The 115,343-nt window shown below is 42.2% G+C and carries 114 protein-coding genes, 1 tRNA gene and 15 pseudogenes (1 of these 130 only partly in view); 76 read left to right on the top strand and 54 right to left on the bottom strand.

Annotation, left to right across the window (positions count from 1 at the left end):
- Positions 1-41 precede the first annotated feature (41 nt).
- Positions 42-233: a hypothetical protein gene (locus NSTCB13_RS06760; RefSeq protein WP_445628861.1), complete on the bottom strand. Its 192-nt coding sequence runs from the start codon at positions 231-233 to the stop codon at positions 42-44.
- A 244-nt stretch (positions 234-477) separates the two neighbouring features.
- On the opposite strand from NSTCB13_RS06760, the pseudogene rplC reads away from it, so the two are divergent.
- The 32 genes and pseudogenes from rplC (at position 478) to prfA (ending at position 18,910) form a co-directional block, all read left to right on the top strand.
- Positions 478-1,111 (top strand): annotated as a pseudogene (gene rplC, locus NSTCB13_RS06755) (50S ribosomal protein L3).
- A gap of 96 nt (positions 1,112-1,207) precedes the next feature.
- Complete coding sequence (rplD, locus tag NSTCB13_RS06750; protein ID WP_448273145.1) at positions 1,208-1,846, top strand: 50S ribosomal protein L4; 639 nt, start codon at positions 1,208-1,210, stop codon at positions 1,844-1,846.
- The gene (locus NSTCB13_RS06745; RefSeq protein ID WP_069070779.1) at positions 1,839-2,153 is read left to right on the top strand and encodes a 50S ribosomal protein L23; all 315 of its coding nucleotides are present in this window, start codon (positions 1,839-1,841) and stop codon (positions 2,151-2,153) included. Before rplD ends, NSTCB13_RS06745 begins: the two co-directional genes overlap by 8 nt.
- Positions 2,154-2,307: 154 nt before the next feature.
- The gene (rplB, locus tag NSTCB13_RS06740) at positions 2,308-3,171 is read left to right on the top strand and encodes a 50S ribosomal protein L2 (RefSeq protein WP_335003857.1); all 864 of its coding nucleotides are present in this window, start codon (positions 2,308-2,310) and stop codon (positions 3,169-3,171) included.
- 142 nt (positions 3,172-3,313) lie between these two features.
- Complete coding sequence (rpsS, locus tag NSTCB13_RS06735; RefSeq protein WP_012410721.1) at positions 3,314-3,592, top strand: 30S ribosomal protein S19; 279 nt, start codon at positions 3,314-3,316, stop codon at positions 3,590-3,592.
- Between the two features lie 79 nt (positions 3,593-3,671).
- Positions 3,672-4,028, top strand: coding sequence for a 50S ribosomal protein L22 (gene rplV / locus NSTCB13_RS06730; protein WP_069070777.1), 357 nt, complete (start codon positions 3,672-3,674; stop codon positions 4,026-4,028).
- A gap of 52 nt (positions 4,029-4,080) precedes the next feature.
- A pseudogene (gene rpsC, locus NSTCB13_RS06725) lies at positions 4,081-4,864 on the top strand (30S ribosomal protein S3).
- A gap of 73 nt (positions 4,865-4,937) precedes the next feature.
- Entirely contained in the window at positions 4,938-5,363 is a 426-nt protein-coding gene (rplP, locus tag NSTCB13_RS06720; RefSeq protein ID WP_012410718.1) for a 50S ribosomal protein L16, read from the top strand.
- Between the two features lie 3 nt (positions 5,364-5,366).
- Positions 5,367-5,594, top strand: coding sequence for a 50S ribosomal protein L29 (rpmC, locus tag NSTCB13_RS06715; RefSeq protein ID WP_445628858.1), 228 nt, complete (start codon positions 5,367-5,369; stop codon positions 5,592-5,594).
- Between the two features lie 6 nt (positions 5,595-5,600).
- Entirely contained in the window at positions 5,601-5,849 is a 249-nt protein-coding gene (gene rpsQ / locus NSTCB13_RS06710) for a 30S ribosomal protein S17 (protein WP_094349093.1), read from the top strand.
- 46 nt (positions 5,850-5,895) lie between these two features.
- Positions 5,896-6,264 (top strand): 50S ribosomal protein L14, encoded by a 369-nt coding sequence (rplN, locus tag NSTCB13_RS06705; RefSeq protein WP_099101129.1) that lies wholly within the window; start codon positions 5,896-5,898, stop codon positions 6,262-6,264.
- A complete protein-coding gene (gene rplX / locus NSTCB13_RS06700) occupies positions 6,264-6,617 on the top strand; it encodes a 50S ribosomal protein L24 (RefSeq protein ID WP_292729115.1) in 354 nt (117 codons plus the stop codon). Before rplN ends, rplX begins: the two co-directional genes overlap by 1 nt.
- Before the next feature lie 125 nt (positions 6,618-6,742).
- On the top strand, positions 6,743-7,291 hold the full coding sequence (gene rplE, locus NSTCB13_RS06695) for a 50S ribosomal protein L5 (protein ID WP_448271752.1): 549 nt from the start codon (positions 6,743-6,745) through the stop codon (positions 7,289-7,291).
- A 20-nt stretch (positions 7,292-7,311) separates the two neighbouring features.
- Complete coding sequence (gene rpsH / locus NSTCB13_RS06690; protein WP_094349096.1) at positions 7,312-7,713, top strand: 30S ribosomal protein S8; 402 nt, start codon at positions 7,312-7,314, stop codon at positions 7,711-7,713.
- Positions 7,714-7,799: 86 nt separating this feature from the next.
- Complete coding sequence (rplF, locus tag NSTCB13_RS06685) at positions 7,800-8,348, top strand: 50S ribosomal protein L6 (protein WP_322738048.1); 549 nt, start codon at positions 7,800-7,802, stop codon at positions 8,346-8,348.
- Between the two features lie 2 nt (positions 8,349-8,350).
- On the top strand, positions 8,351-8,713 hold the full coding sequence (gene rplR, locus NSTCB13_RS06680; RefSeq protein ID WP_445628856.1) for a 50S ribosomal protein L18: 363 nt from the start codon (positions 8,351-8,353) through the stop codon (positions 8,711-8,713).
- Positions 8,714-8,830: 117 nt separating this feature from the next.
- Complete coding sequence (gene rpsE / locus NSTCB13_RS06675) at positions 8,831-9,358, top strand: 30S ribosomal protein S5 (RefSeq protein WP_322679498.1); 528 nt, start codon at positions 8,831-8,833, stop codon at positions 9,356-9,358.
- Between the two features lie 100 nt (positions 9,359-9,458).
- Complete coding sequence (gene rplO / locus NSTCB13_RS06670; RefSeq protein ID WP_322731372.1) at positions 9,459-9,902, top strand: 50S ribosomal protein L15; 444 nt, start codon at positions 9,459-9,461, stop codon at positions 9,900-9,902.
- 74 nt (positions 9,903-9,976) lie between these two features.
- Positions 9,977-11,288: pseudogene (gene secY / locus NSTCB13_RS06665) on the top strand (preprotein translocase subunit SecY).
- Positions 11,289-11,290: 2 nt separating this feature from the next.
- Complete coding sequence (locus NSTCB13_RS06660) at positions 11,291-11,845, top strand: adenylate kinase (protein ID WP_445628855.1); 555 nt, start codon at positions 11,291-11,293, stop codon at positions 11,843-11,845.
- Between the two features lie 275 nt (positions 11,846-12,120).
- Positions 12,121-12,345 carry a translation initiation factor IF-1 gene (gene infA, locus NSTCB13_RS06655; protein ID WP_006276978.1) on the top strand — a complete coding sequence of 75 codons (225 nt, stop codon included), beginning with the start codon at positions 12,121-12,123 and terminating at the stop codon, positions 12,343-12,345.
- Positions 12,346-12,463: 118 nt separating this feature from the next.
- Complete coding sequence (gene rpmJ, locus NSTCB13_RS06650; RefSeq protein ID WP_015129703.1) at positions 12,464-12,577, top strand: 50S ribosomal protein L36; 114 nt, start codon at positions 12,464-12,466, stop codon at positions 12,575-12,577.
- A gap of 115 nt (positions 12,578-12,692) precedes the next feature.
- Positions 12,693-13,073, top strand: a complete 381-nt coding sequence (gene rpsM, locus NSTCB13_RS06645; RefSeq protein ID WP_104906411.1) for a 30S ribosomal protein S13 — start codon at positions 12,693-12,695, stop codon at positions 13,071-13,073.
- A 54-nt stretch (positions 13,074-13,127) separates the two neighbouring features.
- Positions 13,128-13,523 carry a 30S ribosomal protein S11 gene (gene rpsK / locus NSTCB13_RS06640; RefSeq protein WP_069070761.1) on the top strand — a complete coding sequence of 132 codons (396 nt, stop codon included), beginning with the start codon at positions 13,128-13,130 and terminating at the stop codon, positions 13,521-13,523.
- Positions 13,524-13,801: 278 nt separating this feature from the next.
- Positions 13,802-13,936 carry a hypothetical protein gene (locus NSTCB13_RS06635; RefSeq protein WP_292725304.1) on the top strand — a complete coding sequence of 45 codons (135 nt, stop codon included), beginning with the start codon at positions 13,802-13,804 and terminating at the stop codon, positions 13,934-13,936.
- Positions 13,917-14,865, top strand: a pseudogene (locus NSTCB13_RS06630) (DNA-directed RNA polymerase subunit alpha). Before NSTCB13_RS06635 ends, NSTCB13_RS06630 begins: the two are co-directional and overlap by 20 nt.
- 32 nt (positions 14,866-14,897) lie before the next feature.
- On the top strand, positions 14,898-15,248 hold the full coding sequence (gene rplQ / locus NSTCB13_RS06625) for a 50S ribosomal protein L17 (RefSeq protein WP_445628854.1): 351 nt from the start codon (positions 14,898-14,900) through the stop codon (positions 15,246-15,248).
- 147 nt (positions 15,249-15,395) lie between these two features.
- A complete protein-coding gene (gene truA, locus NSTCB13_RS06620) occupies positions 15,396-16,244 on the top strand; it encodes a tRNA pseudouridine(38-40) synthase TruA (RefSeq protein WP_114081991.1) in 849 nt (282 codons plus the stop codon).
- A gap of 178 nt (positions 16,245-16,422) precedes the next feature.
- Positions 16,423-16,878: a 50S ribosomal protein L13 gene (gene rplM, locus NSTCB13_RS06615; RefSeq protein ID WP_322672303.1), complete on the top strand. Its 456-nt coding sequence runs from the start codon at positions 16,423-16,425 to the stop codon at positions 16,876-16,878.
- A complete protein-coding gene (gene rpsI, locus NSTCB13_RS06610) occupies positions 16,878-17,294 on the top strand; it encodes a 30S ribosomal protein S9 (RefSeq protein ID WP_190935522.1) in 417 nt (138 codons plus the stop codon). Before rplM ends, rpsI begins: the two co-directional genes overlap by 1 nt.
- 147 nt (positions 17,295-17,441) lie before the next feature.
- On the top strand, positions 17,442-17,684 hold the full coding sequence (gene rpmE, locus NSTCB13_RS06605; protein WP_109011936.1) for a 50S ribosomal protein L31: 243 nt from the start codon (positions 17,442-17,444) through the stop codon (positions 17,682-17,684).
- A gap of 128 nt (positions 17,685-17,812) precedes the next feature.
- Positions 17,813-18,910, top strand: coding sequence for a peptide chain release factor 1 (gene prfA, locus NSTCB13_RS06600; protein WP_448269086.1), 1,098 nt, complete (start codon positions 17,813-17,815; stop codon positions 18,908-18,910).
- 9 nt (positions 18,911-18,919) lie between these two features.
- Here the strand turns inward: prfA and NSTCB13_RS06595 are convergent, their stop codons facing one another.
- On the bottom strand, positions 18,920-19,366 hold the full coding sequence (locus tag NSTCB13_RS06595) for a hypothetical protein (RefSeq protein ID WP_448269085.1): 447 nt from the start codon (positions 19,364-19,366) through the stop codon (positions 18,920-18,922).
- Between the two features lie 240 nt (positions 19,367-19,606).
- On the opposite strand from NSTCB13_RS06595, the gene NSTCB13_RS06590 reads away from it, so the two are divergent.
- The 3 genes and pseudogenes from NSTCB13_RS06590 to NSTCB13_RS06580 all read left to right on the top strand — a co-directional run bounded on the left by NSTCB13_RS06590 (position 19,607) and on the right by NSTCB13_RS06580 (position 21,188).
- Positions 19,607-19,969 carry a helix-turn-helix domain-containing protein gene (locus tag NSTCB13_RS06590; protein WP_094328443.1) on the top strand — a complete coding sequence of 121 codons (363 nt, stop codon included), beginning with the start codon at positions 19,607-19,609 and terminating at the stop codon, positions 19,967-19,969.
- Positions 19,966-20,130 carry a DUF29 family protein gene (locus NSTCB13_RS06585; protein WP_448269084.1) on the top strand — a complete coding sequence of 55 codons (165 nt, stop codon included), beginning with the start codon at positions 19,966-19,968 and terminating at the stop codon, positions 20,128-20,130. Before NSTCB13_RS06590 ends, NSTCB13_RS06585 begins: the two co-directional genes overlap by 4 nt.
- A gap of 242 nt (positions 20,131-20,372) precedes the next feature.
- Positions 20,373-21,188 (top strand): annotated as a pseudogene (locus tag NSTCB13_RS06580) (IS5 family transposase).
- Positions 21,189-21,530: 342 nt separating this feature from the next.
- On the opposite strand, the gene NSTCB13_RS06575 reads toward NSTCB13_RS06580, so the two are convergent.
- Entirely contained in the window at positions 21,531-21,851 is a 321-nt protein-coding gene (locus tag NSTCB13_RS06575) for a DUF6745 domain-containing protein (protein WP_448271751.1), read from the bottom strand.
- The gene (locus tag NSTCB13_RS06570) at positions 21,766-22,353 is read right to left on the bottom strand and encodes a hypothetical protein (RefSeq protein ID WP_448271750.1); all 588 of its coding nucleotides are present in this window, start codon (positions 22,351-22,353) and stop codon (positions 21,766-21,768) included. Before NSTCB13_RS06570 ends, NSTCB13_RS06575 begins: the two co-directional genes overlap by 86 nt.
- Before the next feature lie 298 nt (positions 22,354-22,651).
- Between NSTCB13_RS06570 and NSTCB13_RS06565 the strand changes: the two genes are divergently transcribed.
- The 6 genes from NSTCB13_RS06565 to NSTCB13_RS06540 all read left to right on the top strand — a co-directional run bounded on the left by NSTCB13_RS06565 (position 22,652) and on the right by NSTCB13_RS06540 (position 28,837).
- Positions 22,652-23,134 (top strand): hypothetical protein, encoded by a 483-nt coding sequence (locus tag NSTCB13_RS06565; protein WP_448269082.1) that lies wholly within the window; start codon positions 22,652-22,654, stop codon positions 23,132-23,134.
- Between the two features lie 49 nt (positions 23,135-23,183).
- The gene (locus tag NSTCB13_RS06560) at positions 23,184-23,990 is read left to right on the top strand and encodes an Rpn family recombination-promoting nuclease/putative transposase (protein ID WP_448271749.1); all 807 of its coding nucleotides are present in this window, start codon (positions 23,184-23,186) and stop codon (positions 23,988-23,990) included.
- Positions 23,991-24,145: 155 nt separating this feature from the next.
- Positions 24,146-25,840 carry an ABC-F family ATP-binding cassette domain-containing protein gene (locus NSTCB13_RS06555; protein WP_448271748.1) on the top strand — a complete coding sequence of 565 codons (1,695 nt, stop codon included), beginning with the start codon at positions 24,146-24,148 and terminating at the stop codon, positions 25,838-25,840.
- 221 nt (positions 25,841-26,061) lie between these two features.
- Positions 26,062-27,660, top strand: coding sequence for a 2,3-bisphosphoglycerate-independent phosphoglycerate mutase (gpmI, locus tag NSTCB13_RS06550; RefSeq protein WP_448271747.1), 1,599 nt, complete (start codon positions 26,062-26,064; stop codon positions 27,658-27,660).
- A 123-nt stretch (positions 27,661-27,783) separates the two neighbouring features.
- Positions 27,784-28,017, top strand: a complete 234-nt coding sequence (secG, locus tag NSTCB13_RS06545; protein ID WP_335187358.1) for a preprotein translocase subunit SecG — start codon at positions 27,784-27,786, stop codon at positions 28,015-28,017.
- 10 nt (positions 28,018-28,027) lie between these two features.
- The gene (locus NSTCB13_RS06540; RefSeq protein WP_445628847.1) at positions 28,028-28,837 is read left to right on the top strand and encodes a peptidase; all 810 of its coding nucleotides are present in this window, start codon (positions 28,028-28,030) and stop codon (positions 28,835-28,837) included.
- A 388-nt stretch (positions 28,838-29,225) separates the two neighbouring features.
- Here NSTCB13_RS06540 and NSTCB13_RS06535 read toward each other — a convergent pair.
- The 7 genes and pseudogenes from NSTCB13_RS06535 to NSTCB13_RS06505 all read right to left on the bottom strand — a co-directional run bounded on the left by NSTCB13_RS06535 (position 29,226) and on the right by NSTCB13_RS06505 (position 36,593).
- Positions 29,226-29,669, bottom strand: a pseudogene (locus NSTCB13_RS06535) (DUF29 domain-containing protein).
- 165 nt (positions 29,670-29,834) lie between these two features.
- Positions 29,835-30,230 (bottom strand): hypothetical protein, encoded by a 396-nt coding sequence (locus NSTCB13_RS06530; protein ID WP_445628845.1) that lies wholly within the window; start codon positions 30,228-30,230, stop codon positions 29,835-29,837.
- Between the two features lie 125 nt (positions 30,231-30,355).
- Positions 30,356-31,505, bottom strand: a pseudogene (locus NSTCB13_RS06525) (glycosyltransferase family 4 protein).
- A 354-nt stretch (positions 31,506-31,859) separates the two neighbouring features.
- Positions 31,860-33,506, bottom strand: coding sequence for an MFS transporter (locus NSTCB13_RS06520; RefSeq protein WP_448273143.1), 1,647 nt, complete (start codon positions 33,504-33,506; stop codon positions 31,860-31,862).
- A complete protein-coding gene (gene recO, locus NSTCB13_RS06515; RefSeq protein ID WP_448269076.1) occupies positions 33,493-34,443 on the bottom strand; it encodes a DNA repair protein RecO in 951 nt (316 codons plus the stop codon). The genes NSTCB13_RS06520 and recO overlap by 14 nt, the downstream gene beginning before the upstream one ends.
- Positions 34,444-34,563: 120 nt before the next feature.
- A complete protein-coding gene (gene deoC, locus NSTCB13_RS06510) occupies positions 34,564-35,244 on the bottom strand; it encodes a deoxyribose-phosphate aldolase (RefSeq protein ID WP_448269075.1) in 681 nt (226 codons plus the stop codon).
- Between the two features lie 170 nt (positions 35,245-35,414).
- On the bottom strand, positions 35,415-36,593 hold the full coding sequence (locus NSTCB13_RS06505; RefSeq protein WP_448271746.1) for a DNA cytosine methyltransferase: 1,179 nt from the start codon (positions 36,591-36,593) through the stop codon (positions 35,415-35,417).
- Between the two features lie 358 nt (positions 36,594-36,951).
- Here NSTCB13_RS06505 and NSTCB13_RS06500 point away from each other — a divergent pair, with 358 nt between their 5' ends.
- A complete protein-coding gene (locus NSTCB13_RS06500) occupies positions 36,952-38,226 on the top strand; it encodes a WcaI family glycosyltransferase (RefSeq protein ID WP_448271745.1) in 1,275 nt (424 codons plus the stop codon).
- A gap of 556 nt (positions 38,227-38,782) precedes the next feature.
- Here NSTCB13_RS06500 and NSTCB13_RS06495 read toward each other — a convergent pair.
- A complete protein-coding gene (locus NSTCB13_RS06495) occupies positions 38,783-38,989 on the bottom strand; it encodes a hypothetical protein (RefSeq protein WP_448271744.1) in 207 nt (68 codons plus the stop codon).
- Positions 38,990-39,083: 94 nt separating this feature from the next.
- On the opposite strand from NSTCB13_RS06495, the gene rsfS reads away from it, so the two are divergent.
- The 5 genes from rsfS to NSTCB13_RS06470 all read left to right on the top strand — a co-directional run bounded on the left by rsfS (position 39,084) and on the right by NSTCB13_RS06470 (position 42,791).
- Complete coding sequence (rsfS, locus tag NSTCB13_RS06490; RefSeq protein WP_445628838.1) at positions 39,084-39,542, top strand: ribosome silencing factor; 459 nt, start codon at positions 39,084-39,086, stop codon at positions 39,540-39,542.
- Positions 39,539-40,039 carry a CGLD27 family protein gene (locus NSTCB13_RS06485; RefSeq protein WP_445628837.1) on the top strand — a complete coding sequence of 167 codons (501 nt, stop codon included), beginning with the start codon at positions 39,539-39,541 and terminating at the stop codon, positions 40,037-40,039. The genes rsfS and NSTCB13_RS06485 overlap by 4 nt, the downstream gene beginning before the upstream one ends.
- A gap of 116 nt (positions 40,040-40,155) precedes the next feature.
- Entirely contained in the window at positions 40,156-41,109 is a 954-nt protein-coding gene (locus NSTCB13_RS06480; RefSeq protein ID WP_445628836.1) for an asparaginase, read from the top strand.
- Positions 41,110-41,156: 47 nt separating this feature from the next.
- A tRNA-Met gene (locus tag NSTCB13_RS06475) sits at positions 41,157-41,233 on the top strand.
- Positions 41,234-41,336: 103 nt separating this feature from the next.
- The gene (locus NSTCB13_RS06470; RefSeq protein WP_448269071.1) at positions 41,337-42,791 is read left to right on the top strand and encodes a YcjF family protein; all 1,455 of its coding nucleotides are present in this window, start codon (positions 41,337-41,339) and stop codon (positions 42,789-42,791) included.
- Positions 42,792-43,073: 282 nt separating this feature from the next.
- On the opposite strand, the gene NSTCB13_RS06465 is transcribed toward NSTCB13_RS06470, so the two are convergent.
- Complete coding sequence (locus NSTCB13_RS06465) at positions 43,074-44,123, bottom strand: sugar transferase (protein WP_445628832.1); 1,050 nt, start codon at positions 44,121-44,123, stop codon at positions 43,074-43,076.
- Positions 44,124-44,321: 198 nt separating this feature from the next.
- Here NSTCB13_RS06465 and NSTCB13_RS06460 point away from each other — a divergent pair, with 198 nt between their 5' ends.
- Entirely contained in the window at positions 44,322-45,119 is a 798-nt protein-coding gene (locus NSTCB13_RS06460; protein ID WP_448271743.1) for a 7-carboxy-7-deazaguanine synthase QueE, read from the top strand.
- 143 nt (positions 45,120-45,262) lie between these two features.
- Here NSTCB13_RS06460 and NSTCB13_RS06455 read toward each other — a convergent pair whose 3' ends face one another.
- Together NSTCB13_RS06455 and NSTCB13_RS06450 are read right to left on the bottom strand one after the other, a co-directional pair.
- Complete coding sequence (locus NSTCB13_RS06455) at positions 45,263-45,907, bottom strand: DUF3318 domain-containing protein (protein WP_292729213.1); 645 nt, start codon at positions 45,905-45,907, stop codon at positions 45,263-45,265.
- Between the two features lie 78 nt (positions 45,908-45,985).
- Complete coding sequence (locus NSTCB13_RS06450; RefSeq protein WP_292774879.1) at positions 45,986-46,543, bottom strand: hypothetical protein; 558 nt, start codon at positions 46,541-46,543, stop codon at positions 45,986-45,988.
- Positions 46,544-46,928: 385 nt separating this feature from the next.
- Between NSTCB13_RS06450 and NSTCB13_RS06445 the strand changes: the two genes are divergently transcribed.
- The 3 genes from NSTCB13_RS06445 (at position 46,929) to NSTCB13_RS06435 (ending at position 48,354) form a co-directional block, all read left to right on the top strand.
- Positions 46,929-47,807, top strand: coding sequence for a LysR family transcriptional regulator (locus tag NSTCB13_RS06445; RefSeq protein WP_448271742.1), 879 nt, complete (start codon positions 46,929-46,931; stop codon positions 47,805-47,807).
- A gap of 104 nt (positions 47,808-47,911) precedes the next feature.
- Complete coding sequence (locus tag NSTCB13_RS06440; RefSeq protein ID WP_448271741.1) at positions 47,912-48,124, top strand: type II toxin-antitoxin system HicA family toxin; 213 nt, start codon at positions 47,912-47,914, stop codon at positions 48,122-48,124.
- The gene (locus tag NSTCB13_RS06435) at positions 48,124-48,354 is read left to right on the top strand and encodes a type II toxin-antitoxin system HicB family antitoxin (RefSeq protein WP_448271740.1); all 231 of its coding nucleotides are present in this window, start codon (positions 48,124-48,126) and stop codon (positions 48,352-48,354) included. The genes NSTCB13_RS06440 and NSTCB13_RS06435 overlap by 1 nt, the downstream gene beginning before the upstream one ends.
- Before the next feature lie 28 nt (positions 48,355-48,382).
- On the opposite strand, the gene NSTCB13_RS06430 is transcribed toward NSTCB13_RS06435, so the two are convergent.
- The 3 genes from NSTCB13_RS06430 to NSTCB13_RS06420 all read right to left on the bottom strand — a co-directional run bounded on the left by NSTCB13_RS06430 (position 48,383) and on the right by NSTCB13_RS06420 (position 51,506).
- Positions 48,383-49,000, bottom strand: coding sequence for a Uma2 family endonuclease (locus tag NSTCB13_RS06430; protein ID WP_448271739.1), 618 nt, complete (start codon positions 48,998-49,000; stop codon positions 48,383-48,385).
- Between the two features lie 184 nt (positions 49,001-49,184).
- Entirely contained in the window at positions 49,185-50,993 is a 1,809-nt protein-coding gene (locus NSTCB13_RS06425; protein ID WP_448273141.1) for an ABC transporter ATP-binding protein, read from the bottom strand.
- A gap of 342 nt (positions 50,994-51,335) precedes the next feature.
- Positions 51,336-51,506, bottom strand: a complete 171-nt coding sequence (locus NSTCB13_RS06420; protein WP_448271737.1) for a hypothetical protein — start codon at positions 51,504-51,506, stop codon at positions 51,336-51,338.
- A 77-nt stretch (positions 51,507-51,583) separates the two neighbouring features.
- Between NSTCB13_RS06420 and NSTCB13_RS06415 the strand changes: the two genes are divergently transcribed.
- Entirely contained in the window at positions 51,584-51,802 is a 219-nt protein-coding gene (locus NSTCB13_RS06415; protein ID WP_094342777.1) for a hypothetical protein, read from the top strand.
- The gene (locus NSTCB13_RS06410; protein WP_448269066.1) at positions 51,795-52,217 is read left to right on the top strand and encodes an aspartyl protease family protein; all 423 of its coding nucleotides are present in this window, start codon (positions 51,795-51,797) and stop codon (positions 52,215-52,217) included. The genes NSTCB13_RS06415 and NSTCB13_RS06410 overlap by 8 nt, the downstream gene beginning before the upstream one ends.
- A gap of 195 nt (positions 52,218-52,412) precedes the next feature.
- Here NSTCB13_RS06410 and NSTCB13_RS06405 read toward each other — a convergent pair.
- Both NSTCB13_RS06405 and NSTCB13_RS06400 read right to left on the bottom strand, forming a co-directional pair.
- A pseudogene (locus tag NSTCB13_RS06405) lies at positions 52,413-53,544 on the bottom strand (aldo/keto reductase).
- A 162-nt stretch (positions 53,545-53,706) separates the two neighbouring features.
- A complete protein-coding gene (locus NSTCB13_RS06400) occupies positions 53,707-54,204 on the bottom strand; it encodes a bifunctional nuclease family protein (protein ID WP_190730096.1) in 498 nt (165 codons plus the stop codon).
- A gap of 365 nt (positions 54,205-54,569) precedes the next feature.
- On the opposite strand from NSTCB13_RS06400, the gene NSTCB13_RS06395 reads away from it, so the two are divergent.
- Complete coding sequence (locus NSTCB13_RS06395; RefSeq protein WP_448271736.1) at positions 54,570-55,250, top strand: riboflavin synthase; 681 nt, start codon at positions 54,570-54,572, stop codon at positions 55,248-55,250.
- A 92-nt stretch (positions 55,251-55,342) separates the two neighbouring features.
- Here NSTCB13_RS06395 and NSTCB13_RS06390 read toward each other — a convergent pair whose 3' ends face one another.
- A complete protein-coding gene (locus tag NSTCB13_RS06390; protein WP_448271735.1) occupies positions 55,343-56,917 on the bottom strand; it encodes a M23 family metallopeptidase in 1,575 nt (524 codons plus the stop codon).
- Between the two features lie 196 nt (positions 56,918-57,113).
- The gene (locus NSTCB13_RS06385) at positions 57,114-57,932 is read right to left on the bottom strand and encodes a biotin--[acetyl-CoA-carboxylase] ligase (RefSeq protein WP_445628822.1); all 819 of its coding nucleotides are present in this window, start codon (positions 57,930-57,932) and stop codon (positions 57,114-57,116) included.
- A 77-nt stretch (positions 57,933-58,009) separates the two neighbouring features.
- On the opposite strand from NSTCB13_RS06385, the pseudogene pgeF reads away from it, so the two are divergent.
- A pseudogene (gene pgeF, locus NSTCB13_RS06380) lies at positions 58,010-58,796 on the top strand (peptidoglycan editing factor PgeF).
- A 121-nt stretch (positions 58,797-58,917) separates the two neighbouring features.
- On the opposite strand, the gene NSTCB13_RS06375 reads toward pgeF, so the two are convergent.
- Together NSTCB13_RS06375 and csaB are read right to left on the bottom strand one after the other, a co-directional pair.
- Positions 58,918-60,396 (bottom strand): glycosyltransferase family 87 protein, encoded by a 1,479-nt coding sequence (locus NSTCB13_RS06375; protein ID WP_448273140.1) that lies wholly within the window; start codon positions 60,394-60,396, stop codon positions 58,918-58,920.
- Between the two features lie 537 nt (positions 60,397-60,933).
- Positions 60,934-61,977, bottom strand: coding sequence for a polysaccharide pyruvyl transferase CsaB (gene csaB, locus NSTCB13_RS06370; protein ID WP_448270382.1), 1,044 nt, complete (start codon positions 61,975-61,977; stop codon positions 60,934-60,936).
- Positions 61,978-62,444: 467 nt separating this feature from the next.
- Here csaB and NSTCB13_RS06365 point away from each other — a divergent pair, with 467 nt between their 5' ends.
- From NSTCB13_RS06365 to NSTCB13_RS06340, 6 genes and pseudogenes are all read left to right on the top strand, one after another.
- Positions 62,445-63,155 (top strand): TVP38/TMEM64 family protein, encoded by a 711-nt coding sequence (locus NSTCB13_RS06365; RefSeq protein WP_448271734.1) that lies wholly within the window; start codon positions 62,445-62,447, stop codon positions 63,153-63,155.
- 108 nt (positions 63,156-63,263) lie between these two features.
- Positions 63,264-64,263 (top strand): annotated as a pseudogene (locus NSTCB13_RS06360) (glycosyltransferase family 2 protein).
- Between the two features lie 246 nt (positions 64,264-64,509).
- A complete protein-coding gene (locus NSTCB13_RS06355; RefSeq protein ID WP_445628813.1) occupies positions 64,510-64,845 on the top strand; it encodes a DUF2499 domain-containing protein in 336 nt (111 codons plus the stop codon).
- Positions 64,842-65,141 (top strand): DUF3593 domain-containing protein, encoded by a 300-nt coding sequence (locus NSTCB13_RS06350; protein WP_099099640.1) that lies wholly within the window; start codon positions 64,842-64,844, stop codon positions 65,139-65,141. Before NSTCB13_RS06355 ends, NSTCB13_RS06350 begins: the two co-directional genes overlap by 4 nt.
- A 48-nt stretch (positions 65,142-65,189) precedes the next feature.
- Complete coding sequence (gene hisA / locus NSTCB13_RS06345) at positions 65,190-65,963, top strand: 1-(5-phosphoribosyl)-5-[(5-phosphoribosylamino)methylideneamino]imidazole-4-carboxamide isomerase (protein WP_445628812.1); 774 nt, start codon at positions 65,190-65,192, stop codon at positions 65,961-65,963.
- Between the two features lie 496 nt (positions 65,964-66,459).
- Complete coding sequence (locus NSTCB13_RS06340; protein ID WP_448271733.1) at positions 66,460-66,864, top strand: hypothetical protein; 405 nt, start codon at positions 66,460-66,462, stop codon at positions 66,862-66,864.
- Between the two features lie 187 nt (positions 66,865-67,051).
- Here NSTCB13_RS06340 and NSTCB13_RS06335 read toward each other — a convergent pair whose 3' ends face one another.
- The 3 genes from NSTCB13_RS06335 to NSTCB13_RS06325 all read right to left on the bottom strand — a co-directional run bounded on the left by NSTCB13_RS06335 (position 67,052) and on the right by NSTCB13_RS06325 (position 69,837).
- A complete protein-coding gene (locus tag NSTCB13_RS06335; RefSeq protein WP_448271732.1) occupies positions 67,052-67,243 on the bottom strand; it encodes a hypothetical protein in 192 nt (63 codons plus the stop codon).
- A 320-nt stretch (positions 67,244-67,563) separates the two neighbouring features.
- A complete protein-coding gene (locus NSTCB13_RS06330; RefSeq protein ID WP_448271731.1) occupies positions 67,564-69,108 on the bottom strand; it encodes a hypothetical protein in 1,545 nt (514 codons plus the stop codon).
- Between the two features lie 126 nt (positions 69,109-69,234).
- Positions 69,235-69,837, bottom strand: a complete 603-nt coding sequence (locus NSTCB13_RS06325) for a DUF3318 domain-containing protein (protein ID WP_448271730.1) — start codon at positions 69,835-69,837, stop codon at positions 69,235-69,237.
- A gap of 356 nt (positions 69,838-70,193) precedes the next feature.
- Here NSTCB13_RS06325 and NSTCB13_RS06320 point away from each other — a divergent pair, with 356 nt between their 5' ends.
- Positions 70,194-70,454 (top strand): hypothetical protein, encoded by a 261-nt coding sequence (locus NSTCB13_RS06320; RefSeq protein ID WP_445628809.1) that lies wholly within the window; start codon positions 70,194-70,196, stop codon positions 70,452-70,454.
- Between the two features lie 298 nt (positions 70,455-70,752).
- A pseudogene (locus NSTCB13_RS06315) lies at positions 70,753-72,084 on the top strand (IS4 family transposase).
- Between the two features lie 183 nt (positions 72,085-72,267).
- On the opposite strand, the gene NSTCB13_RS06310 reads toward NSTCB13_RS06315, so the two are convergent.
- A complete protein-coding gene (locus tag NSTCB13_RS06310) occupies positions 72,268-72,900 on the bottom strand; it encodes a cytochrome b N-terminal domain-containing protein (RefSeq protein WP_445628808.1) in 633 nt (210 codons plus the stop codon).
- A 100-nt stretch (positions 72,901-73,000) separates the two neighbouring features.
- The gene (locus NSTCB13_RS06305) at positions 73,001-73,696 is read right to left on the bottom strand and encodes an esterase/lipase family protein (protein WP_448271729.1); all 696 of its coding nucleotides are present in this window, start codon (positions 73,694-73,696) and stop codon (positions 73,001-73,003) included.
- Positions 73,697-74,310: 614 nt separating this feature from the next.
- On the opposite strand from NSTCB13_RS06305, the gene NSTCB13_RS06300 reads away from it, so the two are divergent.
- A complete protein-coding gene (locus tag NSTCB13_RS06300) occupies positions 74,311-75,741 on the top strand; it encodes a hypothetical protein (RefSeq protein WP_448271728.1) in 1,431 nt (476 codons plus the stop codon).
- Between the two features lie 701 nt (positions 75,742-76,442).
- Here NSTCB13_RS06300 and petJ read toward each other — a convergent pair.
- The 6 genes from petJ to NSTCB13_RS06270 all read right to left on the bottom strand — a co-directional run bounded on the left by petJ (position 76,443) and on the right by NSTCB13_RS06270 (position 80,438).
- Positions 76,443-76,787, bottom strand: coding sequence for a cytochrome c6 PetJ (gene petJ, locus NSTCB13_RS06295; protein WP_289795865.1), 345 nt, complete (start codon positions 76,785-76,787; stop codon positions 76,443-76,445).
- 244 nt (positions 76,788-77,031) lie between these two features.
- Positions 77,032-77,451, bottom strand: a complete 420-nt coding sequence (gene petE / locus NSTCB13_RS06290) for a plastocyanin (RefSeq protein WP_448269056.1) — start codon at positions 77,449-77,451, stop codon at positions 77,032-77,034.
- A gap of 242 nt (positions 77,452-77,693) precedes the next feature.
- Entirely contained in the window at positions 77,694-78,185 is a 492-nt protein-coding gene (gene psbV / locus NSTCB13_RS06285) for a photosystem II cytochrome c-550 (RefSeq protein ID WP_322695731.1), read from the bottom strand.
- A gap of 134 nt (positions 78,186-78,319) precedes the next feature.
- Complete coding sequence (locus tag NSTCB13_RS06280) at positions 78,320-78,535, bottom strand: hypothetical protein (protein ID WP_322695732.1); 216 nt, start codon at positions 78,533-78,535, stop codon at positions 78,320-78,322.
- A gap of 161 nt (positions 78,536-78,696) precedes the next feature.
- Positions 78,697-79,533, bottom strand: coding sequence for a carbohydrate ABC transporter permease (locus NSTCB13_RS06275; protein ID WP_448269054.1), 837 nt, complete (start codon positions 79,531-79,533; stop codon positions 78,697-78,699).
- Positions 79,530-80,438 carry a carbohydrate ABC transporter permease gene (locus NSTCB13_RS06270; RefSeq protein WP_448269053.1) on the bottom strand — a complete coding sequence of 303 codons (909 nt, stop codon included), beginning with the start codon at positions 80,436-80,438 and terminating at the stop codon, positions 79,530-79,532. Before NSTCB13_RS06270 ends, NSTCB13_RS06275 begins: the two co-directional genes overlap by 4 nt.
- Before the next feature lie 224 nt (positions 80,439-80,662).
- Between NSTCB13_RS06270 and NSTCB13_RS06265 the strand changes: the two genes are divergently transcribed.
- From NSTCB13_RS06265 to NSTCB13_RS06255, 3 genes are all read left to right on the top strand, one after another.
- Complete coding sequence (locus tag NSTCB13_RS06265) at positions 80,663-83,113, top strand: ATP-binding protein (protein ID WP_448271726.1); 2,451 nt, start codon at positions 80,663-80,665, stop codon at positions 83,111-83,113.
- 360 nt (positions 83,114-83,473) lie between these two features.
- Positions 83,474-83,704, top strand: a complete 231-nt coding sequence (locus tag NSTCB13_RS06260; protein ID WP_448271724.1) for a type II toxin-antitoxin system Phd/YefM family antitoxin — start codon at positions 83,474-83,476, stop codon at positions 83,702-83,704.
- Entirely contained in the window at positions 83,689-84,093 is a 405-nt protein-coding gene (locus tag NSTCB13_RS06255) for a type II toxin-antitoxin system VapC family toxin (RefSeq protein ID WP_448271723.1), read from the top strand. The genes NSTCB13_RS06260 and NSTCB13_RS06255 overlap by 16 nt, the downstream gene beginning before the upstream one ends.
- A 16-nt stretch (positions 84,094-84,109) precedes the next feature.
- Here the strand turns inward: NSTCB13_RS06255 and NSTCB13_RS06250 are convergent, their stop codons facing one another.
- Positions 84,110-85,330, bottom strand: coding sequence for an ABC transporter substrate-binding protein (locus tag NSTCB13_RS06250; protein ID WP_448273138.1), 1,221 nt, complete (start codon positions 85,328-85,330; stop codon positions 84,110-84,112).
- Between the two features lie 223 nt (positions 85,331-85,553).
- Here NSTCB13_RS06250 and NSTCB13_RS06245 point away from each other — a divergent pair, with 223 nt between their 5' ends.
- The gene (locus tag NSTCB13_RS06245; RefSeq protein WP_448271722.1) at positions 85,554-86,981 is read left to right on the top strand and encodes an MFS transporter; all 1,428 of its coding nucleotides are present in this window, start codon (positions 85,554-85,556) and stop codon (positions 86,979-86,981) included.
- 210 nt (positions 86,982-87,191) lie between these two features.
- Here NSTCB13_RS06245 and accD read toward each other — a convergent pair.
- The 11 genes and pseudogenes from accD to NSTCB13_RS06190 form a co-directional block, all read right to left on the bottom strand.
- A pseudogene (accD, locus tag NSTCB13_RS06240) lies at positions 87,192-88,143 on the bottom strand (acetyl-CoA carboxylase, carboxyltransferase subunit beta).
- A 635-nt stretch (positions 88,144-88,778) separates the two neighbouring features.
- Positions 88,779-89,606 (bottom strand): prepilin peptidase, encoded by an 828-nt coding sequence (locus NSTCB13_RS06235; protein ID WP_445628796.1) that lies wholly within the window; start codon positions 89,604-89,606, stop codon positions 88,779-88,781.
- Between the two features lie 253 nt (positions 89,607-89,859).
- Complete coding sequence (locus NSTCB13_RS06230; protein WP_094347451.1) at positions 89,860-90,120, bottom strand: hypothetical protein; 261 nt, start codon at positions 90,118-90,120, stop codon at positions 89,860-89,862.
- 90 nt (positions 90,121-90,210) lie between these two features.
- A complete protein-coding gene (gene leuB, locus NSTCB13_RS06225; protein WP_445628795.1) occupies positions 90,211-91,299 on the bottom strand; it encodes a 3-isopropylmalate dehydrogenase in 1,089 nt (362 codons plus the stop codon).
- Between the two features lie 197 nt (positions 91,300-91,496).
- Positions 91,497-94,248 (bottom strand): annotated as a pseudogene (locus tag NSTCB13_RS06220) (cation-translocating P-type ATPase).
- 111 nt (positions 94,249-94,359) lie between these two features.
- Positions 94,360-94,902 carry a hypothetical protein gene (locus tag NSTCB13_RS06215; RefSeq protein ID WP_448271721.1) on the bottom strand — a complete coding sequence of 181 codons (543 nt, stop codon included), beginning with the start codon at positions 94,900-94,902 and terminating at the stop codon, positions 94,360-94,362.
- A gap of 714 nt (positions 94,903-95,616) precedes the next feature.
- Positions 95,617-96,141, bottom strand: a complete 525-nt coding sequence (locus tag NSTCB13_RS06210) for a PAS domain-containing protein (RefSeq protein ID WP_448273237.1) — start codon at positions 96,139-96,141, stop codon at positions 95,617-95,619.
- A 15-nt stretch (positions 96,142-96,156) separates the two neighbouring features.
- Positions 96,157-96,345 (bottom strand): annotated as a pseudogene (locus tag NSTCB13_RS06205) (CheR family methyltransferase); the annotation flags it as partial.
- A complete protein-coding gene (locus tag NSTCB13_RS06200) occupies positions 96,296-96,889 on the bottom strand; it encodes a CheR family methyltransferase (RefSeq protein ID WP_448271720.1) in 594 nt (197 codons plus the stop codon). The pseudogene NSTCB13_RS06205 and the gene NSTCB13_RS06200, both read right to left, overlap by 50 nt.
- A gap of 461 nt (positions 96,890-97,350) precedes the next feature.
- Positions 97,351-101,505 (bottom strand): ATP-binding protein, encoded by a 4,155-nt coding sequence (locus NSTCB13_RS06195; protein WP_448271718.1) that lies wholly within the window; start codon positions 101,503-101,505, stop codon positions 97,351-97,353.
- A 34-nt stretch (positions 101,506-101,539) separates the two neighbouring features.
- Positions 101,540-101,866 carry a nucleic acid-binding protein gene (locus tag NSTCB13_RS06190; protein ID WP_448273137.1) on the bottom strand — a complete coding sequence of 109 codons (327 nt, stop codon included), beginning with the start codon at positions 101,864-101,866 and terminating at the stop codon, positions 101,540-101,542.
- Here NSTCB13_RS06190 and NSTCB13_RS06185 point away from each other — a divergent pair.
- Positions 101,865-101,999: a hypothetical protein gene (locus NSTCB13_RS06185; RefSeq protein ID WP_448271716.1), complete on the top strand. Its 135-nt coding sequence runs from the start codon at positions 101,865-101,867 to the stop codon at positions 101,997-101,999. The genes NSTCB13_RS06190 and NSTCB13_RS06185 overlap by 2 nt on opposite strands.
- A 5-nt stretch (positions 102,000-102,004) precedes the next feature.
- On the opposite strand, the gene NSTCB13_RS06180 is transcribed toward NSTCB13_RS06185, so the two are convergent.
- From NSTCB13_RS06180 to NSTCB13_RS06155, 6 genes are all read right to left on the bottom strand, one after another.
- A complete protein-coding gene (locus NSTCB13_RS06180; RefSeq protein ID WP_448271715.1) occupies positions 102,005-102,247 on the bottom strand; it encodes a hypothetical protein in 243 nt (80 codons plus the stop codon).
- Positions 102,248-102,336: 89 nt separating this feature from the next.
- Positions 102,337-102,675 (bottom strand): element excision factor XisI family protein, encoded by a 339-nt coding sequence (locus tag NSTCB13_RS06175; protein WP_448271714.1) that lies wholly within the window; start codon positions 102,673-102,675, stop codon positions 102,337-102,339.
- Entirely contained in the window at positions 102,663-103,079 is a 417-nt protein-coding gene (locus NSTCB13_RS06170) for a XisH family protein (RefSeq protein WP_448271713.1), read from the bottom strand. Before NSTCB13_RS06170 ends, NSTCB13_RS06175 begins: the two co-directional genes overlap by 13 nt.
- A gap of 8 nt (positions 103,080-103,087) precedes the next feature.
- Positions 103,088-103,471, bottom strand: a complete 384-nt coding sequence (locus NSTCB13_RS06165; protein WP_448271712.1) for a sensor histidine kinase — start codon at positions 103,469-103,471, stop codon at positions 103,088-103,090.
- A 267-nt stretch (positions 103,472-103,738) separates the two neighbouring features.
- On the bottom strand, positions 103,739-104,776 hold the full coding sequence (locus NSTCB13_RS06160) for a response regulator (RefSeq protein WP_448271711.1): 1,038 nt from the start codon (positions 104,774-104,776) through the stop codon (positions 103,739-103,741).
- 213 nt (positions 104,777-104,989) lie between these two features.
- Positions 104,990-105,415, bottom strand: coding sequence for a hypothetical protein (locus tag NSTCB13_RS06155; protein WP_448269037.1), 426 nt, complete (start codon positions 105,413-105,415; stop codon positions 104,990-104,992).
- Between the two features lie 102 nt (positions 105,416-105,517).
- Here NSTCB13_RS06155 and rppA point away from each other — a divergent pair, with 102 nt between their 5' ends.
- From rppA to purT, 6 genes and pseudogenes are all read left to right on the top strand, one after another.
- On the top strand, positions 105,518-106,198 hold the full coding sequence (rppA, locus tag NSTCB13_RS06150) for a two-component system response regulator RppA (RefSeq protein ID WP_445632236.1): 681 nt from the start codon (positions 105,518-105,520) through the stop codon (positions 106,196-106,198).
- Between the two features lie 175 nt (positions 106,199-106,373).
- Positions 106,374-107,655, top strand: a pseudogene (locus NSTCB13_RS06145) (sensor histidine kinase).
- A 363-nt stretch (positions 107,656-108,018) separates the two neighbouring features.
- Complete coding sequence (locus NSTCB13_RS06140) at positions 108,019-108,969, top strand: ABC transporter ATP-binding protein (RefSeq protein WP_448269031.1); 951 nt, start codon at positions 108,019-108,021, stop codon at positions 108,967-108,969.
- 47 nt (positions 108,970-109,016) lie between these two features.
- Positions 109,017-110,780, top strand: a complete 1,764-nt coding sequence (locus tag NSTCB13_RS06135) for an ABC transporter permease subunit (protein WP_448271710.1) — start codon at positions 109,017-109,019, stop codon at positions 110,778-110,780.
- A gap of 148 nt (positions 110,781-110,928) precedes the next feature.
- Positions 110,929-111,411, top strand: a complete 483-nt coding sequence (locus NSTCB13_RS06130; RefSeq protein ID WP_448269028.1) for a pentapeptide repeat-containing protein — start codon at positions 110,929-110,931, stop codon at positions 111,409-111,411.
- Between the two features lie 65 nt (positions 111,412-111,476).
- On the top strand, positions 111,477-112,640 hold the full coding sequence (purT, locus tag NSTCB13_RS06125) for a formate-dependent phosphoribosylglycinamide formyltransferase (protein WP_448271709.1): 1,164 nt from the start codon (positions 111,477-111,479) through the stop codon (positions 112,638-112,640).
- Between the two features lie 244 nt (positions 112,641-112,884).
- On the opposite strand, the gene NSTCB13_RS06120 is transcribed toward purT, so the two are convergent.
- A complete protein-coding gene (locus NSTCB13_RS06120; RefSeq protein ID WP_445632235.1) occupies positions 112,885-114,225 on the bottom strand; it encodes a serine hydrolase in 1,341 nt (446 codons plus the stop codon).
- Between the two features lie 741 nt (positions 114,226-114,966).
- Between NSTCB13_RS06120 and NSTCB13_RS06115 the strand changes: the two genes are divergently transcribed.
- Positions 114,967-115,343 carry the 5' portion of a DUF1003 domain-containing protein gene (locus tag NSTCB13_RS06115; RefSeq protein ID WP_448271708.1) on the top strand. It continues 256 nt past the right edge of the window, so the window shows 377 of its 633 coding nt (coding positions 1-377); it begins with the start codon at positions 114,967-114,969; its stop codon lies beyond the right edge, outside the window.

Here is a 115,343-nt window from a genome sequence, read left to right as displayed (position 1 = left end):
TGAGCAGCAATGTTGGTTTCATGGCATTACGTCAGTCTCAGTTAACGGATACTGGGCGGTAATAACCGCTTAAGTCCAACTGCAACACGGCAGTAGCCAATCTCTAAGAAGCCGCCATATAAGGCGTGTACAAATCGGGAAACCTGCCGACAGCGCTGCCTCCAGAAAGTGCCAAAGCAATTGCTTGGACGAAAGCATTGCTGCACACAGCTGAAAGCTGTAGCGCCTTGCATTGATTCCAGAAGTTACTCCTTCCAAACGGGAAGAGACTTGTGGCTGTTCTAGCGATCTAGTGAGTGAAGCTAAACAGATTCACCAAGCAGTACGGACACGGTTTGTTGTGTCCGAAAGCATTTGGAACGGTTTATTGAAACCATTCTAAATTTCCCAGGCTAAACCAGCCTAAACTGATGCGTACAAAGCGTGTCCTCTAGAGTCCAATTCCAAGGTCAGCAAGTAGAAGGAGAACCAGTTACTGTGTCTGTAGGTATTCTCGGCACCAAGCTGGGCATGACCCAAATATTTGACGAAGCAGGAGTGTCTATTCCTGTAACTGTCATTCAAGCAGGGCCATGCACCGTTACACAAGTTAAAACCAAAGAAACCGATGGTTACTTTGCCATTCAAGTTGGTTATGGCGAAGTCAAACCCAAGGCACTAAATAGACCACTACTGGGCCATTTGGCTAAATCATCTGCCCCAGCATTGCGTCACTTAAATGAATATCACACCGATAGCTCTAGTGATTATGCTTTAGGTCAACAGATTAAAGCAGATATTTTTAGCGCAGGTCAAATTGTCGATGTCGTCGGCACAAGCATTGGTCGTGGCTTTGCGGGAAACCAGAAGCGCAACAACTTTGCTCGTGGACCCCATGTCACACGGTTCCAAAAACCACAGAGCACCTGGTTCAATAGGTGCTGGTACAACACCCGGTCGTGTCTATCCAGGTAAGCGGATGGCAGGTCGTTTAGGTGGAAAACGTATTACAATCCGCAAACTGACCATAGTGCGAGTCGATCCAGAACGCAACTTATTGCTAATTAAAGGAGCCATTCCTGGTAAAGCAGGCGCTCTAGTAAGTGTTGTACCGGCAAAAATAGTGGGATAGTCAAAAGTCATTAGTCAGTAGTCATTAGTCAGTAGTCATTGGCTAAGGACAAAAGACAAATGACTTTTGACAAATGACAAAGGACAAATAACAAAAATGGTTGAAAGCGTAGTTAAAAATTGGCAAGGAGAACAGGTCGGCGAGACGACCTTCGAGTTGCGCACTGCCAAAGAAGAAACAGCGTCTCATATTGTACACCGCGCCTTAGTACGGCAATTGACCAATGCTCGTCAAGGAAATGCCAGCACAAAAACTCGTTCAGAAGTCAGAGGTGGCGGTCGTAAACCTTGGCGGCAAAAAGGTACAGGTCGCGCTCGTGCAGGTTCTATTCGTTCGCCATTGTGGCGTGGTGGTGGTGTGATCTTTGGGCCAAAGCCCAGAGATTTCAACCTGAAGTTGAACCGCAAAGAGCGACGTTTAGCATTGCGGACAGCATTTGTCAGCCGGATTGACGACTTGATCGTAGTAGAAGAATTTAGCACCGAGCTATCTCGCCCGAAGACTAAAGAATTAGTAGCAGCACTTGCCCGTTGGGGAGTAGTACCAGCAAGCAAGGCACTGTTAATTTTGTCTGAAATTGCGGCTACAGATAACGTTTATTTATCAGGCCGCAACATTGAAAATTTAAAACTAATTGCAGCCGACCAGCTAAATGTTTTTGATTTACTGCACGCTGACAAAATAGTAGTTACGGCATCAGCCCTAGAAAAAATTCAGGAGGTCTACAGTGCCTAGCTTTGACCCCCGCGACCTTGCCGACTTAGTACGTCGCCCAATCGTCACCGAGAAAGCGACTATCTTGATGGAGCAAAACAAGTACACCTTTGAAGTAATTCCAAAGGCATCTAAGCCAGAAATCAAGGCTGCGATCGAAGATTTGTTTCAGGTCAAGGTTGTAAAAGTCAACACCACTCTACCACCGCGCAAAAAGCGGCGCGTTGGGAAATTTATTGGCTATAAACCCCAATATAAGCGAGCGATCGTCACCGTCGCACCTGGGGATGAAGACAAGATTAGACAAGTTCTATTCCCAGAAGTCTAGAAATTTTAGATTTTAGATTTTAGATTTTAGATTGAGGAGTTGACTGAATAAGTACCGAAAATGGTGGCAATTAGTTAAACACTCATTAAATTCAAAATCCAAAGTTCAAAATCCAAAATTAAGTAAATCCAAAATCCAAAATCCAAAATAGATTATGGGTACTCGTTCTTATCGCCCTTATACCCCCAGCACTCGCCAAGTTACAATCTCTGACTTTGCGGAAATTACCAGAACCGAGCCAGAAAAATCCTTAACAACCTCGAAGCATCGCGCCAAAGGTCGGAATAATCACGGACGGATTACTAGTCGTCGTCGGGGTGGCGGACACAAACAGCTTTATCGGATTATCGATTTTAAAAGGGATAAACATAATATTCCGGCAAAAGTTGCAGCAATTGAATACGATCCTAACCGTAACGCCAGAATTGCCCTTTTGTATTACCAAGACGGCGAAAAACGGTACATCCTTCACCCCAACGGATTGAAAGTTGGAACAATAATTATTTCTGGGCCGGAAGCTCCCTTTGAAGATGGAAATGCTTTACCGCTCTCGAAGATTCCCTTGGGTACTAGTGTTCACAACGTAGAACTGACCCCTGGTAAAGGTGGTCAAATTGTGCGTGCTGCTGGTGCTAGCGCTCAAGTTGTAGCAAAAGAAGGTAATTATGTAACCCTCAAGTTGCCTTCAGGAGAAGTCCGGTTGATTCGACGCGAATCCTACGCCACCATTGGACAAGTAGGCAACACCGATGCGAGAAACCTGAGTGCAGGTAAAGCCGGACGAAATCGCTGGAAAGGTCGCCGTCCTAAGGTTAGAGGTAGCGTCATGAACCCAGTGGATCACCCACATGGTGGTGGTGAAGGTAGAGCGCCTATCGGTAGATCGGGGCCTGTTACACCTTGGGGTAAACCCACATTGGGTGCGAAGACACGCAATCGCAAGAAACTTAGCAGCAAGTTGATTGTGCGTCGTCGTCGTAAGTCTTCTAAACGCGGTCGTGGTGGTCGTGAATCATAGAATTTTAGATTTTAGATTTTGGATTTTAGATTGAGGTCTACTCGTGAACATTGAAAATTTGTGAAACCTGATTAGATACCTAATTATCCAAAATCCGAAATTCTAAATCCTAATTCCTAAATCCTAAATCCAAAATTGAACTATGGGTCGTTCTCTAAAAAAAGGTCCTTTTGTTGCGGATCATCTCCTAAAAAAAATTGAAAAGCTCAACGACAACAACAGAAAAGAAGTTATTAAAACTTGGTCACGAGCTTCGACAATTTTGCCTCTAATGGTAGGCCATACCATAGCTGTTCACAACGGACGCCAACACGTTCCCGTTTTTGTAAATGAACAGATGGTAGGTCATAAGTTGGGTGAATTTGCCCCGACACGCACCTACAGGGGTCATGGAAAAAGCGACAAAAAAGCGGGTAGGTAGTCATTAGTTATTACTCATTAGTCATTAGCTAAAGACAAATGACAAATGACAATGACAAATGACAAAATTGGAGAAAATTATGGCTACTAATACTACTGAAGTAAAAGCGATCGCTCGTTTTATCCGCATCTCGGCTTACAAAGTGCGTCGGGTACTCGATCAAATCCGCGGGCGATCTTACCGAGAAGCGTTAATCATCCTGGAATTCATGCCCTATCGCGCTACTGAACCCATATTGAAGGTTCTCAGAAGCGCTGCTGCCAATGCCGAACACAACGCTGGGTTAGATCGGACTCAACTTGTAATTACTCAGGCTTATGCCGATCAAGGCCCGCCATTGAAGCGCTTCCAACCAAGAGCGCAAGGTCGAGCTTACCAAATTCGCAAGCCGACGTGTCATATTACCGTAGCTGTTGCAGCTGCTCCAGAAAAATAAGCACGTTTACCCAATAAATTGCGTAAAGTAAGAAATTTTAGAGGAAGCATTTGTGGGACAAAAGATTCATCCAGTTGGTTTTCGCCTGGGTATTACACATGAACATCAATCCCGTTGGTTTGCTGTTCCCGATCGCTATCCAGAACTTCTCCAAGAAGACCACAAACTCCGTCAATACATAGAACAAAAGCTGGGTAGACAGGCTCAAAACAACGCCGGAATTTCCGAAGTGCGGATTGAGCGCAAAGCCGACCAAATCGACTTAGAAGTACGCACAGCTAGACCCTGGGGTAGTAGTGGGTCGTGGTGGACAAGGTATCGAATCTTTGCGTACCGGACTCCAAGGATTGTTGGGTAGTAATCGTCAAATTCGGATCAACGTAGTTGAAGTTCAACGAGTTGATGCTGATGCCTACCTAATTGCCGAATACATTGCTCAACAATTGGAACGTCGGGTTTCCTTTCGGCGAGTAGTGCGGCAATCGATTCAACGTGCCCAACGCGCTGGTGTCCAAGGTATTAAAATCCAAGTTAGCGGTCGCCTCAACGGTGCGGAAATTGCCCGGACAGAGTGGACTCGTGAAGGTAGAGTACCTTTACATACCTTACGGGCTGACATTGACTACTCTTATTGCACGGCAAAAACTGTTTACGGCATTTTGGGTATCAAAGTATGGGTGTTTAAAGGAGAAATTATTCCAGGACAGGAAGAAACTCCGTTACCACCAGCAAATCGCGAACGCGAACGCGAACCCCGCGATCGCGAACGAGAACCTCGTCGCCGTCAACAACAACGTCGTCGCCAGCAATTTGAAGACCGCTCAAATGAAGGATAAATCGTCATTAGTCATTAGTCATTAGTAAATGACAGATGACAAATGACAAATGACAAATGACAAATGACAAACCATGTTAAGCCCTAGAAGAACTAAATTCCGCAAACAACAGCGCGGACGGATGGAGGGACTAGCCACCCGTGGTAGCACCCTCAACTTCGGTGATTTTGCACTCCAAGCGCAAGAACCTGCTTGGATTACCTCGCGTCAAATCGAGGCTTCCCGTCGGGCAATGACTCGTTATATTCGTCGGGGTGGACAAATCTGGATTCGGATTTTTCCTGATAAACCTGTAACCATGCGTCCTGCTGAAACCCGAATGGGTTCCGGTAAAGGTAATCCAGAGTTTTGGGTAGCTGTAGTCAAACCAGGACGAATTTTGTTTGAAATCGGTGGAGTTTCTGAAGAAATCGCTCGTGAAGCGATGCGTTTGGCTTCATTTAAACTGCCCATCAAAACTAAGTTTATTGTGCGCTCTCAACCACAGGAGCAGGAGTAGCTTATGCCTCTTCCCAAGATTTCAGAAGCTAGAGAATTAAGCGACGAGAAGCTTTCTGATGAAATTGTCGCGACCAAAAGACAACTATTTCAGTTGCGCTTGCAAAAAGCCACCAGACAATTAGAAAAGCCCCATCAGTTCCGACAATTGCGCCACCGTTTAGCCCAATTGCTGACGCTAGAAACAGAACGCAAACGGGCAGCAAATCAATCGGCTAAAGAAAAAAAGTAGGAGATTATGGCAGTTAAAGAACGAGTTGGCTTGGTAGTGAGCGATAAAATGCAAAAAACTGTGGTAGTCGCCATAGAAAACCGCGCTCCTCACCCCAAGTACGGCAAGATTGTGGTTAACACCCAACGATATAAAGTTCACGACGAAGAAAATCAGTGTAAAGTAGGCGATCGCGTTCGCATTCAGGAAACTAGACCCCTGAGTAAAACCAAGCGCTGGAAAATCACAGAAGTCCTGAACGTCAAGCCTACTTAAACCTCATCGTTGTTAAAAACTAACAACACTACAAGGGAGAATAATTGTGATTCAACCCCAGACTTACCTGAATGTCGCAGATAATAGCGGCGCCCGCAAACTGATGTGCATCCGCATCTTAGGCGGAGGCAACCGTCGTTATGGTTTTATTGGCGATAAAATTATTGCAGTTGTCAAAGATGCTACACCCAATATGGCTGTTAAAAAGTCTGATGTGGTGGAAGCAGTAATTGTTCGGACTCGAAAAGCTGTAAATCGCGATAGCGGTATGAGTATTCGCTTTGATGATAACGCTGCTGTAATCATCAACAAAGACGGTAATCCCAGAGGCACACGGGTTTTTGGCCCAGTTGCACGGGAACTGCGCGATAAAAACTTCACCAAAATTGTTTCTCTGGCTCCGGAGGTGCTTTAATGGCAACCAAACAGGGTACTCCCAAAGTATTCCACAAAATGCACGTCAAAACTGGTGACACCGTACAAGTGATTGCTGGTAAAGACAAAGGAAAAGTTGGTGAAATTATCCAAGCACTTCCCCAACTGAGTAAAGTTATCGTCAAAGGTGTCAACATCAAGACCAAGCACGTCAAACCCCAGCAAGAAGGGGAATCGGGGCGAATTATTACCCAAGAATTCCCGATTCATAGCTCCAACGTAATGCTTTATTCCACCAAGCAAAACGTTGCCAGTCGTGTTGGTTACACCTTTACCTCAGAAGGCAAAAAGGTGAGAAAACTCAAGAAAACTGGCGAAATTTTAGATAAATAGTCATTAGTCATTGGTCATTTAGTCATTAGTTATTAGTAAAAAGACAAATAACAAAAGACAAAAGACAAATAACAAAGGACAATAAAAGTTCCCTGACCAAGCCCAGGGATATCAGGACAAAAACTATGGCGACAACAAGACTCAAAACCTTATATCAAGAGACAATCGTCCCCAAACTGATTAATCAGTTTCAATATACCAACGTTCATCAAGTACCGAAATTAGTAAAGGTTACGATTAACCGAGGTTTGGGTGAAGCAGCTCAAAATGCGAAGTCGCTGGAAGCATCCATAAACGAAATTTCAACGATCGCTGGTCAAAAACCGGTGGTGACAAGGGCGAAAAAGGCGATCGCTGGCTTTAAGATTCGTCAAGGGATGCCTGTGGGAATCATGGTTACTCTCAGAGCCGAACGGATGTATGCCTTTTTCGACAGACTAGTTAGCCTGTCGCTACCCAGAATTAGAGATTTTCGCGGCGTTAGCCCTAAAAGCTTTGACGGACGCGGTAACTATACTTTGGGTGTGAGAGAACAGCTAATTTTTCCAGAAGTTGAATACGACAGCATCGATCAAGTACGTGGTCTGGATATTTCCATCATCACCACAGCAAAAAACGACGAAGAGGGACGCGCCTTACTTAAAGAATTAGGAATGCCCTTTCGCGATCAATAAGTTCATCTATAGAGGGAACGATGGCGGCTAACGACACAATTGCAGATATGCTGACGCGCATCCGCAATGCCAACCTGGCGCGGCATCAAACTACACAAGTGCCAGCGACAAAATTGACCCGGAGCATTGCCAAAGTGCTACGGGAGGAAGGCTTTATTGCTGAAATCGAAGAAGCAGAAGAAGGAGTAAAACGCAATCTGGTGATTTCTCTGAAATACAAGGGAAAAAACCGTCAGCCTTTGATCACCGCCTTAAAGCGGGTTAGTAAGCCTGGCTTGCGTGTTTATTCAAATCGAAAAGAATTACCAAGGGTACTAGGCGGCATTGGCATTGCCATTATTTCTACATCCAGTGGCATTATGACTGACCGCGAAGCGCGGCGTCAAAACTTGGGTGGCGAAGTACTTTGTTACGTTTGGTAGTCATTGGTCATTAGTCATTGGTCATTTGTCATTAGTGAAAGACAAAGGACAAAGGACAAAGGACAAATAACAAAGGACAAAAAGTCATGTCACGTATTGGTAAACGTCCAATTACTATTCCCGCCAAAGTTCAAGTGGCGATCGATGGTACGAATATTGTGGTGAAAGGCCCGAAAGGAGAGCTTTCTCGCACTCTCAGAGATAACGTCTCACTCTCTCAAGAGGGGGAAATATTACACGTAAATCGTCGGGATGAAACTCGGACATCGAAGCAATTGCACGGCTTGAGCCGTACTTTAGTTGCCAACATGGTCGAGGGAGTTTCCCAAGGTTTTCAGCGCCGTTTGGAAATTCAAGGCGTTGGTTATAGGGCACAAATTCAAGGGCGTAACCTAGTTTTGAATATGGGTTATAGCCATCAGGTGCAAATTGAACCACCAGATGGAATTCAGTTTGCCGTAGAAGGTACCACTAACGTCATTGTTAGTGGCTATGACAAAGAAATCGTCGGTAACACAGCCGCCAAAATTCGTGCTGTTCGTCCACCAGAACCTTACAAAGGTAAAGGCATCCGCTATGCCGGTGAAGTAGTCAGACGGAAAGCTGGTAAGACTGGTAAGGGTGGTAAGAAGTAGAAATGAAACTTACTCGTAGAGAATCAAAAAACCGTCGTCATCGACGCGTTCGTGGCAAAGTTGTTGGCTCCCCAGAACGTCCGCGTTTATCGGTATTTCGTTCTAATGAGCATATTTATGCCCAGGTAATTGATGATACTCAACATCAAACCATCGTGGCCGCATCGACTCTAGAACCAGAGTTGAAATCTAGTTTAGCGTCATGTGCAAACCGCGATGCATCGGTACAAGTTGGTAAGTTGATTGCAGTGCGATCGCTAGAAAAAGGTATCACCAAAGTAGTCTTCGATCGCGGTGGTAACTTATATCATGGTCGTGTCAAAGCGCTCGCTGATGCAGCACGCGAAGCTGGTTTAGATTTCTAAATTAGTCCTTTGTCATTTGTCCTTTGTCCCTTGTATAAGAGCTAATGGCTTCCCTTGTATAAGAGCTAATGACTAATGACTAATCACTAATGACTAATGACAAAAGAGGCATAAATTATGGCAACAGAGCGTAAAAGTAGAACAAAGCGTGCCAAAAAAGAAGAAACCACTTGGCAAGAGCGGGTTATCCAAATCCGCCGCGTGAGTAAAGTGGTCAAAGGTGGTAAAAAACTCAGCTTCCGAGCGATCGTTGTCGTTGGTAACGAACGCGGTCAGGTTGGAGTTGGAGTAGGCAAAGCTTCAGATGTAATAGGTGCCGTTAAAAAAGGCGTAGCCGACGGCAAAAAACACCTCATTGATATCCCAATCACCAAATCAAACTCTATCCCCCATCCTATTGATGGTGTCGGTGGTGGTGCAAAAGTGCTGATGCGTCCAGCTGCACCTGGTACTGGGGTAATTGCTGGTGGTGCTGTGCGAACTGTGTTGGAATTAGCCGGAGTTCGTAACGTCCTAGCCAAGCAACTAGGCTCAAACAATCCGCTCAATAATGCTAGAGCCGCAGTTAATGCCTTATCTACACTGCGTACCCTTGCTGAAGTCGCCGAAGATCGCGGTATTCCTATTCAAAATCTCTACATCTAACTAGTCATTTGTCCATAGTCACTAGTCCTTTGTTCTCAACAAACGACAAACGACACCAGACAAATGACAAACGACAAATGACAAATGACATTTTTAGCTTATGAGACTCCATGATGTTAAGCCGCAAAAAGGCTCAAAGAAACGCAAGCGCCGTGTAGCCAGAGGTATTTCTGCTGGTCAAGGTGCTAGTGCCGGTCTAGGTATGCGGGGTCAAAAATCTCGTTCTGGTAGTGGGACTCGACCAGGTTTTGAAGGTGGTCAACAGCCATTGTACCGCCGCCTACCGAAGCTGAAGGGCTTTCCGATTATTAATCAGAAGATTTACACTACGATTAATGTAGAGAAGCTAGCTTCCCTTCCCGCGAATACGGAAGTAACTTTGACCTCATTGAAAGCCGCAGGTATCCTGACTGCTGTCAAAGGGCCATTGAAAATTTTAGGTAACGGGGAATTGAGCATTCCGCTCAAGGTACAAGCGGCAGCTTTCACAGGTTCAGCTCGTAGCAAAATTGAGGCAGCTGGTGGTAGTTGTGAAGTCTTATGAGTGAGCCGGAACAGCACACTTAAATGCAAGCCAACTCGCTGCCAGTGCTTGGTTCACTATAAAGGTAGCACTCTATGATCAGTCGAGATAAAGCCCCAACGGCTCAAGAAACTTTTATGCAGATGGCACAGGCAGCTGGTCTCAGAGGTAGGCTGCTTGTCACCGTCGGTATTTTAATTTTGGTTCGCCTGGGTATCTTCTTACCCGTACCAGGGATTGATAGACCGAGATTTGCCGAAGCTATATCGGGCAGTAATTCCATATTCGGCTTATTGGATATATTTTCTGGGCGAGGACTTTCGACTTTGGGAGTCTTTGCTTTAGGAATTTTGCCCTTCATTAATGCGTCTATTATCATCCAATTGCTCACCGCGGCGATTCCATCTTTAGAAAATTTACAGAAAAATGAAGGGGAAGCTGGTCGGCGAAAAATATCGCAAATTACTCGCTATGTAACTGTAGGTTGGGCAATTCTTCAAAGTACAGCTTTTTCGGCATTATTCCTTCAGCAATTTGCCTTAAAGCCAGGGCCTATATTTGTTGCTGAAACGGCGATCGCTCTGACTGCTGGTTCAATGTTCGTTATGTGGGCATCAGAACTAATTACAGAACGGGGTATTGGGAACGGAGCATCATTGTTGATTTTTGTCAACATTGTGGCATCATTACCAAAAGCTTTAGGCGATACCATCGACTTGGTGCAAGTAGGCGGTCGGGAAGCAGTCGGTCGGGTGATCGTGCTGATCTTAGTTTTCCTGGCAACAATTGTTGGTATTGTGATTGTGCAGGAAGGAATGCGCCGCATCCCAATTATTTCGGCTCGTCGCCAAGTAGGGTCGCCGAGTTTTGGCAGAGCAGCGTAGTTATCTGCCACTGCGACTAAATCAAGGCGGCGTGATGCCAATTATTTTTGCTGCTGCCATCCTCAGTTTGCCACTGCTAATCGCCAATTTTACTAAAAATGCTGATTTGGCGAATATAGTTAACACTTATTTGAGTCCAAGCGGTTCTAGCTCCTGGGTCTATGCCTTGGTCTACATGATTTCCATTGTTTTCTTCAGCTACTTCTATTCTTCGTTGATTCTCAACCCGGTAGATGTAGCCCAGAACTTGAAGAAAATGGGTTCTAGTATTCCTGGAATTCGTCCAGGCAAAACAACTAGCGAGTATATCGAACGCGTATCCAACCGACTAACTTTTTTGGGTGCGATCTTTTTGGGCTTTGTTGCCATTATCCCCACAGCCGTAGAAAGCGCTTTAAATGTAAAAACTTTCCGGGGAATAGGTGCAACCTCGTTGTTAATTTTAGTTGGTGTGGCAATTGAGACAGCCAAACAAGTCCAAACTTATGTCATCTCTCAGCGCTATGAAGGAATGGTGAAATAATAGTGACGCGATTAATCTTCTTGGGGCCACCTGGAGCGGGTAAAGGAACACAAGCTCAAACTTTGGCTGAACACTTGAATATTCCCCATATTTCTACAGGTGAAATATTAAGACAAGCCATGAAAGAGCAAACTCCTTTAGGAATCAAAGCTCAAAGCTATGTTGATAGTGGCGAGTTGGTACCCGACCAGCTAGTGCAGGACTTGGTACAGGAGCGCCTCGATCGACCAGATGCCAAAAATGGTTGGATTCTGGATGGCTTTCCCCGAAAAGTTACCCAAGCAGCTTTTCTGGAGAAGTTACTGGAAGCAATACATCAAGGTGGCGAAAAGGTAGTCAATTTAGATGCACCAGATGAAATTGTAATTGCACGTTTGCTCGCTAGAGGACGAAAAGATGATACCGAAGAGGTGATTCGTCGTCGTTTAGAAGTGTACCGCGCGGAAACTGCACCTTTAATTAATTATTACGGCGATCGCAAAAAACTCCTAACAGTCAATGGCAACCAGTCCCAAGAAGATGTCACTGGTGAACTACAAAAGGTAATCGCTTCTTGAAAAAGAGGGGCAGGGCATGAGGAAGATGGGGAGATAATACTAACTCGTAACTCTTAACTCAGCACTGGCTCAACGCCCCTCTGACGCTAACAGCACGGGCTAAACGCCGAGCTATCGCTAACAGCACTCCTAACGCCCAATGCACCATACCAAAAAAAAGATCAATTTTAGCTAAGATATATTAATAAAGTGTTGATATATTTCTTAAAATGTGTTTCTTTGCAGATGAAGCGCTGCAACTGAACACGAAATTGTTGAGTTGAGGAAAAAACAAATTGTCTAAGCAAGATTTGATTGAAATGGAAGGCACGGTTACAGAGTCCTTGCCCAATGCGATGTTTCGCGTTGACTTGGACAATGGCTTTAACGTGCTGGCACACATTTCCGGCAAGATTCGTCGAAATTATATCAAGATTTTGCCCGGCGATCGCGTCAAGGTGGAGTTAACTCCCTACGACTTGACCAAAGGCAGAATTACCTATCGACTACGCAAAAAGTAACTATTATGTAGAGAATTTTACCATAAAACCATTTTTTTGACTGTTTATTAGTCATTTAACTGGATTAATTTCCCTAGAAATGCTATAATTTTATATTTGGAGTCAAAAAATAAAAGGCATGAAAGTTAGAGCCTCAGTCAAGAAAATTTGTGAAAAATGTAACGTGATCAAACGTCGTGGTCGCGTTATGGTGATTTGCGTGAACCCCAAGCACAAACAACGTCAAGGATAACGCTCTTACCAACAGAGCTAGTTGCAGGACGCATATCATCATTAAAACGAAAAGACGCGATTAATCACGTTTTTCCAACCAACAGTAATTGCGACAACAATAGGGAGAGTTCATTGTGGCACGTATTGCCGGAGTAGACCTTCCACGCGATAAGCGCGTCGAGATCGGTCTAACTTACATCTACGGAATTGGATTATCACGCTCTCAAGAAATTATAGCGGCTACTGGTGTGAACCCAGATACTCGCGTTAAGGACTTAAGTGATGCCGATGTAACAGCCCTACGAGGGGAAATAGAAACCAACTATCAAGTTGAAGGCGACTTGCGGCGCTTGGAGTCTTTGAACATCAAGCGCTTAGTTGACATTGGTACCTACAGAGGTCGTCGTCATCGCATGGGCTTACCAGTCAGAGGCCAAAGAACTCGCACCAATGCCAGAACCCGTAGAGGCAGAAGGCAGACAGTGGCAGGGAAGAAGAAGGCTCCAGGGAAATAATTTTGCAACGCTTGCTAATCCGAGCAAGTTTTACCTTAAATCAACTAAACAAGTATGGCGAGACAACCAACTAAAAAAACCGGGAGCAAGAAGCAGAAACGGAATGTACCCAGTGGAATGGCCTACATCCAGTCTACTTTCAACAATAGCATTGTCACCATTACCGATCAAAATGGAGATGTCATCTCCTGGGCTAGCGCTGGTTCTAGCGGTTTTAAGGGAGCAAAAAAGGGAACTCCCTTTGCAGCGCAAACCGCAGCTGAAAGTGCAGCTCGCCGAGCTATCGATCAAGGAATGCGCCAAATTGAGGTAATGGTAAGTGGGCCAGGAGCAGGTAGAGAAACCGCTATCCGAGCGCTCCAAGGAGCAGGACTGGAAATTACACTGATTCGGGATATTACCCCAATTCCTCACAATGGTTGTCGTCCACCCAAGCGCCGTCGAGTTTAAATACCAAAACTTGGGCAGTGAGGACGAAAAGTTACAGCCAGCAATGACCGCTTGAGCGTCTAACGTTCAAACTGTCATTGAGTTAAAGCTTGGGCGACCAGAAGCGTGTCAGATTTTCTCGTCGGGAAAGTTGCTAAACTTCAGGCTACCCAAAATATTATTAATCAATTTTGGATTTTAGGTTTGCGATTTTAGATTGAACCCGATTATAAGGGTGCTGGGCCTCGTGGATTTTAAGTTGATGATTTAAGATTTGTTCCGCCAATAAGAGGTGGAGCATGAACGAAAGAAGCACAATCCAAAATCCAAAGTCCAAAATCGAAAATTGGCAATCAATTCTGGAGGCAATTGATTTGTCTGCTAGCAGCACCTTAGAAAAAGGGAGGCTCATCCGTGGCGCAGTTTCAAATTGAATGTGTAGAGTCGAATACCGAAGAAAGTCGGAACCATTACAGTAAATTTGTATTGGAACCTCTAGAACGCGGTCAAGGAACAACTGTTGGCAACGCACTGCGGCGGGTTTTACTGTCTAATTTAGAAGGTACAGCAGTTACAGCAGTGCGGATTGCAGGCGTTTCACATGAATTCGCCACAGTTCCGGGCGTGCGGGAAGATGTGCTGGAAATCCTCATGAGAATGAAGGAAGTTATCCTGAAAAACTATTCTTCGCAGCCCCAGATTGGTAGATTACTTGTTAGCGGCCCAGCAACAATCACTGCGGCACATTTTGATTTGCCCAGTGAAGTAGAAGTCATCGATCAGACTCAGTATGTAGCCACCATTGCTGAGGGTGGAAAGCTGGAAATGGAATTTCGGATCGAGAAAGGCAAAGGCTATCGCACTGTAGAGCGAGGACGTGAGGAAGCCACGTCGTTGGATTTTCTGCAAATCGACTCGATATTTATGCCAGTGCGAAAAGTCAACTACAGTGTTGAAGAATCTCGTGGGGAAGGCTTGATTCCAAAAGACCGACTACTGTTGGAAGTTTGGACAAATGGCAGTGTTTCCCCTCAAGAAGCACTATCTTCGGCTGCTGCGATCTTGGTAGATTTATTCAACCCGTTGAAGGACATCTCCCTAGAACCAACAGACACAGGTTCGGATATTCCAGACGACCCCAACTGCCCAGATACCCATCGAAGAGTTGCAACTTTCTGTGCGGGCATATAACTGTCTCAAACGGGCACAAGTTAACTCTGTGGCAGATTTGTTGGATTATACCCAAGAAGACCTCTTAGAAATTAAGAACTTTGGGCAGAAGTCAGCAGAAGAAGTCGTGGAAGCTTTGCAGCGACGCTTGGGCATCACCTTGCCAATGGAAAGAGGCTCGAAACACCCTTAAGAAAAACCGTTCATAATTCATAGTGCATAATTATGCGTCACCGTTGTCGCGTCAAAAAACTCAGTAAACCAGCCGATCAACGTCGTGCTTTACTGCGATCGCTCACCACCGAGTTGATCCGTCATGGTAAGATTACCACCACTTTAATTAGAGCGAAAGTTCTCAGAAGTGAAGTGGAAAAAATGATTACCCTAGCCAAAAATGGCTCCTTGGCAGCACGTCGGGAAGCTTTTGGCTATATCTTCGACAAACAACTAGTTCATGCTCTATTTGAGCAAGCTCCTACTCGATATGGCGATCGCCAGGGCGGTTATACGCGCATCCAGCATACCGTACCGCGTCGGGGCGATAATGCAAAAATGGCAATAATTGAATTGGTTTAAGTCATTTAGTCATTGGTTATTAGTCATTAGTCATTAGTCATTGGTCATTAGTGAATAACAAAGGACAAGTGACATAGACGCCCGGAGGGCGGCTTCCCGAAGGGTAGGACAAATGACGAAGGACAAATGACAAAGGACAAAATCTGTATGTTAGAAAGCCACCAGCCTACACAAACTCATCGAGTAGCCTTGGTAATTCAATACCTGGGCACTCATTTTCATGGCTGGCAAAGGCAAAAACAACACCGGACAGTCCAAGAAGAGATTGAAATTGCGATCGCGACTATTCTTGGGCATCATGTAACACTACATGGGGCTGGGCGAACCGATTCAGGAGTTCACGCTGCTGCTCAAGTAGCCCATTTTGAAGCTACAGGTTTTATTCCGCCTCACAAGTGGGCAACAATCCTAAATAGCTATCTGCCGCCAGATATATTAATCAGGGCTTCAGCTAGTGTCGATAACCGTTGGCACGCTCGCTTTAGTGCAGCCTATCGACGGTATCGCTACACAATATATACTGAAGATCGACTTAACTTGTTTGTAAGACCCTTCAGTTGGCATTATTATTATGCACCCCTAGATGAATCTTTAATCCAAGCTGCCTTGAAACCTCTCTTGGGAAAGCATCACTTAGCTGCTTTCCACCGTGCAGGCTCAAAGCGATCGCATTCCTGGGTAGAGGTGCAAGCAGCAGAGTGTCGTCGCAGTGGGCCATTTATCCATATTGAAATACAGGCAGATGGATTTTTGTATGGCATGGTACGGCTGTTGGTAGGGATGCTGGTAGAAGTAGGTTCTGGACAACGAACACTTTCTAGCTTCACGGAACTCTGGAAAGAAGAACGTCGGGAAGAAGTGAAATATGCCGCACCGCCTCAAGGCTTGTGTTTGTTGCGAGTCGGCTATCCCGATTTTCCCTTTCCAAAAGAGATTTGGTACGACACCTTACCAAAGTTCGTCACTAGTCAAGAGTCATTAGTCATTGGTCAGTAGAGACGCGATTAACCCTTGTCTGTACAAAGGTCATTAGTGAATAACAAAGGACAACTGACAAATGACAAAAGACAAATGACTAATGACAAATTACCCTCCGGGTTCGCCAGTTGCTCATGGGGGAAACCCCCAAGACCGCACTGGCTCAAAAATGACAAAGGACAAATGACAAATGACAATAGTTAAAACATACCTTCCTTCTCAAGCAACCCTTGAGCGTGAGTGGTACATAGTAGATGCCACCGATAAACGCCTCGGTCGCCTCGCCAGCGAAATCGCCCAGGTATTGAGAGGCAAAAAGAAACCCGAATATACGCCTCATCTAGATACAGGTGACTTCGTAATCGTTATCAATGCCGAGAAAGTAGCAGTTACAGGCAAAAAGCGCACTCAAAAGCTTTATCGCCGCCATTCTGGTCGCCCTGGTGGGATGAAAACCGAAACTTTCGCTAAACTGCAAGAGCGCATACCAGAGCGAATTTTAGAACAAGCTGTTAAAGGTATGCTACCTAAAAATAGTCTTGGTAAGCAGTTGTTCACCAAGCTGAAAGTTTACGCTGGGCCTACGCATCCTCATGATGCTCAAAAACCTAAAGAACTAAAAGTTAGTACAATTCCTGGAGAAGAAAATTAATGGTAGTAGCAGATGCTAATAGCGGTCGCGCCGTATACTGGGGTACTGGCCGTCGTAAGAACGCAGTAGCACGGGTACGCTTGGTTCCAGGCACCGGTCAACTGATTGTGAACGGTAAAGATGGAAATTTGTATTTCCAATTCAACCCCAACTACCTGGGAGTGATTAAAGCACCCCTGGAAACTCTAGGATTAGAAAACGAATATGACATTTTGGTAAAAGCAGAAGGCGGCGGCTTGACCGGACAGGCTGATTCTGTTCGTTTGGGAGTTGCTCGTGCTTTGTGTCAACTTGACCCAGACAACCGCCCACCTTTGAAAACCGAAGGTTACTTGACTCGCGATCCCAGAGCAAAAGAACGGAAGAAATATGGTTTACATAAAGCTCGGAAAGCGCCTCAGTACTCTAAGCGTTAGGGAATTGGGCATTGGTGAAGAAGGTAATAGGTTACAGGGGACAGGCGATCGTTTTCTGTTACCTGTAACCTGTTCCCTTCTCCCTTCTCCTAGCTCCAATTGAAACCTGAAAGTTATAATTGATATAGATTCATCACAAAAGGAACAATGGCTAAAGCTGATATTCACCCCAAGTGGTATCCAGATGCTAAAGTTTACTGCAACGGTCAAGTCGTTATGACCATTGGCTCTACCAAGCCAGAATTGCATGTAGATGTTTGGTCTGGAAATCACCCATTTTACACCGGCACTCAGAAGATTATTGACACTGAGGGTAGAGTAGAGCGCTTCCTCCGCAAGTACGGTATGAGCAGCACTCAAACATCTGGCGACGATCAAAACAAAAAGTAGCGGGTTGGCTCTGCTGTTAACGACGGCCCTGCATCAGCTGGGTCGATTTTCATTTATATGCTCGAGCCAATTTGTTATTTTTTTAAGGAGCGAATGCGCTCCGCACACACTTCGTGAACGCAATCGTCATGGCTGAATCATACTTACTGGACAAACTAAAATCCGTTGAACAAACTTTTAATGAATTAACACGTCGTCTTGGCGACCCCGATACCGCTAGCAATCCTGATGAGTATCAAGAAATTGCTAAGTCTCGTTCTTCTTTGGAAGAGGTAGTTAATACTTATGAGATTTGGAAAACAGCCCAAGAAGACTTAATCGGAGCGCGTCAGGTTTACAAAGAATCTGCAAGTGACCCAGAGTTGCAAGAAATGGCGGCACTGGAAGTAAAAGAACTTGAAGAAAAAATAGAACATTTAGAGTCTCGCTTGAAAGTCTTACTGCTACCACGCGACCCCAATGATGAAAAGAATATCATGTTGGAAATTCGCGCTGGTACTGGTGGCGATGAAGCAAGTATTTGGGCTGGCGATTTGATGCAGATGTACACCCGTTATGCCCAGACTCAAGGTTGGAAAGTTTCTCTAGTGAGCGAATCTCGTGGAGAAATGGGTGGCTGGAAAGAAGTCATTCTCGAAATAAAAGGTAATAACGTTTACAGCCAGCTAAAATTTGAAGCTGGTGTGCATCGCGTGCAGCGCGTGCCGGCAACTGAATCTGGGGGACGGGTTCATACTTCCACAGCTACCGTAGCAATTATGCCAGAGGTGGATGATGTGGAAATTCACATTGACCCGAAAGATATTGAAATGACTACAGCCCGTTCTGGTGGTGCTGGTGGACAAAACGTCAACAAGGTGGAAACAGCCGTTGACTTGATGCACAAACCAACGGGAATACGCATTTTCTGTACAGAAGAACGCAGCCAGTTGCAAAACAAAGAACGGGCGATGCAAATTCTGCGGGCGAAGTTGTATGAAATCAAGTTAAGCGAACAACAAGAAGCTGTAACTTCCATGCGGCGATCGCAGGTTGGTACTGGATCGCGATCGGAAAAAATTCGCACTTACAATTATAAAGATAACCGCGCTACCGATCATCGGTTAGGTCAGAATTATTCTCTTACCCCTGTTTTGGATGGTGATTTAGAGACGCTGATCCAATCTTGTATATCTCTAGACCAGCAAGAACGTCTCGCAGAGTTAGCGACTTCTGCCGCTAACTAATTTTTGTTGTTAAATATTCTGTAAAACCACTACTTGTACTGTTGCTTTTAACACAAGCAGGTGGTTTTCTAATATTGCGTGGAGTGCATCTTCTATTTCACTGGGATAATGGTAATAAGCAAATTCGTACTTCATAAGGTAATTTAACTTTGCCCATTCTTTTAGGGTTTGGCAGGTATAAATTAGCTTTTCCACTTCTTCTTGCCAACGTGCAAAAATCCGGTAGCTAAAAAAGCTGCTGCATATATTGCCTTTTGTATCCCAGTAAGAAATACACACTTGATGTTTCAGAAGGTGGATTTTTTTGATTTGCTTAACATCGTAGCCTTTAACTTTTAAAGCTTCTTTGGTTTCTGCCTCAGAAATGTTCCACTGTTCTGGTTTAATTTTATTAGTGGCTATAAGGTTTCTACCTTTGCGGCGATATTGGTTAATTTTGCGTGGCTTGCGAAACATGATGCACCTTCGATATTATTTCTTCGCAGCAAAGTCTAGCTACTAGCACAACCGCCGTAGCAAACTAAGTTTTTTGGGTTGGTTAAAGATAGATGGGTTAGTCTACTAGCTTGATGCCTGTAGTTGCCGTTTTACAACCAAAGATATAGTTTAGTACTAAAACACAAGGCTGTCAATATAAAAGTAAACTTGTAATATTGAAAGTAAACTTGTAAATACAGTTGGCTAGCTATATAAGCAGTGAAGATCGAAAGCAAACAAAAACTGATTGAAATCATTAAACTAGCTCGCGGTTCAATGAGTCAGCGAGCATTTGGTAAGCTTTTGGGGGTATCTGCTACTGCTGTTCAGATGTGGGAAAAAGGTGTGAAGGTTCCAGATACAGAAAATTTGGCTCGAATCGCATCGAAAGCAGGTTACACAATGGAAGAGTTAATCAGTTGCATTGATGGCAAGCCAATTCCAGAAACCTCAGATTTGAGTCTGATTCTTAGACAAATCCAGCATATGCCTTTAGCTCAAGTGGCTCAGATCGTCCAAGCTGCGGCGGAGAGATTGGCGGCTGTAGCTGAAGCATCCGGGGATGAAGCAAAAGCTAGTTGATAGAAGAAGTCTTGCTAGATGGTTTTGAAGCGGGTGTTAATTTGTGCCTAAGAGAAACTAACTTAGCATTACGAACTTTTCCAGAGCATTGCCCCTATTTATTTGATGATGCGATCGCAGACAATTTTCTGTGCGATACTCGTCAAGACTGGGAAGGATAATTACTACCATTTTTCTTACGCTCATTTGTTACTTGGAGACACGTTATCCCTCTTTCTAAGAGATGATGCCCAATATTTGTAAGTAAGTAAGTGGGCTGAATTAAATATATGAATAGATTGACATGAAAACTTGTAGTGATTGAAAAGCTACTAAGAGCTGATTCGTAAAGAAAATCTAAAGAGAACAAAGCCCCAGTGTATTCAGGTTATAGGCTAAATCAATAACATTGATGTTGTTGTCGATGAGCCGTCTACCAGCGATAGAAAATCCACACCGCAAACCCTATCCCAGTGATTTAAGCGATAGCGAATGGTTAATTCTCAAGCCTCTTCTACCAAGCCCTAAAGGATTTGGGCATCCTATAGAAGTAGATTTACGAGAGATTCTTAATGCAATTTTCTACGTGCAACGTACTGGATGTCAGTGGGAAATGTTGCCTCATGACCTTCCTCCTTACACCACTGTGTACGGCTACTTTCAGAAATGGCAACGCAAAGGCATCTGGCAGAAAATTCACGGGCCTTGTACGCCATCAACTTCGTCAAGATTTAGGACGAGATGAACACTCTACTGTAGCGATCGCAGATTCTCAATTAGTGAAGACCACGGAAAAAAAAGGGAGGTCTACGGCTTTGATGGTGGTAAGAAGGTTAAAGGGCGTAAACGCCATATAGTCGTGGATTCTCAAGGGTTGTTAATCGGTGTGTTAGTGACCGAGGCGAATGCCTCAGAACGTTTGGGTGCAGTGGTTGTACTGGATGAAGCGGCTGTAGAGTTGTCTAAATTGGAAGTTGTTTGGGTAGATCAAGGCTATTCGGGAGAAAACTTTGCTCAAGCGGTCAGGCAAGTTTGCGGCGAACAGGTTCGTGTTGAGGTAATTCAACGGCACTCGAAAGCATTTGAGCGATTACCGAAACGATGGATTGTAGAACGCACATTCGGTTGGCTGAATCGATTTCGGCGTTTGAGCAAGGATTACGAGTTGTACACAGAGTTAAGTGAAGCTATGATTTATGGTTCATTGATTCGTCTGATGATTAAGCGAATGGTATCTTAAGCTTTTGTTTACGAATCAGCTCTAAAAGTTAATTGCACACACCTACTTAGTTAAACTTCCTCAGTTTGGAAAAGGAACATTGCGAAACTCAATATTGTTCTCCCGATTATTATTGGACTTTGGACAAAAAATTAAGTGTTAGCGTAAATTTTGGGTGAATAAAAAACTAGACATCATAAATTACCCCAGTTATTTTACAAACTGAGTTAAATTCTTAAAGCCTAAGAAAATTTACGCTGCTTTTTGTTTATTGGTGTTGATTTTGACAATTTCTTGACAACGAGATGCTTAGTTCGTTGTGTTTGAGTCTGACCTTTGACAACAAGACAGAGTAAATAAACTTTAGGGAAAACAAATTGAATCAACTTTACCGTGATGAGCGTATAAACCGAAACCATCAGCAAACTGAATTGCAGTTTCTCCATCAGCATGGAGTTTGCCGTAATTATCAAGCAGTAATTTTGTAGGTCTATCACAAATTATGTAATGTATAGGCATTGGTATAAACCACCAACCACACTCAGTACATAAATCTTTGTAAACCTGCCATTGCTCCTGGTTATGCTGGCAATCTAGTTCATTGATGCAATAGTCGAATAGTCCCCCCAGCGTAGCTTGCCCATTCCGAATCAGGATAAATAAAGTTATCGTAAAAACGACCAAAAGCGTCAGGACAGTCTTTCAACTCATTACTTAAGCTTTCGCAAAGCCAATCCCATAGAACATTCCATAATTGCGTGTGAATTATACTACCTACTTTATCCGTAAGATTTTCATCTAAAACTTTCCAAATTTCTAGACTGATTTGAGGATTCAGTCCGCTTGGATATAATTCCGTATGTAAATCCCACCATAAATCAGTTCTTGGTTGACCTTCGCCACAAATAGTTTGTAAGCTTGCTACCTGATTAATAATTTCATCATCACTAAGACCGTTGAAGTTAGCTGTTGCAAGTCTTAACTCAGCACTAAAAGCAGCATACGGACTCTCAAAAAAAGTGATTTCAGGCATTGTAAAACTTTCAGGATAAAAATTGTATACATCTTCTAGTACAGCCAATACTCTATTGCGATTTATACGCTCTGTAGATAAATTAATCGCTCTCCATTTTTGCTGATAAGATACGATGGATTCTTCTTGTTGAGATGTCAGTTTTGTAATCATCGATAATTATTTTTGTAGAACACAATCGCTTGGAACCTTGGTAATGAGCGAGGCGATCGCTAATTTTGGCTGAGTTCGAGGTTCTGGTAGAAATACATAACAGCTATACAAACTAAGTCCGACTGTGCGGACTTCAGGAAGTTGAAACTCACGGAGATGAGTTTTGTCTGTATAGCTGCGATTTCTAATCGCCTATGGTATTTTTACAAAAGTAAGATGCTCCCAATATCACCACTGGCAGTTAAGGAATAAATGGTTTTAAAATGGTGCAATCTTAAAATATTTAGGGGGTGCAGCTATGTCGCTACGCAATGAGCCTTTAGATTGGCAACTTGAAACCAATAATCCTTATATCCCAGTTTATCATCAAGGTAATTTGGTGGGATTTTTTAAACCAGAATATGCCAGTGAAATTATTAAAATTTTAAATGAAGAAGAAGTTTTAAAGAAAGCGCTGAAAATGGCTTGTACTGATTTAATTAAAAAAATCGGTGGGGATACCAGAAAAGTCAATTTTTTAATGGAAAAATATGTGAAAACTAGTGAACGTCCAAAGTATGGAACTAGAGCGATCGCAGTTTTACTTCAAGATAGGCAAAAAGAGCTTGATTTGAGTAACCAGGAGTTTACGAAATTCTGCGACACCTTTAAATTATCTCCTACAGAACTGAATAATATTTATGCCGGAGAAGCATTTGATGATAGTTTATTAGCGCCTCTTTCACGTATATTAGGGATGGCAAAAGAGCAATTACTGAAAGTCCGAGATGGTTGTGAATAACAAAGTAACAGATGAACAGCAAATCCAAATATTCAAATGATATAAAGTTTTGAAAACAGACATCATCTTTTATCGGCTGTTTCAAGAATTTCCTGATATCTTCTTTGAACTTATTGATAATCCTCCAGAATTAGCTAGACTTTATCAATTTTCATCAGTTGAAATCAAACAAACAGCCTTCAGAATCGATGGTGTGTTTTTGCCTACACAAGGAAGCGAGAATCCGATTTACTTTGTTGAAGTGCAATTTCAAACTGATGGGGAAATTTATTCACGGCTAATTGCAGAAATATGTTTATATCTTCGTCAAAATCAACCATCAAATGACTGGGGTGCTGTGGTTTTATACCCAAACAGGAATATAGATACAGGAGATATCAAACATTACCGTGAGTTTTTCACAAGTGGGCGCATCAGGCGCATTTATTTGGATGAATTAGGTGAAGCTACATCGCTTCCAATTGGCATTGCAACTGCTAAATTAGTAATTGCAACCGACGATATCGCAATTGTCCAAGCAAGAGAGTTGATAGACAGAACTAAGTCGGAAATAAACTTACCACCAAAACAGCAGCAATTACTACAATTTATAGAGACTATTTTGGCTTACAAGTTTCCCACAATGAGTAGGGAGGAGATCGAGCAAATGTTTAGCTTAAGCGAGTTAAAGCAAACCAGATTTTATCAGGAAGCCTTTCAGGAAGGTGTTGAACAAGGCATTGAACAAGGTAAGGTTCAAGGGAAACTAAAAGCAGTACCAGCAATGTTGGCAGCAGGGTTGACTGTAGAACAAGTAGCAGAGGCGTTAGATTTGAGTGTCGAAGAAGTTAGACAAGTAACACAAAGCCAGCCTTAAGATAGATGTGGTAAATTTTATCCGTGGCTCAAGCCAAATTTGGTTTGTGGCTTCCAGACTTTCTCACGACAAATTTATAGTTAATTTTTGTTAATATTAGAGGCGGTGTTAGTACTTCGTCCTCAACCACCCACTCCCTACCTGAGAGAAACTTAATGCTGCGACTAGAACATATAAGTAAAATTTATCCCACAGGCGAAGTTCTCAAAGATATCAACTGGGAAGTTAAACCAGGCGATCGCATTGGCTTAGTCGGTGTCAACGGTGCTGGAAAATCTACCCAACTCAAAATCATCTCTGGGGAAATTGAACCCACCGCAGGCGAAATTATCCGTCCTAATAGCTTACATATAGCCTACCTCAACCAAGAGTTTGAAGTAGACCCTACCCGCACTGTTAAAGAAGAATTTTGGACTGTCTTCAAAGAAGCCAACGAAGTACAGTTAGCTCTGGCACACATACCACAGGAGATGGAAACGGCTAACCCAGATCAACTGGATCGGCTGATCGAGAAATTGGATCGCTTGCAGCGCAAATTTGAAGCCTTGGATGGCTACAACTTAGATGCACGCATCGGGAAAATCTTACCAGAGATGGGGTTTGGGCTAGAAGATGGCGATCGCCTTGTCAGTGCTTTCAGTGGTGGTTGGCAAATGCGGATGAGTTTAGGTAAAATTCTGTTGCAAAAACCTGACTTGTTGCTGCTGGATGAACCGACTAACCACCTAGATTTAGAAACCATTGAGTGGTTGGAAAATTACCTCAGAGGGCTAGTTACGCCGATGGTAATAGTCTCCCATGACCGGGAGTTCCTTGACCGCCTCTGCACTCAAATTGTGGAAACTGAACGTGGCGTTTCCAGTACTTACCTTGGTAACTACTCAGCATATTTGGAACAAAAAGCCGAAAGTCAATTAGCACAACTTAGTGCTTACGAACGTCAACAGAAAGAATTAGAGAAACAGCAAACATTTGTTGATAGATTTCGCGCCAGTGCTACCCGCAGTACCCAGGCAAAAAGTCGGGAAAAGCAACTTGAAAAAATTGAGCGTATTGAAGCACCCATTGCTGGGGTAAGAACTCTACATTTCCGTTTTCCACCTGCACCTCGCAGTGGACGCGAAGTAGTGGAAATTCAAGATTTAACTCATCTTTATGGTGATAAAATCCTGTTTTTGGCAGCAAATCTGCTAATTGAAAGAGGCGATCGCATTGCATTTCTTGGCCCCAACGGTGCTGGAAAATCTACCCTTCTGCGCGTAATTATGGGTATGGAACAACCCACAGAAGGTATTGTTAAATTAGGGGATCACAATGTTATTCCCGGTTACTTTGAGCAAAATCAAGCTGAAGCTTTGGATTTGAAAAAAACTGTCATGGAAACTATCCATGATGAAGTTCCCGACTGGGATAATCAAGAAGTCCGCACGCTTTTGGGACGCTTCTTATTTAGTGGTGACACTGTATTTAAGGCAGTTGGGGCATTAAGTGGAGGAGAAAAAGCTCGTTTGGCGTTGGCAAAAATGCTCTTACGTCCTGCTAACCTACTAATTTTGGATGAGCCGACAAACCACCTAGATATTCCAGCTAAAGAAATGCTCGAAGAGGCGCTCCAAAACTATGATGGTACGGCAATTGTAGTCTCCCACGATCGCTACTTTATTTCTCAAGTAGCAAACAAAATCGTCGAAATTCGTGATGGGGAATTCCGGGTTTACTTAGGAGACTATCATTACTATCTCCAGAAAATTGCCGAAGAAAAGGAACAAGCAAAGTTAGCTGCAATAGAAGCCGAGAAAGCAGCGAAAAAAGCGGCTAAAGCAGCTAAAGCTTCCACGAAAAGGAAATGAAAAACTAAAAAATCGCTTAGTAGTAGCGTTTGAGCGCTATTACTAAGTAATCACTCCTTATGAGAGTTCCAAAACATCACAGGAAAATTACTAAAATTTAAAAAATATTTCTAAAAACCGCAAGTCCTTCGTAAAAGAAGTTAATAAGCAAAAATTCACTTGCGGCGTGGATTAGCAGTGGTATCATTCGGGTATTACAAAAAGTAAAGGGCAATTTTACTATGACCAAAGCACCTGTTGCTCCTGTGGTGCTAGTCATTTTAGACGGATGGGGCTACTGCGACCAAACGCGAGGAAACGCCATTATTGCTGCTAAAACTCCCATTGTGGACAGTTTATGGGCAGCTTACCCGCATACCCTCATCCACACATCAGGAAAAGCCGTAGGGTTGCCAGAAGGTCAAATGGGCAACTCGGAAGTAGGTCATTTGAACATTGGTGCTGGGCGAGTTGTACCGCAAGAACTGGTACGCATCTCAGATGCGGTCGAAGACGGTTCTATTGCCTTAAACCCAGCACTCCTCAAAATTTGCCAGGAAGTTCGCTCTCAAAATGGCAAGCTGCATCTAGTCGGGCTTTGTTCTGAGGGAGGGGTACATTCGCATATTACCCATCTATTCGGACTACTTGACTTAGCCAAAGACCAGCGAATTCCAGAAGTTTGTATTCACGCCATCACCGATGGTCGTGACACCGCCCCAACAGAAGGGGTAAAAGCGATCGCGCTACTGCAAAATTATATAGACCGTTTAGGAATTGGGCGCATAGTCACCCTTAGCGGTCGCTACTACGCGATGGATCGCGATCGCCGCTGGGATCGGGTCAAACGCGCCTACGATGTAATGACCCAAGATAGTGTGGGTGACGATCGCACGGCTGTAGAAATCTTGCAAGCATCTTACGCCGAAGGGATAAAAGATGAATTTATCAACCCCATCCGAATTGCATCCGGCGCAATAAAACCAGGGGATGGGGTGATATTTTTTAACTTCCGCCCCGATCGCTCCAGACAACTGACTCAAGCTCTGGTCAGTCCCACTTTTAACGGTTTTGAAAGACAGCAAATCACACCTCTGTCTTTTGTCACCTTTACACAGTACGATCCAGATTTACCCGTGGCTGTAGCTTTTGAGCCTCAGAATCTCAGTAACATTCTGGGAGAAGTTATAGCCAATCATAGTTTGAATCAGTTCCGCACCGCCGAAACAGAAAAATATGCCCACGTCACCTATTTCTTTAATGGGGGTCTGGAGGAACCTTTTCCCGGAGAAGATCGGGAACTAGTAAGCAGCCCGATGGTAGCAACTTACGATCGCGCCCCAGCGATGTCAGCAACAGCAGTTACAGATGTTGCGATCGTTGCGATTCAAAAGGGTATATATTCTTTAGTTGTGATTAACTATGCCAACCCAGACATGGTAGGGCATACTGGTCAAATCGACGCTACCATTACAGCAATTGAAACAGTCGATCGCTGTTTGGGACGGTTGTTAGAGAGCGTTATCAAAGCTGGTGGTACAACAATTATTACTGCCGATCACGGCAACGCTGAGTATATGCTAGATGAAGGGGGTAATCCCTGGACAGCTCATACCACTAACCCAGTTCCCTTTATCTTGGTGGAAGGAGAGAAAGTCAAAATCCCTGGATATGGTACAAATGTCGAACTGCGAAGCGATGGTAAGCTATGCGACATTGCCCCCACAATTCTAGAGATTTTACAGCTGCCTCAGCCACCAGAAATGACCGGGCGATCGCTGCTGAAAACAGCAGAATACGAGCTACAACGTACTCGCACTCCCGTGCAAGTAGGGCTGTAAAAGATTGCTGAGTAGAGACGCGATTAATCGCGTCTCTACAAAAGTTAGGAGTTTTTAGTAAACTCCTAACTTCTAAATTCTGAATTCTGTTTTTTAAAACTTGTTATAAATGAGATTCCTACCATGACAGTTACTAATATCGTGCAAGGCATTTGGGCATTTTCCGCCGTTGGTTTGATTATCTTAGTTTTGCTGCATAGCCCTAAAGGTGATGGCATTGGAGCCATTGGTGGACAAGCCCAGCTATTTAGCAGCACCAAGAGTGCAGAAAACACCTTAAACCGAATTACTTGGGCATTGACAGTTATTTTTCTCGGTTTAACAGTAGTTTTAAGTGCTGGTTGGCTACCTAAATAAGGATAGGTAAATGGGGAAAAGAACCCAACACCCGATACTTAACACCTTAATAAATTTAATTTCACGACGGTTAATTACAGCTCTTGCCTTGTTTATTGGCACAGGGCTGTTAATCGTTTTTACTAATTTTCAGTCGAGTGATGGATTTACAAGAATACCAAAATCTGTATATTCCGATTTAATAATTTCTCTCCCTACGTCCCCAAAACCTCATCCCTTACCGCCCACACTCGCGCAGTGGCAAGATAACACTAATAGTGGTGACTACTTTTCGCAAGTCACAATAACCCAAGTTGGTTATTTAGTCTGGTCACAATTTCCCATTCAAGTTTATGTAGAACCACCAAAAGCCATCAGCGAAAAACAAGCTCAAGCATGGGTTAATGGTGTCTTGCAAGGTGTACAGGAGTGGAGTACTTATTTACCTTTAATAATAGTCGAACAGCCAGAAGTTGCTGATATTACAATCGCACGAAAAGCGCCACCTCTACAAATTTCCCCTGGTAGTAATATACCCCGTGCGCGATCGGCCCAAACTACTTACGAGTTATACACCAGTAACAAAATTTTATCCCACCGCTTCACCATCTTGCTAAGTCCTACTCAAACAGGTGAGTATCTCATTGCAGCTACCCGCCACGAATTCGGTCATGCACTGGGAATTTGGGGTCATAGTCCGCTACAAACTGATGCTTTATACTTTTCCCAAGTTCGTAATCCGTCGCCTATTTCTGCCAGAGATGTAAATACTCTAAAACGGGTTTATGAACAGCCAACCAGTTTAGGATGGTCTTTAGTGGATAATTCAAAGATTAATTGATCGATAGGTAAACTACAAACTGGTCACTAAGGTAAAAATGCTACTAATAGTGAAATAATGACAAATTAGTAGGAGAAATCCCATGACTAACTTCAATGTACAGCTACCCGAATCTTTATATAAACAAATTGAAGCTTTAGCAGCAAGAGAAAATATTTCCATTTAACAACTTGCAACTATTGTTTTATCTGCACAAGTTTCCGTATGGATGACCAAAGACTATTTGGAAGAAAAAGCCAAAAGCGGTAATTGGCAAAAATTCCAGCAAGTTTTGAATAAAGTGCCTAACGTAGAACCAGAAGAATATGATAAGTTGTAGCAACTTAATTTTATGGTATTGGTGAGTTAAAATATGAATATGTCTTGCGCAAAGAATCAAAATTTAAGATTAAGACAACCAATTCTTATCTAAAATTTGCTCTAAGGTATAAGGACATAATTCAGGTAAATTGGTTAAATTTGTTTTAGCCTTAACATAATCTAAAGCATTGCTATAAATTATGCTGAAATTCTCTTCTAAATGTTTGCGTAAATTGGCACTTAAATCTTCATTTACTTAGTTGCGAAAACTAACAATTTCCGCAGTCCAATGATTAATATTTATTGGCTTTTCTAAATCCCAATATTGATAAAGTAATAAATGTCTAATAATCTGTTCCAATAAACTTTTTACTCGCCTTTTTTCATTTTTAGCCAAATCTTCCAATTCTTCTATTAAGCTTTCATAGTCAATGTCTGCTAATTGTCGATTCTTGAGACATTTAATAGTCTCCTCTAACCATTGCAGGTAATTAGATTCATATAGTGTTTTTATGTCGATGATTGCAGTCATTTGTTAATTTTGTAGCTTTAATTTACTGTTATTTATTATTTTATGTTAACTAATTTATTAATTTTTGCCGATAATTGCCCAGAAAAAAAAGATACACAGCACTCATAAGTTAAGTCAGAAGATATCCAGCGACTCCCAAAAGAACAATTAAGCAAAAATTCTACACTATCGCCTGTCAGTAATCCAATTCTCTCGCTGTTCCCCCTGAATCGATTGTACAATTCCAAACCTTTCCTCAATTTTGCGTGGCAGAGTGAATATCCCAAAGATGTAAACGCAAACTTCTTCCGGTTGATTTGTTAAAACACGAACTCTGGCTTCGTTATCTTGTAAACGCTCTATGAAAATAGATGCACAAATTTCAACATCTTCAGGAATTTCATATTCTTCCTTGGAAAAGGTGAATCTCTTCTCCAAACTATTTGCAATTGGGTCAATAACGGTTTGTTCAGGCAACGGATTTGTGAAACAATAGACGTATGTTCGGCAGCACTTTCCATCTTCTAGCTGCTCTAAGTCAGGGATATTTCTCACCTTTATCTGACTTGCGTGATACTTCATTTCGTTAACTTTAGATAGCCTTGTAAAACTGGTAAGAGAATTCTTAGTTAGGTATTTGTATTTTACCCGATCGCACTTATTGCCATCTTAAGATTTACAGTGCGATCGCACTTTATTCCCTTTCCCTACGCTCTGCGACTTAGTGGTAGAGGCCGCTGTGCTAAAACTCCTTTATAAAGTTCTTCCAGCAGACTAATATTTTTACTAAGGGTATAGCGGTCTAATACACGCTGTCTAGCTTTTTGCCCCAATAGGGTTGTTAACTCTGGATGGTCTTGCAACACTGGTAAAAGGGTTCTCAATTGCGATCGCGCTGTTTTGGTACTAATAACTACACCTGCGCCCTTTTCCAATACTTCTCCATCTGCACCCACATCTGTTGCTAAACAAGCCAACCCACATGACATTCCTTCTAACAGAGATAAGGACAAACCCTCTACCAGTGAAGGCAAAACAAATACATCTGCGCCCCGCAAAATTTCGATGCGTCGATCTTCATCAGCGACAAATCCTAACCAGATAATGCCGTATTCTGAACCATAAAACGGCTCTAAGGAAGACTTTAAAGGACCATCCCCAACAATTAGCAATTTAGTCCCAGGCGCCATTGCCGACTGTTTCCAAGCGCGGAGGAGAGCTTCGACATTTTTCTCTGGTGCTATGCGACCCCTGATAGACAAACAAGCGATCGGCTTTAAATTCTGTTTTAATTTGAGAAAATCCTGGAGAATACTTGGCGGTATCAACACCGTTGGGAATCACGGCAATATTTTCTTCTCTTACGCCCATCCCTGCCAATAATTCTCTCTGAATTTGGGAAAATACAATCACGCGATCGTAGTTAACTAAAAAAGGCGCGTAGAGCTGATAAGCCAAAAGTTGTGTTCCTGATACCAGCTTTGCCCCCTTGCCAGCAAATGGCGTGTGAAAAGTGGCAACTAGCGGCAACCTCAGTTCCTCACAGATTTCCGGTAGAAAAAAGTCTAAAGGAGATAAGGTTAAGGAAGCATGGACTACATCTGGTTTGATTTCCCGCAGTGAATCGGTTAAAACTTTGGTGGCTTTAAAAGTGGGAATTGTGTAAACCTGGGACTTATAAATGAAAGGTAGGGAAACCTCTCGAAGATTTGGCCAATTATCAGGTTCAGACTCTTCCTGGGCGAAGTGAAGAAAGCTAACTTGATGTCCCCTATCTAGCAAGGCATTTGTAATTTCTCGACTGTAGGTGACATTGCCGCAAAAGGGTGATTTTTTTCCAATCCAGGCTATACGCATTCTTTATTTAGCTGTAAGAAAAGCGGGTTAAATCTATTACTTGGTGTCCTTTGTGATTTTTATTTTATCTAGCTATACTTGCTGGTTTTTTATTTATTAAAAATTCCCACAAGTTTCTACTAGTTTAAAAGCTTATTGTCAGCTAATTAAACCAGTGGATTTATGGCTTTATTTATTTTAGTTATAAGTTGTTAATTTTTGATATTTAAGCAACTTATTCTGACTTATGTCAGATTCATATCCGGCAAGTATGTGATAAATTTTCACTGGCAACAGTTTACCATGAACACAAAAGCTTTAAGTAAATTATTAATTACATCAAGGTAATGAATAATAACTCTTGTTAGCTGATAACTACTTGTGTGAGTTATACCAAGTTAATATACCTCCTGAAAAGACGATCGCAGCTAATCCCAAAAAAACTACCTGTAATCCCAGAAAGGTTTCTGCGACACCAGCTAATGCTAAAGGTAAGGAGAGGGCAATATTAATTACATTGTTCTGCAAGCCAAAAACTTTACCACGCATTTCTGGAGGTGTTTCTGTTTGGATTGCGGTTTGCATGGGAATTCCGACTAGTGCCCCAAAGATGCCCACTAGCGCTACCAGTAACAATACGAGCCACAATTGAGTTGTAAATACTGACAGACCAATCAGGGATGCGGCCATACCCATACAACCGCACAGACTTAGCTGAGTATAGGAGAAACGTTGACCAAATTGACCAAGAATTGTTGCTCCACCAGCGATGCCAACACCGCCAGCTGCTAGTAAAAAGCCGAACTGGGAGGCTTTCATATTGGGAATTATTTCTGCCATCCGAACAGCTAGAACAGTTAATGCTGCAAAGACAGAAAACAAGATAATCAGTTGAAGCAAAGCATTGCGGACGCGATGATTTGCTTTGAGATAGGCAAAACCGTCTCGCAAGTCAGAGAATACGTGAGGGAATTCTGTATCGAGGTGGTGTTTTTCCTTAGTTGCCAGGAGGAACAAAATTATTCCAGCGATCGCATAACTGCCACCTACTAAAAGTTCTTTGCCCAAATTACCACTACCACCAATTTGCAGCCAAAGTCCATCAGCGATCGCGAGTAACGGTTCTCCAACAGCAAACCCAACAATCACCGATGCCATCATCGTTGTGGTGTAAAGCGAATTAGCCGAGAGTAAATGCTGTTCTTCTACAATCAAGGGAATTGCCGCCTGTTCTGCCGGAGCAAAAAACTGCGTCAAAGTCGAAACTAAAAAAGTTACACCCAAGATAATTACAAAACCCACTGGCAGCAATCCTATGGGTTTCCAATCATGAGTCAACCACAACATGAAGGGAATTGACAAAACCAGAATGCCGCGCCAAATATTTGTTGCTACCAGCACAGCCTTTTTCGACCAGCGATCGACAAACACCCCAGCAACGGAACCAAACAATACGGCTGGAATAGTAAAAGCCATCATCAAGACTGATACCCAACCACTAATACTCTGATTGCTTCCTTGAAACTGAGTATTAATCAAGGCAATCATCAGTACCAAATAAACTTTATCTGCTAGTTGAGAGAAAACTTGACCGCCCCAAAGAGCCAAGAAATTAGGATTTTTTAATACAGGTAAAAATCCTAGCTGTTTTATATTCTCTGTAATAGCTTCTCCACCTGAACCCGACCCATCTAATTTCGGTAATTCTTTCTCTGGGATAGTAGCTACTGACATCTGCCCATTACGAAGGCCATTGCTATCTACCTCAGCAGTGGTTAATTTGTCCTCAGATTGTGTTTCTGATTGGCTTGTAACATCAGTTTTTGGGATCTCTGTTGTCCAACTTTGATCGTTTTTAGAAACGTCTTTTGGGGACATTTCTTGGCCATTTATTTGACTAGGTGTACACTTGGGAACAGCACTCAAGTGATTCCTGACTGTAGGATCTGATACTTTATTCTGTTTTTTGGCGAGGCTAGGTGACAAAGGCAGGACTTTTTTATCCAAATCAGACGGTTGCATCATGGTTGGCAGCAAAATAAGAGTCGATCAAGGTAGCAGAGCGAATAGGGCGACCTAATTGATACTGAGCATACTGGCGCAAAATCTGCTCAACAGATAACCAGTTACAATCTCTAGCACCATCAATTTGCATTATCTCTGGTTGTGACAGATGTTGAAGCAAAGCTAGTTCCATAGCACCCAAACGACTAGAAATCACAGGTATTTCTTGCCGATGCACAACAACTGTTTGGGCATTGGGCATTGGGAATGGGGCATTGGGCATAGGGTATTGGTTATTAATCTTCCCCTGCTCCCCTGCTCCCCTGCTCCTCTGCCCCTCTGCCCTCATTTCCCTTTCCCCTTCTTTTCGTAAACGTTCTCTAGCTTCTAAAGAAACCGTTCCACCCGCAGGGATGCTAAATCCTACCTGCCAGTTGGGGTCTGTGAAGTCCGGCTTCAGGGAACGTTGAGATAGGCAGCAGATTTGCACTTGTGGCGTCAGTCCTGCTAAGGCTAAAAGGTGAAATACACCATGAGCCAGATGAGCCAAAACACCAAATGAATTTGCACTAGACACCGCCTCTAAGCGATGGAGATGTTCATTGAACAAATCATAAAGTTCTTCTTGGGGTTGTTCGCTCAAAGCTTCACACAGAACTATTTCTGCTAAATATTGACTGGCAGCCAGTTTTCCCAAATCTTGAGCTAAACCAGGATAAGTTTTTAACGTCTGTGCTTGAGTAATTTTATCAAGCGATCGCCCTTTAGCAATTAATAGTTCATTCACAACAAACATTCCACTCCTACCGCCCAGGCTGGAGTTGTGCTTACGTGACCCTGGAGCCACAGCTCGAATTAGACCGAATTCTCGTGTCAAAATCGTCACTATTTTATCCGATTCTCCTAGCGCCTGGGTTTTAAGATTAATACCAGTTGCTTTATAGGTTCTACTCATTACTCATTACTCATTAGTCATTAGTCACTAGTCATTAGTAGTTATTTAGTCATTAGTCATTGGTCAACGGTCATTAGATTAGGACAAATGACAAAAGACAAATAGACAAAGGACAAATGACTATTCACCTTTTCCCAAGTTATCGCGCTGACGGATCAAATCCATACCGCGAGATGTGCCTAATCTAGTAGCACCTGCTACGATTAAGTCTAGGGCTTGATTGATAGTGTGAATACCACCTGAAGCCTTAATTCCCACTTTTTCTTTTGCTAATTCCTGCAAAAGTCGTACATCTGCCACTGTGGCACCACCATTCCAACCTGTACTAGTTTTTAAGAATGCTGCTCCCGCCTCCATAGCTATTTCAGCAGCTATTTTTTTCTCTGCATCTGTCAACAGGTTAGTTTCCAAAATTACTTTGATTGTTTGTCCAGTCTCTTCACAAATTTCGGCAATCTCCCGATGGACTTTTTCAGTCTTGCCAGCTTTCAACCAGCCCAAGTTCATGACTACATCCAATTCAGTAGCCCCACTATCAACAGCTTCTTGAGCTTCGTACAGTTTCACGGCTGAAGTCGTTGCACCAGAAGGAAAGCCTATTACTGTACAAACTTTCGGGTTTTTACCGTGGAGGAGTTCTACTGCTTGCTTGACATTAGCAGGGAACAGACAAACCGCCGCAAAGTTGAATCTATATGCTTCTTCACACCATTGCTCAACCTGCTCTGGAGTAGCCGTTGGCATTAACAGGGAGTGATCGATAAATGGCGCAATATCAATGTCTGGATAGTCTGCTGCCATCGTGTCTTCTGCCAGTGATTGATTATTAAACTTTATAAAAAATTAAAACATTTCTTATATATATATTAAACCACATTTATTACGAGTTTATCCTGAAAACAAGTTGCTGAATTGTCTTTCATATTGGCTTTACAGATATCCCAGGATTACTACAAGTGTTTAAGTTAACGCTAAGTAGTAGTAATACTAGGAAGATCGAGAGTGTTTTTTATACTATTTGCTAAAAAGTTAATAATACTTTGAGCCAATGCCTGCGATGCCAAATATGGAACACCATTACCAATAGTTTTAAACATATTAGTAAGTGACATATTTTCTGGAAGTACAAAATTGGCAGGCAAAGATTGGATAGCTAAAGCTTCTGCTACAGAAATCCGCCGGACTTTGTAAGGATGTAAATGTACCTCATTATTTCCATAGCAAGCTGTCGGAGAGTAACGCCATCTATGCAGACGTTTGAAAGACTTTTTAGAATCATCTCCTTCATCAATAGCAGCAAATTTTGTGATCCCTGCCCTTGGTTGAAAACAATTTTCCGTATTGAGATGTTTCAGAACATTATTTTTTCTAAACCAGTATTCAACTGTTAATTCTTCAGGGATGTCATCAGGGCAAGGTATTAGAGAATTTTCTTGGAATGGTTCACACTGACGCCAAGGGTAAGCAAAGACTTTTTCGGGAGGATATAAAATATGATTTTTCCAAGGAAAATATCCCTCATGTAGTAACTTTTCACTACCGATTTCGATCCCTATGTCCTGAAGAAAATTCTTTTTGAAGCCAATTAGGATAATTCTTTCTCTATCCTGGGGTACGCCATATTCGATAGCATTAATTAATCGCTCTGTTAATATATAGCCTGCTTCGTGTAATTGTTGCTTGAGCGATTCAAAAAATAAACGATGTTTTGTTGTCTTCCATAAACCCTTAACGTTCTCAAATAAAAAGAAGTCGGGAATGTTTTGGCAAATTAATTCAATATATGAAGCAGAAAGCTTACCATTGTCTCCCAAACTTCCTCTATTTTTCCCACCAATAGAAAAATCAGGACAAGGAGGCCCACCGATGAAACCAATTATATTATGAGATTTGCGGCAGTCTTTGACTAATTCTTGAAGTTGTTGTGCTTCTTTTCTAACAATAAGTTTTGTTACATCTGCTGCTTCACCGTGATGATATCCATATTCAGGCGATCGCATTTTCATAACTTCTCGTGAATAGCGATAGGCGGCAATAAATGGGGCGAAGATTTCATTGACATAAACAATATTAAAACCGCTGGTTTCAAAACCTAAATCGAGGAAACCTGAGCCAGCAAAAAAAGAGAAAATACAAGGGCGATCGTTCATTGAATTACTAGTACGATCAAAAATCTTATTAATATTCAGATTCTCGGAAAATGGTTTATGTACGTAACTTATACTAACTACCCCAAATTGGATTTAAGGGTTGGCAAAAACTAATATACTTAGGGTTTCTACGTAAGTACCAATCAAAAAATAACAATTGAAAAACTGCTTAAATAGTCAAAAAAATTTACAGTTTCTCTAAGTATTACATCTTAAAGTTTACTCAATCTTTAAGGAAAATACCTGACAGAAAAAGAGTCTGGAGTCACAATTAAATATAGGGTTTCCAAGCCCAAATGATATTTCAGACAAATATTTGTCATTAAATAAAAAGCCGGGGTACTTCGGACTAAATTTTATGCGAATTTTAATTTACTCCTACAACTACTATCCAGAACCGATTGGTATTGCCCCACTAATGACTGAATTAGCAGAGGGACTAGTGAAACGTGGGCATGAAGTGCGTGTAGTCACCGCTATGCCCAATTACCCTGAGCGGCAAATTTACCAGGAATATCGGGGTAAATGGTATGTCAACGAATACAAAAATGGCGTTCAAATTCAACGCAGTTACGTTTGGATTCGTCCACAACCCAACCTATTAGATAGGGTGTTATTAGATGCTAGTTTCGTCGTCACTAGCTTTGTACCCGCCCTCATCGGTTGGCGCCCAGATGTGATTCTCTCAACATCGCCATCCTTGCCAAGCTGTGTACCAGTTGCTCTTTTAGGATGGTTACGTGCTTGTCCTGTAATTTTAAATCTACAAGATATCTTACCAGAAGCAGCAGTTCATGTCGGTCTATTAAAAAATAAATTACTTATCCGGTTGTTTACATTATTGGAAAAATTTGCTTACCGCACTGCCACTAAAATTAGCGTCATTGCCGATGGGTTTGTGGAAAATTTGCGATCTAAAGGCGTAGAAGCTGACAAAATTGTACAAATTCCCAACTGGGTTGATGTAAATTTTATCCGCCCTTTGCCTAAAGAGGATAACCCTTTCCGTACAGCACATAATCTAAACGGCAAATTTGTAGTACTGTATTCAGGTAATATTGCCCTAACCCAAGGCTTAGAAAGCGTTGTCAAAGCTGCTTCTGTCTTGCGCCATATCCCAGATATTGTCTTTGTCATCGTTGGAGAGGCAAAAGGTCTACAGCGATTGCAACAGGAATGTCTAGACTGCGGCGCAGATAATGTGATGTTACTGCCATTTCAACCCCGCAAAGATTTACCACAGATGTTAGCAGCTGCGGATATTGGTTTAGTGGTACAAAAGAAAAATGTTGTATCCTTCAACATGCCGTCAAAAATTCAAGTGTTACTTGCTAGTGGAGGGGCCTTAGTTGCTTCTGTACCTGATAATGGTACGGCAGCAAAAGCCATTAGGCAAAGTGGCGGCGGAGTTATCGTTCCTCCAGAAGATCCCCAAGCTTTAGCGATGGCAATATTAGATTTGTACCAAAACCCCGAAAAAGTCAAAACTCTAGGTTATAAAAGTCGCCAATATGCCGTTGAGCAATATGCTTTTGAGCAAGCTTTAAATCAGTATGAGTCCTTGTGTTACTCATTGACAGCAGAACGTAGAGCAATTCAATCTACAGGCATAGTTACAAAACAAGAAGTTTAATCTTTGCTGCAAAGTTATGTTACATCTGTAGAAATTACAATTATACACTCGTGCCTAAGTATTATGAGTTTATAAAGGTAGCTAATTTTACTCTTAAAAATATAATAATAGACAAGCAGGTTGTCAGGTGGATTGTTGAACTAAAAATCTCGTGGCTCACTTCATTCAATAGACCTCTTGCAAAAGTCCCTAACACCCCACCCCCAACACCTTCCCAAAGCATAGGAAAGAGGAGCGTTTACTTTCCTCAAATGCAGGGTGGGGTTCTTTATTTTTGATTTATGCAAGAAGTATAACCGTAGTCACATAGGTTAGGACAGTGTTGAACGCTCAAAGCCTTGACAAAACTGGGTTTTTACTCAGCACGGGCTAAACGCCCCGCTGACGCTAACAGCACTCAGCACTTTGCTATATAATCCGGGAGCTACTGCGACCGAGTATGTATTTATACTTATTTATATGTGTGTATAATAAATTGGACTTTTGCTAGACCAGTAATTAGTATGCTGTGTTGGATCGTAATTTTTAGCAGACAGTATAAAACGTAGATGTGTAGTTACCTGCAAATTACTAGCTTTAGATTACATATTATGCTGTTTGATGAATCTGCAATTATTTTCGCTGTTAATTCTTGCTGCAAAGCTATTGGTTGATTTATCGCTGCACAATAACCATCAGCTTTTGGGCTATTGCGGATATCGAAATCTAAACAGCCAATTATCAAACTAATCCCATAGACACCTGTTTTTTTGTTAGTATTCAAAAAAACCTATTGGCATATTTGTCAGATCAATTGTTCGTTGTTTGTAAGTAAATGTCAACAATTGTTTCACAAGGAAGAAAGTACCTGAGGTTTAATGACTGATTATTTCCAAGGAAATTTACCATTGCAATCTGTCCCACTGACGAAGAGTGCGGTAATAAGCCACGGCCAAACCGAAGAGGCGAGCGAAAAATTAGCTGCAACGATCGCTGTTGCGGCATCAGACCGCAAAGCAGGTGAGATTTTATTGCTCAAAGTAGCAGAGGTATCTTACCTGGCGGATTACTTTGTGATGATGACTGGCTATTCTAAGGTACAGGTAAGGGCGATCGCTCAAGCAATTGAAGGAAAAGTCGAAACTGAGTTGCAACGCCGTCCCTTAAGAACAGAAGGAAAAGTCGAGGGCAATTGGGTACTACAAGATTACGGTGATGTGATCGTTCATATCATGATGCCCAAGGAACGGGAGTTTTATAATTTAGAAGCGTTCTGGATTCATGCAGAACGTATTTCCCTTCCAGAATCTGATGAAGGTGAGGGTAAGCCAACATGATTAGGTCTTCGGTTTCTAATTGCCCAGTTCCTACAGACCAACAACCACTCAATGAATACGAAGAGTTAAAAACTTCCTGGCTGTTTCGTGATACCACTTTACATTGGCGCGAGTATATCACAAAACTTGTTTGGATTTGGGGTTTATCTTGGGTCTTCGCAGGGCCGATAGCTGCGGCAAGTTTTCCTCCTCACAAGTATATTGCACATTTTATCCTTTGTGGTGCAGCAGGAGCCAGTGTCGGGTTAGTGCTGATACTGGTAAGGTTATACTTAGGCTGGTTCTACGTGTGCGATCGCCTTTGTAGTCCCACAGTATTTTATGAAGAATCCGGCTGGTACGACGGTCAAACTTGGACTAAACCACAGGAAGTCCTTAACCGCGATCGCTTAATTGTCTCATACGAAATCAAACCGATTCTGCGGCGGTTACAATTTACCTTCGCTGGGTTGGCGGGAATGTACGTTATTGGTACTATAGGTTGGCATTTGTTTTAAAACGTCATTAGTCATTAGTCATTAGTCATTAGTCATTAGTAAATAAACAAAGGACAAAGGACAAAGGATTAATAACCAATGACTAATTAATTAAAAAAGGTGATAAATATAAACCCATGACAATGGGAAAACGAACTCAAGCCACAGCATTGGAAGTCCGGTTGCTGCGGGAAGGTATTATTGAATCCAGGCATATAGTCCAAGCTGTTGTCTGCGACGAACGAGGACGGGTTTTAACCGTTGCCGGAAATTCTGAAACTGCTGCATTTATCCGTTCAGCGCTCAAACCATTTCAGGCACTCGCTGTCACCACAACAGGTACGCTGGAACGCTATCAACTTAGCGATCGCGATTTAGCAATTATCACAAGTTCCCATAAAGGAAGAATCGATCAAGTCCGACAGGTATTTAACATCCTTTGGCGGGCCGATCTTGACCCAACTGTACTCCAGTGTCCAATTCCTGAAGATAAGCACAGTCCTCTGGAATACAATTGCTCTGGAAAACATGCCGGAATGTTAGCCGTTTGTCAGCAACGCCATTGGCCTTTGAATAACTACTTGGATCGCAAACACCCAATACAGCAGTTAATTTTGGGCAAGGTAGCAGAGTTGCTGCGAATGCCAGCAGCAGAATTTATCAGCGCTCATGACGACTGTGGCGCACCAACTTATCTGATGCAACTCGGTCACATGGCATCTTTATATGCACTGCTAGCCTCTAGTACCAACTTGGATATGGAGCGCATTGTCCGTGCTATGACTCATCACCCCGCGATGGTCGCAGGAGATGGAGAATTTGATACGGAACTGATGCGTTTAACTCCTGGAGAACTAGTCAGCAAAAGTGGTGCCGAAGGAGTGCAGTGCATTGGTAGACTCGGTGAAGGTTTGGGATTGGCAATCAAAGTCATGGATGGGGCAAAACGGGCAAAATATGCTGTGGCTATTCACTTACTCCAGCAAATGGGGTGGATTAGTCCCAGCGGCGCCGAAAGCCTCTCAGAAAAGTTTGTCACCTTGGGAAAATACAAGCGTTTAGAAGTAATTGGAGAATTATCATTTTTATAGTTGCCAAACTCTTGACTATTAGGTTATACTATAAAAGTTAAGAGCAACGCGGGATAGAGCAGCCTGGTAGCTCGTCGGGCTCATAACCCGAAGGTCAGTGGTTCAAATCCACTTCCCGCCACCACATAGAATATAAAACAAAACCCTACAATCGGTAAAGATTGCAGGGTTTTGTTTTATTTTGATCTATTCTGGAAGAAATAGCCATCCAAAAAGCGCGGAGAATCATGGTTGTGAAGTTGCAGCGACCAATTTTAGTGGGAGGATTGGGACTTTCCTTTTCCCTGTGGATGTTGGACAGTTGGCACGATTCTATAGTGCAGGTGGGTGAGTTCGGTTTGTTGAGTGCCTTAGCTGTCGGTGGTGGTTTGTGGTTATTCCAGCAAAAGCGCCCCAAAGACAGTTTAGAGCAGCTAGATGGTATGGTAGTGGATCGGGCAACTGTGGAAAGTGCGATCGCTAAAACTGAAACTGTAATTAACCAACTAGCACAAGAAACAGAAAACCATCCAGCCTTAGAGACACTCAGAGAACAAGTTGCTCAATTGTTGCTGGAATTAGACAGAGAAAAAATTAAAGTAGCTGTGACTGGCGGTAAATCCGTGGGTAAAAGCACTTTAATTCAAGTGCTACAAAATCTAGAGACACAAAATTTCGTATCTCTACAAGAGACACCACCTTTATTTAGAGAAGTGGGCGAAAATTCAGATGCCGCTATTTTGGCAGAAGTAGCAAAATCTGATTTTGTGCTATTTCTGACAAACGGTGATTTGACAGACTCAGAATTTCAAACTTTACAGCAGCTAAAGGCAGCAAATCAGCCTAATATGTTGGTTTTCAACAAACAAGACCAGTATTTAACTGATGAAAGCGCTAACATCTTTAGTCAATTGAAACAGCGGATGCAAGGAAATGTAGTTGCAACTGCGGCCTCTCCCGTTGCCATCAAAGTCCGAAAGCATGAGGCTGATGGTTCTGTGCAAGAGTGGATGGAGCAACCAGCAGCAGATATCCAGCAATTAACGCAACAGTTAGATGAAGTTTTGGCACAGCAAGGACAACGGCTAGTTTGGCTAACAACCATGAGGAAAGCTGGGTTGTTGAAAGCTGAGGCAAAAAACTGGTTGAATGGAACCAGACGCGATCGCGCCACCCCAATTATTGAACAATATCAGTGGATAGCTGCTGCTGCTGCCTTTGCTAACCCAGTACCAGCCTTTGATATTCTGGCAACTGCGGCAATTAATGCTCAAATGGTAATGGATTTGGGTAATATCTATCAGCAAAAATTTTCCCTAGAACAGGCACAAACCGTAGCTGGAACAATGGGAAGTTTAATGCTGAAATTGGGTTTAGTTGAACTTTCTACAAAGGCGATTAGTACTGTTCTGAAAAGTAATGCCGTTACCTTTGTTGCTGGTGGCGTAGTGCAAGGAGTAAGTGCAGCTTATCTGACTAGAGTCGCAGGGTTAAGTTTAGTTGAGTATTTCCAACAGCAGGAAATAGCGATAGATTCTGGAACTGGTTTGAATCTGGAGAATTTGCGGCAAACCTTGCAAAAGGTATTTCAGCAAAATCAGCAGATTGGTTTTTTACAGGGGTTTGTTAAGCAAGGTGTGAAACGTTTGTTGCCAGAAGTGCAGCCGATTGAAGTAATTAGTGTTCAGAAGGCAATGGGATAATCTTATACACAGGATCGCTAAATTTTAGATTTTGAATTTTGGATTTTGGATTTAATGATTCAAAATCCAAATTTTTTTCAAATCCTAATTTTAATAGAGGATAAAAATACATAAACATCTTTGTTTTAATAAATCAGTCTAAAATCTCAAAACCAAAATTGGCTGACACTTGTGTGCTGCTGTTAGTAAACCTAAAATTTACCCAAGCCTATTTTAGGCTTGGGTGTATTTAAGAATATCGTGATTGCTAGTTCTCAAAAAATTGTGAATAAGGATAATTAGCTAAACAGCACCACTGTTTCTATTAAACAGAATAGCTATAGTTTTGAAAATTAGCTTTAAATCGTACACTAAACTCCAATTTTTTTGATACTGCAAATCCAGACGAATTACATCTTCAAAACTACGGACTGTAGAACGTCCATTTACTTGCCATTCGCCAGTCATACCGGGTTTTACATCTAAACGTTGCCACTCTGGTACTTCATAGCGTTCCACTTCATCGGGTGTAGGTGGTCGAGTACCGACTAAACTCATCTCTCCTTTGAGGACGTTCCAAAATTGGGGTAATTCATCAAGACTAGTTCGTCGTAAAAAGCGCCCTACCTTAGTAATTCTGGGGTCATTCTCATTCTTGAAAAAAGCACCTTGCACTTGGTTTTTAACTAGGGATTTCTTCGCTTCTGCATCCACACACATAGAGCGGAATTTCCAAATCTTAAACCGCTTACCCATCCAGCCACAGCGGGTTTGACAAAAGAAAATCGGCCCGGGATCGTTAATTTGAATTGCGATCGCAATTGGAATAAACAAAATTCCTGTAATTAATAAACCAATCACTGACCCGACAATATCTAAAAACCGTTTCATCCAAGATGCCATAGAAGGGTGAGTAGTGGGTAACTGCTCTACTTTACGGGAAGTTGTCTTCCGATTATCTAGTACGTCATCTTGTTCTATTAACGGCCTATCCTCCACAAGTTCTAAAGGAAAAACCTGATCCAACCCTGTGAGTTTTAGAACTGCCATGACTTGAGGTGTTACATTCCGCAGTGTTAATGTAATACCTTGAGTTTGAGCGTATTTAAAATTACTTACCAGGGCACCTAAACCACTACTATCGATAAAAGTAGTTTGGTGAAAATCAATAATGATTTGCTTAGGATGTGAATTGGGCTGGATTAAGCCTTGGCAGGTTTGCTTAAAGCCTAAAGCCTCCAGCACGCTCAACCGCGTCGGCACCTGCACTATAGCCATGTCGTTTAGGGAATTAACTGGAAAATCGACCTCTGTCGGTTGGCTAGTCATGAAGCTCTGCACTTTCGTTGCCATGTATAATGTAATATGCCAAACATTACTTTGTCCTACAAAATTACTTAACCTAATATCGGAATTAGTGGTAATTAGGACTAATTGCTATTTACCGGGGCTGAGATTGGAGATCGCTAGCGACGATTCACAATAGAACAAGAAGCCAAAAAACATCCTTGCTGTTGTGCCGACGCAGCGCGATCGCGTTGCTCTCATCAAATGATTGCTAAAAATACGGTTACACCTACCGCACGCCTGATTGAGGTCTTTTCTGCCATTCAAGGGGAAGGACTGAATGTAGGGACACGTCAGATATTTATTCGTTTTGCTTTGTGTGATTTGCGCTGTCACTTTTGTGATAGTGCCCACACTTGGAGTGCACCTACAACTTGTCGGATAGAGCGATCGCCTGGATTGCGCGACTTTGAAATTCACTCTAATCCTGTCCCATTACCCATATTACTCGAATGGGTGGAACAGCAAAATCTACCTTGTCTACACGATAGCATTAGCTTAACTGGCGGCGAACCACTTCTTCATGCCTCATTTTTAACGCAGTTTCTACCCCAAGTGCGAGCCATAACTGGTCTACCTATATACTTAGAAACCGGCGGACATCGCCCAGAACAACTAGCAATGATTCTCCCCTACTTAGACTCTGTAGGTATGGATTTCAAATTGCCCAGTGTTAGCGGCGAAAGTCATTGGCAAGAACATAGTAAATTTCTCCAGTTATGTCATGAATCATATTTAAATGTTTTTGTCAAGATAATTGTGTCTCAAGACACAGATCCCGCCGAGTTGGAACGTTCAGCTTCGTTGGTCGCAGAGGTCAGTCCAGATATCTCAGTATTTTTACAACCTGTTACGCCTTTGGCAGTATCAGAACAATTTTCTCCAGTACCTGTACTTGCGCCTTCTGGCGATCGAGTTTTGATGTGGCAAGCTTTGATGAAAGGGTTTCTTAAGCACGTGCGCGTGATCCCCCAGACACATAAAATGCTGAACCAGTTGTAAAATTTTAGTTTGATAAAGATGTAGTCAAGAAAAAAGTAAGATTTTATGAAATGGTAATTGGGCTGTTGCCTCTTATGAATTAGGAAGGCAGCAGCCCAATTACTAGCAGCAGGGCTGATTTATGCCATTTCAAATAGAAGTTGCTATAGTGCGCCCTCATCTGGAGCTTTGGATTTAGCTTTTGCCTTATTGGCACTGCGTTTGAGGGCAGAGAGCCTTGCTTCGTATCTCGACCGTTGGCGCTTACTAGGAGTATTATCAATCAGGGTTTTCAAGGCGCTACCGAGACTCTTGTAGGCATTGGGGAGGCTATAACCAAAACGAGTTGCTAAAGCGATCGCTTTCTCATCAGCATTGAGCAATTCTCTTAGTTGCTTTTCCCCATTATTCTTTTGGTACAGTCGCCAGCCTGACACGCCACAAAGCGACAAAGCTAACACCAGCAGCAATCCATCTTGTACCCACAATTCCCCGACAGCACCACCTAAACCGATAGCTAGTGCTGCCATTTCCCAACCATCTTTAGGAATTGTATCATTTTGAACGCGAGCAACCTCATGCCAGAACAGCAGATTACGCTGATCCATTGCGAGGGCATCCCATTTCACCAAATCAATTTGAATTTCTACCTGGTCTTTACCAATTTCTTCGCAGCGAACCAGGGGTGGATTGACCTCAGTTGTGCCTTCTACCGTGACCCAGCTTTGCAGTTCTGGTGGTAGTAAGGCTTTCAACCGCCGGAGTTCGCTCATTTCCGCTTTGGCAGAGGAGGTTGCATAGGATGTCATAAATATCCAGCCCCAGAAAATTTCAGTATATAGTGAGGGTATCACTTTGGAGTATAGCTATTTAAGTAACGATCCGTCTCACTCACTAGGAAAACTTCCTCGCTTTTTTCGGGCTTCCATTGCTTTTTCTAGTAGATCTAACAATCCTGGAGCTTCTTCTTGGATACTGAGTAATAGTCTTTCCCCAAGTTCTATATTCCCCGGATCGAGGCCTGTTGCCATCACTTCTGTCAAGCGAGGTATTGCTATGCCATCCACAATCTGAATTAATCCACTCAGACAACGGTGAAATTGTTTTTCTGTAAGAATCGAGTCCTCTAAAGGAAACTCAATAATGGCACGAATTTCACCATCGGATGGGTCATACTCCCATTGCAACATTTTGGTTTCCCAAGAAATGGCCAGCATTGTTTGGAGGATAGCTGCCTTGTGAGGATGGTCTTGGATACCTCCCAGAACTTGAGGGGCAAATACCCGAAAAAATTTTCCTTCTTCATCCAGTTGGACAACTATTAGGAAATCTTCTAAATTATCAGCCTCCACACCTGTTATAATTCGGTCTTCTTCATCATCAAAACGGTAGTCCCAACCAAGGTTGTCTAAATAGTTGGCAATCTGTTTGAGGTTAGCTCCCATAAAAGCCTCATAAGGAACGTGGAGCAGTTGTTACCAGACCTAGTTTAACCTGCTAGGGGTAGTTGTTTGGGTTGGTGTGGATACTTCCGATCGCATAAAAGTATGCAATTAAGGTATTGGGGATGGGTTATGGGGTATGGGGCATTGAAGATAATAAAAATAGACGTTCGGTCGGCCCTATGAAGAATGATATTTTTTGAATGACTCTTGCTGATTCTTAAAGAAACAATCATTACTGTTTTTCAAATGTTAGCCAGTCAAGGATATAGTCCTAACTCTCTTAAATTTTAATTTTTTATAAGTTGAATGAATGTTTTGCTAGAGCAAGCATAGTGGCAGGATTCGTAAGCAAATAGAAAATTGAAACTTATGAAATATCAAAAAAATGGAACTGCGACATCTGCGCTACTTTATTGCTGTCGCTGAAGAACTACACTTCAGTAGAGCCGCCGAGCGACTGCACATTGCTCAACCGCCCTTAAGTCAGCAAATTCAGCAATTAGAGGCGCAATTGGGGGTAGAACTGTTTCACCGTAAAACCAAACGACAGGTGCAACTAACAGAAGCAGGACAAGTTTTTTTGCAAGAAGCTTATCAACTTTTAGCTCAACTCCAAAAAGGAATTGAGCTAACCCAAAAAACGGGAAGAGGTGAAAAGGGACTACTGCGAATTGGGTTTACCAGTTTGGCAACTTATGATTTGCTTCCTGTCATTTTGCGGCGATTCCAAGAACAGTTTCCAGAAGTAGAGTTGGTATTGCAAGAATTAACCACAACTCAGCAAGAGCAAGCGTTACAAGAGCGCCGCATTCATGTAGGTTTTGCCCATCCACCCTTAGAAGACAACACACTCAATCAAGAGTGCATTCAGCAAGAAGCTTTAATTGTAGCTTTAGCAGAAACTCATCCCTTAGCTGAACAAGAAAAGATTTCAGTGCGATCGCTAGTAAACGAAAACTTTATCATGTTCCCTCGCCATTTGGGGCCCGGACTTTACGACCAAATCGTAAGTCTTTGTCAGCAAGGAAACTTCAGCCCAAAAGTGACGCAAGAAGCGATTCAGATGCAGACGATTATCGGATTGATTTCAGCAGGAATGGGGATTGCGATCGCACCGTCTTCATTGCAAAATCTTCAGAGAACTGGTGTAGTTTATCGTACTCTAGAGGAGAAAACACCATTAGTAGAAACGGCTATAGTGTGGCGAGAAGAAGATATGACACCTGTACTAAGGGAATTTATACAAGTTGTCAAGAGTATCTGATAGAGACAAGTTTGACCTCAAAAATATTTAATAAAAATTTGAGTTATTTATATAGTATTTATGTACCAAAAAGATAATAATATAGTTATTTAAATTTAGGGTAGATGCCCAAAAAAATTAAAGAGTTAAAAGCAATTTTGTTGAAGGCTGGGTTTGCCTATTGTCCTGCAAAAGGTAGTCATACCTTCTGGACTCACCCATTGATACCTGATGAACCAGTTACCATTGCTGGAAAAGATGGAGACGATGCACCCCGATATTTGGAAAAGCAAGTCAATCGTGTTTTGAAGCAACTAGGAGAAATAGAGGAAGAGTAATGAATGATCGCTATAGTATGGTAATTCAATGGTCAGATGAAGATAATTGCTACCTAGTACACTTACCTGAATTCCCTTGGCAGCAATTCCACACTCATGGCAAGACTTATGAAGAAGCCGCTAAACATGGGCAAGAGGTAATTGAGTCTATGATTGAATGGTATAAAGAGCAAGGAAAACCTTTGCCAGAGCCAATTACTTTTCCTCAAAAACCGTTAAAAGTGGCTTAAATATTTTTAAGATACAGGGCATCGCACTTTACTTCAATTGCTCAACATCAGCACTTTCACCTTCCGACTCAACAGGCTCAAAGTTTACCTTGTCGTATAAATCTTGTAAAGAAATTTCAAATGGTACGGTTACAAGTGCGATCGCTTCATCTTCTTCATCATATTCACGAAGCGTCCATTGTTTTTTCCCAGTTTTGGAAAATTGATCTACATGAATCCGAGTTTGGTCAATTAATAGATATTCTTGAAAGGTAGAAATAGTTCGATAAGCCTGAAATTTATCCTCGCGATCGTAGCCTTTGGTAGATTTTGATAAAACCTCCACAATGACCTGTGGGTTGACAATTATATCCTTTCGGTTGTTGAAATACTCCGGTTCACCCGCCAGAATCATCACGTCTGGATAGGTGTAGGTACGCTTTTGGAATATCCACAGACGAACATCACCCATGAAAACGCGGTAATTCTGCTTTTTAAAAGCAAAATTCAACTCAGTACTTAAGTTAAGTGCTATTTGATTGTGATTTACTGTTCCACCCGCCATAGGAATTATTTGCCCGTCAATGTATTCACTTTTGTAGTCAGCAGCTTCTTCTAACTCTAAATATTCCTCTGGCGTATAGTATCGCTGTTTTGTTATTTGCATAATTTTATCGGGTAGCAATGTTTAACGATACGGAGTGTCTAGGCACTAAAGATATTTTATCCATGTTGACCGAACTGGTTAACAGGTTAGATAGAGGTTTTATGTGCTTTCTACAAGGTGAGCGTAGGCGCAGCCCGCCGTAGGCATCGCTATCTCAATTCACATAGTCTTTTAACTTCTTTTCCTATTGATAACCAGCGGCTTGTAACAGAAACAATTTGGCGTAACGTCCTCCTAGCTTTAACAAATCTTCGTGAGTTCCCTGTTCTATAACTTCGCCGTTTTCTATAACTAGAATTTTGTCAGCCATGCGTACCGTAGAGAAGCGATGGGAAATCAAAAGTACCATCTGATTTTGAGTAATCGCGCGAAAATGATTGAAAATTTCAAACTCAGCTTGAGCATCTATTGCTGATGTTGGTTCATCTAACACCAAGATATCTGCTTGCGATCGCATAAAAGCACGAGACAAAGCAATCTTCTGCCACTGTCCTCCAGAAAGTTCTTGTCCTCCTTTAAACCAACGACCAAGTTGAGTCTGAAAGCTTTGAGGTAATTGGTCAATAAAAGATTGGGCCATACCTTTTCGGGCAGCAGTTTTCCACTGTGTTTTATTTTCGAGATGTTCCACATCGCCTACGCCAATATTCTCTCCCACAGTGAACTGGTAGCGGACAAAGTTCTGAAAAATCACACCAACGCGACGCCGCAACACATCCACATCCCATTCCTGCAAATCCAAGCCATCTAAAAAAATTCGCCCGGAGTCTGGTGTGTAGAGTCGGGTAAGTAATTTGATTAAGGTAGTCTTACCGGAACCGTTTTCACCCACAATTGCCAGTTTTTCTCTGGGTTTTAAGTGCAGCGAAATGTTTCTCAATGCTGGCTTGGAACTTCCCGGATAAGTAAATGAGACATTCTCAAAACGGATACCATCTTGGGAATTTAAACCAATGGTTGCCTTACCCCAAGATTTTGGTACTTCTTCTTCTAAAAAATCGTAGAGATTTGATAGATATAGGTTGTCTTCATACATCCCTCCAATAGAAGTGAGGGCATTGGAGAAAGTAGACTGTCCTTGGCGAAACACGGTGAGATACATTGTCATATCTCCCAAAGAAATCTTACCTAGCACTGTTTCCAGCACAATCCAAGCATAAGCTAAGTAAAAAGCACCAGTACTCACTAAACTCAAGAGATATCCCCAAAGTCCTCGTCGCAGAGTTAAATCGCGGTCTTCGCCATATAGTTGATCGAATAGGCTGCGATAACGTCCTAGCAGCATCTCTCCCAACTGGTAGAGTTTAACTTCTGTGACAAAATCTTCTCTTGCTAGCAGATTTTCTAAGTAGTTTTGTTGACGGGTTTCTGGCGCACGCCAACTAAACAAGCGAAAGGCTTCTCCAGCAAATTTTGTTTCGGCAATAAATACAGGCATAGCTGCTAAAACCAGTACCACCACTGCCCAAACTGAGAAATTTACTAGCAAAATACCGTAAGTAATTAGGGAAAGGGCATTTTGCACCAATCCAAAGGTGCGGTTTACTAGGGAAAGGGGACGAACCGATGCTTCTCGTCGGGCATTGGTCAATTTGTCATAAAATTCTGAGTCTTCAAATTGCCTAAGATCCAGTGTCAGCGCCTTTTCTAAGATGAGTACATTTACTCGCTGACCCATTAGCGCCCGCAATAACGACTGACAAATAGTGATTCCTCGCTGACTGCCTGCTAGTAAAATTACAGCGATCGCTTCTAATCCTACATAAAATAGCGAGGGGTAAATATTGACAAAACCATCGCTTTGTGTATTAGCTTGAGATGCAAATACCACTGCATCAACAATTAACTTACTAATGTAAGATATCGCCGCCGGTAAAAGACCAGCAACTATTGTTAAACTAGCCAGAAAAATAGTAAGCGATCGGCTAGTAGTCCATACCAAGCTTACAGCTCGTCCACTGTAGCGGAAAACCGTCAGTGATTGGCGCAGGATATTTCTTTTTTTTTAATCTTCATCTTTCTTGCCGCGAGATACCCCAGCTTGGGCGGATCTTCCTAACTCTATTAAATCTTTATTAATTTTACATTTTTCTAAGAATGTTCGCTGAAAACCCCGAAGTTAAAACCTAAAAACTAGTTTTGTAGGGTGTGTTATGCCGTGGGCTAACGCACTAGGGTGTTAACTTTGTACCATTTTAGGTGTTCAAAATTCATGCAATATATATATGCCAGTAGTTCTAATCAAGCGGACTACGAACAGCTTTACCCAGAAAGAAGGTAGCTGTAATGCTTGATATATTAGGATTTAGAAAAAAATTATATGGAAAACTGACTTTTACACAAAGGCTTTCAAATAGCTGTTATACATATAGCTCCAGAGGGTGCAATTGTACAGGTCAAAGTAGGGCGATCGCCTATCGTCGTAGGCTGGGTTGACAACAGGAAACCCAGCATGACTTTTCTCTGGCAGTATTAACCAGAAGCCAGATTGCACTATAAGCTGCAACCGTGGATGCAATCGCGAGGCTAAAATGAGAGGGCGATCGCTTCCTTTCACCAGCCCTCAGACGAGGAGATTCTCAAATGCCATTAGCTGAACTCATGTCACAAATCCAAGAACTTCCAAAAATTGACAAGCTTCGGCTAATGCAGTTCCTTGCCACAGAACTGGTCAAGGAAGAAGATGCAAACTTTTTTGTTGCGAACCGGGAGTATCCAGTCTGGTCGCCGTACAATTGTTCTGAGGCTGCTAATGTCTTGATGAATCTTCTGGCGACAAAGCAGCAAGAGAAGAATGGTTGACACTCAAAAATTTCCCTACAAAATCATTGATAGTAGCCTTGGCATGGTTGATCAAATGCCATACATACCTTTGACGCTCAGTCTTAATGGTCAATCTCTGAACACTGAAGGTTTATTGGATACAGGTGCAAGCGTTAATGTTTTGCCCTATGAGTTGGGTTTACAACTGGGCTTAATTTGGGAGGATGAAACTCTCTCAGTTCTATTGACAGGGAACTTGGCTCGATTTGAAGCTCGTGCAGTCGTTGTTGATGCTCAAGTCAGTTCATTCCCCACCATTAATCTTGCATTTGCTTGGACACAAACACCCAATGTGCCTTTAATCTTGGGGCAAGCTAATTTCTTCTTTGAGTTTGATGTTTGTTTCTTCCGCGCGCGTTCTGAATTTGAAGTTCGTCCCAAAGAGGTTGGATAAAATGAAGATAGGAGCGTCAGTTGGCAGCGATTGCTGAGGTACGGTCTAACAATCTCGTTGCACACCGACTGTACAGAGTCTCTGATTTTCGGTGCATTAGGACTAATATCCATAACGCACCCTACCAGATTCAAGCCAATGTGCATGAGGTTTTCCGACTTGTGTGTACACAGTAAGTCTTTAGACCGGAGAGTGTCAGCTCCACAATCTCCTACCTACTTTCCCATTTAATCTTTGATGAGTATCTTCCAACAAAGCTGGAATATCTAATTTTGCTGGACAGCGAGGCAAACAGTCACCACATTCTGTACAACGGTTGCCTTTCATTCCAGGGAACCAGTGACCGGCATTTTCAAACATTCCGTAACGATATTGGCCATAGTCTTTCATGTCGTATGCCACAGCGAGATTACGTAACCGTAACACCTCTGGAATATTAATATTTTCTGGACAAGGTAAACAAGCATAACACTGGCTACAATTATCAGTTTCCAAAGTAAGTTTTTGGTGATTTTCTAACTGCTGGAAAGTGGAAATTTCTGCTGATGTTAACTCTCCATCATGGTCAGCAATTTGCAAAGGTTCTCTTAATTCACCTGGGTTAGCTGGCCCTATACTCAAAGTAGTAATACGGCGATCTGAAAGTAAAAATCGATAACTTAGTTCTAAGGGTGAATACGGGTAACACAGGTCTTTTAAGGTTTGAGGTGGCGTGTAGAGACGTCCTCCCTTATCAGCAGGGGAAATAATGAAAATGCCCATATCCTTTTCGGCAGCTAGTTGAATCGCTAGTGCGTGCCGTTGAAAAAAATAGTAATAATGCAGATTGACAAATTCAAATAAATCTGTATTTATTGCAGCCTGAATTACCTCTAATGACCCGTGGGTGGAAAAACCGACGTGTCGCACTCGACCATCAGCAATAGCTTCCTCTACTGCTTGCATACAGCCATTTTTGGCTTGCACCCATTCCAAATGTTGCCACGTATTCAAACCATGAACACCTAAGCAATCTAAATAATCTAGTTGTAATCGTTCTAGGGATTCGTCGATGCACCGACGCATGGTGTCAGCATCTGCTGTGGCTGAGATTTTGGTAGTGACATAAAGCCTAGTTCGGGGTACTGACAACCCAGCTTTTAGCGCTCTACCAAGATACTCCTCGCTTTTGCCATAACCTCGGGCAGTTTCTAGATGATTAATTCCTAGCGCTAAGGCTTGTTCGATGGGTCTGGTGAGCATTTTCAAAATCAGCCAAGTAGCGCATTGTTCCCAAGGAAAAAACCGAGAGGCGCAGATTCGTTTTTCCAAAGCGTCGGTATTGCATTTTTAACAAAGAGTTAGGAGTTAGGAGTTATAAGTTAGGAGTTGAAGGAAATAAATCATAACTCTTAACTCCTAACTTTTTTTGCTTACAAGTTAGGAGTTGAAGCAAAATAACTCATAACTCCTAACTACTAACTCATAACTCATAACTCATAACTTTAATTTAGCTGTCGTCATTACCAAAGCGCTTGATCAAATCTTCAGGACGGAGATTAGAAATAAATTCACGGAAGGCTTGCTGTTCGGCTTCATCTGCATCGCGATCGACAGGGATAGAAGCATCGGCAATGACTTCTTCCATTACCCAAATGGGAGTATTTGTACGGAGGGCAATAGCGATCGCATCGCTAGGACGCGCGTCAATTTCTTTTTTGACTTCGCCTTGCTGGACAATTAAAGCTGCATAAAATGTATCCTTTTGCAGGGAATGAATAATCACCTTTTCTAGAGTCATATTCCAAGTCTCTAGAATATTCACAATCAGGTCGTGAGTTAAGGGTCTGGGAGGCTTCTGATTCTCCAGTGCGCCCATAATTGCCCTAGCCTGTTCCTGACCAATGTAAATTGGCAAAGCCCGCCGATCTGAAGAATCTTTCAAAAGGACGATCGGGCTGCGGGTTATGGCATCTAATGCTATGCCAGCGACTTTCATTTCAATCATTGCCTAAGCCTCTACAATGCTTTGAGAGTCTTGGATGCCGTGTAATAAATAGCACCCATTTTTAGGCGGTTTGGTGACAGTAATAAACATAAGCATTCGTTCTCTATAATTGCTTCTATTAAACTCCGAACTTGTGGTGAAAACCAGAGTAAGTCAAATTGGTCTTCTTAGACAATAACCTTCTTACCCAAGTATGCCCTGTGAAGGATGCTAATGTGTTAATATTCCTATGCGAAAAACTATGCGAAAAAACTATGCGAAAAAAAGTCAGAAAATATACTTGGATGTTGGAGATTTCTGTGACAATTACCAATTGATTTCCGGCCAAATTAGGCAATAAATAGAGTTAGTTTGACAAAAAAGCCGTGTTTACAGGATTAATCCAGGCATTAGGAACGATGGAACCCTTGGGGGGCGATTCTTGGCAAATTACTTGTGTAAGCCAGTCGGGTGAAGTAATTATGCAAGATTTGGCTTATGGCGACAGTGTTGCTGTAGATGGTGTTTGCCTGACAGTGGAACAAGTTTTAAAAGACGGGTTTATTGCCACGGCTTCACCAGAAACTCTACGCCGCACGACGTTGGGAGGTGAGCAAACCCAACAGAGATATGTGAATTTAGAAGCGTCGCTCAAGGTAGGTAGCAAAGTCGGCGGTCATTTTGTGATGGGTCATGTAGACGGCATCGGTCGATTGCTAGTAGCGGAACAAACGGCTAGTTCTTGGGAAATGACCTTTATTGCTTCCGAGGCGATCGCCCGGTACATTGTCCCCAAAGGTAGCATTGCCGTCAATGGCATCAGTCTCACAGTCGCCGCTTATGAGCCAGAACTCTCCCAATTCAAAGTAGCGGTAATTCCCCTGACATACAGCGAGACAAATCTTCGCTACTTGGTTTCTGGCAGTTTGGTGAATCTAGAAGGGGATATTCTCGGCAAATACGTCGAAAAATTCCTTTCTTCTGGCAACCCCCACGCCAGAGCTAATGATGACAATAGTATAGATGGCATTACACCCGCATTCTTAGCAGAACACGGGTATTTGTAATTAAAAAAGTTAGGGTTAGGAGTTAGGAGTTTGGAGTTAGGAGTTTGGAGTTTTAAATTCATAACTCTTCACTCCTCACTCCTAACTTTCTTCTAACTGCCTGGTTCCTGGCTTACCTGAGCGGTTTGCAAACCCCGCACTAACTGACTGAGGGCACTTTGTAATTCCACGCCTGGGTCAGAAGCAACCCACCCATCTTGTGTCAGGTGACGAACTTCAAAGTGCAGGTGAGGGCCTGTGGAGTTCCCAGTGCTGCCAACTCGCCCGATGACAGTTCCAGGCTGTACCCACTGACCGGGTTGAACAAGGATTTCTGACATGTGACCGTAGAGAGTTTGTTCAGCAGATTTGTGATTTAGGATAACAGTTAAACCATAACCACCCACCCAATTAGCAGTTTCCACTTGACCCGCAGCAGCAGCCAAAACTGGTGTTCCTGTAGGCGCACCCAAGTCTGTACCAGCATGGAACCGTTGAGTACCTGTGATTGGATGAATTCGCCAACCAAACAAAGAAGTAATGGGAGCGGGAATAGATAGGGGATACATCATTCCCGTACCACTATAGGCGACTCTCCCCATGTAGGGGATTTGCGGCAATACTGATGCCAGTGAGAAGTCGTAAGCTACGTTGCTGGGGCGGGGTGCAATGTTACCATCTGCCATTGGTGGCGGTAAAGTCCCACCACTTGGTGCAATCGGAGCTGCACTCACTCTGGTAGGACTGAATTCAGCAGGAGTTGGGATAAACCGATTCGGGCGAAATGCGCTCTTGGTGACGACACCGCTAGAACCACTTTGAGCAGCGCGCCATCTACTAGTATTGCCAGTAGTTGCAATTGGCCGCACGGGTGGAACTACTGGTAATTGGGCGTTTTGACTTCTTCTGAGCCAATTAGGTGCTGATTTACCATTAGAATCAGCTACACTTTTTTGGGGTACTTTGGCACAAACGCCGCCTAATACACTTTGCCCTGATGGCAAAATGGCTCGACAACCACTAGAGCGTTCTGTAACAATTACAGAGTTTGGTGCTTGATAAGTAGCTGTTGCACCACTGTCATAACTATTAGGATCGATATAAGCGTTATTATAATCCTTGATTTTTTGTGCCGTTGCACTGACAGGGCTGTTAGAGTTATTTGATGGTTGAGCAACTACTGGAAGTTTTTCAGGTGCATAGCGGGCAGGGGTGTTGGGTTTTTCCTGTCTCACCCTTACAGGAGTAACCTGGGAGGCTTCTACTTTGGGCTTTGACTGTCTGATAATTACAACAGGTTCAGCTACTTCGATTTTGGGTGTAGACTGCCTAACTGGCTCTTTTGATTGAGCAACCTCTGGCCTGCCTAGTCTCTGTCTAAGTCTAGCTCGCCGTTGGGAAAATTCCGGTTGCGCTTGAGGGGTTTCCGGCGCAGCAGCCTGTTTTTTGAAAGTCGAGGCTTTAACTGGATTTGTAACGGTTGTTGGTTGAGAACTTTCAACAGTAGGAACGATGTTGTCTATTTGTGCTTCCGTTTGGGCAAATACGAAGCCACCGCTAAGGAGGCTAACGCTACTCAGCCAACAGAGGCTCTGAGCTGGTAGCGTTGAGGCAAAACGTTTTTTTGTTAGACCTTGCTGCCATAAGTAATGCAAACCACGATCGGCAGAATTATTGCGCTGCGTCATTTGTTCTCTCAGTTGTGTGTAATTGCCTAAAGAGATGATGCTAGTACAGCACGGCGTAAATAAACCACCCATTCAAAATCAACGAAACGCTTACGCTGTATTCATTTTAAATTTTGAATTTTGAATTTTTAATTCCGCCTTGCGGTGCTAGTGGTTTGTCTTGCCCCGAGAGCGAAATTTTGAACAAACCTCAAATTTAAACGGAAGATTTATGGTACCCCAAACTGATTGTACCGGGTTCAATATAAATTTCCGGTGAAATTAATTCCTTTGTATCATGTGTTTCTAAATCAACTCGTAAATTTCCTTGAAGAGTCACCCCAACTACTGTACCTGAAAGATTATTGACGTACACCCGATCGCCTATGTTTGTAAACAATTCTAAATAGCGAGACAAGAGTATATTTACTCCTTCTTGTTCAAGGCACTCCATACCGGATTCTATTCCTAGCAAGACTCTAGAGGTTAACATTTCCAGACAAGAAATTGGTCTGCTATCTTGGGAAGCTTGCCACGATTCCAGATTGATTCCAGTTTCTGGTACTGGGTTTGTCCAGTTAATACCAACACCAATTACTGCTTGGGTGATTTGTCCTTTGTTTACTTTGGTTTCTGTCAAAATGCCGCCTAGTTTGCGACCATTTAAAACTAAATCGTTAGGCCATTTTATCCCAACATCTATACCGTGTTGACGCAATTGCGACGCAATTCCCCAAGCAGTGGCAAAAGTTAGCTGATAGCTGTCAGTAGCTTCTATTTTGTGGTCGAAAGAAATTGCCACGGAAACATATAATCCCCCAGCCGGAGAAATCCACTGGCGGCCCCATTGTCCCCGCCCAGCAGATTGCACTGTTGCGATTACTACTGTTCCTGAAATAGCCCCTTGGTTGAGTAAGTTCCAGAGGGTTTGGTTGGTTGAAGAGACGCTTTCAAAAAAGTGAAGAGAAAATGGTAAATATGTATGCTTACGCCCTGCTAGCAAGGCTGCTTCCAAGTTTTGCAGATTAAATCCCACAGCAGTTTACCCAAATTCCGTTGTTCAAGTTAGCATTGATTGGCTGATGAGTGATTTCTGTTTAGGTTTGGTTGAAGATGCACACTTGGCACTGGCGCAATTGGGAAGGACTCCCCTATCTAACTTGTAGTATTCTGGAACGTTGGCATCACGGCTTCTTTACCCACCAGTTTTGGCCGCGATCGCCACAAGTTATCACAGAAGTATTGCAACCAGAGGCATCAGTCTATCGCTTAAAGCAGGTTCATGGCAATACTGTTCTCACCCCCCAAGAAGTTGAAAGCTTCTTAAGTTCTGCACAAGAGGATTTCGCCTCGGCAGATGGTTTAATCAGCGAACAGCCAAGACAAGCGGTTTGGGGTCGCTAGCGCAGATTGCACACCCGTGTTGATTGGGGATGTGCGAACTGGACAAGTAGCAGCATTACACGCAGGCTGGCGGGGGACTGCTAAAAAGATTGTGCCCTTGGCGATCGCTAGATTACAATCTCAAGGCAGCAAACTTGATGATTTACGGATTGCGATGGGCCCAGCGATCGCTGGTGAGGTTTACCAAGTCTCGATTGAAGTGGCTGCGGAAATTGGGACTAGTATTATATCACATAATGACGAAGAAAAAATTATAACTGCATTGCATGAACTACCAAATTCACCCTTACTGAAAGACCCCGATCCAGGAAAGGTACGCTTAGATGTGCGGCGAGTAAATACCTTACAACTGGAAAATATGGGAATTAGTGCAGAACAAATTGCGATCGCACCTTATTGTACTTTCCAAACTCCAGAGCATTTCTTTTCTTACCGCCGCGAAAAAGAGAAAAAAGTACAGTGGTCAGGGATTGTCAGCAGCCAAAGGAGTCACTAGTAGCCTGTCAGCTTTTTTGAATTAAGGGATAAGCAAGTTAGTAGTAAGGACTTTAATGCTTATTTTCTAAGCACTAAAGTCCTGACTAAAAACCCTTAAAACTAACTAGACAAACTACAAACTATAAATTTGATACTCCATTAAAAGGTTCAAATTTCATCATTTGTTTTTGAGGAAGGGAACTAATTGCTAAAAGTAAAATACTCAGTGTAATTCCTAAAACCGCATAACTCGGTAGGGCGAAGATAGTTACTTTCATAATGTATGGCAATTGTCCTGCTTTTACGTTCCAATGATTTGCTAGCGAGTGGATGAGCCAGCCATGAACAACTGCTGTTTGCACTGCAATACAGCAAACCCCTACGAACCAAACAGACATTTTTATCCTAGAGAATTTACAATACCTGATCTGATACAGGAAATCATTTAGCAAAAAAACAACAGCAGGTATTAACATTACAGAACTAGTTTCCTGCGAATAATTGATGCCAATACTCAAGCAAGAAACTAGTACCATTTCTACTAAATATATTTTTTTTGACCAGTTGGTGACAGATTGTTGTAAATACCAATACCAACCCGCCAAACCAAGAAGTATCAAAACAATTAAGTTTGACAAAAGCTTGGCAAAGAATGGGTTATTGGGAACTAATCTTGGGCCCACAACCATCAAATCGAGACGACTGATTGATATATAAGGGCTAACTGCGGGATCATTTTGCCAGAGAGAAAATCCACGAGATGAATCGGACACGAATTGTGTCAAAGAATTACCTGTCAAGGCTAAACCTAAAAATGCTAGAGCCGTTACTGTGAAAACAGATACAAAAACTAGAGAGAAGCGTCTTTTAAGTAGAAAATAAAGAATGAATAATGCAGCTAATGTTGGCTTACAAAGGGCAATTCCCAAGCAAATTCCTGCTGGAATATCCTGATTTTTTCTAGCCAAGATAAACATCCATAAGGTCAGAACCGCAATAAAAATTGCAATATTACCAACTTGAAGATCGCGAACTACGCCATAAATCAAGGCAACCGAAATTGTGCAAATAGTTCTTAGAGCTAGTGACTTTGACTCTAGCAATATATTCGCTCCCCATAAGGCCAAACCGATTGCTAATATATGCATTAAAATTGAAATTTTAAATGCAGTATTCATTGAAAAATAACCGAGAAACCAGATGAGAGGAATAATATTAGGTGGATAGACAAACGGTGGAAGAGATCCACACACCGTAGTTATGGTACAGAAATTTTGGTTAAAAATCTCAACATTAAACGGACTCAAATGCTGATGAGCCAATTTACTCGCTACATAGTACCAGTGAAAATCCCATAAAGGTGCATTTGGCTGGTTTAGGAAATCAATTAGCCAGCCTGTATAACAGAGAAATCTCGTAACAACTAATACAACACATCCTTGGATGAAAAAGTTAACAATTGGTTGACGAAAAAATTTTATTAGCCGTTGGATGACTGAAGATTTTAAAAATAAAGAATTTTTCCAGGCTGCCTTTTCTTCATCTAATCGCCAATTATTGTTGAGAACTAAAGCAACTAAAATTAGTATAATTAAGTTCCAAAAGCCAAAGCTTCTCATTAGAATTATTTCAATCATTATTTTTGCATTTAGTAAATAATATCGCTAAAGCAAATATGTACAATTAAGACTAAGATATTTTTATAACTACTTCATAAAGTTTTTACAATTACTCTATGTACAATTAAGACTAAGATATTTTTACAAACACTTCATAAAGCTTTTAAAATTTCTTCCCGCCAAAAAACAATAAAAACAGGAAAATATGTATTTACATCGCTACACGACATGATGATTTTGAACAATTTATAAGTTATAGAAGTTAACCCTTTCAAGGGGGTAAAAATATTACTTGAAAAATCCTTTTTAATCTCTTTTATCGGTGCTGTCTGCGTATGTAGGGGTTAGTTCAGTTACTTTTAACCAGAGAGGAGTGAGTGCGCCCTTGCAGTTAGTTACCCAGCCTGTTCGCGCTATTAGCGTTCCCGCAAGATAGCAACTGACATAGCATAGAGATAAAAAAAGATATTTTACAAGTCACCTTGAAAAGGCTAGTTCTAGAAGTTTTACATTTTCTTCGCTTTAAATTGTTTAATCTTATTTATTAAATAAAACGTGGCTTAATAACTCGCGGTGCAATAATGCCCCATCTACTAAAGATTGGATTTTCTCTGATGATAAAGGATCGCCATTGGCGTAATGCTCCATCCAAGTCAGACCAATCAAATTGGGGTCATCGGGTAAACTCGCTAAATCCCATCCAGGCATTTCTAAATCTTCCATCAGGCGATTTACCTTGGGGTCATAACTAAGAGCAAAACAACGACAACCCTCAGCAGCAGCCATAATTAAACTGTGCAAACGCATCCCAATTGCCATCTCGACACCGCGAAACACACCTTTTAAAAGTTGCGGATCTTCCAGACACAAAATTTTGCTAACATTTTTAAGATGTGGTTGAATAGCTTCGGCAATACTTAAATCTTCACTTTTTTGAAACGGTAGTAGTAAAATAAAAGCCTGCGTAGCTTTTTGAAAGTCAACCAAAGCGCGAGTTAAGTTTGCCAGACGTGTTTCTGTAAGTTGGGGATGCGATCGCAACGTTACCGCAACTCTCGGCGCAGGTAAATCCCAAAGTCCTGGTACTGGTTGAGATTCCAACGCCCAAACCGGATCAGGAGCTATTATATAAGGAATTTGCCAATCAGATAATAAAGCCGCACTGGCGCGATCGCGGACACTAACTTTGGTACACTTACTAAAGGTTTGCTTTGCCAACCAACGAGTTTGCGGACGCACCAAAGGGCCAATACCCTGCGCCCAAGCAACAGTTTTCAAACCCATTTTCTGCGCCAATGCCATCAGTCCCCCATAATAAAATGGGCTGATAGTACTGGTGACATCTTGAATAAGACTCCCGCCGCCCCAAATTAAGGCATCACTTGAGCGTAAAGCTTGTAGTACAGCCAAAGGAGCCATGCGATCGTAGGTTTCTACATTGTAGCGATCGCGGGTTTCCTCTGGATTACCAGAAAGCACCACAGGCGTTACGTGAGATGGTAACATTTGCAAAAGCGTTGCCAATAAAGCTTCGTCACCACCATTACCTTTACCGTAATACCCAGACAATAATGCCCGCATCTTGACCATTTTGGATTTTGAATTTTAGATTTTGGATTGATTAATAGCTATTGTGAAATGAATCTCTGTCCCCCATATAGATGGTAAACTCATTCCCAAGTTCTATAGCAGCGGTCAAACAACTGAGGACATTCATTGGCAAATCGTCAAAGAACTACTGTCACAGTTATCCATAGCAGACTTGTCCTAAGCAGGATAGCAGGCGCTATAATTACTTACATTTTTTCGACTCCGAAGTGTTCACTTCCGGTTTGATCGACAAAAGTCTTGTTACCTTGCGGTTTTCTAGTCTGTGCTTGGATACTTCGATACTGGGATAAAAGTTACGTCGCTTCTCTTTAAAACTAGCTAATACAATAGACATCTAGTGAAAAATCCTTGTAGAAACTCGAAATTTCGCGTCTCTACAAGGATTTAAATTTTCAAAAGATGGGTTTTGTTACACAAAAAGTAGGAGTAGAGTTCTAATGTGGAACTTGAAAACTGGTATTTTGCTACTGACGCTGAGTTGCATAATTGCAACTGGTATAACCGTATATCTTCTTGGTGGCATTGAACCAGTACAAATTCAAGCTTTGCTGAAATCTTCTGGTATCTGGGCACCTATTATTTATATTACTTTATACGTTGTGGCAACCATGTTAGTTTTGCCCTCAACGGTACTAAATTTGACTGGAGGTGCCATTTTTGGCCCTTGGCTGGGTACTGTCTGGACTAGTGTTGGAGCAGTCATTGCGGCAATAATTGCCTTCGTTTTTACTCGAACTATTGGACGCAAAGCAGTTGCAAAACGACTAGCAGGACGCTGGCAAGCTATGGATGCTGAGGTGCGTCGTGGAGGGCTTTTTTATATGTTTGCCATCCGATTAGTACCAATCATGCCCTATGGCTTGGTCAACTTTGTCGCGGGACTGACTTCGATTAGCTTTAAAGATTATGTTCTCGGTACAACACTTGGTACTGTTCCTAGTGTCTTACCTTTTGTACTACTAGGTAGTTCTGGTCTGAAGGCAGTGAATACGGGCGATTTTTTGCCGCTAATACTTGCATTAGGTTTAACTGGAACACTGGTAGCAGGGTCTACTTGGTATCGCCATCGTCGAACTTTTGCCAAAAAAGCTGTAGAAAGCCTGAAAAAATCAGACTCTTCAGATAACATAAATCCGAAGAATAAATAAAGTATGAGAATGAGACTTGAGTCTTGCTAGGTATACTGTGAAGCAAACCTTTACGATCGCAAGCAGCTTGTTATCTTAGTTGTAAAAAAAATTAAACAATATTTTTAGATGCTACCAAAGTATTCATTCATTGTTCCAATTTATAACGAAGAAGAAATTATTCCAGAACTATACCGCAGACTGAGTGCAGTCATGAATCGGATGGATGGGCTTGTCGAATTAATTTTAATCAATGATGGTAGCCGCGATCGCTCCCTACAATTACTACGAGACCCTCCATCAAAAAGACCCGCGCATTTGCTATCTGAGCTTTGCTCGTAACTTTGGTCATCAAATTGCCGTAACTGCTGGTCTTAATTTTGTCCGAGGTCAAGCTATTGTCATCCTTGATGCAGACTTACAAGACCCACCAGAACTAATCCCCGACATGGTTGAAAAATGGCGACAAGGTTATCAAGTCGTCTACGCTCAACGCACTCAACGCCTTAAAGAAGGATGGTTTAAGCGTTTTACTGCCTACTGTTTTTATCGAGTCCTTAAGAAGCTTGCAGATGTAGAGATTCCTACTGATACTGGTGATTTTTGTCTAATGGATCGGCAAATTGTAGATATTCTCAATTCTATGCCAGAACGTAACCGCTATATTCGTGGTTTGCGTTCTTGGGTTGGGTTTCAGCAAACAGCAGTTCGGTTCGAGCGCAATCCCCGCTTTGCCGGGGAAGTTAAATACACTTTTAGCAAATCCTTAGTCCTTGCTATCAATGGTCTAGTGTCTTTTTCAATAGTGCCACTGCGGTTATCAACCTACTTAGGCTTAGTAGCAGCGGCGGTGGCCATCTTCATGGCTTTATTAGTCTTGTATTGGCGTCTTTTTGTCCCTCATTCGCCTTTAACTGGGTTTACGATTATTTTGATGGCAATTTTCTTTCTCGGCTCTGTGCAGTTAGTCAGTGTTGGCATCTTAGGTGAATATATAGGGCGCATCTACGAAGAAGTTAAAGCCAGGCCCCTATATACTTTGGCAGAAGTAGGTGGTTTTGAGCGCAAATCCTTCAACTCAACGAGCAATTCTGACAAACTGGATAATTTAGAAGACGCTTATAAATAAGAATCTCAATACTGCTCGGTTAAGGGGAAAAGGGTAAGGGGAAAAGGAGTATAAGGCTCGATATATAAGGTTTTTTCCCTTTTAACATGAGTCCCTTTCCCGCAAAACCCGACAAGTATTGATAAGAATCTTTATTTGGCGTTGCATAATCAAGGTTTGTTTAAACAAATATAAAATTCAATATATATCAGCTTGACAGTGCTACTCTCCACTCCAAATCCCTAACTCCCAACTCCTAACTTTCTTATGCACGCCCTTTCGATTCCTACCTGGATTATTCATGTTTCTAGCGTTATTGAGTGGATTGTCGCCATTTGGTTAATCTGGACTTACGGCGAACTGACTAATAACCGCAGCTGGTGGGGATTATCCCTGGCGATGTTACCAGCTTTAGTCAGCGCTATGTGTGCTTGTACCTGGCATTATTTCGACAACGCCGAATCTCTGGAATGGCTGGTAACGCTTCAAGCTACCATGACTTTAGTTGGTAATTTTACACTTTGGGCGGCGGCGTTTGTGATTTGGCGTTCTACCAAATCTGTCAACACTGTTGAACCAAAACCTATCAAATCAGAGCAATGATTTCTAAAGAAACCCTGTTTGCACTTTCACTGTTTCCCTATTTGGGTTTCTTGTGGTTTATCAGCCGCAGTCCGCAAATGCCGCGTTTAGCGTTGTATGGATTTTACGGCACTCTCGTTTTTGTTGCCATTACCATCCCGGCGGGGATTTATGCTGTATTGCATTATGGCGAGTCTTTAGCCAATGTGGATTGGTTGCACGGTAGTGCAGAACTATTTTTGACGCTTTCTAACATCTTGCTTGTGCTAGGTTTTGGGCAAGCTGTAAGGCAATTACAAATGAAAAATGAAAAATAGTAAATTTCAGCTATAGATAGCGTTTTGATTGCAATGAGGAAGAGTTAAATGGACGTAATTCCAGCGATTGATTTACTAGAAGGTCATTGTGTGCGACTGTATCAGGGAGACTACGATCGCTCGCAAGTTTTTAGCGAAAATCCTGCTGATGTTGCCAAACAGTGGGTAGAGCAAGGTGCTACTAGATTGCATATAGTTGATTTAGATGGTGCTAAAGCAGGTAAAGTAGTAAATCTGGGGGCAATTGAAGCGATCGCTCAAGCAGTGTCAGTACCCATTGAAATTGGTGGAGGATTGCGCGATCGCACCAGTGTACGACAAGTATTTAATCTAGGCATACAGTGGGCAATTCTCGGAACCATTGCCGTAGAACAACCCCAGTTAGTCCAAGAACTTTGCCAAGAATTTCCCGAACAGATTATTATCGGTATTGATGCCCGTAACGGCAAAGTAGCAACTCGCGGCTGGTTAGAAACCTCAGAAGTTTTAGCAACTCAACTGGCTGTACAAATGCAAGAATTAGGCGCAGCCGCCATAATTTACACAGATATCCACCGCGATGGTACACTGACAGGGCCAAATTTAGAAGCTTTGCGAGAACTTGCAGCAGCAATTTCCATCCCGATAATTGCTTCTGGCGGGGTAAGTTCTGTCACCGACTTGTTGAGTTTGTTGGCGTTAGAACCTCAAGGCGTGACTGGCGTAATAGTCGGACGTGCCTTGTATACTGGGGATATTTTACTCAAAGAAGCATTACGAGCGATCGGGCCTGGGCGAATTCAGGATATTCCACCCAATCTCGGTTTTTCTACCTTTGCTTGACATTTTCTTGGCAAGTTCGCTATCAAAATTTAGAATTACCCTGGTTGCGCTGGTGGGATAGATAATCAAGGATGCGACAAATAGACCCATCTTGTAGAGACGCGATTCATCGCGTCTTTAGCCAAGAATGTATTGCAATCATTAATTGAGTTGGTATTAGTTTAATTATTTTGACAACTATCTTTAGATAGATAAGGTAAACACTACATTATTTCTGATTACAAATCCCTTGTTAATGGGAAAAATCTACACTCCATATTTGATCGATTTTGTCAAGATGTAATCCCTTGTATGATTTAAAAAATCAGTAAGGCCTTCTCTGGACTGAATTTATATTAATGCTTTCAGTAGATGTAGTTATGACTTTGCAAATGCAATAATGAATATGTTCTCAAACAATATAGTTGCTGTGATTCAGATAAAAAATTCAAATTTTATCAGACTCTAGTAACTTTGGTTTTTAGAAAATTGTTTGATGTTTTGAGAAGGTAACACAATGAATAAAATCCTAAAACGCGCACTTTTACCCAGCCTCATGGCTGCAAGTTTAGCTGGTGTAACCTTAGTTCCCGCCAAACCGGCTGCTGCTGATGACCAAGTATTAAGAGATGCAGGTATCGGAGCTGTTACCAACGTTGTAACCGGAGCTGTTAGGGGAAATGGCAGTGTATTAGGGAATGCTGTTAAAGGTGGTGTCACTGGTGCAGCCGTCAATGGTGCAAATGGTCTGAGAAATACTCGCAATCGCCGCCACCGGAACGCAGCTCAAGATGTCGGAGTCGGTGCAGGGGCTAGTGCATTGACTGGTGTAATTACTGGCGATAAAAGAGATACCCTTGGCAATGCTGTTGATGGTGCAGCTGTTGGTGGAGCAATCCATCTATTAACCAATGGTAAATAATTGGTAAATTCATCAGCTAAAATATTTTCCAACGGTTAACAAACTTACCCCTCCCTAATTGCTCTCCTTTGTAAAGGGAGCAAACCTAAACCTCGCTTCCCTAATAGGGGAGCGAGGTTGTAGGTTAGGTTTATTTGAGATATATACCACCGTCAGGATAGGATGACGTTAGGTTTAATAGTAATCTCTAGCCCTTCAACGCCTTTCTAAAGTTTCGACGATAAGACTGATTTGTAATAAACAAAGCTGGCCATAGCAAAGATAAACCAATCCGATTTGTCAAAGTTGGATTAAAATTAGTCCGTCCAAACCCATTCCAAAATTTCCAAGCGCCGCCTCCGTAAACTCCTATCAAGACAATAAAAATTAAGGTACTCATTCCCATCAACTCCGTTAGTAACTGACAGAATTTAACTTAAGTTTTACCACACGAGGTAATCACCTCATAAGCAACACCGAGAAGGTATGACAAAACTCCCCAGGTTTTGATATCTAAGTCAGTTAAACACACATTCTCTTATTCCAGTGTAGATTAGCCTCACGCATCCCAGCTAGTTATCAGTGGTGGCAAGCTAGTCAAAGGATGCAAAAGTGTTATTTTTGAGGTGTTTTGGCGACACACTCAAATGTAAATGCCGATCCTTTAGTAGAAAAAAGTCTCTACCATCTTAAACTACAAAGTTCTATGGCACATTATTCTTATACTTCATCTACCCAATAAAGATAATATCTTTCATTATCCACCCAGCCTCTCTGAAAATCTTTGATCGGAACAATTTTCAAATCATTGCGGTTAACATTCAGTTTTTTATTTAAAATCAGCAAAACTTTCTTTCGCTCATCTTGATTTTGAAGTAAAGAATTAATCTGGCTTAATATCTCAGCTTGTTCTACTTCTTGACGACCTTTTTTAAATAAAGTAAAGCTTCCCATTTTTTCAATCTCTGGATAGTAAAACTTTCGATTGAGATAACCTGATAAAGGAGCCATATTCGCATCTCGGCTGGCAACAATAAACTCATTATCCAATCCAGATTTATGAATATACTGGGCTGTTTCGCGACTAGCAGAAAATGGTATAACTAAATCTCTTGAAAAACTATAAATTCCTCCTCCAAACTGGACATAAAGAATGAGCATCAAAGCGACATAATGCCATTTATGAATAAATGTAATTGAACTTGGAAGAATAGAAATTTTACTAAGGATAACTATAGACTTGTGATAATAACTTCCCAGCCATAAAGCCGCTATTAAAACTAAATAAAAATGCCCAAAATGCCGTGGCATACCTAAAAATCTCAAGTATGTAAAGGCAAATAATATACAATTACCTATCATGTAGAAAAAGAAAACAACTGGCTTTTCAGATAATTTTATTAAAGTTAAAACTACAAAAAATAAAGCAATTATCGCACAAACAATTAAATCCAGCCATCTTTTATGTGTAGGAATAATTAAGAAATAACTACCAAATACTCTGCCAACGCTTCTCAACAGATGACGGATATCTAATTCTATTAGCCAACCATTATTTAACCCACCGTGAAGATAACTATCTGTTGGAGGAGTAATAATATAAATGGATAAAATAAAAGATAATGTGATAATTCCAATACTTAAAGCTAAGTCATACCTTTGGGCTTGACTAAAATACTGCTGCCGATGTTCGCTATCAAAGCAAAATTCAACCAGCAAAGTCAATAATAAAGAAAATGATACTAGTAAACCATAAGCACTACTATTCGCGAGTAAACCCAATAAAATTGCCAAATAAGCATAAGTTATTTTTCTAGATGCAAAAACTGTACAGAATGCAAAAACAAATAACATACTAAAGGCATAGTTTCGAGAAATTAAAAGATATTCGTAAAAAGGAAAAAAACCAAAGGAAAATAGAAATTTTTGTTGATAGTTAAAAGGACTATACAGGCAAAAAAGTGTAACAGAAATAACAGTAATTGCCAAATGAAAAATTTGCATTATAATAGGATCGGCGACTATTTTTCTCAGAATTGCCAGAGCAAAATACCATAGAACCGGATGACCTTCATAATGAATATTTGCAATTAAATCCCCCAATGAGCCACTATCTCTGACAATCAGCCAGGGATTTAGTTCATCTCGCCACATAGAATGATTAAGAATACCTATTAAACCAAGAAAAGAAAAAAGAATAATAATAAACCAAGGAGAATTAAAAGATACTTTTGAAGTATCTTTGCTAATTTTATTGCTTAACATTGTTAGTTTATAATCCAATTTGTTTGGAGCGTCAATATTGCTGTAAATGCTATCATCATCACATATTCTTCTGATTCTTAAACTACTCAGACGGATAGGTTATGACTTATGAATTATTACTCATTTTTACTTATAACTTTCTGGTATACCCACAGGTGATAAACCTGCGATCGCTCGTAAGTTTTGGCAACGAATCAACTCAGTAAAATTGAAACTGGAACGCCCTTCAATTTTGGCTACCGCTTCAATTGCTGATAATAGATGCTGGGCTGCTTCAACTTCTGAATAACCACGCCGCTGTGCTATTTTAATCGCGGCTGCATCGGCATTTAACTCTGACTCTTGAGATTTATTAGTGCGCCAGATCCGAAAAGCAGCGATCGCACTTAATCCCCCAGCGACAGCAACGCCTACTACATCTGATTGTGCTGCTTCCAATATTCCGCCTAACAGCCCAGCCAACACCACGCCTTGATAAATGTCGGGTTTAAACCACTTTACCCCCGTCAACCAGCTAACCATCTGCAACAGCAGCAAGTCTCGTTGCGGCTTTGTCAGGCGACGCCACAAATCAAAATTAATATATATCGGTCGCGCTTGGTTCCAGGGTTGAGGAAAGGAAGCGTCAATTACTTTTGTTTGCTCTGGCTTACTGACGATTTTTGTCGTCATCCGACCAGAAGCAGGCATCACATCTAACAAACGGCGAATTTCAACATTTGGCTCCATAAATTTAATTATTAGCCATAATGTGCATAGTAACTAGTAGTCTGCCAACCCAAAAATGTTAAGTGGAGGTTGGGTAAAGGGAAAAGGGTAAGGGATAAAAAACATGAGTCCCTTTCCCCTGCCCCTTATCCCCGCCGACGTTGCCAAGGCGTACTACTATGTGTGTAAAAAATAAAGTTTTCGTGTTAACCTTTGATTTATGAGATGCTCTCGCAGTCATTGAATAGATTCAGATTGAGCTATAAGAATATTTATTCAGCAGTTTGATAGTATGGCGGGATTTTATAGTATTCCTTTGCCGCCAAATTCCAAACCTCAAAGTTTTGGCTTGCCATTAAGACTATATTTGTAACTACATGGACGCTTTTGCTCCCCTCCCACCTGAATGGACAAATAAGGCAATACACGCTTATGATTTTTGCTGTCCTAACTGCCACTCAAGTAGCCTAGAAGCTGAGAAAGTTTGGCTAAATCGGCGATCGCCTGTTCTTACGGAAGACCGTCGTCGCAAATGGCAAGAGTTTTATTACTGTCACTGTGGTTCTGTGTGGTGGGCTTGGAGTAGCGATCGCCCCCCAAAAGATATATCCAATCAGCCAGATTACCATCCTACATAGCCAATTTTCTTCATAAACAAAACCCCACCTAAAAGTGGGGTTTTGTTTATCTAATTCTCAGCTTTATATTTCATCACCAATTTTAACGTGAGTTCGACGAGTGCTATTTTGACCTCTCCCCCAGCCCCTCCCCTTTACAAGGCTACCGTGTATACACAAGTCGGATGTAAAGTAGGTGCAGAGGATTTTTGAGAAGCAAAAACATGGATAATCCAATCTTAATTCACGCTGCGATGATACCAGCAAAGGCATTTGGAGACGCTCGGTTGATAAAAAGGGGGCAGCATTATATGAAGCGATACAAAAACACCAATCGATAAATATCCGGCAAATAAGTCGAAATTGGGCAGAACAGATGGGTTATTATCGGTTTTTGGAGAATGAAAATATCACAGTATCAGAACTAGTACGTAGGATTGCGGTTGATTGCCAGCTTCGTGTAGCAGAAAAGCACGTATTAGCGATAAGTGATAGTAGCGAAATCAACTTGCAGTCTCATTTAGGTAGGCTGTCACCAGCAGGATTAGGAGTAGTAGGAAACAACACAGATGTAGGGTTTTATATTCATCCAACACTGGTATTGGATGGTGAGAGTGGATTTACTTTGGGATTAAGCACCATACAATTGTGCAGCCGAGATATTGACCATGCAGATAAATATGAACGGGGCTATAAAAATTTACCAATTGAGGAGAAAGAATCCTACAAATGGTTAGCATCGGCATCGGAGAGCCAGAAATGCTTTGAAGCGGGTAGGGCAAAGATGGGAACTCACATTGGCGATCGCGAATCCGATCTATTTGAGGAATTTGCCACTGTACCCAACAAAAACAATCATTTACTGATCCGCGCTTGCCAAGACCGTCGATTGTTAGGGCGATCTCAATCACTGTTCGATTACTTAAGGGGAGCAACCATGTGAAGGTACTTATATCATTAACATACCTACAGACTCACGTCGAAAGCGAATGCCAAGAGAAGCAATGCTTATTGTTCGTTGTGGACAAGTTGAGATTCAACGCCCAGATAAATTAAGCGTTTTTGGCTATCCCACTAGCGTAACCCAAGTTGGCTGTTGAAGCTTTGGAAGTCCAACCACCCGCAGGACAAGAACCGATTCATTGGCGGTTACTAACCACACACGAAGTTGTTTGCTTAGAACAGGCACTGCGAGTGATTCAATGGTACGGGTGGCGATGGAAGATTGAACAACTCTTTGCCACCCTCAAAACAGCAGGATTAAATTTAGAAGCTACTCAGTTAGAGTCTGCGATCGCTATTCAACGCCTGACAATCTTGGCTTTGTCCGTAGCTGTCCGAACCTTACAAATGGTTGAAGGGCGCGACAATACTCAGCTTTCGGCTGCGCTTACCTTTTGTGAAAAGCAGCAACAATGCTTAGGAGTAATTCAATCTTCTGTTGAAGGTGATAGCGAAAAACTGCAAAATCCTTATCCCCTGGGTTGTTTACCCTGGGCTACTCGATCCAAAAGCTCGCCTGGGTGGATGGTCTGGTTACTTCTCTCAAAGACCTCCGGGGATGCATACCCTCGTTCGAGGTTTGAGGCAATTTGAATCCATCTTTTTAGGCTGGAAACTTGCTCAGGGTGGACTTGTGTATACACGGTAGGCCCCCTGCCCCCTCTTTCTGGGGCAGGTTTTTTTGATTAGACAAATTTTTGGGATTTTAAAACCAAAACCATTGTCTGAGAACTTAAAACTACGTTCAATAATTGAGAACATTCTCAACTATTTATCGAAAGCCTAAAAGCCTGCCCTTGAAAGCCCTGCCCCCTGCCCCCTTTCCTCTTTATTAGCTTTGGGAAGGAATAAATTCGTTTTCTAATTTTGGCGCTTCTTGATACATTTGCCATTCCTGCCAGAGTAAAGCAGATAAATGTACTATGGCGAGAATTAGCGTCGTTACCGAAATCAGATAACTGTGGATTGTGTAAAGGTGTTCGACGGTAATTGTGTTAATAGCTCCACCACCAGTCAGGATTTCGCGCAGTTGCCCACCAATCAAAGGAATGGCTTCGATGGTTCCTAGCTCAATGCTAAAACGCCAGTATCCTTCCTGAGTCCAATCTAGAATCATTGCTGTCCAATCCAGCCCGATCGCACTTAGGGTTAACAAAATCACACTAATCCAAGCAGCCAGCCAACTCTTGCGAAATTGCCGACCTAAAAACATCACCACAATTTGAATGAGAGCGATCGCAATTACCCCGTTACCAGCAATATCATGCGCTCTCCAAAACAACCAGCCGTATGGCAGTTGTGTATTAATCATCTTTAATGAGTTATAAGCTCCGCCTGCTGTCGGTTCATAGTAAAAAGAAAGCATTACTCCGGTAGAGATATAAATTAAACACAGAGTCAAAATCACGACTGATAATATCGTCGCTATTCTTCGCAAAATCTTATCGAACTGGGTGCTTTGCATGGCTCACCCCTCCTGTTCTTAACTAAGTATTTATTCTTATTACGATTTTAGCTAAGAAATTTTAATAAATTTTACTTTTCTTATATAAAAATAAAATTTTTTAAATCAAATTTTGTACCCAAGCTTTTAAGGGTTCTGGTGAGCCATACCAAATTCCAGGACTTCTGGGAGAATGCTTGACACCTTCAATCACCAGATTTTCTGCCCCCTCCAAATGAGCAGCTTCGATGGGCGTAATGCCATCTCCCCAAGTGTTACCCTTACCACAGGTTAATTGGTAACTACTATAAGCTAACCAACTACCAGGCCGCCTTTTGCCAAAGATAGTTTTGCCAGCCACACAAACGTAACGAACGTTTTTGTAAAAAGCTCCTGGGTAGTTATTGTTGACAAAATCTAGATTGGAGCGTGTCCAGCGTTCTTGGCTAATATGGGGTGTACCTAAAGTGATGAGAGTAGCAACCAAGGGATGCCCTTGCCAGAGAAATGGTTTGACATCACCGCGCGCTAAATAGGGCTTTTCTCCCATGTAAATGCGGGATATCCAACCTCCGGCGGAGTGACCGATTAAGTTAATTTGAGTAGCATTATATTGACGTAATATATCCTCGATCGTGTAATCGAGTTGTTGCAAAATCGATATTACAGGTCTTACTCCGAGAGTGGGGAGCCAGTCACGCCGTCGCAGTGGCACTGTAACTGTGGGAAAATCTAACTGCTGTAGGGATTGTTCTAGTTGGCGATAAGCGATCGCACTTTCTAGATATCCAGGCACAATAACTGTCGGTAACGGCATTAGAAATTTTGGATGCAATGATTGAGGGTTTGAACTTTTTTGACGAAGAAGTAGTCATGTTCGAGAGCTAGAATTGCGATCGCCTGACTCACTCCTTGGAGAAAAAACCAATAGCCTTAGTGAGATTTCAGGCTAAAATGTCAATAAAATTGTACAATTTACAACAGTTTGAGGGGCTGCCGATGTGGTAGTATTTTCAAATAGGGCGCAGTCTCAGACAAACACATGTGTCATCTGTTACAGAAGTGTAGTTGACTGAAAAACAGTTGAAAAAACCAGGCAACTTCGGCAGATGTTTTGATGTATTCAAACCTGTGCGTTTACTTAAACTTTATAAAACTCCCAGATATTAATTTTAATTGTGTGCGTCATAACAATAAAAAATCAAAAGTAGTAATTTTTCAAATATCTGTTTAGCAAGCTCGAATTTTGAAAATATGATACAGCGTCATTAATTAATTAAAAACTTGAATAAATGGCAATTTTGGCGTTTTGATTGCCAACTGAGAAAGTTATTATTTCCTTATGAAGAACGCATCTCTTGCAAAATATTGCAATGCCGGAAAGAGAAAATCGCTATTCAACTGCAACTGAGTGAGTGAACGATAACAGCCATGTCTTACGTTTCCCTGCTGAAAAATATACCAGACATCTTAAGCCAGCCAATTGGGATAGCAGCTATAGCCTCTCTTGGTATCCACGGTGCGATCGCCATGATCGTACCATTGATGCCGATGGAGTCTAACAAGCCCAAAGAAACAGCATCATCCAAAACAGTTGGACTTTTGGAATTGAGCCAAGCTGACCAAAACCGTCTGCCGCAAAGCACACCTCAAATTGGTTTACAACAATTACCTCCAGTCGCCCCACTTGCGGCTCCAAACTTTAGTGTCCCACCGGGATTAACGCCATTAGCGCCATCACCATCCAGTCAGCTGGTATTACCTCCGCTACCGGCATCATCGAATAACTATCGAGTCTCTTCCTTACCTACAAAGCAGTCTTTGCGGATGATTCCGAGTGATAATTTGCGGTTTGATGCGTCTAAATTTGATAGTTCTAAATTTAATACCAGCGCCAGATTCTCTCGACCAGTTCCTCGTGTGAATGTGAGTGAGAGCGTCGCCAAATACGAGCCACCTAAGCCGCTACCTGTAAATAGGTTGCCAGAATTGCAGTCGCAGCAAATACCTGCCGATCTTCTGCGAAATCCCCAGCCTCCAATCTTATCTGACAGTACACCCGTTGCAACGGCACAGGTAAATACAACTTCACAGCCAATGACGCAACCAATTCTGAATGCGTCGTCTACAATTCCTCAAAATCCGCTAATAAATTCCCTAAAACAAGCTCCAACGAATGGGGGTACTTTAATTGGAACTAGGGGAAGCACGTTACAAACAGCGGATTTATCAGCGAAGGGAACTCAACAGGCAATTGCACAGCTAGACTCCTACGCCAACCTGAGAAAGGAAGTCCAGCGACAATACCCCAACGCTGAACAAAAACCAGTCATCCGTCAAACATTATCTACAAATAAGTCAAATCTTGAAGGTGCTGTTTTGGGAGTATTGGTTGTAGATCCTGATGGTAAGGTTTTAGATATCAAATTTCAAGACAAGTTAATTTCCCCGGAATTGCAATTAAAAGCAAGGCAATACTTCAACAAGCAATCTCCCAAGGGTGATAAACAGATTAGTTCCTATCCATTTAACCTACGTTTCCAAAACAGCACGAGCAATCTTACTGAGACTACTCAAGAGCAAAACCCCTCATTATTATCTGCACCGGCAAGCAATAACAATCAGCTTACCCCCTCACCAGCAGCTACTTTTAAACCATTACCTAATTTACAAATCAGAAATAACCCGCCTACGTCCTCACCAACAGGTACTCTCAAACCATTAATTACACCAGCTACTCCCAAACCATTATCTGAACTGCAAATTCAAAATAACCAGCCTACGCCTTCATCGGCAGCTACTACTTCTGAACCTTTATTGTTGCCGAAAATCAATCAGGGGTCAGTCTACATCTGCTGCTGAATCGGATAAAAAATTAGTAGAACGGTTGCGCGAAGTTAAGGAAAACAGACAAAAGTCTAATCCAGAAAAATAATCGCCCGTTGATAATTTCGGATTTAGATAGGGGTAATTTATCTAGACGCATTTGCAGCGTCTACTCTACGAGTTCTCAACTGGAGTAACCGTAGGGTATTATCCCTATCTGAAAAATTTTCTTGCATAAGTCCTGTTTAAAATAACGTAAGTTCCACAGACCTCTCCCGGACAGCCTCCCTCTCCTAAAAGGCGAACGCGAGTGCTGTCTGGGTAAGGAGAGGGAGGAGTAACGAGTAAGGAGGGTTTTTGCTCCCCTTTCCTGGTAGGAGAAGGGCTGGGGGAGAGGTCAAAATAGCACTCGTCGAACTCACGTTAAAATACAATACGTTTGAGTTTAAAGTTATTGGTGTAGTTTCAAGACAGGATAAATCGCGTCTCTACATCAGGGTTTTGCATTTAAAATATTGTTTTTAGTCGTTGACGAATTAGCGATCGCTAGTTCGTGATACATAATACTTAGTTTAGAAGTTCGTTAGAAGGTTCTAAGAAGGAAATGCAGGCTTGGGATTTTCAACAAATAAATTATCCAATGTTTTCGGGTGAGTGTCTAGTTAGCTATTAACTGTTAGCTATTAACTAAAGATAGGCAAACGCTCACCCCAAAAAAACTATACAGTATAGCTACTTTACCAACCTTGTTCTGCATTTTGAAAAACGTAAGCAGCTACCTCTAGAATCTCCTCAGAACTTAACTTGGCTTTAAAAGCAGGCATGGCATTTTTACCATTTTGTACTTGATGGATAATCGCCTCGATTGAGTCTTGATTGTAATTTTCTAGGTACTTTGACAATGCTTCCTTTTTCAGGGTTTTCTGGCTGATAAGGATATTACCGCCACCTATATGGCAAGAAGCGCAGTTAGCCTCGAAAATTTTAGCACCGTTGGATGTTTCGGCAGCTAGTGCTGGACTAATGAATGTGAATTTGAATAGGGCGATCGCCGACAGTAGAATTAATAAAAGTATTCTCAACAGTATTTCCTCGCAACAAGCCTCCAGCAAGAGTATAAACGCGATTAATCCCTGATTAAGTCAAATTTGATCAAAATTGGCGGTAACAAGTTCACTCCTCGATCGCTACAGATTGTTTAGCGTCTTAGGGAAGGATAGAACTCGTTACCGCCATTTCTGCATTTTATGCGTCACTCTAGGAGTGTAGCGTGTGGCGATGAGCTAATTTCATTGAGTAATCATCTCGTGTCAAACGCTGGTGTTTCTAGCCTTGGACAGTAATTGTACCAACCATGCCAGCACCACGATGAGGTTCACAGTAGAAGGTGTAGTCACCAGCAGGTGCGTCTGCTGCAAAGGTGGTTGTTTCCTTTTGACCAGGACTCATGAGCAACTTCTTATGAGACAAAGATTTAGCTAAATCGGCACTCTTAGTGGGGTTTTTGGCAGCATCAAACACAACATTATGAGGAGGAACTTTATTGTTCACCCATTCAATAGTGTCACCTGGTTTAATGGTCAACTTTTTCGGTTCAAATGCTAGCAGTCCTTTATCGCTACCCAATTTCACCTTGTAGGTTTCAGCCGAAGCACTGGGAGTAAAAACAGCAAAGCTGCTAACAACTAAAAGGATTGTCAACACAGCTAAACTAAGGCGTCGCCAGCTTACCGAAATTAATTTCATAGCTCTCTCCTAACAATCAATTTTTTTCCCTTTCTCATTTTAAATAAAATCAACACCAAAGTATGACAATCTGTCATAGATCCATTTTTTTTTTAGAATGGAGAGCAATTTATTGCAAAAAGCTGTCCAATAATCAGTAAATGGGGAATGGGGAACGGGGGATTAAGAGTAGGGACTGAATTCTTTCCAATGCCCTATTCCCAATGCCCAATACCCTATTCCCAATGACTCAACTCCGAGATTTAGTAATAGATTTTTCCGCCTCCCCACTTAGTACCAACGATTTTGGGTTGTAAGAGAATATGACCGGCGATCGCTTCCAAGTCATCATCCGTCAGATTTCGCACTGCTGTGAAAATATCTGCGCTTTTGATACTGGGGTGTATTTCGGAAATCTCTTCTTCACCATCGTAAGTAGTGGGATTTTTTAGGTAATCTACTAAACCTTCAATGTTGTTCCGGTTAGGTGTTGCCAGTGCTAAGTCCTCTGGAGTGAGTCCCACGTTTTGGTTTGTCTTGGTAACTCCACCAGCATGACATTGGGCGCAAGCGTAATTAAATAAGCGTTTGCCTTCTTTGACTTGTTTAAGGCTGAGTACAACGGTATCACCTTGAGCATTTAATGGCACTGTTCGGGTAGCTTTGTCTAGTTCCACTGCTGTCGCGCTACCGACAATCAACTGAAACGAGAGTAAAACAGTAGCCATAACAACGCCAATTAGTCTTATAAACATGTTTCCCCTTAAAGATTTTGACGCTCAACACAGCTAAGAACGCGATTCTCAATCTCCAAGCTGCTAATTGCTAATGACTCATTAGTTTTTTATCATTAGCTATCAGTTATTAGCGAAAGTTCTGAGATAACCCTTCAGGGGACTTCGCGATCGCCCACCAAGTCGTTAGTACCTTTGGGGCGTATTTCAGAGGATATTTGGGAAATAATTGCCCTTGCATCTTCTAACGCCAAACGGGTCTTTTGGTGTTTGTAGGCGATTCCCAGTTGGTTGCACAGAGAAAACACTTGTTCTACAGGAATGCTGTAGTCGGCTGCTATCTCTGCGATCGATAGGTCTGCAAAACCCATAATGCTTGTTTACTGATAGATAGAGATTGAGTCGCTGTAATACCAATATCACGTTAGGAGTGCAATTTGTTGCCCAAAATACTGTTTGGGGAATGGGAGGGGGCAGGGGGCAGGGAAAGCAGGGGAAGAATTTTTAACTGTTGACTAATGACTAATGACTATTAACCTTTTCCCCCGGTAAAGCTGACGCTTTGAATGAAGTAACGATTAAAAAAGGCATAAATGCCTAAAGCTGGCAGGGTAAAGACCATAGAAGCCGCCATAATGTAGTTCCAATAGCTGATGTATTGACCTTTGAAGGTGTTCAGCCCCAAGGGGAGGGTAAACATTTCTGGGTCAAATAGGATAACTATGGGCAGTAAAAAATTATTCCAACTCCCCATGAACACAAAAACTGCCTGTGCTGCTAGTGCTGGTTTTGCTAAAGGTAAAACAATGTGTCGAAAAATTCCAAAGGTATTTAAGCCATCGAGTTGTGCTGCTTCTTCTAGTTCTTTAGGAAAATTAACGAAAAACTGCCGCATCATGAAGATAAAAGTGGCATTAACCATGCTAGGAACAATCATGCCTTGATAAGAATTCAGCCAGCCGATCGCTTTTAAAATCAAAAATGTCGGAATCAGGGTGATTTGCGTCGGTACTGCTAGTACTGCCAAAATTAGGAAGAACCAAAAGCGCTTGCCCACAAAGCGCAGTCTTGCCAAGGCATAACCAGCCATTGAATTTAACAACAAGTTTAAAACCGTGACGCTGAGTGCGATCGCTACACTGTTAAACAACCAGCGCCAAAATAGCGGTTCTTGGAGAAAGATTTGCCTGTAGTTGTCAAGAGTAAAATTCTTGGGGAGAAAGTTGGGTTCACCATTGACAATCTCTGTTAGCGGCTTAAATGATGCTGAAAGTGCCCAGAGAAAGGGAATTAGGGTAATGATGGCATAGAGTGTCAGCAAGACGTACAACAGGGCTTTGAGCCAAGATAAGCCAGAGGTATTAGTCAAATCCGTTCGCCTCCGAAAAATCGTCGCTGAATCAAAGTGATGGCAACGATGGCAGCTGCTAACAAAAATGCGATCGCAGCTGCATATCCCATTTGTAAATTCCGAAATACAGCTTGATAAATCAGCAGCACCACAGTTAAGGTAGCGTTGTTTGGCCCGCCAGTACCGCCAGAAAAGATGTAAGACTGGTCAAAAAGTTGAAAAGTCCAAATTACCCCTACTGTTACCACAAAGAAGGTTACAGGCTTAAGCAAGGGAAGAGTAATGTGGATAAATTGCTGCCATCCATTTGCGCCATCCAGTTCTGCGGCGTCGTAAAGTGTTTGGGGTATATCTTGCAACGCCGCCAGATAAATCACCATGAAAAACGGTGCAGTGGACCAAATGTTCATGATCGTAATGCCTTTGAGGGCAACTGCTGGATCGCCCAACCAGTTATAAGTAGGTAGCCCCACAAAAGCGAGAAAATCGTTTAGTAGCCCATCAGTGTTATAAATCCACATAAAGATGAGTGTCAGCACTGCTGAAGAAGTGACTGTCGGCAAAAAATAGAGGATGCGCCACCAGTTTTTACCGCGAATCCCAGAATTCAGAGTTACTGCCAGAATTAAAGCCAGGATAGTTTGAGTTGGCACAACAAGAGCTACATATTCGGCTGTGTTTCTCAAAGCAATCCAAACTCTTTCATCTTCAGCTAATCGTGTGAAGTTGCGAAAACCGATGAATTCGTACTCAATACCGCCGAGAAGTTGGACTTTTTGCAAGGAAAGAAAAACGGCGTAGAGAATGGGTAAGACTACAAAAGTTCCCAAAACTAGAATGGTGGGCATCATGAACATATACCCAGCCAAGTCTTCAGTGATGTTCCACTTGTGGTTTCTGCGCCGCCTGCTAATTTCAAACACTACTGAACCTCCGATGAATCTCGCACTCACCCGACTGTAGCGATGGGTTGTACATGATTATTTATCGTACTCCTGTACAAAAATATTTCACCCGATCAAATAATTCTCTACCTTTGGAAAGCGTAGATAAAAGCAGCAAGTCAAAAGACATCGCTTGTATGAGTTAGCTGGATATGCAACTTAGGGAACTATATATTAACCCGATTCAAGCAATAGGACACAAAATGTCATATACAGTTTACTTACGTTCGATCAAAAATAAACTCCAGAGAACTGGTAAAAGTCAAAAAAGCCTACGGGTCAAAACTATCATAGAACAGTTTGGCTACCAGCGTAGAAGTCAATCATTCATAGATGATTTTAATACTGCTCTTGATGAATTGGGGCTTTGTGCAAATCCTCGGTTGGATTTGCATATTCCGTTAGATACAAAAATAGCTATTTCTCTTAAAGGTGTAAAACCAACAAATGAAGTTGCTGAATCTGAATCAATTTCAGACAAACTAAAAGAGGCAATTTCAGTCAAGCATGATTTTTTCTACTACTTGTTTGATTTTGGCTCTGAACAAGAATATGAACGATTCCAAGCGTGTTTAGATTCTCAGCAGCCAGTTGGTATTTTTTTGATTCCGCAAGTAGAAGATTTCTTCTGTGATATTGTTGTCAAAATCTTTAATTATGAATTAATTAGAAAATCTCAGTATGGAGGCTATAATAGTATACCTAAAATTGCTAATAGGAAAATTCCTACAAATCTTGTCTCAGAAGATAAAGATTGTGAAGATGAACAAGAAAATCCTATCTCTGATGCTAGTATTTTTCAATTTTATCGCTCAACTATGACTAGCATTATACTTGGCAACACTGGTTTAGAATTGCTTGATTCAGAAAAATTCGATCGGCAGTTTGAACAGATATCTTTATATGCCAATAAATATAATTCTGAACAATTTTTTATCTTATTTCATTGTCCATCGGCATTAGAAATCCAAGCTCATCAACAAGAAGATGCTTTAGGATATTTGGTAGATAAAGTTGCTAGTAAAATTCCTTTTACTTTTACTCTCCGATGTAAATATCCAAATGAAACTTCGATTGAATATCAAGAGGAAGTGTATGCCCATTTCCGTCTACTACTGGAACTTCCGTATTATGAAATAGAGGAAGAGGATGCATCTTTGCAAGATTACTTTGTAGAATTACAAAAGGCTCAAATCCAAGCTGAGTCTCAGTTATTGCTGAAGATGAAAACTGAGCATTTTTACACTTTGAAATGGCAGCAAGAAAGTAAAGAATATATCTACCTTAAGTATTTTGCGATTAAAACGTTGGAAAGTCTAGGATATGGATTGTCTAATATTGGCTGTGAAGTTGAGTTGACTTCTAGGGATGAAGAAACAATCGATGAAGATACATCAGACGACGATCAAGAGTACCAAAGTGAAATTATAGAAGTCTATGTAAAAAATCAGGTAGTGGTTGAAATAGAAACGCTCAAATACCAAGAGTTTCAAGATAACAATCTCTTTTTAGATTCAATTAAAAGAGTTTTAAGGAAATCAAAAGTATGGCCAAATCAATTAGAAAGCCTTTGGTTGGTAATTCCCGGTTTTGAGATAGCACGCAACTATTACCAGCTGAAAAAACTAAAGGAAATATTAGAATATAAGTTTTCTGAATATTATGGCGATCGCTTCCAAGTTGTAATCATGGCTCCTGATTATGAAAAACACCAATTAGTCCCAGTATCCTTTGACTCTATCGACTATCCATCTTTTAATTATGGAGCTAAAAAACCTAGTTTAGTCCAAGCATATCCAATTACTAACCGCGTCAAAGAATTTAAACTTGACTTTAGCCAAGTACAAGGGCTGAGTGAAGAAAAAGAAAAACTAACTAGACTTCTGAAGCTGCAATCTAAAGGATATAAAAGTTCAATTGGTGGAATTCTTTTTTATGGCTTACCGGGATGTGGTAAAACTTTACTAGCAAATGCCTTTGCTAATGAGTCTGGAAGATATTTCTTTAAGTTCTCTCCTGCTGATATTGTCAGTGTTTGGATAGGGCAAAGTCAAAAGAATATTCGAGATATCTTTGCTCAAGCTAAGAAAAAATCACCTTCACTTTTATTTATTGATGAATTAGACAGTATTGGGTTTAATCGTAATGAAGATAACGCACACACAGATCAAAAGGCAACTATCAACCAATTACTCATAGAACTAAATAATCTGCAAAATAGTGATGTAATTGTTATTGCTGCTACTAACTATTTGAGTGGCATTGATAGTGCTTTGAAGCGTTCTGGTAGATTAGATTGGAAAATTCCTGTTTTTCCACCCGATCGAGTAGAAAGAATAGATTTATTCAAACACTACCTATCAAAAATTGATATGAATCAGCTAATCAACTTTGAAATTCTGGCAGATAAAAGTGGGAGATTTACTTCATCTGATATTGAGTTAGTTTGCCGGGAAGTCAGAAATGCTCTTCTTTTAGAAGAAATAAGTTCGGCTTTAACAACTTCAGATGTAATTACTTACATTAATAATCTACAAGATGGTGGCTTAAGTCTTAACGAGGAACAAGTTAAAGAATTTTTGGAAGAGTGTAGGAGAATGAGTGTAAAAAATCCTAAGTTAGAAACTCTAAAATTAGAATGGGGATTGTATTAGTAATAGGCTAGCGATCGCTATTTCCACACCCCGATCGATCGTAAAAAATAATTCGTCTTCCGGTTGCGGCGATCGCTTCCAAAGGTTCTAAGTATTCGTGGGGTACTTCTGGCTATTAGATTCAGAAACATCGCTTGACTATCTTGATCTCATTGATGAGGATGATATCCCTCAAAATAGTGATGTAGTACTGATGTTATCTCAGTATTTAGCCGCTATGAAGCAGTTCAAATCCGCTTATTATGCCTGGGATGCTTCCAAGCGTCGTTGGTGCTGGTTTACTGAATAAATACAGCGTTTTAAGCAATAGTTCATGCTATGTCCTATTAAAATATGACTATAGTCATGACTACGGTTATTATGAAATCAATTTCCAAAAGTAAACTCAAATCTCAACTTCTTGAGTTCTTACGACTTGTAGAGTCAGAAGGAGAAGAAATTGTAGTTACCGATCGCGGTAAGCCAGTCGTGAAAATTTCCAAATACGCACAAGCACCTTCAACAGAAGAGTTATTTGGGGAAATACGCGGTAAAGTGAAGTACTTTGAGGATTTAACTACACCAACCACTGACGAATGGACACAATTGTGAAGATAGTCCTTGACACTTGTGCCCTAATCTGGTGGAGTTTAGATCCAGCCAAACTTTCTGAACAAGCTAAAGAAGCGTGCAACCAGATGGAAAAGGATAAAAATGGTCTTGTCCCTTCCATAGCTATATGGGAAATTGCGATAAAAATTAAAAATAAAAAACTAGATTTAGGAGTCAATCTTAACGAATACGTAGTAAGGCTGAAAAAGTCTAGTACCGTTCAGATTGTACCCATTGATGAAAATATTTGGATGGAAAGTGTCAATTTAGAATGGGATCATCGAGATCCAGTAGATCGAGTTGTCGTCGCACTAGCCAGAAGTAATCAAGCTGCAATAATTACAGCCGATCGAGAGATAGCAAATTTCTACTCAGAAGTGATTTGGTAGAGGTAAGAAAGATCGCTTACTCCATCGTCTTAATTTGCTGGTTAGCTTCATTTTCTGCCTTTAGCATTGCTTGCTTTAATGATTGTTGTCCCAACAAGGCGCTGACAAACTGGTTATCAAAGTTATTCACGATCGCACCTGGATACTGACCTACCTGCCAGAGTGTAGCATATTTAACCCCCGCTACTAATGGCGCTCGCAATGGGTCTTGGTCATAGCCCAAATTCTTTGCCACTGATTTACGTGTTGGCAAAGCAAACCCTGTTCCTGTCCACTTTTGCATCCCCTCTTTACCCGTGAGATAGGAAATCAATTCCCAAGCTTCGGCTTTGTGGTGTGCTTGCTTGTTCATCACGTAGGCAACAGTCAGCATCATTGTGCCTTTTTTATCATTAATAGCAGGTACTGGTGCGGTAGCAAACTCTACTTGGGGAAAGGTTTCGATTAGATAGGGAATTGCCCAGTTACCTTCAATCACCATTGCCACTTTACCTTGACCAAACATTTCACTACCTGTGTTTGTGCCAACATCAGATTTTTGAGCAGAGGAGTGGTCTTTTTGATACTGATCTACTACTAACTCTAAACCCTGTAAACTTGCCTCGCTGGCAAAAGTAGCATAACTATTTCGATCGACAGCTTGCCCACCAAAGGCTTTAATTTTATAAGCCTGACGCGCTAATTCTGGGATTTCTCCAAAGCCGTATTTATTAAGTTTACCTGTCAATTGCTTAGAGTAGGTGCGTAGTTCATCCCAATTAGCTGGCGGATTACTCAAGCCTGCGGCGGCAAAGGCTTTTTTATTATAAAACAGGGCAAGAGTGGAATAGTCTTTAGGAAGACCATAAATATGGTTCTGGTATTTGAAGCTGTCAAGTAAGCTATTCTCAAAGTCCGCTAAGTCAAATTCAGGGGTAATGTAAGCTTCTAGCGGTTCCAGAACATTTTGACTCATCAAAAAAGGAGCTTCTACCGACTCCAGATAAAAGACATCAGGCGCTGCTTCGCCAACCAAACGAGTTTTGATTACATCCATGTATTGGTCAGAAATCGCCTCATATTTGACCTTAATATTTGGATGCTGTGCCTCAAAGTCTAGCAGTACCTGTTGCAAAAGTTTTTGCTCAACAACATTGCCTCCCCAACCACTGAGTTTGATGGTGACTGCGGTAGATGCTAACGGCTTGCTTGGCAATTGTAGGCTTTGACAAGCAATAATAGCGATCGCGATCGCCATCGCTAATGCCAAAAAGTTAAATAATCCTTTATTGTTCACAGACAAATAATACGTCTCTTTCCTTGCTCATACCTTGTGTTATTAAGGAGTGATATGTTTAATTATTTGAAATTTTGGTTAAAAATTGCAAGCTAAAATAACGAAAAATTATCAGCGATGCTAATTGAAGCATACTGAGTTCTTGTGCAACCTGATTTATCAGAGGATACTTCACCCATAATCTATGTTTACGGATTCTGTTCAGATTGAAACAACTGCGCCACTGATCCTGGAATTTACCCAGACTGCCTCACCACCAACAGCAATCTCTTCAAACTCTCGAATTTCCAAGGATACTATTCGCACTAGTTTAAAAGCTTCTACTGCGGATTCTGTCTTAGCATCGGTTTATTCTCTGGGAACTGGCGGGATTTTACTCAGCAATTTATTGGTGGAATTGGGTGCTAGTCCAGTGGTATTTGGGATGCTGTCTTCTATTCCCATGTTGGTCAATCTTATTCAGCCGTTGGGTGCTTACTTGTCGGAACGCAGCACCAGCCGCTTTCAATATTCGCTTCGGACACACGGAATTGGTCGGCTGCTATGGCTGATTTTAGTAATTGGTATTGTCAGCGCCAGCTTGGGAGTAATTGATGCTCACCAGTTAGTCATATTGACACTCTTGATTGTTCTATTCAGTAGTCTTTTAGGAGGATTAGGAACAGCATCGTGGCTCAGTTGGGTGGCAATGATAGTTCCCCGACGATTACGAGGCAGGTATTTTGGGACACGCAATAGTGCTGCTAGTCTCACTAATTTGATTTGCGTACCAATGGCCGGTTTAGTTGTATCGCATTGGTATGGGGGAACTCTCCAAGGTTATGGTGTAGTTCTACTGCTAAGTATTGTGTTTGGGATTGTGGGATTGGGGTGTCAGTATTTCCAGGTGGATATGAATCCGCGATCGCAAAACACTTATTATGGCAAGTCCTCACAAACCAGTGAGATTCAATCCGAGGTTGCAAAAGATGAATCTTCTGAAATACTTCAATCAATTCATTTGCCACAAGAACAGTCAGCTAACAGCATCTGGAAAAACTCTAACTTTTTGGTATTTCTGCTGTATTTCAGCTTCTGGACGCTTGCTGTTAACCTCAGCAGTCCTTTTTTTAACCTCTATATGCTCGACACGCTGGATTTAGATGTCAGCTATGTGACTATCTACAATAGCCTTCAGGCGGGGGCAACTTTGCTGATGCTTATTCTGTGGGGAAAATTAGCAGACAAGATAGGTAATCGTCCCATCCTCATCTGTATTGGGATTTTGGTTGGAGTTACACCACTCTTGTGGCTGGGGATTGGTGTAAATCGCCTTGATATCTGGTTGTGGTTGCCACTACTACACATCTTGATTGGAGGTACTTGGGCGGCGATTGACTTGTGCAGCAACAATATCCAATTGAGCATTGCACCAACTAAAAATCAGTCTATCTATTTTGCGATCGCAGCTGCCGTTGCTGGAGCAAGTGGTGCTTTGGGCACAACTATAGGCAGCTTTCTCGTGCAATTTACTCAGTCTGGAGGTTTACTGGGCTTATTTGCCCTCTCAGGCATATTTCGACTAGTAGCCCTTGTTCCACTCATGTTTGTTCAAGAGCCAAGCAGAGGATGAGGGAGTGGGGAGTGGGGGATGAGGAGGACAAGGGGGACAAGGAGGACAAGGAGGAGGGAGCAGGACGCAGGGAGCAGGGAGCATACTTCGACTGCGCTCAGTAACCAGGGGAGCAAGGGAGGAGAGTTTTCCCCTCAGCCCCCCGCACCCTGCCCCTCTGCCTCTTTCCCATGCCCAATGCCCCATGCCCCATGCCCCATGCCCCATACTTTATTCTGCGGCGGTAGAAGTCAAGGACATTGTTTCCCACAACACCATGTGAGGTGTTGTTAATACAGGCTGATGTAGAGCAATCAGCTGGGCTAAGGTGTTCTTTAATTGGGTACGGGGGACGATATCATCAACAAAACCATGCTGGAGCAAATCTTCAGCAGTCTGGAAATCTTCGGGTAGTTTTTCCCGTAGGGTTTGCTCAATCACTCGCCGACCTGCAAAACCAATGGTTGCCTTGGGTTCTGCCAAAATTATATCGCCCAACATTGCAAAACTAGCGGTAACGCCGCCCGTTGTCGGATTGGTCAAAACAGGAATATATAATAATCGGGCGTCTTTATGGCGCTGTAAAGCTGCGGAGATTTTTGCCATTTGCATCAAAGAGAGCATACCTTCTTGCATTCTCGCGCCACCGGAGGTGCAGACGATAACTACAGGATAGCGTCGTTGAGTGGCTTGCTCAATCATCCGGGTGAGTCTTTCTCCCACAACCGAACCCATACTACCACCCATGAAGCGGAAGTCCATAACTCCAAGGGCAATCGGCAAACCATTGATTTGACCTAAACCAGTTTTAACTGCGTCTATTAAGCCAATTTTATCTTGTGTTTCCCGCAAGCGATCGCTGTAGGGTTTGCGATCGCGAAATTCTAGCGGGGTCAGTCGGACGCAAATGCTCATCCAGAGGTTTCCAGGTATTGTTATCTATCAATTGACGGATGCGCTCATCACTGTCTACCCGATTGTGATGACCACATTCGACACAAACCATCTGATTGGCTTTCAAGTCTTTTGTATATGCCAACACGCCACATTTAGAGCATTTATGCCACAAACCATCAGCAATTTCACGTTCTTGGCGTTCGAGGCTGGTAGGCCCTGACTTCCTTCGATTTGCAAACCAATCAAATAGAGACTTTAAACCACGTGATTCTTCGTTGTTAGCCATTTTTTATTTTATTTTAAGTGGGTATGAGGTCGAAAACATGTCAAACCGTATTGGTTGTGCTAAGTCATAAGTCATTTGTATTTACTAATGACTTATGAATACATCGTTAAACTACGTTTTTAAGCAATTCAGACCTTAATTTTCGTCTTTGGTTGCCAGCTTAACGAAAATACTTATACCAATACAAGTCTCTTGCTCTTTTTTTCAGCAGACTTAATTATATGGACGTAGTGACAAAACCATGAGAATACCAACCTCCAAATAAGATGCTCTACCCCTCCCACCCTAATCAATTATTTGTATTGCTGGGTTTTGAACAATCAGCATCTGTTGCACTAGTTGTACTTGCCAACGGTTAATCGTCGTTAAGAGGGTAATACAAGTCACAAGCTGAATATTATCAAAATGTGAAAGGCAGATGGGGTAATGTTGGTTACAGTCACGAATTATAAATATTTCTTATGAAAGAGCATTAGGTATGGGTATAGGGCATTGGGTGTTGGGCATGGAGAAGAGACAAGGGAGACAAGGAAGAGGGGGAAGACAAGGGAGAGATTTGTTCAATAATTCCCTCTTGTCCCCCTTGTCCCCCTTGTCCCCCTCATCTTCCCTGCTCCCCTGCTCCCTACTTCAATTCAAGAGGCTGGAAAAAATAACCGCAGGTAGCTAGACAAAATGGCTTCGCCGCTAAACAGGGTAATCACAGATCCTAAAGCCAGAAAAGGCCCAAAAGGGATCTTTTGTCCTAATTTTTGTCGCGATCGCTGCATAATCAAAATACCGATGCCAATAAATGCTCCTAGCGCACAGGCAATAAAACTAGCCAAGAGCAAATATTTCCAGCCTAACCAGGCTCCCATCATGGATGCTAACTTGGGATCGCCTGTACCCATTGCTCTTTTACCAAAGGCAATTGAACTCAATAGGGCGATCGCTTCAAACAGCCATAAGCCTAATACTGCACCAACTATAGCGATCATAAGGTGATTTACCAATGCCACAAAACTACCCTCTGGTAGAAAACCAACTATCATTTGAAACAAAATTCCCACCACTAAACCCGACTTAATCAGTGGATTGGGTAGGGTCATTGTATCTAAGTCGATGAGTGATAGCGCCAATAACCAACTGCAAAAAGCCCAATAGCCTATTGTTAAAGTCGAAACTTGAAATACCAAAAAAATTAGTAAAAAAATTATGCCCGTTACCCCTTCTACCACAGGATAACGGACAGAAATTTTGCTTTTGCAATATCGACACCGCCCTTTTAAGGAAATCCAGCCGAACACTGGTACGTTGTCGTAAGCTTTTAGCTGGTTTAAGCATTTAGGACAACGAGAAGGCGGCCAAAGAATTGACAACCCAGCAGGTAGGCGATAAACAATAACATTCAAAAAACTACCAATAGATGCACCCAAAGCAAAGACCATTACACTCGCCGGGATGGCGAACAAAATGTCCATACAGTCATTTGTCCTTTGTCATTTGTCTTTTGTCATTTGTCATTTGTCCTTTGTCATTTGTCATTTGTCAATAATTAGTCACCAATGACCAATACATCTCTTGGAGAGGGTGCGCCAACGACTACGCGGTAGTTGAGCGCAGTCGAAACTCTGTACAAGTGACCAATGACTAATGACCAATGACCAATGACCAATGACCAATGACCAATGACCAATGACCAATGACAAATGACCAATGACCAATGACCAATGACTAATACATGTGGGATTCAATTTGACTTAAGGGCACAAAACACTCTTGAGGTAAAAGAACTGGTTGGTTAGTAAAAATAACCTTGCCTCGATGAGTCACACGATTAATTGCTACACCGGAAGGTTGCCCTGCTATTTCGGGATGGACTTCACAGTGAGTATAGTATATCTGCCCAGCAGCTCTAATTACAGAGGGATCAATCAAAGGCGATTGGTTCTTTGGGGCGGTAAAATTTACTTGACCTTGTCGTAATGCGTACACTATCGACTGTTATTTGATTGCTAGATTTCCCTTTAGTCTACCCGAAACTTATAGCAAAGGTTGCCAAATTGCCCAAGTTGCTATATAAAATTATTTTTCTTCGATCGCTTTGATGAGTGAGTCTCCCATAGCGCGGCAACCAAGCAGATTTTTTCCTGGAGAAATTATATCGCCTGTGCGATCGCCTTGCTCTAAAACTTGCAGTACACCTTGTTCGATGCGATCTGCCGCTTCTGGTTGGTCTAAACCGTAACGTAACATCATCGCCACACTCAAAACTTGTGCTAGAGGATTTGCCTTATCCTGTCCAGCAATATCTGGGGCGGAACCATGAACTGGTTCATATACACCAGGGCCAGAAGCGCCCAAACTAGCTGAAGGTAACATCCCAATACTACCTGTGAGCATGGCAGCAGCATCAGAGAGAATATCGCCAAACAAGTTGCCTGTAACAATGGTGTCAAACTGCTTGGGAGCGCGTACCAACTGCATAGCAGCATTATCTACATATAAATGAGAGAGTTCGATATCTGGATATTCGGTAGAAAGTTGGGTGATGCGATCGCGCCACAACTGAGATACTTCTAATACGTTCGCTTTATCTACTGAACAAAGTTTTCCACCGCGTTTTCGGGCTGTTTCAAAGGCCACTCGCCCAATGCGTTCAATTTCCGATTCGGTGTAAACCATCGTATTTACACCACGTTTCTCACCGTTTTCTGTAGCAAAAATACCTTTGGGTTTACCAAAGTAAATCCCACCAGTGAGTTCGCGCACCACCATAATATCCACGCCTTCGACAATTTCGCGTTTCAAAGTTGAAGCGTCGATTAGCTGGGGCAAAATTTTCGCTGGGCGCAAATTGGCAAATAATTCCAAACCGGCACGTAACCCTAACAAACCTGTTTCTGGACGTAAATTGGATGGCAGAGAATCCCACTTATAACCACCAATGGCTGCGAGTAACACAGCATCACTGTTACGGCAAGCCTCTAGAGTGGCAGATGGTAGGGGTTCCCCGGTGGCATCAATTGCTGCACCACCGATGAGAACTTCTTGGAATTCAAACTTCAGATCGAATTGCTTCCCTACGACTTTCAGCACATCTACCGCCACTGCCATAATTTCAGGGCCAATGCCATCGCCGGGGAGTAGAGTAATGCGGTAGTTCTGAGTCATAGCTGGTTATTACTAGGTAAATGCTTTCAGATCAAATATCATACCTAGCAAAATGTACTGATGGAGTTTTTAATTTTAGGACTGAAAATAGCTGTAAGCTTTTTCGCGTATTTTTGCGTAAGTCCTGAATTTATTTGGGTGAGGCTCTAAGGTAATCATCTGGTATTGGATGAAACTACCAAAAAAGTCCTATATCCCTAGTTGAGCGGATCGAAACGCTGCAAGATCAGAGCTATGAAGACTACTGGCAAACCTACACCCATACAAATGAGAGCTTGGATAAATGTTAAAGGTGTGGTGTTAAACACTTGATTCATCATGCCCCACTGACTAAACAGACATTGTAAAATCACCACAGCCACAATTCCGATCGCAGGTGCATAGGCTACAGGTGTGCGTTTACCTTGGAATCTCACGACTAGAGATGGTAAAAACTGGGTAATGCTTAACAGGTAAAAGATTTCTGCCGCCACCAATCCATTAATCGCCATCGTGCGAGCTAAGGCTTCATTGCCTGTAGTTTGAAGTATCCATTGAAACATCCCAAAAATTACTACCCAATTGAAGACGGAAATCGCGATGATGCGCTGGAGCAATCCACCCGATAAAAGTCTTTCTCTGGGGTTGCGCGGTGGTTGTTGCATCACCTGTCCAGATTTTGGCTCAAAGGCGAGGGGGGCAATTAATGCTATTGAACTGACCATGTTCAACCAGAGAATTTGGATTGGTAAGATGGGAAGCACGGTTGCTAGAAGAATAGCAATCAAAATCGTCATAGATTCGCCAACGTTGATCGGCAGCAAGAAGGCGATCGCTTTTCGTAAGTTGCGATAAACACTACGTCCCTCTTCCACAGCAGCTTCGATTGAGGCGAAGTTATCGTCAGTTAGCAGCATATCCGCCGATTCTTTGGCAACCTCTGCCCCGGCTATGCCCATCGCTACACCAATATCTGCCTGTTTGAGAGCGGGAGCATCGTTGACACCATCTCCAGTCATGGCAATAATTTCACCCTGAGACTGCAATGCTTTTACCAGATGCAATTTTTGTTCTGGCGCAACTCGCGCAAATACCATACCTTCCTCAGCTGCTTGGGTGAATTCTTTTTCATCCATCTGAGTTAATTGCTGTCCGGTGAAAACTTGTGCTTCAGTCGAGCAAATTCCCATTTGACGGGCGATCGCAGCTGCTGTTAGTGCATGGTCGCCTGTAATCATTTTTACCTGGATTCCAGCAGATTGACAGGCTTTTACTGCGGCGATCGCTTCTTCGCGCGGCGGATCGATAATGCCTTGAAGTCCCAGAAACACCAGTCCTCGATCGAGATCGTTACGATCCAAGGATCGCTTAGTGGCAACTTCTTTGCTGGCAAAAGCTAGCACTCGTAACCCTTGGTTTGCCATACCAGCAACTTCTTCTTCCACTGTGGCAGAATTGAGACGAGCGAGTTGTCCTTGAGCATCAAACATCCGATCGCATCGTTGGAGAATTGCCTCTACAGAACCTTTGAGATAAATCACATTCAGCCGGCGTTTTACATCCAATTCATGCAAAGTCGCCATGTATTGGAATTGAGACTCAAAGGGAATAGTGTCTATTCTGGGTAATTCTTGCTCTAGATTGGCTTGCGTCATTCCCACTTTATTGGCAGCCGTAATCAATGCTCCCTCAGTTGGGGTTCCTACTAAGTTCCACTGTCCATCTCCCCATTCGATGTGAGAATCATTGCAGAGCAATCCTGCTTCTAAGGATTCCCAAAGAGCAATATGTCCATCTGCATTGAAATCAACAGGCTGTCCATCGATCAGGATTTCACCGTCTGGCGCATAACCAATACCGCTAACGGTGTAATGTTGTCCACCTACATAAATCTTTTGAACCGTCATCTGATTCTCAGTTAACGTCCCAGTTTTGTCAGAGCAGATAACGGTGGTACTTCCCAAGGTTTCCACAGCAGGTAGCTTGCGAATAATCGCCTTACGTCGTGCCATCCGGGAAACTCCGATCGCCAGCGTGACGGTAACGATCGCAGGTAATCCTTCGGGAATCGCGCTGACTACCAAAGCCACAGTCGCTTTGAAAACATCAATCCAAGATTCGCCTTGTCCTAATCCGACTGCAAATGTCAGAGCAGCTAAACCTAAAATCACATACAACAAGCTTTTGCTAAACTTGTCAATATTTCGTGTTAACGGTGTTTTCAGATTTGTGCTGCTTTCAATTAATTGGGAGATGCGACCCAGTTTCGGTGGCATCTGCGATCGCGACTACAATCCCTTCTGCCTGTCCAAAGGTGACGAAACTTCCGGCATACACCATATTGCTGCGTTCGGCTAACGGTGTCTCGACATCCAACAATTGAGTTACTTTCTCCACCGGAACGGATTCGCCTGTTAAGGCAGACTCGTCAACTTGCAAGCCACGCACACTTAATAGCCGCAGATCGGCGGGTACTTTATCCCCAGATGCCAACAGTACCAAATCACCTAGAACAAGTTCAGTCGAAGCCAAACGAGTTTTTTGACCATTGCGAATCACAGTTGCTTCGGTAGTGACAGCTTTGGATAAAGCAGCGATCGCACCTTCTGCTTTCGATTCTTGAATGTAGCCAATGATAACGTTTATCAGGGTGACACCAAAAATTACTCCTGCATCTAGCCAATCTTGCAGCAGCAGCGTTATTACTCCCGCCGTCAGCAAAATATATAGTAGTGGTTGATTAAATTGCTCTAGAAATCGCAGCCAAGGACTTTTTCCTTTTTTACTACTCAATTGATTTGCACCCATTTGCTGGTGTCGGGTGGTAGCTTCTTCATGGCTCAAACCCGCTTCCGGATGGCTGGCTAACGTTTGCACAACCTTTTGTTCGCTCAGAGTATGCCATTCATAATTGAGTAAATCTTCTGTTGTCTGAGCAAAAGTATTTGTAGCGATCGTATTTGCTGTCATCTGTATCTCCAAATTGAAGTAACCGTTAAACTAATTCGTAATTAATACTCATCAGATTTAAGTAAAAATTTCTTTTTGAATCTGTACCTTTGATTTTTGAAATTGGTGTGATTACGAGAATCTTTTGCTAGGTTCGTAAATATGCCACTCTCGCACACCCCAGTAACTAAGAATCAATTCTGCTTGCAAAATTTCATCTGCTGTTCCCTCTACCTTCACCAAAAGTTCTTCTTGGAAGGTGGTTGGCTTACAGAGCGTAGCTTGCCTTTCGGGAGCAAACCAACCTTGATATGCACCATATACACTGCCCAAAATTGCACTTGCTCCACCTGCCAGCAATGTACCCAGCACAGATTCAACCGCTAATACTGGCCCAAAACCGGGAATAACTAATACGCCAAGTCCAACTGTTAGTGCCAGAAAGCCCCCGGCTGTTCCTCCTGTAATTGCGCCTGCTTTGGCACCTTGGCTCGGAGTTATGATATGTTTATCCGCATTAGCATCCCCATACAACTTTTCGTGTTTAGAGTCTAAAGGAAACACAGAAATTTGTTGCATAGGAAAGTCAATTGCTCTGAGTTCATTAAGCACCTGTGTTGCCGCTTGACGGGTAGAAATGATGCCTATTGCATATTTAACTGAATGTAAATTCATCACAATTTCTCCTATATAAATAATTAAGTGAAAAATGAAAAATTATTAATATCTAAATAGTATAAAGTTAGAGTTTTTAGCTTGATTTTGAGTCATATTAGGTTGCCGAACTGCTGCTTCTCTTTCAGGATTACTGATAAATGTGAATGAAAAGTGAATAAATTGTTTATCTTACTTAATTTTCATTTTTGAATCACATTTATCACTTAAGCTAAAAGACAACACAGATGAATGAAGTAATTAGCACCTCTTGCAAAAATCCTTGAATTACCCCTCCCCAACCCTCACCTTGTGAAGCTACCTGACTTTTCACGTTATGTAGAAAAGTCCACGAAAAACTAACCCCCTTCCCGTGTTGGGAAGGAGAGAGAAATAGAAGAGAGGTTTTTCAGATACCGTGAAAAGTCAGGTGAAGCTACGGGGTATACACACGTCTGAAATAGTTGGAAATTTGGGTTTGAACGTGGTTTTACCCCACCCTAACCCTCCCCGTATGTATTGGGGAGGGAACAAGATTTATTATTTCCCCCCTTTATAAGGGGGGATTAAGGGGGGTAATTTGACTTGTGTATACACGGTAGCCAATATATCGGGGGGATTAAGGGGGATATTAGAATTGGGATCGGCACTTTGCTATACCTTCGCCAAAATAAAAGTATGAAGATAGGGCTGATTATCAACCCATTTTGCCAAGCTTATTTCTGGAGAACGTATTTATCTGATTTTTACAGGCGTTAAATCCTTGCAATTTGGCGAAGGTGTTGCCATAAAAGTGAGATTTGCTCCAATTAGGCTACCACTCGGTTTTATTATTGGTGTAATGTGGATATCGAAATAACGAGTGCTGTGGCTAGTTGTCCACTCTATGTTCTTTTCACTTATCAAATAGCGATCGCGATTTAACCGCTTCATCAATTCTCTAAAATTTACAATTTGTCCTATTTCTAAATCTTGCATTTGCACACCTAGATCGTCATTTTTGAGACCAAATAAGGTATAAGCTTGCTCGTTAGCCAGAATTAGGCAAGCACGAGCGTCGACTGCAAGTAAGGCAAATAGGCTGTTTTGGAAAGCAGCTTGCCAGAAGTGGATAATTTCAGAAACTGGAGAGTCGGGTACTTTCTTTTTGGCAGACTCAGGTCGAATCTGCAAGTATTTTTGCAAACTGAGATTCTCTGCTTTAGTAAAAATCGAATGCTTCATACTAACGGGGATGAAGATTTGTTTGTCGTTAGTCAAGTTTTTTGTTTTTTCTAAAAAAAGAAAACCATTATTGTTCAAGGCAAAATGAAAGCGAAGTAGAATAGTTGCGTAAGTTTTTACGTCGAAGTACTTTAGGATGTTGCGGCACACAAGCAGGTCAATTTTAGATATGGGCGCATTCTTAACTAAGTCATGGCGACCAAAAATGATTGACCCTACGCAGTTCGGAGCAAAAAACATGAATCGACCCAATTTGCTTACAGTAGTCAGACAAAAATTTACAGGGAATGTCTGCTAGCTCCGAGTCACTATAACTACCTTGTCGCCCCTGTTTGAGCGCGTCTTCTTCTATATCCGTGGCAAAAATTTGCACTCGTTCCAAATATTGCTCCATACCCAGAGCTTTTGCTAACAACATACTCACTGCATAAGCTTCCTGTCCAAAAGCACAGCCAGCAACCCAAACTCGAATTCTTTCGTCTGGATGCTTGCTCTTAATAATTTGGGGAATAATTTTGTTAGCTAAATAATCCCAAGAATCGCGCTTAGAAAACAAGTCGGTGGAATTCTTTAAAATGGTGTTAATTAAAACATTAAGTTCTTCGGGTTGATCTTGTAAGTATTGCAAGTATTTACTATATTTCTCAATTTTTAATTGCTGCATCCGGTCTTGTAACTGAGCTATTAAATTCAGCTGGTTATAATCTTCCAGATTATAAGTATAATTTTGCTGAAGGTAATCTAATAAAGTCTCTAACTCTTGCTGGCAAATTGATTTATTCATGTTATTATTTTTTTGTGTTGCTAAATAATTACTGAAGCACTGAAGTTAATGTAAAAAGGCATCGTTAGCCGTACTCAGTGAAATCTGTCAAAATAATGTATTATTAATGTTAAATATAAATAATACCAAGTTGCCAAAGTTAGTATTGTTTAGTATCTAAGCGCTGCTGGACTAGCTTTCAAGCAAATAATACTATCTATCACAACTTGGTATTATTTGATTAATATTTTTAAATTTTAAATAATTAGTATTTCTTCTGAAGCTAGAAAGGAATCATTTAGTATACAACAAACTTGAAGTACTAAAAAACTGCCTTAAGAGCTAATTTGTAAACTCAAGTAAAGTACTTGTCTTGCAAGGATTTCAGGAATTTGAGTCAAAAAAATACTTATTCGCTGAAACTCAGACCTAGTAACGAGTTGAGTATCCTTCAGATTTTCTTTACGAATCAGCTCTAAGGCTTAAATGCTATTACCACTCAACGGTAAGTTGACAATAAAAGTTGCACCCTGCCCGACTGCTGCACTTTGGGCGTAGATAGTACCACCGTGGAGTTCTACGAGGTTACGTGCGATCGCCAGTCCTAACCCTAGTCCTTTTTTTGTGCCTTTTGCTTGACGAAATGCGTCAAAAATGTGTGGTAGAAACTCAGAATCTATGCCGCAGCCAGTGTCACTTAATATAATCTGGGCTTGATTTTCATGAGTTTGCAGACTAATTTCAATTTTTCCCCCAGTAGGAGTAAATTTGACAGCATTAGTCAGTAAATTTAAGACAATTTGTTGTAAACGGTGTGGATCGCCTTGAACTGTTACTGGTAAAGGAGCAAGCGTGCACTTTAAGTGAATATCTTTGGTTTGGTAAGATTGATGCACTGTAGCGATCGCCGTTTCAATCACTTCTTGCAGTTCAACTGGCTCTGGATTGAGGTTAATTTTACCCGCAGTGATACGCGAGATATCGAGCAAATCTTGAACGAGTTTAGTTTGGAGAGTAGCATTGCGTTCTATCGCTTCCAGGGATTTCGTTAACATGGCAAGACTTGGCTGGCTGCTACGGAGTAAGCGAGTCCAACCAAGAATAGCGACTAGGGGGGTATTGAGTTCGTGAGAAACTTCTGCTAAAAACTTATCCTTCATCCGGTTAATTGTTTTCTCTTGGTGGAGTGCAAGCGATCGCAACTGTGCCATTTGGAGATGAGCTAAAACACGGGTGACAAGTTCGGTGGCCGAGAAGGGTTTAATTAAGTAATCGTCAGCCCCAGCTTGAAGCCCTTCAATTACAGACTCTTCTCTTGCACGGGCAGACAGCAGGATGATGGGTACTTCTTTTGTCCGGGCGTCGGCACGCAATGCTTTCAATAACTCAAAGCCGTCCACCTGTGGCATCATCACATCAGAAAGAACCAAAGAAGGTACTCGTTCGGTAATAGCAGCCTGTGCCGCTGCTCCATCCGCAACGGCTTCAACTTCAACATCGCGATCGCTTAATATCCGCTTGAGGTAATCGCGCATATCGGCGTTGTCATCGACAATCAGGACATAGGTTGAGGGAGGTGGGGAAGAAGTTTTAGTTTCTGAGTTCGCCGAAATGATTTCTGGGTTCGCCGAAATGATTTCTGAGTTCGCCGAAATGATTTCTGGGTTCGCCGAAATGATTTCTGGGTTCGCCGAAATGATTTCTGGGTTCGCCGAAATGATTTCTGGGTTCGCCGAAATGATTTCTGGGTTCGCCGAAATGGTTTTTGCAGCTGCTTCCCCTACTTCTGTTGTATCGCTATCTTGCAACAACCAGCGCTCTGCCTCTTGAACATAAGGGGCTGCACCTAATGCAGTTGATGTCAGGGTGCGTGTTGCTATGATACGATCGCGAAGCGTCTCCGAAGGAGATTCGCCTACGTCAAATCGTAGGCGACGTGCGCTATTGCGCCCCGCTGACGCTCCTAACGTCGCTACCGCTTCGCTAACGCTAACGCTTGGCAGGTGTGCTGTCCCTAATGGAATTGTGACGGTAAAGCAACTTCCTTGTCCTACAGTGCTGCTCACATCTATAGTTCCGCCATGCATCTCGATCAATTCCTGCACCAAAGCTAGACCAATACCAGACCCTTCATGAGTTCTGGCTTTTGTACTTCGCACTTGATAAAATCTTTCAAACAGATGGGGCAGTTCTTCCGGCTCAATCCCGGTGCCTGTATCTTCTACCTGTAGCGTTACATGACGCCGATCGGCAAGATGCAGCCTGACGGCGATTTCGCCTTCTAGGGTAAACTTAAAGGCGTTGGAGAGCAAGTTAAGCACAATTTTCTCCCACATTTGGCGGTCTACGTATACAGGCTCGGCTAAAGGTGGGCAATCGACCACTAGCCGCAAAGAAGCCCTTTCAATGGCGGAACGAAACACTGAGGCTAACTCAGTGGTGAACGTTGCCAAGTCGGTCGGTTCATAAACTGCTTCCATGCGTCCGGCTTCGATGCGAGAGAAGTCGAGCAGGGTATTAACTAGTTTCAGCAGCCTCACGGCGTTTCGCTGGGCAAGTTCTAAACGGAGGCTTTGTTCTTGAGGCAGGGGATGAGTGCGATCGCTTAAAGCATCTTGCAAAGGAGCCAGCAACAGCGTTATAGGCGTGCGGAATTCATGGCTCACATTGCTGAAGAAAGCTGTTTTGGCACGATCGAGGTCTGCCAGAGCCTCGGCGCGTTGGCGTTCTTGTTGACGGGCAGCTTGTTCCTGAATCAGGCGAATTCGATCGGCTTCTGCCTGTTTGCGATCGGTAATGTTGTTGAATACGACGACAATGTGGTGTTTATCTTCGTTGATGCGCGACACCAAAATCTCGAACCAGTAATCTACACTGTCGATGTAGTGTTCAAACCGGGTTGATTCGCCTGTTTGAGCTACCGTGCCAAAGGTTTGCAGCCAGTTCTGATTCAACGGTTGATTCAGTTGAGTGGCGTTTTTACCTGCGACATCGCGCAGTCCAGTCAGGGACTCGAACGCTGGGTTGACCTGCAAAATTTTCCAGTCGATCGCTCTTTCATCGTCGTCATACAGCAGTTCGCAGAGGGCGTAACCTTCGGCGATCGAATTGAACAGCAGCCGATATTTTTCTTCTGATTGGCGCAACCCGATTTCGGCGCGGGCGCGTTCGACGGCTGCCCAGGTGCGATCGGCGGTTTCTGTTGCCAGTTCTACTTCCATATCTGTCCAGTCTCTGGGCGTGCTTTGAACCAGACAAAAGATGCCTACCGACTTGCCGTTTTTAATCACGGGCACATTGACATAGGAAATCACCTGCAACTGTATGCAAAGCTGCCTAACATCTTCGTCCACCGTATCGGTCGTATGCACATCCCGAACAATAAAAGGACGACCTCTATCCACCACAGCTTGCAAGATGGCAAAGTTCGAGAGCGGATACACACCGACAACGGTCGGCAAATCTCCACGGACGGTATCGCGTCGAATGATGGCATTGCCATCCTCGATTTCGCAGTAGTAGCACCTGTCCGCTCCAAAGTAATTCATGGCGGTTCGGGTTACTGTTTGCTGAATGTCAACTGGATCGGCAAGCGATCGCAGCGCATCGCTGAGTTTCAGCAGGAAGAACTGCCGCTCCTCGCTCTTGCGTAACAACTCCTCGGCAAGCTTGCGCTCAGTAATATCATAGGAAACGGCAAGCACTGCATAAACTTCACCGTCAACAGAACGCAACGGCGTTCCGCGCGAGATGAATGAGCGATTGTGTGCGTCATGTTCGTGTTCAAACGACTCACCAGCTAGCCCCCGACGGTAAAACACCTCGTAAGTTGCTGCTAATTCGAGCGGCAGTACCTCGAAAATCGTTTTTCCGACAAAATCTTCGCTTTTGAATCCAGCAGCGGACAACGCTTCTTCTTCAGCCAGCAAGTAGCGCAACTCGCGATCGACGACAAAGGCAGCTCCACCCGGCAGATTCTCAATCAAAGCGCGCGATCGTTCTTGTGCCTGTTTGCGCAGCACAATTTCGGCTTCTAAGGCAGCGTTGGCAGCTAGCAGTTCCTTTGTTTGTCGGTGATTCAAAAGCAGGGTAGCCGCAGTAAAGTTTGCTAAACTCGTCATCACCCGCACGTCTTCACTGTCAAAGTGTCGCTGTTCATCGTGCGATATAATCCAGATTGTGCCGAGTGCTTTGTTGTCAGCAATCAGAGGCAACACCAACCCTTCAACAAAAGGGGTTTTAGCTTCCTGAAAGTACGTGAAATAGCGTTCCGGATAAGAATAAAGCACAGGTGTACCGCGATCGAGGCAAGTTCCACAGGGGCTAAAGTTGCGAGGGATAGTGCCGCCTACGTACTGTTTTAACGCTCCTGCCAACACATTCCAGCGAAAGACTTCTTCACCACTTGGCAATACTTCAAGTAAACTGACCCCTGTACTTTGGGCATTGCACAATTCTAGTGCCATGTCAACTAGACTCTGGAGCATCGTCTCCGGCTGATTTACCAACTGCCGCGCCAACGTATGCAATGCTTGATTTTCCGAAGCTAAGTTTGCCGGACGAGGGTTTCGCCGGGACAACTCTTGGGTGATGACAATATCCTCTAGGGTGACTGTTTCTGTTTGAGGTCGTTCCATCGCACTTATAACTCTGGCTAATTTTGCAAGAATTTCACTCGCTAGCTATTGAAACAATTTGAATTTCTGTAACTCGATGCATTGGTTTTGTAGTTTTTTCAGTGGTCACAAACTCTTCTGCATCAACAGAGAGCGCAGCAGCGATGTGAAGCGCGTCTATTGCGGCTAGACCATAGGTAGAGGCAATGCGATTTCCAGTTTGGACAATTTGCTCTAGATTCGTTGCCCAAAGGGTAACACTGCTAAAAAAAGATTCATAGAACTCTGCTTCTGCCTGTTGTTTGTTATAGATTGCTTTAGGTAAGGTTTCTAGCTGAACAAAGACGCTTGAAGCAAATTCCCGCTCGCGATCGTTGAGGATGCCAAGCGCAGCAAATGAACGAATTGTATTGGCACGAGCCGCCGCAATCAGTACACCCCTTCGGGGTTCGGCAGTCGCTCATGGGGGAAACCCCCAAGACCGCGCTGCCTCACCAGAATCGATAAAAGTTTGAGTCATCTAATCTACTTCGCGCCAGCCGCCGCGACGCTCTGCGAGTTCCTGTTCGAGTTCTTCATCACTCAACAGAGGAACGCCTGATGCAACAATGCGTTGGCGAATTTCCCATAACTTCTTACCAAGGGGGGTTTGCGGAACAAACTCCAGCTCTGGTTTTAAGGATTGTGCGAATTCAAGCACTTTATCTTGCGCTTCCGAAGAGAGTTCGCGCCAATATTCGAGTAATTGTTCTTCTTTGCTCATAGTAAGCATCCTCGTAAGTAGGTTTTACCGTTAGCAGTTTCAAATTTTTCTTAATATACCTTTAGCTCAATTCTGGGAGTTTTATTATTTTAAAGCTGACTGCCATCTGTGTATAAAGCAGCGGCAAGGCGTTCTCTCACGCTGGGCGATCGAAATCCTAAAACAATATCTTGGGGTGCAACGCCGCGTCCAATCAGTTCTCGATCGATAAAAATTTCAGTACTGTTGTGCTGAATCCAAACTTTACCTTCAATCAGGTCTAGCTGCATTGCACAACCGTAGATGCGGTATTCGCCGCGCCAACCATTATGCATGACAAGATAGCGATTGCGCTCAGTATCAAAAATCAACTGGGCTTCTAGATCGTCAGCAGCAAAATTCTCTAAGAAATCACGCACGATTTGGCGATATTGGTTTACTCGATCCATTGTTCAATCACCTCTTGATTGGAATTGTAAATAATCAAGCGAACTTCATAGCGGTCTATGACCGTTTTGGCTGGCTCAAAACGCAAAAAGGTTTGATGAACATCGCTTGGAACTGCCAAATAAAGAATGCGGTCTGGTTCTTCTGAAACTTCTAAGGCAATGCGATAGTTTAGAAATTGTCCAAGGGCAGTATGAAATTCGGAGATTGCTGAACTTGACACAAAGCTTTTGACTTCTACTGCAATTTTACGTCCTGCTTTTTGGGCAGCGATCGCTTCTTCTGCGGCGAGGTCAATGTAGATATCGGCAATCCCATAGCGCAGGCGATAGGGATCGTGGGTAATTGTCCCGCCGTCTTTTTGCAGTGCCAGCTTCACAGTATCGTGAAAAATGTCTTTTGCCATCTCAACTGTTAAATTAATGGCAATTTGATGGTAAACGTTGCACCTCGTCCTTCCCCTTCACTGGCTGCCTCAATTGTACCGCCGTGTAGCTCTACGAGTTGACGTGCGATCGCTAGCCCCAATCCCAGTCCTCCTGGCGAATATCTGCTGGGAACCTCTGCTTGCGTAAAGCGATCGAAAACGTCAGGCAGAAACTCGGCACTAATTCCCACACCTGTATCTTTGATTTGAATCGTAGCTAGAGAATCAATAGTATCAATATCAAGCCGAACTTCTACTATTCCTTCCTTGAATGTAAATTTAATCGCATTGGCAAGTAATTCTCTGATAATTTGCTGCAAGCGATCGCGATCGCCTAAAACCGTGTCACATTCTTCGGAAGTTGCTTGCATTCTGACAATTTTCGCTATCGCCTGCAAATACATCCAAAGCAAGAGCGGCTTTCTTATTTTCGATTAAGCTGTCCATAATTACTCAGATAATCTACTAAAGTTCTCAATTCTTCAGCTAAGAGAATTTTAGAATGTTACCGAATTGATATATGATGACTCAGGTTTTACAGAAAAACCAAAATTCTTTCTTTCCTTGCCCCCCTGCTCCCTGCTCCCTGCCCCCTGCTCCCTGCCCCCTGCCCCCTGCCCCCTGCCCCCTGCCCTGGTTCACGCTCGTCCAGCAAGCTGTGCCACCATTGCTATTAACTCCCTTGGTTGAGCAAGTTTATGCAAGTGCGATTGAAAACCTGCTCTTATTGCTTTTGTTCGGTCTTCTGCAAGATAAGCAGTCAAGGCAGCAGTGGGAATTTGCCATCCCTTCTCTATTTCTAGGGCTTTAATTTTGCGAATCAAAGCATAGCCATCCTCATCAGGCATTCTGATATCGCTAATTATGACATCAGGACGCGATCGCTCTAATTCCAAAAGCGCCTCAGTTACAGATGCAACTGCTGTCACCATCACCCCATATTGCTTTAGCACTGCTGCAATTAACTCGCGGGCATCAGCTTCATCATCTATAAACAGTACGTGTAAGCCATTAAGCTGATGGGGCGTTTCCACAGGTTCGCTAAAAATAGGTTGCTGACTTGCTGCAAATTGCGATCGCTGTATGTGCTTGTACTTGGTAATATCATGCAAGCATATCTGTAGTAAACTCTGTGTCCCAAAAGCTTCTCGGATAGGCTTGACTAAAAGTAAAGCATCAAAAGCTTGAGCGTTCCGCGGACAGATAGATACTTCCCATTCTTGCACAGACTTTACATTCAACGATTGGTTGAGTTTGGTACGAAAGAATGGACGCTCTTCCCTAGAAACGAAATTAGTTAATGATTTGCCAACTAAGAAACTGGGCAACATATTTAATAATGCAGCAGCAGCATAGTTGATTTCTTGAATTTTTCCTTGGCTATCTATTAGCAAATAAGCATTAGGTGCAAATTTAAACAAATTATGATAAAGCTTGCGTTCTGTTATTATCTTTTCATTTTGTTGTAGCAGTTGTTCCTCAATGATTTCCATTGCTTCTAAACTAGCCTGCATTTCTTCTTTGAGTAGCTCTAGATTGCTGAGAGAAATGTCAAGAGCTTCTAACTCTGCAATCACCTGTTGCTGCTGCATTGGTGTCTCTTTAATGTATTTATACAGTGTCTCTATCTGATCTCTAATATTTTGAAACTCAAATAGCAACTCATCTCTGTTCATAATTAACTTGCTTGTTTACAATACCTTAGCCAAAATAAAAGGATGAAGTAGAGAGGTCTACTGTAGTAGAGTAATTGTCTTCCCAGACAACTCAAAAACTACCGATCAGCCCGTGCCCGACATCTTATCACTACTAGAGTGTCTGTTACCGCAGATAAATCCTACAACGATTTGACTTTTGCCTTGCGGTACTAGCCTGAAATCGGATCGATGTTATTGTGCAATTTCATAGCGCACTAATTTTCTAATATCCTGACGGGGTAGACCTAATTCTTGGGCAATTGTCGCTTCTATTTGGTTGAATTCTATTGTTTGAAGTTCTAATTCCAATCGCTTCAAGATGGGATCTGCTGTTTCCACTTCAACCTGGGTAATTCTCTTAGTTCGGTCAACGGCGGCGTTAATGAGTAACACATTGACTGATATCCGTGCTTCGAGTTGGGTATCTGACTGAAGTTTATTTTCTGTGGAATAGGGCCGGCTTAACTCTTGAGCAGCGAGGAAATTACAGCCAAGCCAAAACACAACCGCTACTAGTGGTAGAGGCAACCAAAACTCTAATCCCAGCCCTTGCAGCCAACGTTTACTAATACGCCACACCAATACACCTGCTTTTGATTTTGCTAGCTCACACTTCATCTATATCTTAATGGGGTAGACAATTCTCTGAAATCTGACTGATGAAAGACGTTGAGATTGCTTCAATGGATTATTCTAAACAAGCACAAGTGTATAAAAGTGATGAAAATCTTACTGGTAGAGGATGATCCAAAGCAATTAATGCCGCTACACATGGTTCTCTCTCAGGCTGGACACAGCGTTGATGGTATTAAGGATGGTGAAACCGCTCAATGGCTTTTAGCTGAAAAAGAATACGATCTGCTGATTTTAGATTGGATGTTACCTCGAATTAGTGGAGTGAGTTTGTGTCAACAATATCGGGCGGCGGGAAAAACTGCTCCCGTATTAATGATTACAGCAAAAGATACCACACCCGATAAAGTCATAGGATTAGATGCCGGAGCAGATGATTACCTCGTCAAACCGATTGATATCGTGGAGTTCATGGCACGGGTGCGGGCATTGAGGAGGCGATCGCCCCTCTGGCAAGGAGACACTCTCAGCTTGGCAGACCTCGAACTTCATCTTGATACACTAATTTTGGAGCGTCAAGAGACGACTGTATCCCTTTCCAGCCAAGAATTTCAGTTGCTAGAGTACTTCATGCGTCATCCTAAGCAAGTTTTGACTCGCCACCAAATTGAGCAAGCCGTATGGGAGTGGGGTAGTGAGCCAGAAAGCAATGCAATCACCGTTTTAGTTCGTAAACTTCGCCAACGTTTGCAAACATTAGCAGCAGCCGATTGGATTGAAACTGTTTACGGTATGGGCTATCGCCTCAACCCTCCAGAACCATCTTGAAACTTGATAATAACTCAGACGCAGAGTAGGGAGTAGTGTAGTTCAATTACTTGAAAAGTCTTGTAATTACAAACTACGAACTTGTACTGAGCGTAGCCGTTGGCGTGGTCACTGAGCGTAGTCGAAGTGCAGCCTCTCGTAGAGAAGTATTACGAATTACGAATTAGCATAAGTTGTGTTTAACCGCAGTCGTCGTAACTTAGCTCGTTGGTTTACCCTTTCAATGGGATGCATTCTCATTCTCTTTGCTGGAGTCATTTACGATCTTGAGGTAAAAGACAAGCTAAAAGCATTAGATCAACTGCTTTATAAAAGAGCAGAGTTAATGGCAGCCAGTTCGCAGTATCGGCTGGATCGAGGAAAAAAACAAGTCGATCTGAGCAATATACCGCTATTGGGTAGTGGTTCTCACCCTGCTGATATTGAATTGGTCTATGTTCGCTGGTATGACCCCCAATGGCAAACTCAAGCGGTTTTTTGGTACTCCACCTCCAGAAAAGTTGGGAATAGCATCTGAGTTTCTCACGATTAAATCTGTTGACCAATTTACAGGTGAGACAGTTTGGCTGCGTCAAGTTACGTTACCTGTTCAAGGCGGAAATTCGGTCATCGGTTATCTGCAAGTTGCTATCCCGCTGACAGAAACTCAAAACGATCTCAGAGAATTTCAGTTAATGTTAACCCTTGCTGTGCCTGTAGCACTGGGGTTAATTGGACTTACAGGTTGGGTACTTGGCGGCATAGCTATGCAACCCGTTCAGCAAGCTTATAATCAACTGCAACGCTTTACATCAGATGCTTCTCATGAATTGCGATCGCCTTTGTCTGCAATTTTAACCAATGCCCAAGTTGGATTACTAATGGCAGCAGACCGTCCCCAAATCCATCCCTCAATGGAGAACATCATCGATAGCGCCAAGTCGATGAGTACCTTGGTTAATAACCTACTGCTGTTGGCTCGGCATCAGGGAAAATTAACTCCCGAATCTCTCAAAAAGGTTAATCTTAATAGCTTGCTAGAGAATTTAGCTATTTATTACCATACTGTTGCTGCAAAAGCATCGATCGAGTTGATCGGCCATTTACCAGAACAATCCATTGAGTTGTGGGCTGACCCCGATTTGCTGCGGCTAGCTGTGGAAAACTTGCTCAACAATGCCTGTAATTATACTCCCTCTGGTGGAACTGTCTGGTTACGCTTAGAACCTCACCCAGATCGGGCAGTAATTCAGGTCATCGATACTGGAATTGGAATTCCAGAGGCAGATTTACCTTACATTTTCGATCGCTTTTACCGAGTTGATACAGAACGTGCCAGAGAAAGCGGCGGATTTGGGTTGGGATTAGCGATCGCTCAACAAATTGTCCAGGCTCACGGCGGTAACATTCATGCGATCAGCAATGAGGGTAAAGGCTCGACGTTCCAGATAAAGTTACCGCTGATGAGTCATTCTTAAACCACCTTTAAGAGATGATTCATAATGAAAATCACAGATCAGAAAATATTTTCTGAGAATATCCAGAACCTCACATACTTCTTGATGTCGCTAATTTTCTGAAAGCTATAGCAGGAGGCAGGTGGTCACTGAGCGGAGCCGAAGTGAGACAGGAGGCAGTGTTTCGACTACGCTCAACTGCCGCGTAGTCGAAACTCAACAACCATGCTGGAGGTAAAAACCTTGCTATTCCTGAGATTTACGCTTGTCATTATGTCCTAATCTACTTGGCAACTGCTATAGTTTCAATTTTGGAAACCATCCTGACAAAAGCTGTAAAAAAAGTTAGGTTAGCGGTTAATTACAAGCCGCACCCTAGCAGCGATGGTAAAAGAATTAACAATTTGCACCCGTGGACTCACTAAGCAATTTGACCGACACGTTGCTGTCAATGATGTTGATTTAGAAATCCAGGCGGGGGAAGTATATGGACTGATTGGGCCGAATGGCGCGGGTAAAACAACTCTCATTCGGATGTTGGCGACTGCTGAGGAAGCAACTACAGGTGAGATTTATATTAATGGCGATCGCCTCATCCGTGACAACAGTAACCTCAAACTTAAGCGTCATCTTGGCTATTTACCCGATGACTACCCACTATATGAGGATTTGACAGTCTGGGATTACTTAGATTACTTTGCGCGTTTATATCGTTTGCGAGAACCGCGCCGCACTAAACGCTTACATGAAGTTTTAGAACTTATTCAACTTGGTAATAAACGCAATAGTCAGATTTCTACTCTGTCGAGGGGAATGAAACAGCGTTTAAGTTTAGCGCGAACCATTATCCACGAACCAATTTTACTATTACTCGATGAGCCTGTTTCTGGTCTCGATCCTATTGCGAGGATGCACTTTCGCGAAATTATTAAGGCTTTGCAAGAAGCTGGAATGACTGTCCTCATTTCCTCTCACGTTCTCAGTGATTTAGCGGAAATTTGTACTTCTGTAGGAATTATGGAACTTGGCTTCTTAGTAGAAAGTACTTCCCTACAGCAACTTTATCAACGTCTAGCTCATCAGCAAATTGTGTTATCAACTCTAGGAAACTTAGAGACACTTTTGAATGAACTTAAACATCATCCTTTAGTAGAAGAATGGGAGGTTATATTAGGAAAAAACAGTGTGCGGGTGAATTTTTCCGGCAAAGATGAAGATAGTGCCGAGTTATTGCGATCGCTCATCAAAGCGGGCATTCCTTTAACTGATTTTCACTGCACGCAAGAAGACTTAGAAAGTATTTTCTTAAAATTAGGTCACAAACAAGCATCTTGATTCATCAATAAATCTCACTCACTATTTTTGGAGAATTTTTTTATCCTATGCTCAATTTAATAGACAAAATCGGCGATTGGAATCCGCAATTATTTCGCGAACTCAAAGGACAATTTAAATTTTTTAATGTAGCGATCGCAGTTGTGACATCTTTCCTATTGCAACTGGTAGTTATTTTATATCATTTAAGTAATCCTCCCGATCATAAATACTCCCTAACTGGTAAATACTGTCTTTTACGCCAAATATATGAACCGCAACAAACACAGGTTTTCAAAGAATCAAATCAATCTAAAATTGATGAATTAAATAATTTCTTTTCCACAACTTTTTGTCCACAAAATCAAATCAATTGGCAGATGTGGTGGCGAGAGCATTGGGAATATATATTTTTAACATTTAGTGTAATTTTTATATTTACACTACTAGTTGCAGGAACTTATTTCCTAATCAATGATTTCGCTAAAGAAGAAACTCGCGGCACACTCAACTTTATCCGTCTTAGTCCCCAATCAGAAACAAGTATATTGACTGGCAAGTTGCTAGGAGTTCCGAGTTTAATTTATTTGATGATTTTAGTAGCAGTTCCTTTACATTTATGGGCTGGGCTTTCTGCCAAAATTGCTTTTAGTTACATTTTGGCTTACTATGCAATTCTTGCTGGTAGCTGTCTTTTCTTCTACAGTGCTGCACTACTACTTAGCTTATTTAGTCGTTCATTTAGTGGTTCTCAGCCTTTGTTAGGTTTGTTAGTTAGTGGTATAATTTTTGTTTTTTTGTTCATAACGATGTTACTTGCATCGTCTTATAACAACAGTTTAAATCATGCAACTGCTTGGTTTAGACTTTTTAATCCTTGGGATACAACTAATTATCTATTTCCTAACTTATTTAATCTCTCCAGTGGCTCTGATATTAAAAAATTGCAGTTTTTCTATTTACCATTAGGGAGGAATATTATTAGTGTTGTTGGCTTTCATTTATTAAATTTGGGATTGTGCAGTTACGGAATTTTGCAAATTCTTAAACGTTGCTTCCGTAACCCTCAAGCCTCAATAATTAGTAAAAAACAAAGTTATTTATTAGTAGCGTTTTGCCAGTTGATGATCTGGGGATTTACTCTACAAATTGGTGAAAACAGTTACACATTAGATCGACAAGTTGGGGAAAATTACATTTTGCTAGCATCGTACAACTTGGTGTTGATTTTAAGTTTAATTGCAGTTCTTTCCCCTCACCGTCAAGATGTACAAGATTGGGCAAGATATCGACATCAAGGAGTTTCTAGCCACAAGAGTATTTGGCAGGATCTAATTTGGGCTGAAAAAAGCCCTGCACTCGTGGCGATCGCAATTAATCTTACAATTATTACTATCCCCTGGCTAATTTGGATTTCAGTGACATCTATTTTTGATACGAACAATGGCCAAACTTGGCTGGGTAACGATGTTGACAGGTTTAAAGTACTTTTAGCTATAGCTTTGTCTATCAGCGTAATCATGATTTACGCTACCATCGCCCAATTGATACTTTTACTGAAAACTCCCAAACGTTCTTTCTGGGCAATTCGGATTATCGGTGCAGCAGTGTTCCTACCACCGATAATTTTAGAATTTATCGGCATCACATCACAGGTGTCTACTGTATGGCTGTTTTCAACTTTTCCTTGGGTTGGTATACAAGGCTCTAGTACGACAACAATTTTTATGGCATTCCTCGCTGAGTTAACTTTTCTAGGATGGTTAAACTTGCAGTTGACAAGGCAAGTGAGATTAGCAGGCGAATCTGCTACGAAAGCATTATTAGCATAACATTAGCTCGGTAGTTATCAATAAACTTAGAACCTCAATTTATCAAATAAATTGGGGTTTTTGTTTTTTTTGAATACTTTAATACTGCTATATTATCTATTATTTGTTATTTTTTTATTAACACAAGTATCACAACAATCTGAAAATCATGTTAAATATCTCTACTCAAGACCTTCGCTATACAGCTATTCAGTTTTTAGAACAAAGTCCCCCACAACGTCTACAAATTCTTAAGCAACTGGGCATCGCTCGTTATGAATTTTTAACTAAAATGAAACTAAATGAAGCTAATATCATCTGTATAATGCGTTTTTTTCAATATCCCAGTCAGCTAAAGTTTCCTAATCTGATGGGAGCAGATTTATCTGGTTTAATTTTAGATGGTGTCAACTTCATCAGAGGAAATTTGTCAGAAGCAAATCTCCAAGGTAGTAGTTTAGTAAATGCAGACCTTTTATTTGTAAATTTTACGAAAGCCGATTTGAGAAATGCAGATTTGCGAGGTGCAACTCTGAACGAGACTATTTGGTTGGAGACTCTAGTAGATAAGTGTCAGTTTGGCGTAGGTATTGGTTTAAATCATCTACAACGTCAAGATTTAGAACTACGCAAAGCGATATTTAATTCTTGAGAAGTTAGTAATGAAAACACAAAAAATTATAAGATGATTGAATTGATATTGACCTGGATAAGTTAATGAGTATTAAGTTGCCCCAAAAATTGATGCTGCTGGGTTCGGGAGAACTCGGCAAAGAATTTGCGATCGCGGCTCAACGTCTTGGTAATTATGTGATTGCCGTTGACCGCTATACCAATGCTCCCGCGATGCAGGTTGCTGATGCTTATGAAGTTATTTCTATGCTCAGTGCTGATGATTTAGAAGCTGTAGTTACCAAACATCAGCCAGATATTATTATACCAGAAATTGAAGCAATCCGAACAGAAAAACTCATCGAATTTGAACAGCGAGGGATTACAGTTATACCAACTGCGGCTGCTACTAACTATACAATGAACCGCGATAGAATTCGGGAACTGGCACATCAAGAATTGGGCATCAGAACGGCTAAATATGGTTATGCAACAACTCTAGAAGAATTGATTGCAGTTTCGGATCGAATTGGTTTTCCTAATGTTGTTAAACCTGTGATGTCATCATCAGGAAAAGGTCAATCTGTAGTGCAGGATAAGAGTGAAGTTGAGAAAGCTTGGAATTATGCGATCGCTAATTCTAGAGGAGACAGTCAAAAGGTTATTGTAGAAGAATTTATTAACTTTGAAATTGAGATAACTTTACTGACAATTAAACAGTGGAATGCACCGACAATTTTCTGTTCTCCCATTGGTCATCGCCAAGAAAGAGGCGATTATCAAGAATCGTGGCAACCCGCAGAAATTTCTGAAGATAAAATATTAAAATCCCAAGAAATAGCTATAAAAGTCACTGATGCTTTAGGAGGAGCCGGAATTTTTGGTGTTGAATTTTTTATTACCAAAGATGAAGTGATTTTTTCAGAACTTTCTCCCAGACCCCACGATACGGGAATGGTGACATTAATCTCACAAAATCTTAACGAATTTGAACTACATCTACGAGCTATTTTAGGCTTGCCAATTCCTCATATTGAACAGCTAGGAGCCTCAGCCAGCGCGGTAATTTTAGCCTCAGAAAAATCTGATTCTGTTGCTTTTAGTGGTGTCGCCGATGCTTTGTCGGAAAAAGATGTAGATATTAAATTATTTGGTAAACCTAATGCTCATCCATATCGGCGAATGGGCGTAGCTTTGGCGAAAGGTGTGAATATTCAAGAAGCTAGGGAAAAGGCTATTAAAGCCGCAAGTAAAATCACAATTATCTAATTACCGTAGGGACGTATAGCTGTCATTGATGTAAACTTCAGCCAAAACCCTTTTAAAATCTCGTTTTCAGCCTTTGGCTGGAAATGCTACTCCTAGCGGCTCTGCCGCGAGTTGGGAGGCGGAGCCTCAATGAGGGGCATTCCCAGTCATCAGACTGGGAACGAGATAATCTGCTAAAAGCTTTTTCTAGACTGGCTTTAACCTTAAGTTGACACTAATGCGCAGCTATCTGTGCGCCCTACTCCTATCTCGTAACACTATTAGGCGAATCAACCGCAGCAACCGGATTTGGCTGATTCAGATAATCGTAAACTAATCGGGAAACTTGACGGATAAAGTCTCTTCCTCTTGTGTCCTTATAAGGACGAGTGACAAAGATAGCCGCCAGATAATGCTTACCATTGGGCATAGTTACAAATCCTGCATCGCCGATGAGAAAGCCGATATCTCCGGTTTTGTTAGCGATAACTGCACCTTTCCCCAAACCGGCGGGAAGCAGTGTGTGAATTGTGGTGTGACGCAGAATATCTAAGGCTTGCTCCCGACTCTGGGGCGAAACTAACTTGTTATTCACAACTAAAGCCAGCACCCGCGCCATATCTTGAGAACTTGTGGTGTTGGTTCCTCTCAAGTCAGCTAAAAGATGGCGAATTACTGTGTCTTTCAGTCCCCAACTACGAAAGCGCTGATTTAGTTTCGCCGCTCCACCTAAGCGATCGATAATCATGTTGGTGGCGGTATTATCGCTAATGGTAATCATCTTAGTGATGGTTTCCAAAGCTGTGTACTTCTTCCCAACGCGTTCATATTGCATACTTCCAGAACCATTGGTAACTAAATCGCGCCGCATCGTCAGGTTTTCCTGAAGGGTAACTTTACCAGCATCTAAATCCTGGAAAAAAGCGATGAGTATTGGCAGTTTGATTGTACTCGCAGCAGGGAAAACGCGATCGCCTCCAATATCCAAATAATCCCCAGTATCCAAATCCAGGAAAAACATTCCTGTTTTCAGAAAGCTGTAGCGACTCATCAAGGCTTTAATTTGTGGTTCCAGCACTTTCATTGGTGAATGCATTGGAACCACGCCAGCAAAGAGAGTGCTATTATCATTCACTCTTGGAGAAATACTCGGAGTTATCTCTAGATATTGCGGCTGGGTTGCAGTCAATCGTATTGGCTTAGGTAACTGCACAGACCAATGATTAGGGGATTCCTCTTGCAGTTGCACCTGTGCTAAATCAAAGGTGTAACCTGGTGCTAAAGTAACTACCATGCGGGTAGTCTCTGCATTAAACTGCTCGATGCGAATGTCTTTAATTACTGGCCCCACTCTTTGACTAGTCTGTGGATATCCTAATGTAACTCCAGACAAATCAATTACCAGACGAGTCGGGTTGGTAAGTAGTTGTACCTTCGGTTGAACATTTTCATCTGTAGTGAAGTCCAGATGATTGCGATTGCTATCAAAATGCCAATTAGCGACCGCACCATTAGCTTTAACAGTGGAGCCAAGCAGCAGCAAGCTTAAGAAACTGGGTAGAAGCCAACTAAATTTTACAATGTTTTCTTTGTGTGTGAGTAGCATCAGCGATCGCTTTGTGTGTGAGGAAAATTCTTGAACTAACAAAAGCCGCCCACCATTAAAGCACAATTATGAAAAATTTTGTAAATTGCAGTGAAAAGGCAAGGTAAAGAACCAACCGAACCGATTTTGAGCGTGGCGTAATCTATTGCATCCACCACGAATGCATTTGCGTATCGCGGCTGATGACTGTTTCTCCGGCGTGAGCCGCAATGCCACAATTGTGTCACTGAAGGCTTTTATTGCGAAATCTACAGTAGATATTCGATAGGCATACCACATAAAAATGAGTTTTATCCTGACATAACATTGACATCAGAATGACATATCTAAAAAGTATGGAATCAACTATAGTTTTAACAAATCAACATAATTTCTATTTAGTAACTGCGCTGGTTACAAGCTACAAAATTTTTAAATTATATTTCAGCAGCTAAAGCATTGTCAAAATTACTATATAGACCATGTGCGAAACCTGTTTCGTTCAGTACGTCAACTGAAGTCAGGTATCAAGAGCAAAAATCTCAAGATATCATTGAGGCGTTTATTCTCAATACAATACTAAAACAATAAATGCGATCCTATGAATTCTGTTTCAATATCTCTGCTTGATTCAACAGCAATAGCAATCTGGCAGAATCTGTCTATAGGTACTTTCATGTATTTTTCTACCTAAAAGTATACATATATAGCTAAAACTTGAGTTATTGATTTAGAGAAATCAGTACTACAAGAAAACTGTCCATGTTTTCCCAAGATAAACCAAATCCAAAAGATTCACCGCAAGTATCATCTTCAGCACCTTGCCAAACCATTTTGCCCACAGCCCCATTGCCGGAAGCGATTAGTCAAAATATCGAGACTATTATTGCCCTGCACAAACGTTATGAAAAAGATGTACCTCAACATCAACGGTTTGTAGAAACGGTAACAGCCTTTTTTGGTCGTCCAGCATTCCTATATAGCATCCTGTTAGGAATTATTCTGTGGGTAACACCCAATGTTTTACCACGACGTTTAGGCATATCAAGATTCGATCCCCCGCCATTTTCTTGGCTACAATTTTCACTGACCGCAGGTTCCCTGTTAGTAACAGCAGGGGTGTTGATAAAACAAGAGCG

The organism is Nostoc sp. DSM 114160, assembly GCF_053470305.1.
This window is presented reverse-complemented; position numbering and strand designations above follow the sequence as displayed.

Bases quoted from the DNA above. Each gene is read 5' to 3' on its own strand.
- NSTCB13_RS06180 (WP_448271715.1), bottom strand. From the start codon at position 102,247: ATGAGCAAAGAAGAACAATTACTCGAATATTGGCGCGAACTCTCTTCG.
- NSTCB13_RS06440 (WP_448271741.1), top strand. From the start codon at position 47,912: ATGCCCAAAAAAATTAAAGAGTTAAAAGCAATTTTGTTGAAGGCTGGG.
- NSTCB13_RS06570 (WP_448271750.1), bottom strand. From the start codon at position 22,353: ATGATTACAAAACTGACATCTCAACAAGAAGAATCCATCGTATCTTAT.
- rppA (WP_445632236.1), top strand. From the start codon at position 105,518: ATGAAAATCTTACTGGTAGAGGATGATCCAAAGCAATTAATGCCGCTA.
- rpsH (WP_094349096.1), top strand. From the start codon at position 7,312: ATGGCGGCTAACGACACAATTGCAGATATGCTGACGCGCATCCGCAAT.
- NSTCB13_RS06400 (WP_190730096.1), bottom strand. From the start codon at position 54,204: ATGATTGAAATGAAAGTCGCTGGCATAGCATTAGATGCCATAACCCGC.
- NSTCB13_RS06470 (WP_448269071.1), top strand. From the start codon at position 41,337: ATGGTTGTGAAGTTGCAGCGACCAATTTTAGTGGGAGGATTGGGACTT.
- NSTCB13_RS06485 (WP_445628837.1), top strand. From the start codon at position 39,539: ATGATTAGGTCTTCGGTTTCTAATTGCCCAGTTCCTACAGACCAACAA.
- NSTCB13_RS06250 (WP_448273138.1), bottom strand. From the start codon at position 85,330: ATGGCGATCGCGATCGCTATTATTGCTTGTCAAAGCCTACAATTGCCA.
- deoC (WP_448269075.1), bottom strand. From the start codon at position 35,244: ATGGCAGCAGACTATCCAGACATTGATATTGCGCCATTTATCGATCAC.
- NSTCB13_RS06175 (WP_448271714.1), bottom strand. From the start codon at position 102,675: ATGGATCGAGTAAACCAATATCGCCAAATCGTGCGTGATTTCTTAGAG.
- rpsI (WP_190935522.1), top strand. From the start codon at position 16,878: ATGGTAGTAGCAGATGCTAATAGCGGTCGCGCCGTATACTGGGGTACT.
- purT (WP_448271709.1), top strand. From the start codon at position 111,477: ATGAGTATTAAGTTGCCCCAAAAATTGATGCTGCTGGGTTCGGGAGAA.
- NSTCB13_RS06540 (WP_445628847.1), top strand. From the start codon at position 28,028: ATGGGGAAAAGAACCCAACACCCGATACTTAACACCTTAATAAATTTA.
- rpmJ (WP_015129703.1), top strand. From the start codon at position 12,464: ATGAAAGTTAGAGCCTCAGTCAAGAAAATTTGTGAAAAATGTAACGTG.
- hisA (WP_445628812.1), top strand. From the start codon at position 65,190: ATGGACGTAATTCCAGCGATTGATTTACTAGAAGGTCATTGTGTGCGA.
- psbV (WP_322695731.1), bottom strand. From the start codon at position 78,185: ATGTTTATAAGACTAATTGGCGTTGTTATGGCTACTGTTTTACTCTCG.
- rpsK (WP_069070761.1), top strand. From the start codon at position 13,128: ATGGCGAGACAACCAACTAAAAAAACCGGGAGCAAGAAGCAGAAACGG.
- NSTCB13_RS06170 (WP_448271713.1), bottom strand. From the start codon at position 103,079: ATGGCAAAAGACATTTTTCACGATACTGTGAAGCTGGCACTGCAAAAA.
- NSTCB13_RS06325 (WP_448271730.1), bottom strand. From the start codon at position 69,837: ATGGAGCCAAATGTTGAAATTCGCCGTTTGTTAGATGTGATGCCTGCT.
- rplB (WP_335003857.1), top strand. From the start codon at position 2,308: ATGGGTACTCGTTCTTATCGCCCTTATACCCCCAGCACTCGCCAAGTT.
- secG (WP_335187358.1), top strand. From the start codon at position 27,784: ATGACAGTTACTAATATCGTGCAAGGCATTTGGGCATTTTCCGCCGTT.
- NSTCB13_RS06350 (WP_099099640.1), top strand. From the start codon at position 64,842: ATGATTTCTAAAGAAACCCTGTTTGCACTTTCACTGTTTCCCTATTTG.
- NSTCB13_RS06635 (WP_292725304.1), top strand. From the start codon at position 13,802: ATGAACGAAAGAAGCACAATCCAAAATCCAAAGTCCAAAATCGAAAAT.
- NSTCB13_RS06160 (WP_448271711.1), bottom strand. From the start codon at position 104,776: ATGAACAGAGATGAGTTGCTATTTGAGTTTCAAAATATTAGAGATCAG.
- rplE (WP_448271752.1), top strand. From the start codon at position 6,743: ATGGCGACAACAAGACTCAAAACCTTATATCAAGAGACAATCGTCCCC.
- NSTCB13_RS06435 (WP_448271740.1), top strand. From the start codon at position 48,124: ATGAATGATCGCTATAGTATGGTAATTCAATGGTCAGATGAAGATAAT.
- rplR (WP_445628856.1), top strand. From the start codon at position 8,351: ATGAAACTTACTCGTAGAGAATCAAAAAACCGTCGTCATCGACGCGTT.
- NSTCB13_RS06140 (WP_448269031.1), top strand. From the start codon at position 108,019: ATGGTAAAAGAATTAACAATTTGCACCCGTGGACTCACTAAGCAATTT.
- rplD (WP_448273145.1), top strand. From the start codon at position 1,208: ATGGTTGAAAGCGTAGTTAAAAATTGGCAAGGAGAACAGGTCGGCGAG.
- rpsE (WP_322679498.1), top strand. From the start codon at position 8,831: ATGGCAACAGAGCGTAAAAGTAGAACAAAGCGTGCCAAAAAAGAAGAA.
- rpsS (WP_012410721.1), top strand. From the start codon at position 3,314: ATGGGTCGTTCTCTAAAAAAAGGTCCTTTTGTTGCGGATCATCTCCTA.
- leuB (WP_445628795.1), bottom strand. From the start codon at position 91,299: ATGACTCAGAACTACCGCATTACTCTACTCCCCGGCGATGGCATTGGC.
- NSTCB13_RS06215 (WP_448271721.1), bottom strand. From the start codon at position 94,902: ATGAATTTACATTCAGTTAAATATGCAATAGGCATCATTTCTACCCGT.
- NSTCB13_RS06760 (WP_445628861.1), bottom strand. From the start codon at position 233: ATGCAAGGCGCTACAGCTTTCAGCTGTGTGCAGCAATGCTTTCGTCCA.
- NSTCB13_RS06280 (WP_322695732.1), bottom strand. From the start codon at position 78,535: ATGGGTTTTGCAGACCTATCGATCGCAGAGATAGCAGCCGACTACAGC.
- NSTCB13_RS06355 (WP_445628813.1), top strand. From the start codon at position 64,510: ATGCACGCCCTTTCGATTCCTACCTGGATTATTCATGTTTCTAGCGTT.
- NSTCB13_RS06500 (WP_448271745.1), top strand. From the start codon at position 36,952: ATGCGAATTTTAATTTACTCCTACAACTACTATCCAGAACCGATTGGT.
- NSTCB13_RS06260 (WP_448271724.1), top strand. From the start codon at position 83,474: ATGAAATCAATTTCCAAAAGTAAACTCAAATCTCAACTTCTTGAGTTC.
- NSTCB13_RS06555 (WP_448271748.1), top strand. From the start codon at position 24,146: ATGCTGCGACTAGAACATATAAGTAAAATTTATCCCACAGGCGAAGTT.
- NSTCB13_RS06185 (WP_448271716.1), top strand. From the start codon at position 101,865: ATGCCAAGCGCAGCAAATGAACGAATTGTATTGGCACGAGCCGCCGCA.
- NSTCB13_RS06445 (WP_448271742.1), top strand. From the start codon at position 46,929: ATGGAACTGCGACATCTGCGCTACTTTATTGCTGTCGCTGAAGAACTA.
- rplP (WP_012410718.1), top strand. From the start codon at position 4,938: ATGTTAAGCCCTAGAAGAACTAAATTCCGCAAACAACAGCGCGGACGG.
- NSTCB13_RS06410 (WP_448269066.1), top strand. From the start codon at position 51,795: ATGGTTGACACTCAAAAATTTCCCTACAAAATCATTGATAGTAGCCTT.
- rpmE (WP_109011936.1), top strand. From the start codon at position 17,442: ATGGCTAAAGCTGATATTCACCCCAAGTGGTATCCAGATGCTAAAGTT.
- truA (WP_114081991.1), top strand. From the start codon at position 15,396: ATGTTAGAAAGCCACCAGCCTACACAAACTCATCGAGTAGCCTTGGTA.
- rpsQ (WP_094349093.1), top strand. From the start codon at position 5,601: ATGGCAGTTAAAGAACGAGTTGGCTTGGTAGTGAGCGATAAAATGCAA.
- prfA (WP_448269086.1), top strand. From the start codon at position 17,813: ATGGCTGAATCATACTTACTGGACAAACTAAAATCCGTTGAACAAACT.
- NSTCB13_RS06505 (WP_448271746.1), bottom strand. From the start codon at position 36,593: ATGAACGATCGCCCTTGTATTTTCTCTTTTTTTGCTGGCTCAGGTTTC.
- NSTCB13_RS06265 (WP_448271726.1), top strand. From the start codon at position 80,663: ATGTCATATACAGTTTACTTACGTTCGATCAAAAATAAACTCCAGAGA.
- NSTCB13_RS06595 (WP_448269085.1), bottom strand. From the start codon at position 19,366: ATGTTTCGCAAGCCACGCAAAATTAACCAATATCGCCGCAAAGGTAGA.
- rplQ (WP_445628854.1), top strand. From the start codon at position 14,898: ATGCGTCACCGTTGTCGCGTCAAAAAACTCAGTAAACCAGCCGATCAA.
- rpmC (WP_445628858.1), top strand. From the start codon at position 5,367: ATGCCTCTTCCCAAGATTTCAGAAGCTAGAGAATTAAGCGACGAGAAG.
- NSTCB13_RS06130 (WP_448269028.1), top strand. From the start codon at position 110,929: ATGTTAAATATCTCTACTCAAGACCTTCGCTATACAGCTATTCAGTTT.
- NSTCB13_RS06320 (WP_445628809.1), top strand. From the start codon at position 70,194: ATGGACGCTTTTGCTCCCCTCCCACCTGAATGGACAAATAAGGCAATA.
- NSTCB13_RS06165 (WP_448271712.1), bottom strand. From the start codon at position 103,471: ATGCAAGCAACTTCCGAAGAATGTGACACGGTTTTAGGCGATCGCGAT.
- NSTCB13_RS06365 (WP_448271734.1), top strand. From the start codon at position 62,445: ATGTGGAACTTGAAAACTGGTATTTTGCTACTGACGCTGAGTTGCATA.
- NSTCB13_RS06465 (WP_445628832.1), bottom strand. From the start codon at position 44,123: ATGGCAACGAAAGTGCAGAGCTTCATGACTAGCCAACCGACAGAGGTC.
- NSTCB13_RS06455 (WP_292729213.1), bottom strand. From the start codon at position 45,907: ATGACATCCTATGCAACCTCCTCTGCCAAAGCGGAAATGAGCGAACTC.
- NSTCB13_RS06430 (WP_448271739.1), bottom strand. From the start codon at position 49,000: ATGCAAATAACAAAACAGCGATACTATACGCCAGAGGAATATTTAGAG.
- petE (WP_448269056.1), bottom strand. From the start codon at position 77,451: ATGAAATTAATTTCGGTAAGCTGGCGACGCCTTAGTTTAGCTGTGTTG.
- NSTCB13_RS06415 (WP_094342777.1), top strand. From the start codon at position 51,584: ATGCCATTAGCTGAACTCATGTCACAAATCCAAGAACTTCCAAAAATT.
- rplV (WP_069070777.1), top strand. From the start codon at position 3,672: ATGGCTACTAATACTACTGAAGTAAAAGCGATCGCTCGTTTTATCCGC.
- NSTCB13_RS06255 (WP_448271723.1), top strand. From the start codon at position 83,689: ATGGACACAATTGTGAAGATAGTCCTTGACACTTGTGCCCTAATCTGG.
- NSTCB13_RS06305 (WP_448271729.1), bottom strand. From the start codon at position 73,696: ATGCCGTTACCGACAGTTATTGTGCCTGGATATCTAGAAAGTGCGATC.
- NSTCB13_RS06155 (WP_448269037.1), bottom strand. From the start codon at position 105,415: ATGAAGTGTGAGCTAGCAAAATCAAAAGCAGGTGTATTGGTGTGGCGT.
- recO (WP_448269076.1), bottom strand. From the start codon at position 34,443: ATGAGTAGAACCTATAAAGCAACTGGTATTAATCTTAAAACCCAGGCG.
- NSTCB13_RS06200 (WP_448271720.1), bottom strand. From the start codon at position 96,889: ATGAATAAATCAATTTGCCAGCAAGAGTTAGAGACTTTATTAGATTAC.
- NSTCB13_RS06390 (WP_448271735.1), bottom strand. From the start codon at position 56,917: ATGACGCAGCGCAATAATTCTGCCGATCGTGGTTTGCATTACTTATGG.
- NSTCB13_RS06530 (WP_445628845.1), bottom strand. From the start codon at position 30,230: ATGAAGTATCACGCAAGTCAGATAAAGGTGAGAAATATCCCTGACTTA.
- NSTCB13_RS06120 (WP_445632235.1), bottom strand. From the start codon at position 114,225: ATGCTACTCACACACAAAGAAAACATTGTAAAATTTAGTTGGCTTCTA.
- NSTCB13_RS06135 (WP_448271710.1), top strand. From the start codon at position 109,017: ATGCTCAATTTAATAGACAAAATCGGCGATTGGAATCCGCAATTATTT.
- rsfS (WP_445628838.1), top strand. From the start codon at position 39,084: ATGACTGATTATTTCCAAGGAAATTTACCATTGCAATCTGTCCCACTG.
- rplX (WP_292729115.1), top strand. From the start codon at position 6,264: ATGGCAACCAAACAGGGTACTCCCAAAGTATTCCACAAAATGCACGTC.
- csaB (WP_448270382.1), bottom strand. From the start codon at position 61,977: ATGCGGGCATTATTGTCTGGGTATTACGGTAAAGGTAATGGTGGTGAC.
- NSTCB13_RS06520 (WP_448273143.1), bottom strand. From the start codon at position 33,506: ATGCAACCGTCTGATTTGGATAAAAAAGTCCTGCCTTTGTCACCTAGC.
- NSTCB13_RS06375 (WP_448273140.1), bottom strand. From the start codon at position 60,396: ATGAGAAGCTTTGGCTTTTGGAACTTAATTATACTAATTTTAGTTGCT.
- NSTCB13_RS06565 (WP_448269082.1), top strand. From the start codon at position 22,652: ATGTCGCTACGCAATGAGCCTTTAGATTGGCAACTTGAAACCAATAAT.
- NSTCB13_RS06330 (WP_448271731.1), bottom strand. From the start codon at position 69,108: ATGTTAAGCAATAAAATTAGCAAAGATACTTCAAAAGTATCTTTTAAT.
- NSTCB13_RS06340 (WP_448271733.1), top strand. From the start codon at position 66,460: ATGAATAAAATCCTAAAACGCGCACTTTTACCCAGCCTCATGGCTGCA.
- NSTCB13_RS06450 (WP_292774879.1), bottom strand. From the start codon at position 46,543: ATGGGAGCTAACCTCAAACAGATTGCCAACTATTTAGACAACCTTGGT.
- NSTCB13_RS06245 (WP_448271722.1), top strand. From the start codon at position 85,554: ATGTTTACGGATTCTGTTCAGATTGAAACAACTGCGCCACTGATCCTG.
- NSTCB13_RS06480 (WP_445628836.1), top strand. From the start codon at position 40,156: ATGACAATGGGAAAACGAACTCAAGCCACAGCATTGGAAGTCCGGTTG.
- NSTCB13_RS06460 (WP_448271743.1), top strand. From the start codon at position 44,322: ATGATTGCTAAAAATACGGTTACACCTACCGCACGCCTGATTGAGGTC.
- rplF (WP_322738048.1), top strand. From the start codon at position 7,800: ATGTCACGTATTGGTAAACGTCCAATTACTATTCCCGCCAAAGTTCAA.
- NSTCB13_RS06310 (WP_445628808.1), bottom strand. From the start codon at position 72,900: ATGCAAAGCACCCAGTTCGATAAGATTTTGCGAAGAATAGCGACGATA.
- NSTCB13_RS06335 (WP_448271732.1), bottom strand. From the start codon at position 67,243: ATGAGTACCTTAATTTTTATTGTCTTGATAGGAGTTTACGGAGGCGGC.
- gpmI (WP_448271747.1), top strand. From the start codon at position 26,062: ATGACCAAAGCACCTGTTGCTCCTGTGGTGCTAGTCATTTTAGACGGA.
- rplO (WP_322731372.1), top strand. From the start codon at position 9,459: ATGAGACTCCATGATGTTAAGCCGCAAAAAGGCTCAAAGAAACGCAAG.
- NSTCB13_RS06300 (WP_448271728.1), top strand. From the start codon at position 74,311: ATGTCTTACGTTTCCCTGCTGAAAAATATACCAGACATCTTAAGCCAG.
- NSTCB13_RS06195 (WP_448271718.1), bottom strand. From the start codon at position 101,505: ATGGAACGACCTCAAACAGAAACAGTCACCCTAGAGGATATTGTCATC.
- NSTCB13_RS06235 (WP_445628796.1), bottom strand. From the start codon at position 89,606: ATGGACATTTTGTTCGCCATCCCGGCGAGTGTAATGGTCTTTGCTTTG.